Annotated in this window: 92 protein-coding genes and 2 other RNA genes; 64 read left to right on the top strand and 30 right to left on the bottom strand. The window is 46.7% G+C overall.

The features are described 5' to 3' along the window. The first annotated feature begins 660 nt into the window (after nucleotides 1-660). The 4 genes from AB3R30_RS12265 (at nucleotide 661) to AB3R30_RS12280 (ending at nucleotide 6906) form a co-directional block, all read left to right on the top strand. Nucleotides 661-1791 (top strand): polysaccharide biosynthesis/export family protein, encoded by a 1131-nt coding sequence (locus AB3R30_RS12265; RefSeq protein ID WP_458649474.1) that lies wholly within the window; start codon nucleotides 661-663, stop codon nucleotides 1789-1791. An 86-nt stretch (nucleotides 1792-1877) separates the two neighbouring features. Beyond that, complete coding sequence (locus AB3R30_RS12270; RefSeq protein WP_458649475.1) at nucleotides 1878-4220, top strand: GumC family protein; 2343 nt, start codon at nucleotides 1878-1880, stop codon at nucleotides 4218-4220. 135 nt (nucleotides 4221-4355) lie between these two features. Then, on the top strand, nucleotides 4356-5576 hold the full coding sequence (locus AB3R30_RS12275; protein WP_458649476.1) for a glycosyltransferase family 2 protein: 1221 nt from the start codon (nucleotides 4356-4358) through the stop codon (nucleotides 5574-5576). Between the two features lie 298 nt (nucleotides 5577-5874). Next, nucleotides 5875-6906 carry a TonB family protein gene (locus AB3R30_RS12280; protein ID WP_458649477.1) on the top strand — a complete coding sequence of 344 codons (1032 nt, stop codon included), beginning with the start codon at nucleotides 5875-5877 and terminating at the stop codon, nucleotides 6904-6906. 97 nt (nucleotides 6907-7003) lie between these two features. Here AB3R30_RS12280 and AB3R30_RS12285 read toward each other — a convergent pair whose 3' ends face one another. From AB3R30_RS12285 to AB3R30_RS12295, 3 genes are all read right to left on the bottom strand, one after another. Then, nucleotides 7004-8437, bottom strand: coding sequence for a GAF domain-containing sensor histidine kinase (locus AB3R30_RS12285; RefSeq protein ID WP_458649478.1), 1434 nt, complete (start codon nucleotides 8435-8437; stop codon nucleotides 7004-7006). Between the two features lie 186 nt (nucleotides 8438-8623). After that, a complete protein-coding gene (locus tag AB3R30_RS12290) occupies nucleotides 8624-9373 on the bottom strand; it encodes a GUN4 N-terminal ARM-like repeat domain-containing protein (RefSeq protein ID WP_458649479.1) in 750 nt (249 codons plus the stop codon). A gap of 131 nt (nucleotides 9374-9504) precedes the next feature. Further along, nucleotides 9505-9999 carry an adenylyltransferase/cytidyltransferase family protein gene (locus AB3R30_RS12295; protein ID WP_458649480.1) on the bottom strand — a complete coding sequence of 165 codons (495 nt, stop codon included), beginning with the start codon at nucleotides 9997-9999 and terminating at the stop codon, nucleotides 9505-9507. A 26-nt stretch (nucleotides 10000-10025) separates the two neighbouring features. Between AB3R30_RS12295 and AB3R30_RS12300 the strand changes: the two genes are divergently transcribed. From AB3R30_RS12300 to AB3R30_RS12325, 6 genes are all read left to right on the top strand, one after another. Continuing rightward, nucleotides 10026-10160 (top strand): hypothetical protein, encoded by a 135-nt coding sequence (locus AB3R30_RS12300; protein WP_458649481.1) that lies wholly within the window; start codon nucleotides 10026-10028, stop codon nucleotides 10158-10160. After that, nucleotides 10132-11508 (top strand): class I SAM-dependent methyltransferase, encoded by a 1377-nt coding sequence (locus AB3R30_RS12305; RefSeq protein WP_458649482.1) that lies wholly within the window; start codon nucleotides 10132-10134, stop codon nucleotides 11506-11508. The genes AB3R30_RS12300 and AB3R30_RS12305 overlap by 29 nt, the downstream gene beginning before the upstream one ends. A gap of 80 nt (nucleotides 11509-11588) precedes the next feature. Continuing rightward, nucleotides 11589-12170: a type IV pilin-like G/H family protein gene (locus AB3R30_RS12310; RefSeq protein ID WP_458649483.1), complete on the top strand. Its 582-nt coding sequence runs from the start codon at nucleotides 11589-11591 to the stop codon at nucleotides 12168-12170. A gap of 421 nt (nucleotides 12171-12591) precedes the next feature. Next, complete coding sequence (locus AB3R30_RS12315) at nucleotides 12592-12933, top strand: hypothetical protein (RefSeq protein ID WP_458649484.1); 342 nt, start codon at nucleotides 12592-12594, stop codon at nucleotides 12931-12933. Nucleotides 12934-12937: 4 nt separating this feature from the next. Beyond that, nucleotides 12938-13261: a hypothetical protein gene (locus AB3R30_RS12320; RefSeq protein WP_458649485.1), complete on the top strand. Its 324-nt coding sequence runs from the start codon at nucleotides 12938-12940 to the stop codon at nucleotides 13259-13261. 121 nt (nucleotides 13262-13382) lie between these two features. After that, nucleotides 13383-15626, top strand: a complete 2244-nt coding sequence (locus AB3R30_RS12325) for an O-linked N-acetylglucosamine transferase, SPINDLY family protein (RefSeq protein WP_458649486.1) — start codon at nucleotides 13383-13385, stop codon at nucleotides 15624-15626. 244 nt (nucleotides 15627-15870) lie between these two features. Here AB3R30_RS12325 and AB3R30_RS12330 read toward each other — a convergent pair whose 3' ends face one another. The 3 genes from AB3R30_RS12330 to AB3R30_RS12340 all read right to left on the bottom strand — a co-directional run bounded on the left by AB3R30_RS12330 (nucleotide 15871) and on the right by AB3R30_RS12340 (nucleotide 18379). Continuing rightward, nucleotides 15871-17502, bottom strand: a complete 1632-nt coding sequence (locus tag AB3R30_RS12330; protein ID WP_458649487.1) for a glycoside hydrolase family 3 N-terminal domain-containing protein — start codon at nucleotides 17500-17502, stop codon at nucleotides 15871-15873. 56 nt (nucleotides 17503-17558) lie between these two features. Next, the gene (gene rbfA, locus AB3R30_RS12335) at nucleotides 17559-18092 is read right to left on the bottom strand and encodes a 30S ribosome-binding factor RbfA (protein WP_458649488.1); all 534 of its coding nucleotides are present in this window, start codon (nucleotides 18090-18092) and stop codon (nucleotides 17559-17561) included. 89 nt (nucleotides 18093-18181) lie between these two features. Beyond that, nucleotides 18182-18379 carry a DUF751 domain-containing protein gene (locus AB3R30_RS12340; RefSeq protein ID WP_458649489.1) on the bottom strand — a complete coding sequence of 66 codons (198 nt, stop codon included), beginning with the start codon at nucleotides 18377-18379 and terminating at the stop codon, nucleotides 18182-18184. Between the two features lie 458 nt (nucleotides 18380-18837). Here AB3R30_RS12340 and clpS point away from each other — a divergent pair, with 458 nt between their 5' ends. Then, nucleotides 18838-19119, top strand: a complete 282-nt coding sequence (gene clpS / locus AB3R30_RS12345) for an ATP-dependent Clp protease adapter ClpS (RefSeq protein WP_458649490.1) — start codon at nucleotides 18838-18840, stop codon at nucleotides 19117-19119. After that, nucleotides 19103-19990, top strand: a complete 888-nt coding sequence (locus AB3R30_RS12350; RefSeq protein WP_458649491.1) for a lysostaphin resistance A-like protein — start codon at nucleotides 19103-19105, stop codon at nucleotides 19988-19990. Before clpS ends, AB3R30_RS12350 begins: the two co-directional genes overlap by 17 nt. Nucleotides 19991-19992: 2 nt before the next feature. On the opposite strand, the gene pcrA is transcribed toward AB3R30_RS12350, so the two are convergent. Together pcrA and fabI are read right to left on the bottom strand one after the other, a co-directional pair. Next, nucleotides 19993-22344, bottom strand: coding sequence for a DNA helicase PcrA (gene pcrA / locus AB3R30_RS12355; RefSeq protein WP_458649492.1), 2352 nt, complete (start codon nucleotides 22342-22344; stop codon nucleotides 19993-19995). 153 nt (nucleotides 22345-22497) lie between these two features. Continuing rightward, nucleotides 22498-23277 carry an enoyl-ACP reductase FabI gene (gene fabI / locus AB3R30_RS12360; RefSeq protein ID WP_458649493.1) on the bottom strand — a complete coding sequence of 260 codons (780 nt, stop codon included), beginning with the start codon at nucleotides 23275-23277 and terminating at the stop codon, nucleotides 22498-22500. Nucleotides 23278-23600: 323 nt separating this feature from the next. Between fabI and ntcA the strand changes: the two genes are divergently transcribed. From ntcA to rnpB, 5 genes are all read left to right on the top strand, one after another. Then, nucleotides 23601-24338, top strand: a complete 738-nt coding sequence (gene ntcA / locus AB3R30_RS12365) for a global nitrogen regulator NtcA (protein WP_458649494.1) — start codon at nucleotides 23601-23603, stop codon at nucleotides 24336-24338. Nucleotides 24339-24493: 155 nt separating this feature from the next. Further along, nucleotides 24494-25840, top strand: a complete 1347-nt coding sequence (locus AB3R30_RS12370) for a DUF3084 domain-containing protein (protein WP_458649495.1) — start codon at nucleotides 24494-24496, stop codon at nucleotides 25838-25840. 101 nt (nucleotides 25841-25941) lie between these two features. Then, nucleotides 25942-27147 carry a magnesium/cobalt transporter CorA gene (corA, locus tag AB3R30_RS12375; protein WP_458649496.1) on the top strand — a complete coding sequence of 402 codons (1206 nt, stop codon included), beginning with the start codon at nucleotides 25942-25944 and terminating at the stop codon, nucleotides 27145-27147. Further along, nucleotides 27144-27854 (top strand): hypothetical protein, encoded by a 711-nt coding sequence (locus tag AB3R30_RS12380; protein WP_458649497.1) that lies wholly within the window; start codon nucleotides 27144-27146, stop codon nucleotides 27852-27854. Before corA ends, AB3R30_RS12380 begins: the two co-directional genes overlap by 4 nt. 58 nt (nucleotides 27855-27912) lie before the next feature. After that, nucleotides 27913-28350, top strand: an RNA gene (gene rnpB, locus AB3R30_RS12385) — RNase P RNA component class A. A 69-nt stretch (nucleotides 28351-28419) separates the two neighbouring features. On the opposite strand, the gene ssrS is transcribed toward rnpB, so the two are convergent. The 3 genes from ssrS to AB3R30_RS12400 form a co-directional block, all read right to left on the bottom strand. Continuing rightward, a non-coding RNA gene (gene ssrS / locus AB3R30_RS12390) (6S RNA) lies at nucleotides 28420-28624 on the bottom strand. Nucleotides 28625-28728: 104 nt separating this feature from the next. Beyond that, nucleotides 28729-29799, bottom strand: a complete 1071-nt coding sequence (locus AB3R30_RS12395) for an LOG family protein (RefSeq protein WP_458649498.1) — start codon at nucleotides 29797-29799, stop codon at nucleotides 28729-28731. 140 nt (nucleotides 29800-29939) lie between these two features. Next, nucleotides 29940-31283: a helix-hairpin-helix domain-containing protein gene (locus AB3R30_RS12400; protein ID WP_458649499.1), complete on the bottom strand. Its 1344-nt coding sequence runs from the start codon at nucleotides 31281-31283 to the stop codon at nucleotides 29940-29942. Between the two features lie 186 nt (nucleotides 31284-31469). On the opposite strand from AB3R30_RS12400, the gene psbQ reads away from it, so the two are divergent. From psbQ to AB3R30_RS12420, 4 genes are all read left to right on the top strand, one after another. Then, complete coding sequence (gene psbQ, locus AB3R30_RS12405; protein ID WP_458649500.1) at nucleotides 31470-32090, top strand: photosystem II protein PsbQ; 621 nt, start codon at nucleotides 31470-31472, stop codon at nucleotides 32088-32090. 10 nt (nucleotides 32091-32100) lie between these two features. Beyond that, entirely contained in the window at nucleotides 32101-33213 is a 1113-nt protein-coding gene (locus tag AB3R30_RS12410) for an NAD(P)/FAD-dependent oxidoreductase (protein WP_458649501.1), read from the top strand. A gap of 59 nt (nucleotides 33214-33272) precedes the next feature. Further along, entirely contained in the window at nucleotides 33273-33725 is a 453-nt protein-coding gene (locus tag AB3R30_RS12415; protein ID WP_458649502.1) for a nitrate reductase associated protein, read from the top strand. Nucleotides 33726-34010: 285 nt separating this feature from the next. Beyond that, nucleotides 34011-34244 (top strand): hypothetical protein, encoded by a 234-nt coding sequence (locus AB3R30_RS12420; protein ID WP_458649503.1) that lies wholly within the window; start codon nucleotides 34011-34013, stop codon nucleotides 34242-34244. Nucleotides 34245-34292: 48 nt separating this feature from the next. Here AB3R30_RS12420 and AB3R30_RS12425 read toward each other — a convergent pair whose 3' ends face one another. The 3 genes from AB3R30_RS12425 to AB3R30_RS12435 form a co-directional block, all read right to left on the bottom strand. Continuing rightward, the gene (locus AB3R30_RS12425) at nucleotides 34293-34583 is read right to left on the bottom strand and encodes a hypothetical protein (RefSeq protein ID WP_458649504.1); all 291 of its coding nucleotides are present in this window, start codon (nucleotides 34581-34583) and stop codon (nucleotides 34293-34295) included. A gap of 60 nt (nucleotides 34584-34643) precedes the next feature. Continuing rightward, nucleotides 34644-36329: an ABC1 kinase family protein gene (locus AB3R30_RS12430; protein ID WP_458649505.1), complete on the bottom strand. Its 1686-nt coding sequence runs from the start codon at nucleotides 36327-36329 to the stop codon at nucleotides 34644-34646. 63 nt (nucleotides 36330-36392) lie between these two features. Beyond that, nucleotides 36393-38054, bottom strand: a complete 1662-nt coding sequence (locus tag AB3R30_RS12435) for a GAF domain-containing sensor histidine kinase (protein ID WP_458649506.1) — start codon at nucleotides 38052-38054, stop codon at nucleotides 36393-36395. Between the two features lie 460 nt (nucleotides 38055-38514). On the opposite strand from AB3R30_RS12435, the gene AB3R30_RS12440 reads away from it, so the two are divergent. Continuing rightward, nucleotides 38515-38712 (top strand): NblA/ycf18 family protein, encoded by a 198-nt coding sequence (locus AB3R30_RS12440; RefSeq protein WP_458649507.1) that lies wholly within the window; start codon nucleotides 38515-38517, stop codon nucleotides 38710-38712. 300 nt (nucleotides 38713-39012) lie between these two features. Further along, complete coding sequence (locus AB3R30_RS12445) at nucleotides 39013-39888, top strand: universal stress protein (protein WP_458649508.1); 876 nt, start codon at nucleotides 39013-39015, stop codon at nucleotides 39886-39888. On the opposite strand, the gene miaB is transcribed toward AB3R30_RS12445, so the two are convergent. Next, complete coding sequence (gene miaB / locus AB3R30_RS12450; protein WP_458649509.1) at nucleotides 39878-41233, bottom strand: tRNA (N6-isopentenyl adenosine(37)-C2)-methylthiotransferase MiaB; 1356 nt, start codon at nucleotides 41231-41233, stop codon at nucleotides 39878-39880. The two genes, AB3R30_RS12445 and miaB, sit on opposite strands and share 11 nt — an antisense overlap. Nucleotides 41234-41582: 349 nt before the next feature. Here miaB and AB3R30_RS12455 point away from each other — a divergent pair, with 349 nt between their 5' ends. The 12 genes from AB3R30_RS12455 to AB3R30_RS12510 all read left to right on the top strand — a co-directional run bounded on the left by AB3R30_RS12455 (nucleotide 41583) and on the right by AB3R30_RS12510 (nucleotide 54445). Then, entirely contained in the window at nucleotides 41583-41771 is a 189-nt protein-coding gene (locus AB3R30_RS12455; RefSeq protein WP_458649510.1) for a hypothetical protein, read from the top strand. After that, a complete protein-coding gene (locus AB3R30_RS12460) occupies nucleotides 41758-42453 on the top strand; it encodes an aldehyde oxygenase (deformylating) (RefSeq protein ID WP_458649511.1) in 696 nt (231 codons plus the stop codon). Before AB3R30_RS12455 ends, AB3R30_RS12460 begins: the two co-directional genes overlap by 14 nt. A 294-nt stretch (nucleotides 42454-42747) precedes the next feature. Further along, nucleotides 42748-43770 (top strand): long-chain acyl-[acyl-carrier-protein] reductase, encoded by a 1023-nt coding sequence (locus AB3R30_RS12465; protein WP_458649512.1) that lies wholly within the window; start codon nucleotides 42748-42750, stop codon nucleotides 43768-43770. Nucleotides 43771-43925: 155 nt separating this feature from the next. Further along, on the top strand, nucleotides 43926-44900 hold the full coding sequence (locus tag AB3R30_RS12470; RefSeq protein ID WP_458649513.1) for an acetyl-CoA carboxylase carboxyltransferase subunit alpha: 975 nt from the start codon (nucleotides 43926-43928) through the stop codon (nucleotides 44898-44900). Nucleotides 44901-45377: 477 nt separating this feature from the next. Next, nucleotides 45378-46097: an SDR family oxidoreductase gene (locus tag AB3R30_RS12475; RefSeq protein WP_458649514.1), complete on the top strand. Its 720-nt coding sequence runs from the start codon at nucleotides 45378-45380 to the stop codon at nucleotides 46095-46097. An 82-nt stretch (nucleotides 46098-46179) separates the two neighbouring features. After that, nucleotides 46180-46884, top strand: a complete 705-nt coding sequence (gene folE, locus AB3R30_RS12480) for a GTP cyclohydrolase I FolE (protein ID WP_458649515.1) — start codon at nucleotides 46180-46182, stop codon at nucleotides 46882-46884. A 591-nt stretch (nucleotides 46885-47475) separates the two neighbouring features. Further along, entirely contained in the window at nucleotides 47476-48360 is an 885-nt protein-coding gene (locus AB3R30_RS12485) for a WecB/TagA/CpsF family glycosyltransferase (RefSeq protein ID WP_458649516.1), read from the top strand. A gap of 111 nt (nucleotides 48361-48471) precedes the next feature. After that, on the top strand, nucleotides 48472-49416 hold the full coding sequence (locus AB3R30_RS12490) for a beta-1,6-N-acetylglucosaminyltransferase (protein WP_458649517.1): 945 nt from the start codon (nucleotides 48472-48474) through the stop codon (nucleotides 49414-49416). 99 nt (nucleotides 49417-49515) lie between these two features. Next, nucleotides 49516-50469 (top strand): glycosyltransferase family 2 protein, encoded by a 954-nt coding sequence (locus tag AB3R30_RS12495; RefSeq protein WP_458649518.1) that lies wholly within the window; start codon nucleotides 49516-49518, stop codon nucleotides 50467-50469. Between the two features lie 78 nt (nucleotides 50470-50547). Further along, nucleotides 50548-51990 (top strand): lipopolysaccharide biosynthesis protein, encoded by a 1443-nt coding sequence (locus tag AB3R30_RS12500; RefSeq protein ID WP_458649519.1) that lies wholly within the window; start codon nucleotides 50548-50550, stop codon nucleotides 51988-51990. Between the two features lie 141 nt (nucleotides 51991-52131). Next, on the top strand, nucleotides 52132-53238 hold the full coding sequence (locus AB3R30_RS12505) for a glycosyltransferase (protein WP_458649520.1): 1107 nt from the start codon (nucleotides 52132-52134) through the stop codon (nucleotides 53236-53238). 79 nt (nucleotides 53239-53317) lie between these two features. Next, on the top strand, nucleotides 53318-54445 hold the full coding sequence (locus tag AB3R30_RS12510) for a glycosyltransferase (RefSeq protein WP_458649521.1): 1128 nt from the start codon (nucleotides 53318-53320) through the stop codon (nucleotides 54443-54445). On the opposite strand, the gene AB3R30_RS12515 is transcribed toward AB3R30_RS12510, so the two are convergent. Then, a complete protein-coding gene (locus AB3R30_RS12515; protein ID WP_458649522.1) occupies nucleotides 54422-55771 on the bottom strand; it encodes an O-antigen ligase family protein in 1350 nt (449 codons plus the stop codon). The genes AB3R30_RS12510 and AB3R30_RS12515 overlap by 24 nt on opposite strands. 470 nt (nucleotides 55772-56241) lie before the next feature. Here AB3R30_RS12515 and AB3R30_RS12520 point away from each other — a divergent pair, with 470 nt between their 5' ends. Continuing rightward, a complete protein-coding gene (locus AB3R30_RS12520) occupies nucleotides 56242-58287 on the top strand; it encodes a GumC family protein (RefSeq protein WP_458649523.1) in 2046 nt (681 codons plus the stop codon). Between the two features lie 4 nt (nucleotides 58288-58291). Next, entirely contained in the window at nucleotides 58292-59677 is a 1386-nt protein-coding gene (locus AB3R30_RS12525; RefSeq protein WP_458649524.1) for a GH39 family glycosyl hydrolase, read from the top strand. A gap of 34 nt (nucleotides 59678-59711) precedes the next feature. Here AB3R30_RS12525 and AB3R30_RS12530 read toward each other — a convergent pair whose 3' ends face one another. Then, nucleotides 59712-60284 carry a GIY-YIG nuclease family protein gene (locus tag AB3R30_RS12530; protein WP_458649525.1) on the bottom strand — a complete coding sequence of 191 codons (573 nt, stop codon included), beginning with the start codon at nucleotides 60282-60284 and terminating at the stop codon, nucleotides 59712-59714. An 82-nt stretch (nucleotides 60285-60366) separates the two neighbouring features. After that, a complete protein-coding gene (gene chlP, locus AB3R30_RS12535; protein WP_458649526.1) occupies nucleotides 60367-61590 on the bottom strand; it encodes a geranylgeranyl reductase in 1224 nt (407 codons plus the stop codon). 288 nt (nucleotides 61591-61878) lie between these two features. Here chlP and AB3R30_RS12540 point away from each other — a divergent pair, with 288 nt between their 5' ends. Further along, entirely contained in the window at nucleotides 61879-62124 is a 246-nt protein-coding gene (locus AB3R30_RS12540) for a hypothetical protein (RefSeq protein ID WP_458649527.1), read from the top strand. 41 nt (nucleotides 62125-62165) lie between these two features. On the opposite strand, the gene AB3R30_RS12545 is transcribed toward AB3R30_RS12540, so the two are convergent. Then, nucleotides 62166-62318 (bottom strand): hypothetical protein, encoded by a 153-nt coding sequence (locus AB3R30_RS12545; protein ID WP_458649528.1) that lies wholly within the window; start codon nucleotides 62316-62318, stop codon nucleotides 62166-62168. Here AB3R30_RS12545 and AB3R30_RS12550 point away from each other — a divergent pair. The 5 genes from AB3R30_RS12550 (at nucleotide 62317) to AB3R30_RS12570 (ending at nucleotide 66203) form a co-directional block, all read left to right on the top strand. Beyond that, the gene (locus AB3R30_RS12550) at nucleotides 62317-63405 is read left to right on the top strand and encodes a glycosyl transferase (RefSeq protein WP_458649529.1); all 1089 of its coding nucleotides are present in this window, start codon (nucleotides 62317-62319) and stop codon (nucleotides 63403-63405) included. The genes AB3R30_RS12545 and AB3R30_RS12550 overlap by 2 nt on opposite strands. A gap of 54 nt (nucleotides 63406-63459) precedes the next feature. Then, nucleotides 63460-63879: a secondary thiamine-phosphate synthase enzyme YjbQ gene (locus AB3R30_RS12555; protein ID WP_458649530.1), complete on the top strand. Its 420-nt coding sequence runs from the start codon at nucleotides 63460-63462 to the stop codon at nucleotides 63877-63879. 276 nt (nucleotides 63880-64155) lie between these two features. After that, the gene (locus AB3R30_RS12560) at nucleotides 64156-64326 is read left to right on the top strand and encodes a chlorophyll a/b-binding protein (protein WP_458649531.1); all 171 of its coding nucleotides are present in this window, start codon (nucleotides 64156-64158) and stop codon (nucleotides 64324-64326) included. A gap of 344 nt (nucleotides 64327-64670) precedes the next feature. Further along, the gene (locus tag AB3R30_RS12565; RefSeq protein ID WP_458649532.1) at nucleotides 64671-65153 is read left to right on the top strand and encodes an AAA family ATPase; all 483 of its coding nucleotides are present in this window, start codon (nucleotides 64671-64673) and stop codon (nucleotides 65151-65153) included. 81 nt (nucleotides 65154-65234) lie between these two features. Continuing rightward, nucleotides 65235-66203 carry a DnaJ C-terminal domain-containing protein gene (locus AB3R30_RS12570; protein WP_458649533.1) on the top strand — a complete coding sequence of 323 codons (969 nt, stop codon included), beginning with the start codon at nucleotides 65235-65237 and terminating at the stop codon, nucleotides 66201-66203. A 63-nt stretch (nucleotides 66204-66266) separates the two neighbouring features. Here AB3R30_RS12570 and AB3R30_RS12575 read toward each other — a convergent pair whose 3' ends face one another. Both AB3R30_RS12575 and holA read right to left on the bottom strand, forming a co-directional pair. Then, nucleotides 66267-66674 carry a DUF4168 domain-containing protein gene (locus AB3R30_RS12575; protein WP_458649534.1) on the bottom strand — a complete coding sequence of 136 codons (408 nt, stop codon included), beginning with the start codon at nucleotides 66672-66674 and terminating at the stop codon, nucleotides 66267-66269. Nucleotides 66675-66835: 161 nt separating this feature from the next. Next, the gene (holA, locus tag AB3R30_RS12580) at nucleotides 66836-67822 is read right to left on the bottom strand and encodes a DNA polymerase III subunit delta (RefSeq protein ID WP_458649535.1); all 987 of its coding nucleotides are present in this window, start codon (nucleotides 67820-67822) and stop codon (nucleotides 66836-66838) included. A 300-nt stretch (nucleotides 67823-68122) separates the two neighbouring features. On the opposite strand from holA, the gene codB reads away from it, so the two are divergent. The 5 genes from codB to AB3R30_RS12605 all read left to right on the top strand — a co-directional run bounded on the left by codB (nucleotide 68123) and on the right by AB3R30_RS12605 (nucleotide 74136). After that, a complete protein-coding gene (codB, locus tag AB3R30_RS12585; protein ID WP_458649536.1) occupies nucleotides 68123-69457 on the top strand; it encodes a cytosine permease in 1335 nt (444 codons plus the stop codon). 202 nt (nucleotides 69458-69659) lie between these two features. Beyond that, complete coding sequence (locus AB3R30_RS12590; RefSeq protein WP_458649537.1) at nucleotides 69660-70940, top strand: dihydrolipoamide acetyltransferase family protein; 1281 nt, start codon at nucleotides 69660-69662, stop codon at nucleotides 70938-70940. A 29-nt stretch (nucleotides 70941-70969) separates the two neighbouring features. Then, on the top strand, nucleotides 70970-71695 hold the full coding sequence (locus tag AB3R30_RS12595) for a DUF1995 family protein (protein ID WP_458649538.1): 726 nt from the start codon (nucleotides 70970-70972) through the stop codon (nucleotides 71693-71695). Nucleotides 71696-71870: 175 nt separating this feature from the next. Continuing rightward, nucleotides 71871-72638 carry a metallophosphoesterase family protein gene (locus tag AB3R30_RS12600; protein WP_458649539.1) on the top strand — a complete coding sequence of 256 codons (768 nt, stop codon included), beginning with the start codon at nucleotides 71871-71873 and terminating at the stop codon, nucleotides 72636-72638. Nucleotides 72639-72759: 121 nt separating this feature from the next. Further along, the gene (locus AB3R30_RS12605) at nucleotides 72760-74136 is read left to right on the top strand and encodes a glycoside hydrolase 100 family protein (protein WP_458649540.1); all 1377 of its coding nucleotides are present in this window, start codon (nucleotides 72760-72762) and stop codon (nucleotides 74134-74136) included. A gap of 8 nt (nucleotides 74137-74144) precedes the next feature. On the opposite strand, the gene AB3R30_RS12610 is transcribed toward AB3R30_RS12605, so the two are convergent. Beyond that, the gene (locus AB3R30_RS12610; protein WP_458649541.1) at nucleotides 74145-75986 is read right to left on the bottom strand and encodes a tetratricopeptide repeat protein; all 1842 of its coding nucleotides are present in this window, start codon (nucleotides 75984-75986) and stop codon (nucleotides 74145-74147) included. A 240-nt stretch (nucleotides 75987-76226) separates the two neighbouring features. Here AB3R30_RS12610 and AB3R30_RS12615 point away from each other — a divergent pair, with 240 nt between their 5' ends. From AB3R30_RS12615 to AB3R30_RS12625, 3 genes are all read left to right on the top strand, one after another. After that, complete coding sequence (locus AB3R30_RS12615) at nucleotides 76227-76721, top strand: thiol-disulfide oxidoreductase DCC family protein (protein ID WP_458649542.1); 495 nt, start codon at nucleotides 76227-76229, stop codon at nucleotides 76719-76721. Nucleotides 76722-76914: 193 nt separating this feature from the next. Then, nucleotides 76915-77655, top strand: a complete 741-nt coding sequence (locus AB3R30_RS12620) for a DUF928 domain-containing protein (protein ID WP_458649543.1) — start codon at nucleotides 76915-76917, stop codon at nucleotides 77653-77655. An 84-nt stretch (nucleotides 77656-77739) separates the two neighbouring features. Then, nucleotides 77740-82482 (top strand): CHAT domain-containing protein, encoded by a 4743-nt coding sequence (locus tag AB3R30_RS12625; RefSeq protein ID WP_458649544.1) that lies wholly within the window; start codon nucleotides 77740-77742, stop codon nucleotides 82480-82482. Between the two features lie 13 nt (nucleotides 82483-82495). Here the strand turns inward: AB3R30_RS12625 and AB3R30_RS12630 are convergent, their stop codons facing one another. Then, nucleotides 82496-85255 (bottom strand): AAA family ATPase, encoded by a 2760-nt coding sequence (locus tag AB3R30_RS12630; protein ID WP_458649545.1) that lies wholly within the window; start codon nucleotides 85253-85255, stop codon nucleotides 82496-82498. Between the two features lie 318 nt (nucleotides 85256-85573). On the opposite strand from AB3R30_RS12630, the gene AB3R30_RS12635 reads away from it, so the two are divergent. Next, nucleotides 85574-86239 carry a L,D-transpeptidase gene (locus AB3R30_RS12635; protein ID WP_458649546.1) on the top strand — a complete coding sequence of 222 codons (666 nt, stop codon included), beginning with the start codon at nucleotides 85574-85576 and terminating at the stop codon, nucleotides 86237-86239. A gap of 78 nt (nucleotides 86240-86317) precedes the next feature. On the opposite strand, the gene AB3R30_RS12640 is transcribed toward AB3R30_RS12635, so the two are convergent. Next, nucleotides 86318-86869 carry a late competence development ComFB family protein gene (locus AB3R30_RS12640; RefSeq protein WP_458649547.1) on the bottom strand — a complete coding sequence of 184 codons (552 nt, stop codon included), beginning with the start codon at nucleotides 86867-86869 and terminating at the stop codon, nucleotides 86318-86320. Nucleotides 86870-86985: 116 nt separating this feature from the next. Further along, nucleotides 86986-87768, bottom strand: a complete 783-nt coding sequence (locus AB3R30_RS12645) for a M23 family metallopeptidase (protein ID WP_458649548.1) — start codon at nucleotides 87766-87768, stop codon at nucleotides 86986-86988. A 218-nt stretch (nucleotides 87769-87986) separates the two neighbouring features. Here AB3R30_RS12645 and AB3R30_RS12650 point away from each other — a divergent pair, with 218 nt between their 5' ends. Continuing rightward, the gene (locus AB3R30_RS12650; RefSeq protein ID WP_458649549.1) at nucleotides 87987-88412 is read left to right on the top strand and encodes a gamma-glutamylcyclotransferase family protein; all 426 of its coding nucleotides are present in this window, start codon (nucleotides 87987-87989) and stop codon (nucleotides 88410-88412) included. 38 nt (nucleotides 88413-88450) lie between these two features. Here the strand turns inward: AB3R30_RS12650 and AB3R30_RS12655 are convergent, their stop codons facing one another. The 4 genes from AB3R30_RS12655 to AB3R30_RS12670 form a co-directional block, all read right to left on the bottom strand. After that, entirely contained in the window at nucleotides 88451-89035 is a 585-nt protein-coding gene (locus tag AB3R30_RS12655) for an anti-sigma factor family protein (RefSeq protein WP_458649550.1), read from the bottom strand. 204 nt (nucleotides 89036-89239) lie between these two features. Beyond that, nucleotides 89240-89899 carry a sigma-70 family RNA polymerase sigma factor gene (locus AB3R30_RS12660; RefSeq protein WP_458649551.1) on the bottom strand — a complete coding sequence of 220 codons (660 nt, stop codon included), beginning with the start codon at nucleotides 89897-89899 and terminating at the stop codon, nucleotides 89240-89242. Nucleotides 89900-89991: 92 nt separating this feature from the next. Continuing rightward, the gene (locus tag AB3R30_RS12665; protein ID WP_458649552.1) at nucleotides 89992-91656 is read right to left on the bottom strand and encodes a sensor histidine kinase; all 1665 of its coding nucleotides are present in this window, start codon (nucleotides 91654-91656) and stop codon (nucleotides 89992-89994) included. Nucleotides 91657-91843: 187 nt separating this feature from the next. Continuing rightward, nucleotides 91844-92335: a YajQ family cyclic di-GMP-binding protein gene (locus AB3R30_RS12670; RefSeq protein ID WP_458649553.1), complete on the bottom strand. Its 492-nt coding sequence runs from the start codon at nucleotides 92333-92335 to the stop codon at nucleotides 91844-91846. Nucleotides 92336-92610: 275 nt separating this feature from the next. Between AB3R30_RS12670 and AB3R30_RS12675 the strand changes: the two genes are divergently transcribed. The 8 genes from AB3R30_RS12675 (at nucleotide 92611) to AB3R30_RS12710 (ending at nucleotide 100634) form a co-directional block, all read left to right on the top strand. Further along, nucleotides 92611-95850: a DEAD/DEAH box helicase gene (locus AB3R30_RS12675; RefSeq protein WP_458649554.1), complete on the top strand. Its 3240-nt coding sequence runs from the start codon at nucleotides 92611-92613 to the stop codon at nucleotides 95848-95850. Nucleotides 95851-95856: 6 nt separating this feature from the next. Then, nucleotides 95857-96699 carry an SWIM zinc finger family protein gene (locus AB3R30_RS12680; protein ID WP_458649555.1) on the top strand — a complete coding sequence of 281 codons (843 nt, stop codon included), beginning with the start codon at nucleotides 95857-95859 and terminating at the stop codon, nucleotides 96697-96699. Between the two features lie 663 nt (nucleotides 96700-97362). Continuing rightward, nucleotides 97363-97581, top strand: a complete 219-nt coding sequence (locus tag AB3R30_RS12685; protein WP_458649556.1) for a DUF2811 domain-containing protein — start codon at nucleotides 97363-97365, stop codon at nucleotides 97579-97581. A gap of 183 nt (nucleotides 97582-97764) precedes the next feature. Then, nucleotides 97765-98352 (top strand): protoporphyrinogen oxidase HemJ, encoded by a 588-nt coding sequence (gene hemJ / locus AB3R30_RS12690; protein ID WP_458649557.1) that lies wholly within the window; start codon nucleotides 97765-97767, stop codon nucleotides 98350-98352. A gap of 77 nt (nucleotides 98353-98429) precedes the next feature. After that, nucleotides 98430-98966: a hypothetical protein gene (locus tag AB3R30_RS12695; RefSeq protein WP_458649558.1), complete on the top strand. Its 537-nt coding sequence runs from the start codon at nucleotides 98430-98432 to the stop codon at nucleotides 98964-98966. A gap of 59 nt (nucleotides 98967-99025) precedes the next feature. Beyond that, on the top strand, nucleotides 99026-99202 hold the full coding sequence (locus AB3R30_RS12700; protein WP_458649559.1) for a DUF6888 family protein: 177 nt from the start codon (nucleotides 99026-99028) through the stop codon (nucleotides 99200-99202). Continuing rightward, a complete protein-coding gene (locus AB3R30_RS12705) occupies nucleotides 99202-99414 on the top strand; it encodes a DUF6887 family protein (protein ID WP_458649560.1) in 213 nt (70 codons plus the stop codon). The genes AB3R30_RS12700 and AB3R30_RS12705 overlap by 1 nt, the downstream gene beginning before the upstream one ends. 125 nt (nucleotides 99415-99539) lie before the next feature. After that, nucleotides 99540-100634 (top strand): TIGR03790 family protein, encoded by a 1095-nt coding sequence (locus tag AB3R30_RS12710; protein WP_458649561.1) that lies wholly within the window; start codon nucleotides 99540-99542, stop codon nucleotides 100632-100634. Between the two features lie 338 nt (nucleotides 100635-100972). On the opposite strand, the gene tatC is transcribed toward AB3R30_RS12710, so the two are convergent. Then, entirely contained in the window at nucleotides 100973-101806 is an 834-nt protein-coding gene (gene tatC, locus AB3R30_RS12715) for a twin-arginine translocase subunit TatC (protein ID WP_458649562.1), read from the bottom strand. A gap of 123 nt (nucleotides 101807-101929) precedes the next feature. On the opposite strand from tatC, the gene AB3R30_RS12720 reads away from it, so the two are divergent. From AB3R30_RS12720 to AB3R30_RS12730, 3 genes are all read left to right on the top strand, one after another. Next, nucleotides 101930-102421, top strand: a complete 492-nt coding sequence (locus tag AB3R30_RS12720) for a hypothetical protein (RefSeq protein WP_458649563.1) — start codon at nucleotides 101930-101932, stop codon at nucleotides 102419-102421. Nucleotides 102422-102514: 93 nt separating this feature from the next. After that, complete coding sequence (locus tag AB3R30_RS12725; protein WP_458649564.1) at nucleotides 102515-105817, top strand: PAS domain S-box protein; 3303 nt, start codon at nucleotides 102515-102517, stop codon at nucleotides 105815-105817. 8 nt (nucleotides 105818-105825) lie between these two features. Beyond that, the gene (locus AB3R30_RS12730) at nucleotides 105826-107322 is read left to right on the top strand and encodes a hybrid sensor histidine kinase/response regulator (protein WP_458649565.1); all 1497 of its coding nucleotides are present in this window, start codon (nucleotides 105826-105828) and stop codon (nucleotides 107320-107322) included. Nucleotides 107323-107473: the final 151 nt, after the last annotated feature.

A 107473-nucleotide genomic window follows, 5' to 3' on the forward strand; every position in this document is an offset into this window, starting at 1 on the left:
GGCATGATTGGTTCAGAGGTAGCTGCCGCTCTATTCTCTCCCATCTATCCACCAAAATAAAGTTGACAGCCTACTAGGGTTTACTGTCACTACCGCTAATGTGGATACACCCAAAATATCCGCACTTAACCCTCTCACTAGGAGTTTGCTGAATTATCCGTACTGTGATCGAGGCATCTTAACCTTCTTTGAGACCTTATCCGCAAAGTGAATAAATCATTTTATTAGTGAGTTTTCATCTTACATAAAGGCACGAATAGCCTTTCGACAGATGTATTGGAATAGATTTTTACCTATCCTTTGTAAATCATAGATAGGTCTGAGTTACTGTAAATTTTACGTAAAGTAATGCTATTAAACTGAAATCTTCTTGTAAGGAAATTCCATACTGGGTTTGAGAGGCTCTCTTAGTTCAACGGAGTCTCTCAAGATGTAGTAATTTCACGGGTGTATTGGTCTGTTTTTTTCAATAAGGTTCAGATATTTCAGACTAAACGATTTCAGACTAAACGATTAACTTATTCCAAATAGTGAACCAATTTAGGAAAGCTATAGTATGGGGTATCTGTGATCGTTGCCCAAACTCGACTTTTACACTTCGTCACTTTTAGACAAAACATGATGATTAGGAGAAACCCCCGCTCTATCGCAGGAATCGTTTTGTCATCTCTGATTGGAACAATGCAGCCTTTGTCTGTTTTGGCTCAGAGTATGCCCTCACCAGATTCCGTACCTTTTGAACAAAGAACACCACTGCCTGAAGCACCTCCCCCCACAGATGTTAGACCCGGCACTATTTTAGGAGATGCTTATACTTTAGGAGCCGGAGATATTGTTAGGGCTGAAATTTTTGATATTGCTCCAGAGTTAGCCCTAGAACCACGGTACACAATTTTATTAGATGGCACCCTGAATTTACCTTGGGTCGGAAGTGTGCCAGTGCAGGGATTAACGTTAACGCAAGCGGCAGCAGTAATTTCTACAAGATATAGTCGGTTTATCCGCAATCCGCTAGTGACGATTAGTTTGTTAGCTCCTAGACCGCTTAAGGTGGGTGTGATTGGCGAAGTCAACCGTCCTGGTTCTTACATTATTAGTGTCATTAGTAATGAAGTTTCTCAGACAAGCCTTAATCAAAGAACGGCATCTGAAGGCGGCAACCAGTGGCCTAGAGTGAGTCAAGCGATTCAGTCGGCTGGAGGGGTAACCCAAATTGCCAATATTCGTGAGGTGAAAATTCGTCGCTTGCGAACTGATCGCGAGGAAATTGTAGCGATCGATCTATGGAAATTTTTACGCGAAGGTGATCTAAGCCAAGACACTCTGCTTCGCGATGGCGATACCATCATCATTCCTAAAGCCAACAAGCTTGATGCGGCAGAAGCAACTCAGGTGGCAGCAAGCAACTTTTCTCCTGAAACGATCTCAGTTAGCATCGTTGGCGAAGTGACTGCTCCAGGCTCACTCAGGCTTAAACCGAATACTACTCTAAACCAAGCTATTATGGCAGCGGGTGGATTCAGGGTGGGTCGAGCTAGCAAGAAAGGAGTTGATTTAATCCGCCTCAATCCCGATGGCACCATTACCCGTAACAAGTATTCGATCGATCTTGATCAAAACTTGAACGCAGCACGGAATCCTGCGCTTCATAATAATGATATCGTCGTCGTAAATCGAACCTTCATTGCATCAGCAAATGACTTTTTGATCAACGCGATCGGCGCACCACTTACTATTTTCGGCGGAATCTCAGGGTTCAGGAACGTATTATTTCCCAATGGAAATCGATAATATTTCAAGATGGCGTACTTTGAAGTGTTTGTTTACTAACAAACTTGATCGACAACGAACTTAACCGACTGTAGATGAGGTAACCCATGCAAGCCGGACAAAATGCACAGAACCTAACTTTCAACGGGCAAAACCATTTGGAAGAGGTTCAGTCCACTCCCAGCAATATGGGCGGAGACGCTGATCCTAAGCCTAAAAGTGGTGGCTTTAAGGTGCGCTCTTTAATAGGGGCTGTTCGGCGGAACATGCCAATTGTCTTAGTGTTTACCCTGCTGGGGGGCGCTGGAGGATGGATGATGACTAGAACATTTCCGCTGATCTACGAAGGTAGCTTTGTCGTTTTAGTTGAGCCAATTACTTCGCAAGGACGCTTGTCAGATCCATCCGCAATTTCACGGGCACAGGTTCAACAAGATAACAATAGCAGCGGTATTGACTATCCAACCTTGCTACAAGTTTTACAAAGTCCTGATAGACTCTCTAAAATTGCGAAGAGCATTCAGAGTCGATATTCTGAAGTAACGGCTGAATCTTTAGCTAGAGATTTAAGGAATCAAGATTTTGCAGTGGCTCGGATTGGAACGAATCTGCTCGACTCTACCCGAACAATAGAGGTTAGCTATAGGGGATCTAATCCAGGAAAAGTTCGCTTTGTTTTGGAACAAATTGCGCAGGGCTACCTCAGATTTAGTCTAGACGATCGCAAGGTGCGAACTGAAGCTGGCGTAGAATTTATTGAAGAGCAACTTCCAACCTTACAACAACGAGTTACGGTATTGGAAAGTCAAATGCAGGCTCTTAAACAGCAGTATCGATTAACCGATCCAGTGCTTGAAGGCAATCAAGTATCAGACCAACTAAAAGGTGTAAACGACAAAAAACTGGAAGCTGATACGCTTTTGCGAGAACAGACAACCCTGTATTCAGTTTTGCAAAAGCAACTCGGTTTTACTCCAAAGCAGGCATTAGGAGCCGCTTCACTTAGCCAAAACCCTCGCTATCAGGATTTGTTGACGCAGCTAAAAAAAGTTGAGGGAGACATTGCAATTAAACTCGCTCGATTTAATGAGGATAGCCCCACTGTTAGAAGCTTACGCAATCAGCAAAGAAATTTGAAGCAGCTAATTGCCCAAGAGTCTCAACAGAACTTGAGTGAATCTTCACCTGGAATTTCAGAAAATCCTCAGATTTTGGCATTTCAAGATCCAGTCCGTTTAGATTTAATTAGACAACTGGTTCAATCTGCCAATTTAAGTCAATCTTTGCAAGCGCGTGTACAAGAAACGGCTCGAAATAAAGCAACATTGGAGAATCGATTAAATCAGCTTCCTGCTATCACTCGACAATATAATACGTTGCAGCAGCAATTGGATATTGCGACTAAGACGTTGAATCAGTTCTTATTGCAGCGGGAGACGTTGCGGGTTGAAGCGGCTCAAAAGGAAGTCCCCTGGGAAATTATTGCCCAGCCAAAACTGGTCACTGATCTAAGAACAGGGAAGCCGATCGCCTCGCGAGGCAAGAAAGCACAACCTATGGTTCCGGGAGGGTTGGCTTTTGGTGCATTTTTGGGTGTCGCCGCCGCTTTACTTAGAGAGAAACTCCGCAATCAGTTTGTTACTGTAGCAGATTTGCAAGATGCAGTACCCTTTCCACTGTTTGGGATGCTCCCCAGCCAAAAAACGGGGCTGAGTCCAACAGCAGATGGTATGAAGCCAAAAAATTCTGAACCATTTAGCAATGCGTTCGGTGCCCTGTATACCAATCTGCGATTTTTATGTAATCCACCTGTGCGATCGCTAGTAGTGGGTTCCGTAGAGCTTGGCGATGGCAAAACAACCGTTGCTCTGAATCTTGCTTTAATGGCAGCAACCATGGGACAGCGGGTTTTATTGGTTGATGCAAATTTTTACTTACCTCAATTGCATATACATTTCAACTTGTCAAATCAAACAGGCTTAGTTGATGTTTTGCAACAGCGAATTGATGTATCTGAAGCAATTGAAAAGATATCTGGAGAAAGTAATCTATCGATATTAACAGCAGGGTCTGCTCAGTTTGGCGCTACTCGATTATTTGCTTCCAATGAAATGCAACGATTAGTCAAACGATTGCAAGACAGCTATGACTTGGTAATTTATGACAGTCCATCTTTAGATGCATCTACCGATAGTAATTTTTTAACGGCACAAACCGATGGATTGTTATTAGTAGTTAGTCTGAATAAAACAAAGCAGAATCTTGTTAAAGAAACATTGGGTAATTTAGAAAAATATCACTTGCCTGTATTGGGTGTTGTGGCAAACCGGATTGGAAAGAGCAAGGTTGCACCTTATGCCCTACCCATCAGTTCACAGCAGACTTATGCGGCTGAAGCTCACCCAGCTTTTTTTGGCAAGCTTAAAGAATCAGGTGACGTAGTTCAGTAAAGCTTCTCCTTTCATAGGTGAGATTGCTTTGACTAGAAAAGGCTATTTAATTAAGCTGTCTAATTAAAAAGTTTCTATCTTCTTTGTCAAGGCGGCGATCAATTTGATAAATAAGCTTCACAAAGGATAATAAACTTGGCAACTACTGATTTAGTATTTCTGATAGTTGAAATCATCCTATTAGCGATTTCTATACTGATATTAATTCCAAGTCTTGTTCTGGTGATTGAATGTGTTGCGGCGCTTTTTCCGCCAAGGGCATGGCGTTCTCAAGATGTGCCTCGTCTTCGTATTGCTATCTTAATTCCTGCCCATAATGAAGCTGTTGGCATTGGAGCGACACTCGAAACGTTGCTAGGGCAATTGACTCGTATAGATCAACTTGTTGTTGTGGCTGATAACTGCACGGATGAAACAGCGGCAGTTGCACGAGATATGGGGGTGACAACGATCGAGCGCTTTGATGAAACCCGCCGTGGAAAAGGGTATGCGCTAGACTTTGGCATGGATTTTCTGGCTACTCATCCGCCTGATGTGGTTGTCATTGTCGATGCGGATTGTCTGGTTGCGCCCGGTGTAGTCGAACAAATTTCACGGTTAGCGATCGCGTGTAATCGTCCTGTACAGGCAACTTATCTACTGACCCAACCCGCTCAGCCTTCTCCAAAAGCGGCTGTTTCAACGCTGGCGTTCACCGTCAAAAATTTAGTGCGTCCTCTGGGGCTAGCTCAACTTGGGTTACCTTGCCCTCTAACGGGTGCAGGCATGGCATTTCCGTGGGAAGTGATTCGCAAAGTTCCTTTGGCAAGCGGCAATATTGTTGAAGACATGAATCTTGGACTGGATCTAGCGCTGGCAGGGTATCCGCCCACTTTTTGTTATGAAGCACGGGTGACCAGTGCTTTACCCCAACAAGCCCGCGCTGCTAAAAGCCAACGAACCCGTTGGGAGCATGGACACCTACAAACTATCTTGACCCAAGTTCCTCGTTTGCTCAAAGCAGCTGTTCAAAAACGGCAATTTGACCTATTTGCGATCGCCCTTGATTTGCTGATTCCGCCCCTATCCTTGTTGGTCATGCTGTGGGCAATAGCAATGGCTATTATGCTCGTTGCCACCTACCTTGGGATCTCCTACACTCCTGCTGTTGTCTTGGGTAGTGCAGGAGTCATGATTTTAGTGGCGATTGTCTCGGCTTGGGCAAAGCATTGTCGAGCCGATATTCCTGCCAAAGTACTTTTAACCATTCCCCTTTATATTGTGTGGAAAATTCCTTTGTACTTTAGTTTTTTGCGGAAGCCTCAAACAAAGTGGGTACGAACAGAGCGAGATGGAACTAATTCTTCTGAGTCTTGAGTTAAATAATTTATATAGATGGAGTTCAGTGGATGAGCAGGTAGATTCCGGATGGGCGATCGCAGTGCTGTAAATTAAGGAGTAACTGCTTGTCAATTCATGGCAACTTTTTGCGATCGCTGTCGTCTGATTCAAAGATGAATCTTAAAAAATCACTAAAAAATATTTGCTAATTTTTATTCACCCTAATTTCTGCGACTTTTGATTAAAATCAAGCTGGGAATCTGTTTTCCCACTAATTTTTCATTTCCACTAATTTTCACAGTGTCTCATTCCTTTTGCAACGGAACGCTGAGCTATGTCTTCTCCTTCATTACCCAAAAACTTTCCAGCCCTATTTGATTCGGAAAATAGAGCGAAGGCTGGGGCATTACTATTGCAGCCGATGTCTCTGGCAGTATTGGCATCTTTGGGAGTGCATGGGCTGTTGTGGTTTGGCTTACCGCTGATGTCTGCCTCAGAACCCAAACAAGCTGATAGTCAGCGATCGGTGCCCTTGGTAGAACTTAGCCCAGTAGAGCAGGCTCGATTACCTCAACTTTCTGGTTCACCCCTTTTAGGGCTACCCAAACAGTCAGCCGAGACTAATTCAATCGTGCCTAACTCATTGGCAACGGTTCCAGTAGACCCTGAAACTCCCCAAGATTCAACCTCCTATTACAGTGTGCCGTCTCAGCCTTCTACTTCTACCATCATTCAATATTCGGTTGCACCACCCAGTAAGCGATCTCCCAAAAAAAGTACGGACGCAGCAAATTCAGACCCTGACCCAAAAACTCAATCCTCTGACAAAGAAACAGAAGCAGAAACTGAGCAAACAGAAAAAGAGAGTTCTGAGCCGCCTATCTCTTCAAAAGCAGAAGATTTATTACCATCTAAGCAGCAAGAGGAGCAAGCCAAGCTCGCGTTGCAGCAAAAGTTTGTCTATGGTACAGCAAATACCTCTCCCGATGATTTTGATAACAACGCGAAGTCCTTTAGTAAAACCGCACAGGATGTTTCTAAGGGAGACCTAAATGAAGATTGGAAAAAGTTAGATGCGATGACTGCGCCCTATCCTAAAGATGCTTGCCAGTTTAAACACGATGACAAAGCGATCGCGGGAGAAACGTGGGTTGGGGTGATCGTGCAGCCCAACGGCAAACTAGCGGCAAAACCAATCTTGCTAAAATCGTCTGGCTTTCAGGGTTTGGATGAAGCTGCCGCAGAATTTATGACCCAGTATTCCTTTGAAGCAGGAAAGCAATATCGCGGGTTTTATGTTCCGATTAAGTTTGAACTGAATAAAACAGATTGTGTTGCCGCAGATGCAAGCGACCCAACTTCATGAAACTTGAATATTGAACCTAGCGGGGAGCCTGTCACTTTTGCGCTCTCGCCTTAAATCCTTCTCCCAGAGCGGGAGAGGGATTTTGAGGTTCCGGGTTTTACGCCTCGTCTGAATTGAAACTTTGAGGAATCGTAATGATATAGCGAAAGCCAGTATCAGAGCCACTCTGGACAGTAACTTTGCCGCCATGCAATTCTACTAAATGCTGACTGAGTAACAAGCCTACATTTTTGCGCGGCGCGATGCCGATCGCAGACTCCTGTTGCAGTAGCGCCCGATTTTCAGTTGTCGAGTGATCGGCGATCGCGATTGTTGCGCCATCTGATCCAGCAGTCGAGTCAGTGCCGCTGCTGCTAGTTGCACTCACCAAAGCAGGTTGAGAATATATCTCCGCATAGGGCAATCCTTCTCCTAGCCACGGGTGAGAGACCCAAACGGAGAGGTTTAAGCTTGTGTTTTGTCGAGAGACATGTAAGCGAACTAGACTACCCGCCGTAGAACTTTGAATAATGCTAAAGATGAGGTGATAAAGCATCTGGCGAACTTTTTCTTTATCCAGTAGCCAAATGCGACGACCCGGCTCTACAGTGAGGCGAACTTGTTGATCCCGTCGCTGGGCAACCTGTTCTAGAGTAATGATTGTCTGTTGGCAAAGCATTTCAATATCAACAGAACTCAGGTTTAAAGTTTGATCAATCTCCTTTAATTCAGATAGTTCAACAATTTCATTCATCAGCGATAGCAAATACTGTCCACTGTTATGAATGATGTCTAGATATTCTTTCTGTTTAGTGGTTAAAGGTCCATAAAATTCACGGCTTAATACACTTGCCATACCCATTACAGAAGTGAGCGGTGTCCGAAGCTCTTGGGCAAGGTGACCCAGCAGATCGACTTTAAGCTGGTTGGTGAGGGACAGATCGGCAGGTTGAGATGCGCGTTCGAGTGCTGCCAGTCGCACCGATTGAGGTTGGGATAAATGCGATCGCTGCCGCTCAAACTCACTCATGCTCCAGCGTGCCATCAGTTGCAAAAATGCCACCTCTTGCTGGCTAAAGCTGCGGGGCACCACATCCATCACGGCTAAAGCTCCAATACAATCGCCGTTGCACGTCAGCAAAGGAACACCCAAATAGGCACGAATGCCATACTCATACACCAAAATACTGTTCGCAAAAACGGACTGGGTCAGAGTATCGGCAATAATCAACGTTTGACTGCTATCGACCACATAGGCAGCGAAAGAGTCTTGGCGACTCAGTTGGCGAGTCGTTGCCAATTCATTCATTAATCCCAAGGTCGATAAGCCTACCGACGATTTAAACCGCTCTTGCGCTGCACTCATTAAACTTAGAATGCAGATGGAGGCTTGAAGAGATTGAGCAACAGATTGAGTGGCTTCTTCAAAAATTGGAATGCTATCCATGTCTAGCAACCCCAGCAGTTGGATGACGTGCGATCGCTGCTGCTCTCGTGCTAAAGAAGTTAATCCATCAAGGCGACAAAATAATCGATTCTCTTGGCTGCTCATGCCGACCCATAACTCCGTGTGCGTCCGTGTATCCCTGTAAAAAATTAGAAATTTTTCACTATACCCAGCATTCCCTCACATTGAGACGAGTGAACGCGAAAAAGACAGGGGAGAATACTGAATTTTTGACTTTTATTAAGATTCAGTTCAGTAAAAATGAGAAAGATTACTGAGTACCATCACCTGCTAGGGCTGAGTCCAGGCGGGATGCGCTAAAAGGGCTGAAATCATGCGAACCCCACGAAGCTGATTCGATAACGGTAAATGTCCTTTAGGCGCGGTTAAGTCCCAGGTGAATTCTTGCGGATAGCGAGTCCAGGTATTGCCGTTTTTCCAACCAATTTTTGACCACAGTTTGATCCAATTTTTGCCAGCGCTTAGCCAAATCTCACGCTGAACGGAGAAGCCAAATTTTCCTTCTGAATGAACTAACCACAAAGCATTGAGCGTTTGCAGGTCGATCGCCGGAAACTGCTCAACTTCCGTAAAGTAAATCCAGTTGCGCTGCATGGCGGCGGCTCCAGCCAGTTCACACATTTTTTCAAGGGTGAGTTTATCGGCAGCTTGAAAATCTTGTTGAGCCAACAGCTTTTGCAAAGGGCTGTAATCAATGTTGGTCTGCGATCGCAATGGGACGATGCCATGAGGAAAATGGGTTTGCAAAAAATTAGCACAAGCCGGAGACTCTGCCCGATATAAAATCTGGTAGACCTTACCTGCCGCCAAGTTTGGCAGGCTGCCAACCATTAACCCCTCTCGCTGTTCAAACAAAAATTCCATCAACACAGACCAACCTGTTTCGCCTAGCTGCTCTAGTCCGACAATTTGGGATAGTTGAGCTTTCTCTGGAACTGCTTTCAAGCTAGTTAAGAGCGCTACAGGGTCGGTTGATGTTGAAATAGAAGAAATTACAGGATCGGTGGAAGAACTATTCATTGCAAGCATTATTTCAAGCAGCTTTGATCAAAAACAGGGAAAATCGCGTTTGAAATTAGACAGGCAAGACTCCAAACGTCTTAAGCCAACCTCCATGCTATCTTGTGGCGCTGATTTTTTGAATTGAATGCCTAAGTACCAGCCGTGAGAATTTGACGAATAATCGCAGAAGTTGAGCTTGGCACTTCAATTTGCACAAGCTGAATGAGTCCTCCATAGGCTTGCACAGCAGAGGCTTCGGGAAGGGTAGCAATATGGTAATCGCCGCCTTTCACATAAATATCTGGCTTTAAGGCTTCAATCAATTGGGTGGCGGTGGGTTCCGAAAAAATCACGACTCCATCCACTGGCTTGAGCGCTGCCAAAACTTCTGCCCGTTGCAGTTCGGGCACGATCGGGCGGGGAGGCGATCCGGCTGGCTGGGGCTTAATGCCGCGCACCGATGCATCGCTGTTTAAGCCAATCACGAGCGATCGCCCCAACAGCTTAGCTGCCTGCAAATAGCGCACATGACCCGCGTGCAGTAGATCAAAGCAACCATTGGTCAACACCAACGGTCGCCACTGCTGCGGATTGACCGCGATCGCGTGCTGGAGTGCTTCAACGGTATAGAGACTTGAAATCATCTGTCACTCTCTCAACGTCATAGGATATGGTGGCAGAAATTGGAATATCTGAACGATTTAAGCCTTTAATTAAATTGACTTCAGCGCGATCGCCCTACGCCTTATTACCCATTTTCTTTAAGAATGCGACCTATGAACGAGCAGTCAGCCGAGCTATTTGAAAAAATCCGCCAACAATTTGATAGCGCCCCCTACCCCAGCACACCGCTTGAGCAAAATCCCCAGGATGCTCACGATTTACTGTACGCCCATAACTTGGTCACATCCCATTACCTCCGTAACCAAAGCTTAATTTCTACGGACGGCAAAGTTATTTTGGATGCTGGATGTGGCACAGGTTTTAAATCCTTAGTATTGGCAACGGCAAACCCCGGAGCCAAAATTGTTGGCATTGATTTATCCAAAGAAGCCGTTGACTTAGCAAAGCAACGCTTACAGGTCTATGGGTTTGAAAATGCAGAGTTTATGGTTGCCTCCATTGAAGCGTTGCCTAGCTTAGGCGTGGAATTTGATTACATCAACTGCGATGAAGTTTTATACTTACTGCCAGATATTGCCAGTGGTTTGCAAGCGATGAAAGCCGCGCTCAAGCCCAACGGCATTATTCGGGCAAACCTCCATAGTGCCACGCAACGAGTTGACTACTTTCGGGCACAGCAAGTCTTCAAGATAATGGGTTTGATGGACTCGAACCCCGAAGAAATGGAAATTGAGATTGCTAGAGAAACCTTTGGGGCATTGGAAGATTGGGTCAATCTAAAAGTCAATGTTTGGCAAGATCCCGCCCGACGAAAGGCGGTGGAGTCAAAGGAATGGGTATTGATGAACTACCTGTTTCAGGGTGATAAAGGCTATACCATTGCCGACATATTTGCGGCATTGAGATCTGCTGACCTGGAATTTATCAGCATGGTGAACTGGCGCGATTGGGAAATCTTGGATCTGTTTAAAGATGCTGACGATTTACCGATCTTTTGGGCAATGAGCCTGCCAGAAGTTTCGACTGAGCAGCGATTGCAGTTATTTGAACTATTGCATCCCATTAGTCGCTTGCTAGATTTTTGGTGTGGTCATCCTGATCAAGCTAATTCTTTTACCCCGATCGCCGATTGGTCAGAGGACGACTGGAAAACTACAAAAGTCCACCTACATCCTCAACTCAAAAACTCGAAACTACATGAGGCATTGGTTGAGAGTATTGAAAATCACCAACCGTTTAGCTTAGGCGGCTATCTTCTAGGACAGGCAAACACATCAGTAACCTTAGAAAGCACCATTGCAGCAACTTTACTACCGTTGTGGGATGAGCCACAGTCTATCGCGGCACTGATGGAGCGATCGAGTCAGATTCAACCGTTTAACCCAGTCACGTTGGAACCCCGCACCCCAACAGCAATCTTGCATGACCTGATGGCGCTGCTAACCAAGCTAGAAGTCTTTCTCTATGTCCTTTTGGAACCTAGCTCCAAAGTAAAAACCCAAAAAACAAAGAAAATCTTGGGTGATTGATATAAAAGTGCGAAAGCATGGGTAACTTACGTTTATGGAGTTAGACACCGACCCCGCGCCCTTAAAGGAGAAATCTCATCATGAATACCGAATTTAAAGCGAAGTTCCTCAGCCACCTCAATCAACGTAAAAAGGGCGACAAAGGCTTCACCCTGATTGAACTGTTGGTTGTCATCATCATTATTGGGATTTTGGCTGCCATTGCATTACCCGCATTCTTGAACCAGGCAAACAAAGCCAAGCAATCTGAAGCAAAAACAAATAGTGGCTCTGTGAACCGCGCTCAGCAAGCTTACTACTTAGAAAAAGCTGAGTTTGCGAATGCTGCTGACTTTAGCAAACTTGGCTTGGGTATTCAGACTCAATCCGGCAACTACAAGTTTGTGATTGTAGATGGTGGTAAAGACAGTACTGCTGCAACCATTCAAGCTCAACCGATCAAGGGCGCTAAGGACACTGTTAAAGCGTATATTGGTGGTGTGAATGCAGGTGTGCTGACAGGCACCAAGGAAGCGACGACCCTGACTGTGTTGTGTGAAGGGATCGATGCACCAATCGCAGGTGGAGCCCAAGCTGTTGAAAAAGCTATATACAGCGCCACAGGTGGTCCTAAGTGCCCTCCTATCTATAATGATGCTTCGACTAATAAACCTAGCGTATAGTGACAATTTGCTTGCAGTGGTTTAGTCCATAGGTATCGCCAATTAAAAAACAGCGGATAAGAAGAGATTCACTTCTTGTCCGCTGTTTTTGATAGTAGTTATATGGTGTACATGAAATAGTACCAATGCACTTCAGCATGGCATTGAGGGCTTAATTGCATCAGTCTTGAGCAATAATTAGTGGAATCTTTTCTGTGGCAAGTAACTATGCTGAGTTACTTGCTGTCTGCGGCATCCTCGCGTCGTCGTGCCGCTCCGCCCAGATCCCCGACTTCTCCAAAGAAGTCGGGGATCTAAAACCCTAAGTCAGTGCCATTCGACCAAGGGAGCGTATGTTCAACGCACGCCTTTCCAACAGTGCAAAAGAGGTTCGGAGTTAAGATGACGAAGACCTTTTTTCTCTAAAACAGACTTTCTTTTCTTGAACATAATCGAGACCGTCACAATCTTTAAAGCAACTCAAAAAGGAAAAGGACAGCAACTTGTGGAGCAGGGATTTCAATCTGCTGATTTTCCCTATCGTCCTTCAACTGCGGACGGAAAATGTTACTTTGCAGCACCCAACAGCAGAGGTCTGGCAGAGGAATATCATCGATATTATAAGGACGGAATTCTGGAAGTTACAATTGAACTAGCAATCTATGAGCGGTATTTCAAGCCACTCGAAAGACCGTATCAAGGTGGTGAGCAAGTCGAATTACCCATTCCTCACGATTTGTTTCCGATTTTGAACCAGTATCCTAGAGTTCTAAAGCCGAGGTAATGCAATGAGTAATCAGTTCTGGCATCAGATCAAGTCGAAGTATCGGTTCGGGGAACTGATTCATGGCAGGGTTGAGCATCACGCACCGTTTGGGATTTTCGTAGACATTGGTGATGATGCGGTGCGCGGCATTGTACAGATTACTGACTTTGTGGATAGTGGAGACATGACCCCGGAAATGTATCCAGATATTGGTTCGCCAATTGGGACTGTGGTTGTTGGGTATACCGAGGACGATCGCAATCAAGTTTGGCTGAGTGTGAAGCCGAGTGTCCTACAAAAAGCCTTGGTTCATCTCAAAGTTCCAGCAACAAGTGAACGATCGTGACCAGCAGCAGAACAATCCGTTGGAGCGGCGAACAGAGTTTTTTTGCTAATAGTTCTCAGTCCCTGACTGAAATTAGAGGATGAAGATATTCGACAAGCCCTAATTTTTGCCTCTTCCTACAATGACCAAAGAACTGCTTTACGCGAGTAACCCTGAGCTATTACCACTCAATTGGCAGCAGCAAGCCGATCGCCTGGTGCAGCAGGGAAGCTATCATCAAGCTGCTAGTCTTTACGAACAGGCAATTGAAACAGAGCCAGATATAAAAACTTACTACTGGCAGTTGGGTGTGCTGATGGTGCTGCAAGGGCAGGAAACCGAGGCTCAAACAATTTGGCTGATGGCAATGACAGAGGGCGAACCAGATCAGATTGACCAGTGGACAGCGGAACTGGAGCAAGTGTTAGTCGTAGCCGCAATCCGCCAAACTGAGCAGGAAAATCTTGCAGCAGCGTGGACACTGCGGCGACATTTGCAAGAAATTTGTCCGGCTGATCTGAACAATCGATTGAACCTAGTGTCTCTAGAAATTGCCCTAGAAAACCTAACTCCTGATGACTTGCAGGAGACCGACATTATTTTCCTACTCAAAACATCGCTAGACAAACAGGTAGACATACCGTTGCTGCTGCACCTGCTCAATCAAGTACTAACGGCTTTTGCGCCTCATCCAGTTGCCCTATATTTTACAGAAGCGTGTTTAAAGCGGGTCTTTGGTGATGTGGTGGGATTAATGGCTGTGGTGCTGCCAGCATCGGTCAGGATTGCTCATGCCCAGCGCCAGCCAAAATTTGCCGCAGACTTGCTAGAACTATACTGCCGCTTGGACGATCAAAACATCGAAATTTTGGGGCACCTCTCCGGGTTTTATCAGGATGCTGACTGTTTTGATCAAGGCATTGAAATTGCCTTGCGTCGGAGAGAATTGGCAACTAGCCTGCCAGAGAAAATTTTTTCTAGCCATTTGCTGCTGCGCGGTTTGATGACTCCTGGTGGATATTGGAATCGAGGACTTATTGCCATTCAACAGCATCGGCAATTGTTAATCGCGCTACTTAAAACGTCTCCTTCAGCGGATATTCCACCGATTGAAATTACACGCTTACTCACCTCTAGCTTCTTTTTACCCTACTTTAAAGATGATCCTCAACTCAACCGATCGCTGCAAAATCAGGTTGCGGCATGGAGCCAAACGGCATTGCATCAACGCGCTGCTGACCAATGCGATCGCTACTCATCGAGATCGTCCTCTCTCGCTCAGTCCCAATCTGTACGCCCCTTAAAAATTGGCTATTTGTCTCACTGTATGGCGCGCCACTCCGTCGGTTGGCTAGCACGCTGGCTCATCAAACATCATGATCGCGATCGCGTACAACTCCACGGCTATTTCATCAACGATCGCAAACACGACTCGCTGTATCAGTGGTATGTGAATCAGATGGATTATGCCTGTCGGGTTGGCATAGAAGTGCCAGACAGCGAAGATTTAGCAGAACAAATTTATCAAGATGAAATTGATATTTTGGTTGATCTCGATAGTATTACGTTGGATCTAAGCTCTGATATTTTGGCGCTTAAACCTGCCCCCATTCAAGTAACTTGGCTGGGTTGGGATGCCACCGGAATTCCTGGCGTAGACTACTTCATCGCCGATCCTTATGTGCTGCCGGACAACGCTCAAGACTATTACACTGAAACCATTTGGCGCTTACCCCAAACCTATATCGCAGTCGATGGTTTTGAGGTAGAGGTGCCTTCACTTCGGCGCGATCGCCTCAACATTTCCAACGATGCTGTCATTTTTCTCAGTGCCCAGAAAGGCTACAAGCGCCATGCTGATACGGCTCGTCTGCAAATGCGAATTATTAAGGAAGTGCCCAACAGCTATTTTTTAATTAAAGGCTCTGCTGAACAAGATTCGATTCAACAGTTTTTTATCGACATTGCATTAGCAGAAGGTGTCACCCCTGATCGCCTGATCTTTTTGCCGGATGTTCCTTCGGAAACCATTCACCGGGCAAATTTAGCGATCGCGGACGTTGTGCTAGATACCTATCCCTACAATGGTGCCACCACGACGTTAGAAACCTTGTGGATGGGCATTCCGCTTGTAACCCGCGTGGGTCACCAGTTTGCCGCCCGTAATAGCTACACTATGCTTAAAAATGTGGGTGTAGAAGAAGGCATTGCCTGGACGGATGAAGAATACATCGAGTGGGGAATTCGTCTAGGAACCGATGCTGATCTGCGCCAACAGATTCAATGGAAACTGCGGCAGTCTCGCCAAACCTCGCCTCTATGGAATGCCAAACAATTTACCCGCGAAATGGAGCGCGCCTATGAGCAAATGTGGGCAAATCGGTAAGTAACTTTTATCAAAAGTTCTGAGGATATCGGTCAGCGAAGCCATCAAAACGCAGAAAAGGCGATTAGTGCTAGTTCAGGAACCAACACGGTTTTCTCAAAAATTTTTCTATGTCGTCCACGATTGATACCATCATCAAAATGATGGAGTCTTTTTAGCGAAATCCAGGATCGAGTTGCAGAGCATATTCGTGAATATGTCAGCGATTATGCAAGATGAAGATCCTGTGGGATGTACCCGTAATCTATGCCATTGAAAAGAGGGCTTCGAGGGCGATCGCCTGAGCTTGGGGCATTTGTCCGTAGCTAAACACATAGGGAACATCGGGCGGCAAAATTGGCACAAATTGATCAAGAATATACGGGCTGCCATAGATGACTAAGCCATGTAGTTGCTCGGAGTCGATCAGAAAGTGCAGCCATGCTTGAGCGATTTCGTTCAGCCCAGCACTGCCGCGAAACGGATTACCGCGAATGAACAGTTGCAGCAAGGTTGGTTGATGAGTGCTGGAGCGATCAAGGGCATTTTCGGGAGTATGAGAATCAATTCGCTGCAATTGATAGCCTTTGCTGGCAGGAATGGTCACCGCTGGCGCATGCCCAATCAGATCTCGTTCTAAGGCATCGTCTAAAACAACTAAATTGCGATTGCCTTGTAAAGGGCGACTAGCCAAGCGCGATAAACCAGGGGTATAAATTCGCTGCGAGTCTTGCAAAATTGAATCAACTACCGCGATCGCGGTGGGTTGGCTTAACTGCGTCGTCAACTCTTTGGGTTGCACAATGGGCTGAATCGACTCCCACGCATGAGAAGTCGTTTCCTTTAAAGGCGGCGCACATGCCTTTTGCTTTGCCGTCCAAATCCGCTCCACAGACTCTTGAATTCGTTCAGGGGTAATTCGTCCTGATTCCACTGCGCTACAGACTGCCTGAATTGCACCGACTGGATCAATAGGCATCAGCAAAATATCGGCTCCCGCTTCGACGGCAAGCACGGCGGCTTCGTTGGCACCATAGCCCTTGGCGATCGCCCCCATGACCAGCGCATCGGTCACGATTAACCCCTCAAACCCCAGTTTTTGGCGTAACACTTGAGTCAAAATTGCGTGAGATAGGGTTGCAGGATAGGTCGCGTCGAGGGCTGGAATTTTTAGATGGGCGCTCATGACCGAATCCACACCTGCTGCGATCGCGGCTTGAAATGGGGAGAATTCCAGTTGCCGCAAGCGCTCCAGATCATGTGGGATGACGGGAAGCTCTAAGTGAGAATCGATCGTAGTGTCGCCATGACCCGGAAAATGTTTAGCAGCCGTCAGCACGGGATAAGGTTTTGCACCTTGAATAAACGCCGTTGTCAATTCACTAACCGCCTTCACAGTTTCACCGAATGCCCGGACATTGATCACGGGATTGTCAGGATTATTGTTGACATCCACTACTGGAGCCAGCACCCAATTTAGCCCAATCGCCTGAGCTTCTTGAGCGGTGATAGCTGCCATCTGCTCAGCATATTGTTTTGCCAGCGTAGGATTATGCTGATAGACTGCCGCGATCGCCATGGGAGGCGGAAACCAAGTCGCCCCCGTGAACCGTTGCCCAACCCCTTCTTCCACATCTGCCGCAATTAACAAAGGCACCTCTGCCCAATCTTGCAACTGCTGAGTTCGCAGCGCCACTTCTGCGGCACTTCCCCCCAGCAAAATTACGCCACCCACGCCTAAATCAGCAATCCAAGATTCCAGAGTTTTCGTGGGTGGTTCCCAGGCAGGATAGCGAATTTGATGGTCAAATAAATAGCCCGAAGCCCGAACTACCACCATTTGAGCGACTTGAGCCGCTAAGGAAAGTGAATCAAGGGGAGAAAGGAAAGATTGCATTGAGGGAACAGAAGAGGGGGAACAGAAGACAAATTTAGGAGCAGACTATTATGCTGCTATGGTTTTATGACAGGTTGGCTGTCCTTATCGTCCTCATCTTCCTCAAAATCGTCTTCATCTTCTAAGTCGTTTTCATCTTCCTCAAAATCATCGCCATCTAAGTCACTTGAAGCGCTATTTGTTCCACTAGCAGAAGGGTTTAAGGTGGTTTCGTTTCCTTCAAGATCGTCAGGTGGGCGCTCTTGGCTGAGTTGATTCAGCAAGGTGAGGACGCGATCGCCTCGCTCTAACCCAATGTCTTCCAAAAAGATAACTTCTGGAGTGCGACGGAGCCGAATTCGCCGTCCTAATTCACTACGAACAAAGCCTGTAGCTGCTTTTAGACCTTCCATTGTTTCAGTTTTGGCAGCAGAGTCGCCATAAATGCTGACAAAAATCTTAGCGTGTTGCAGATCTCCTGCCACAGTCACATCGGTAACGCTGACCATGCCAGCACCCACGCGATCATCTTTGATATCCGTTAGCAGCATTTGGCTGACCTCCCGCCGAATTAGTTCTGAAACACGGGCAACTCGCCGATCTGTAGCCATAACTTAACTCTCCCTTCCAATGAATGCCAATGCAGTCGAGATACCACCTGTTGAGGTTGCGTTCTCGTGGTCTATTCGTTAACTTAAAACTATTGCAATCCCAGCATGGCGCGTAGGGTAAAAGCAATAAAAGCAAAACCACCCACTGCTACTCCTCCCAGCGCGATCGCTGTCACGGGATTTCTGAGTAAGGGGGCTAGTGGTTTTACAGCATTCAAAAACACACCCAGAATGGTTCCAGCCACAAAAACTGGGTATTTGGAAACAGTATTCCAGAAGTTTTCCATGATCCTGCTTTACAAAGTTCTTAATAAATGGTTATGCAATTCAATTGCCTATCTCTTTAAGATTTTAGGGCAAGCAACCTAACTATCTACGGTTGTTGTTGGGATGAATCTCAAACACTCTAGAATTGCTTTAAGTTTGTACTCACTAAACTCTGGCGAAATGGATACTTCAATTTAGATTGGATAATTTAGATTGGATGTTATAAATAAGATTAAGCAATGTAAATACTGTATCAATAAGTTCAAATTTTCTTTTTGCAAGCTGATTAAATTTAAGGATTTCAATTTAATAAATTTGATTATGCAATGTGCGACTATCCCAATATCCCCCACCCTAAATCCTTCTCCCAGAGTGGGAGAAGGGCTGGGGGATATAGCTTGCTTCCCGTAGGGTGGGATGACTTTAGTTGCACATCAGGTTGGTTAGTCTGAAATAGTTAGTACAAAGGATTAAAGTCGTGGCGGTCGAAACACTTGCAAAGCCTTCAACAGTCCGTAAGATTGCCCCTCGCTACCGGGTCTTGCTTCATAATGATGATTTCAACTCCATGGAGCATGTTGTAAAGGTTTTAATCACTACAGTTCCAAACCTGACGCAGCCCCAAGCCGTCGATATTATGATGGAAGCTCATACGAATGGACTAGCCTTGGTCATTACGTGTGAGCAGGAACATGCTGAGTTTTACTGTGAAACTTTAAAGATGCATGGTTTAATCAGCACTATTGAACCAGACGAATAAACAGGGTATTGGATTGAAGGTTTTTTTATCTCAAATTAGCCGCTATCCTGCACCTGCACGGGTGGCTCTCTTTGTGGGCGTTTTGTTGCTGCTATGGGCACCTTTTGCGATCGCAGGGCGTTTACTAATTGCCGATCAGAATTTGGCTAGTATCCTCACACTGATCGTTTTATACCTGGTATTTATCGGGTTGGTCAGAATTTGGGGACAGAAAGTTCATCGAGAGCCTCGCATCTTTTGGCAATATGGGCTGGAGTTGAGTCCACGGATCGGCTTAGAGCTTGTTAGCGGTTTAGGCGTTGGTTTCTTCAGCTTATGGGTATTGTTTGGCGTGGAAACACTGCTTGGATTTGTAGAGTGGCAGTCGCCATCGGCTCTTTTTCCAAGGATCTTGCTAGAAGGATTGCTGGTAGCGTTGGCGATCGCGTTTGCAGAAGAACTACTGTTTCGCGGCTGGCTCTTTGACGAACTTCAGCGCGACTATACCCCTCTAGGATGCCTTTGGTTTAACGCGATCGCGTTTGCGGCGATTCATTTCAACCTATTGGCATTTCCATCTTTGGTCTGTCTGGGAATCGCTCTGGTCTGGGCAAAGCGGGCAAGCTATGAACCATCGGGCAAAGACTACCGAGGTTTCAAACGGCTCAGGGGCAGACTAGGATTGTCGATTGGGCTTCATGCGGGGTTAGTTTGGGGCAATTACTTAATCGAGGTGGGCAAGCTGGTTGAATATACCGACCGCGTACCTGCTTGGATTACAGGCATTAATCGCAATCCTTTAGTGGGGCTGACTGGTTTCTTGTTTCTGCTAGGATTGGCGATCGCGGTGCGCTACTACGCACAGCGCCAATTGGCTAATTCAAAGTGGTAAGGCTAATCTTCTCGCCGAATAGGAGTCATTTTGGGATCAATAATCTTTTGCCCCAAGCCTGGAAACTTGACGGCTAAACAAATTTTGTTGCCTGCGCCAAAAATACGGACGACTTCCCCTTCGCCATAAGCTTTGTGAATTAAGCGATCGCCCACACTCCAATCATTCGCATGGCTATTGGGCATATTACGTGATTCGCTTTTGTTCCGACGAATTTCAGAAATTGGTTTCGTCCACTTATTAGGAATTGCCGCCGCCACATTAGAGTTAAGCAATTCTCTAGGCAACTCTGCTAAAAAGAGCGAGGGGCTTGCAGGTTCGCGAGTGCCATATAAGCGGCGTTCCCTGGCATAGGAAATAAAGAGTCGCTCTTGGGCACGGGTGATCCCCACATAGCAAAGTCGCCGTTCTTCTTCCAATGCAGCGGGATCTTCCATGGAACGATAGTTGGGAAACAACCCTTGCTCTAATCCAATCAAAAATACTACCGGGAATTCCAGACCTTTTGAGGAGTGCAGCGTCATTAAAGATACTTTTTGATCTTCTTCTCCTAAGTTATCGAGGTCAGAGGCTAATGAGGCACTGGCTAGGAAACCGAGCAAGCTAGGATCATCGTTGTTCTCCTCAAATTGCAGCACCGCATTGTAAAGTTCCTGCACGTTTTCCAGGCGATCGGTGGCTTCATCGGTTCCCTGATTTCTCAGGTCTGCTACATAGCCAGAGTCTTCAAGTACGCCTTGGGCAATTTCGCTAGCGGAACAAGCATCCAATTCCTGTCGCCATTTTTGAATAATCTGAGCAAACTGAAGCACTCCTTTAGCAGACCGACCCGCTAAAGATTTAACTGAGGTTTCGTCCGATAAAATTTCCCACAGGGGGATGCTCAATTCTTGGGAAGCTTTGACCAAAGAATCGATCGTGGTTTTGCCAATGCCGCGACGAGGTGTGTTGATGACGCGCAGGAGGCTGATGGTGTCAAAGGGGTTGGCGATCGCCCTGAGATATCCCAGCACATCCTTAATTTCTTTGCGATCGTAGAACCGCAGTCCGCCCACGACTTTATAGGGAATTTGTAATTTTACCAGCGAGTCTTCCATTGCCCGCGATTGAGCATTGGTGCGATACAAAATGGCAAACTTACCGTGGTGTAGTTCAGGATGCTTTGCCTCTAACTGGCGAATTTGATTGGTGACAAATTCTGCTTCTGACGTTTCATCATCGGCTCGATATAAGAAGATCGGTTCACCTTCACCCCGCGTCGGTTTCAGCACTTTATCAATGCGTTCGGTGTTGTTGTCGATCAGTTGATTGGCAACTTCTAAAATATTTCGGGTCGAACGATAGTTTTCCTCCAGCTTGACCATTGTGCGGGTGTCGTCGTCATGCAGGCGATCGCCAAAATCATCCTGAAACCCCATCAGAATCGTGAAATCTGCCGCCCGAAATGAATAAATAGATTGATCCGCATCACCCACCACAAACACCGAGCGATACTCCCATTCGTTAAAGGTGTTAGAGTTTTCACCATTGGTCACGAGCAGACTGATCAAATCGTATTGCGTCCGGTTTGTGTCTTGATATTCATCCACCAACACATGGCGAAAACGCTTGTGCCAATAGGCGCGGACTTGCTCATTTTGTTTCAACAACTGGACTGGCGTAAGAATCAGATCATCAAAATCCAGCGCATTATTTGCCGACAACGTGTCTTGATACATGCTGTAGACATTGGCAATCACTCGTCCGCGAAAATTAGACTGATCTTTTTCTAAATCTTGGGGCGAGAGGCTCTTATTTTTCGCGTTACTAATGGCATAGCGAACCGATTTTGGATCAAACTTTTTGTCGTCTAAGTTAAGTTTTTGAGTGACAATTTCTTTGACTAAACTTTGAGCATCCGATTCGTCAAAAATAGAAAAATTGCGGGTCCATTTGCGCCCACTACCATCTTGATATTTTTCGATGTCAAACCGCAAAATTCGGGCACAAAGCGCATGAAATGTCCCAATCCAAAGCTCTTTGGTAATATTTTTGTAAACGTAAGATCTTAGCCGGGTTTGTTCAATAGGAGAGAGCGCATCTAAGGGTTTACCAAAATCGCTGCGGGCTTTTTGATCGGCAAATAATTTTTCGATTCGCTCTTTCATTTCCCGTGCGGCTTTGTTTGTAAAGGTGACCGCCAGGATGTTTTCAGGATCAACGCGATGATTTAGGACTAGGTTTGCAATGCGGTAGGTGAGCGCCCGCGTTTTGCCAGAACCCGCTCCTGCTACTACCAACAGCGGTCCACAGTAGTGTTCTACGGCACGACGCTGAGAGGAATTGAGGTGGCTGATATCGAGAGTCTGGCTCATGGAGGCTATTTTGCGGAAGGTGCAGTTTCTAGATAAGGGTATCGCATCTTGCTAAATCCTGTGGGGTTTGACCAAGAGGATATCGGAGTTTACTGGGGCGATCGCCCCCTGAATGAAACAAATGATTGGTGCGGTCAACCAGGATTGCTTTGCCTAAGCCATGCCCAAAATCTCGTAGCCCGCATCCACATAAAGAATCTGCCCTGTCATGCCGCTGGATAGATCACTGCACAAAAAAGCGGCAGTGTTTCCCACTTCTGTTTGGGTGACGGTGCGACGTAAGGGCGCGACGGCTTCCACATGATGAATCATATCCAAAATTCCGCCCACCGCAGAGGATGCCAGAGTGCGGATGGGTCCGGCAGAAATGCCATTCACTCGAATCTTTTGAGGTCCCAGTTCCGCTGCCAAATATCGGACGCTCATTTCCAAACCCGCTTTGGCGATCCCCATGACGTTGTAATTGGGGATCACTCGCACACCACCTAAATAGGTAAGTGTGACAATGCTGCCGCCTTCGGTCATCAATGGCTTTGCTGCACCACAGAGCTTAACGAGGGAGTAGGTGCTTATATCCAGTGCTGTGGCGAACCCGGAGCGAGATGTTTCCACGAAGCCGCCTGTCAGGTCATCTCGGTTGGCAAATGCTAGACAGTGAATCAAAATGTCGATTCTGCCCCACTTATCGCCTACGGTTTCAAAGGCAGATTGAATTTGAGCATCATCTTGAACGTTTAATGGAACAAATACACTGGGATTGAGGGGTTCTACCAACTCAGCTACCTTTTTTTCCATTTTCCCTTTTTCATCGGGTAGATAGGAAATGCCAATGTTCGCGCCGGCTTTGTGAAGCTGTTGGGCAATGCCCCACGCGATCGAGCGGTTATTAGCGATTCCGGTTACAAGGGCGTTTTTCCCAGTCAAGTCCAGCATGGCAATCAATCCTTTGAGGGCACCTATGAGGATACTGAAATATGGGGTATAAAGATAGCACTCCTAGTTAGTTCAAGAGTTCTAAAGTTTAGCTGCAAAAAGGATTTCAATAGATGCCCGTAATTATTTTTGCAATGAATTTTGTTCAATTTGCCAAGCTGCGGTTAAGATACTGATACTTTCTAGGCTCTTTATATGGGTAAGAAAGCGGTAGGTAAGTGACTCTAAGCTTTTGTATAGGGGCTGCGATCGCCTTATTTTGTAACAAAGGGTACAAAAAACCCTTTAGGAGTGCGTTTAAGTATTCTAAGTTACAGAGTTGAATGCTAATTATTCGGCATGTTTTATTCAACGAGTTGGCACGTAGTAAGGACTCCGAGCAGGGGAATATGGTTGTGACGCAAGATAGACCACTGGCATCGGTATTTCGTCAGATGGGAAGTGGGGTGTTTCCACCCGTTGTTGAATCGTTTGAACGGGGTAAAACGATTTTTTTTCCAGGCGATCCTGCTGAGCGCGTCTACTTCCTAGTTAAGGGAGCCGTAAAGCTTTCTAGGGTATACGAAGCAGGGGAAGAAATTACAGTTGCATTGTTGAGAGAAAATAGTGTGTTTGGGGTGCTGTCGCTGATTACAGGACATCGTTCCGATCGCTTTTATCATGCTGTGGCGTTTACGCCTGTGGAGTTGCTTTCAGTACCGATTGAACAGGTTGAGAAAGCGTTAAAAGATAACCCTGATCTATCGATGATTTTGCTGCAAGGGTTGTCTTCGCGCATTTTGCAGACTGAAATGATGATTGAAACGCTGGCTCATCGCGATATGGGTTCTCGATTGGTTAGCTTTTTGTTGATTCTGTGCCGAGATTTTGGTACGCCCAGTAAAGAAGGAATTACGATTGATCTGAAGCTCTCGCATCAGGCGATCGCAGAAGCGATCGGCTCTACCCGTGTGACGGTCACTCGGCTTTTAGGCGACTTACGGCAAGATAATATGGTTTCGATTCATAAAAAGAAAATTACTGTGCATAATCCTGTAACCTTAAGTCAGCAGTTTACGTGATGAGCTAGAAACCAGCAGTTTATTAAAAATAAGAGTTGTGCGCTCACAAATTCGCAAGTGAGTAGAGCCATCATCAAAGATTCATGGGGTAGGCTATAGATGAGTTTGCCCCTGTTTGCATTGCAAAGGTTAGGGCGTTTTGGTTTGGAGCAGCGATGTCTACGGGGCTGATCCTAATATTTGCAATATTGGTAATTGGTGGTGTGATTGCCACTGTGGGCGATCGCATTGGCACCAAAGTTGGGAAAGCTCGCCTCAGCCTATTTAACTTACGCCCGCGTCGCACGGCAACCTTAATCACCATTTTGACGGGGATCGTCGTTGCTGCTTCCACCTTGGGGATTCTATTTGCAACCAGTGGTCCATTACGCACCGGAGTCTTTGAATTAGGCGCACTTCAACGCAAGCTAAGACGGGCACGCACTGACCTAAACGATGCAAAAAGTCAGTTAGAAACGGCTCAAGCTCAAAAGCAACGTACTGAAGCCGAATTAAACCGGGCAAAAGCCCAAGAAATTGAGGCTCAAAAGCAACTAATGAGTACTCAAAAACAGATTCAAACCATTGGCGGCTCTTTGAAAAGCGCGATCGCCGAACGGAACCGTGCCATGAGCGATCGCGTTACAGTACAGCGGACTCTTGAACAAAACCGCAGCCAACTTGCCACTATCTCTGAGCAAGTATTGCAATTTCGAGCCAATATTAGCCGACTGCAAGCAGAGCAGAGTCAAGTTGTGGCAGTGGCAGAAGAGGAAATTAAAGCCAAAAGTGCAATCATTAGTGAGCGGGAAGGGCGACTGAAACAGCTAGAAGCTCAGCAAGATTTTTTGGTGCAAGAAATTGGCAAGCTGGAGCGAGAAGCCGAGGGGTTGCGCCGGGGTAATGTGGCAATCCAGCGGGGGCAAGTGCTTTCTTCGGCGGTGGTGCGGATTCTTGACCCACGCTCTACCCAAGGCGCGATCGATCAGCTTTTACGAGAAGCCAATCGCTCTGCAACTCAATTGGTGCGACCTGGCACAAAACCGCAGGGACAAATCATTCAAATTACCAAAGCCGAAGTGGATCAACTGATCAGGCAAGTGAGTAACGGTCAAGATTATGTAGTCCGTATTTCGTCAGCTGCCAATTATCTTACTGGAGAAAACCTGGTTCAAGTTTTTGCAGAAGCGGCTCCCAACCGGATTGTTTTTCAAGAAGGGGATCTGATTGCTGCCACGTCTCTAAATCCAGCTAGCTTGAGCGAGGTTCAAATTCAGCAGCGAATTAATCTGCTAGTAACCGCAGCCGGATTTAGGGCGCGGCGTTTGGGAATTCTGACTGATACGGTGCAAATTGGCGATGGGCGAGTCCAAGATCTATTGACATTTATCGAAAAGCTGCAAGGGTACAACGAGACGATCGAGCTAAGAACGATCGCGGAGGAAAAAACATTGACAGCAGGTCCTCTAAAAGTAAATCTGGTGGCAGTACAGAATGGCAAAGAGTTACTGCGATCGCAATAACTCTATCAGTCCTGGCAACAGTACACTAGCAATGATTCCCTTTGAGCAACGATTTACTTTTAGCGATCGCCTTCTCAAAAAATGGTTAAAGGTTTTCTGACATGGTAGACCATCGCTTGCACCCACCCTTAATACAGCTATCTCCTGACCTTGATCAAGACGACTCCTATATTGACTATCACTATCACACCCCCGGCGAGATTCCGGGCACCCTTGATATTGATCCCAAAGCCCCCCCACCCGTCATCATTTTGATTGACTACTCTAAAAAGGGCGCTAGCCGACGCGAACTCGATACCCCCGAAGAAATCATTCCTTATCTAGATACCGAATCAGTTTCCTGGGTCGATGTAAAAGGATTTGGCAATGAAGATATTATGCAGCGATTGGGGGAAGTCTTTAATCTGCATCCGCTCGTGTTAGAAGACGTGGTGAATGTTCCTCAGCGACCCAAAGTGGAAGAACACCCAGAGCAACTGCTGATCATCGCGCGCATGGTCACTTTACGGGACGACGAAGAAACATTTGAAAGTGAGCAGGTTAGTTTTATCTTGGGTCGGCACTACTTGCTCACGGTTCAAGAAGAACCCCGCTACGACAGCTTTGGTCCTATTCGAGAACGGATTCGCACCAGTAAAGGAACCATTTGCTGTAATGGGGCTGATTATCTCACCTATGCCCTGCTAGATTCGATTATTGATGGTTTTTTTCCGGTTCTAGAGATCTATGGTGAACAGCTAGAAGAACTAGAAGATGAAGTAGTAGCCAATCCTAATCGCCAAACTCTGCAAAAGATTCATGAGCTTAAACGTCAGCTACTGACCCTGCGTCGAGCCATTTGGCCTCAGCGGGATGCGATTAATGCCTTGATTCGAGATGGCAGTGATTTGATTAGCAACGATGTCCGTGTTTATTTGCGCGACTGCTATGACCACACGATCCAGGTGTTGGATATGGTGGAAACTTACCGTGAACTGGCTTCTAGCTTGATGGATATCTATCTGTCGTCTGTTAGTAACAAAATGAACGAAGTGATGAAGGTATTAACAGTAACATCTTCTATCTTCATTCCATTAACGTTCATTGCTGGGGTTTATGGCATGAACTTTAATCCTGAAAAGTCGCCGTTCAACATGCCAGAGTTGAATGCTTACTGGGGATATCCTATTTGTTTAGCGGTGATGTTGGCGATCGCGATCGCCATGGTGGCTTTGTTTTGGCGCAGGGGCTGGTTTGAAAATATGTCAGCCGTAAAGCCTCCTAGCAATTCTGACAAAAAAGCGATCGGGATGGGTAATCTTCGATGAGATCGATAGACCCAATCATTTTGGTAATTTACCTAATTGTGATCACCTGGGCACTGTCCAAGATTGTGAGCAGTTTTAATGATGAATATACCGTTTCTTTAGATGAGGAAATTTTAAAGCAGCAGTTAGCCGATCAAAATCTTCAAGATATAGTAGGCGTTGGTTTTGATTTTGAGAAACGCTACGAGTTCGGCAAAGATGACAAGCTGAAACAGTTTGGAGTCAAAGTGACCAATAAATCACAGACTCATTCTATCTACATCGATTGGGACTATTGCGCCACGACCGATTTGCAAGGGCGATCGCGCCGCGTGACCCGTCTTATTCCTGGCACCACTTTAGATTTATTTCAAAATCAGGTCTTTAGTACTGTTGCCCCCGGTGCCACCTTAAAAGAAATTATTACCGCAGAAGACGTTTTAAAGCGCAAAGAGCCGAAAGACAAAGATGCTGCCGTGGCGCTGGAAATGGAAGTGAGCAAACCGCTGCTCGACTTTGAAGCGCTTAAAAAAAGTAAAGATGATCCCCCCAAGAAAAAATACGCCCGATTTATCAGCAGAATAGACCCCTTGGAGTTTAGTCTCGACTTAGCGCTGCGACTGATTGGCTCTACCTATAGTGCAGAGGGCGATCGCATTCAACTACGCTGCAAGTTCATTCTAAAAAAATTGCCATGGCAAGCCGGATTACCTTGGAACCCAAGATAGTCTCAGCTTTTTCTCTTTTCCCTCTTTCCTCTTCCCTTCAACTACACTAGTCTTGGAAAGAGTAGGCGAGATGGTTGCGAGTTGCGATGCAGTTCGAGGAAAGTCCGGGCTTCCGAAAGACCAAACTTGCTGGGTAACGCCCAGTGCGAGCGATCGTGAGGATAGTGCCACAGAAATATACCGCCGAAGAGTGACAACTGAGGTACGAGAAGTAAGGATTGAGAATTTCACTCATAACTCATAACTCATAACTCATAACTACTCTGGCAAGGGTGCAAAGGTGCGGTAAGAGCGCACCAGCAGCATTGAGAAGTGCTGGCTAGGTAAACCCCGGTTGGATGCAAGGCAGTAGGAGCTAGGGTTGGTCTTTTTCCCGCTCCGGCAGGGATGCAATGCATCTTTGCGAGTCCGCTAAAGGCGTTTGGCAACAACCGCCTTAGATAGATAACCGTCCCCTTTTAGGTGAACAGAACCCGGCTTATGTCCTGCTCTTTCCTCAAATGAGTAACTCAATAAAATCAAAAATTCCCCTGGTCATGTTGAACAGAGGAATTCAAAATCTAATGAGTTTACCGCAACGCCGTCTTACCTCAGTTTTTGACCTGGTGCTAGACCAGGTGGGCACCAACTGCCTGTGCTTTAAGTTTCCGGAATTACATGATCATCTTTAGTGACATGCCCGGTCTACTGCCGCCAGACTTCGTAGTTCCCTTATTCAGAAGGCATAGATCATAAAACATTATTGGTAGTCACCAACGCCGTAGTAAACCTTTGCCTATTCTAGCGGGTATCTAGTTGCAAGAGAAGGGGCAAGGATTAGGGAGCAGGGGGCGGAAGTTGAGAACTTGAGCTAAACCTATTCCCTATTTCCTGCTCACTTCCGTTCTGGATGGGGCATATCTTCAGAGGGTTCAATGCCAAGGCGGTTAATCTCGTTAATCATTTGATAGAGCCGTCCTAAGTCGCGCTGGTTGAAATGCAGGAGAAGGCGAGATTTGCCAATGGATATATCTTGAGCCTCTTGAGGAAGAGCGTGGCTCTTTTCAATCTGTCCTTTTACCAAAATGTCGCTGAAGTGATGGTTGAGATAATCTACGGCTTTATCAGAAATTTCGATGTTGAGGCGCATGACTAGGCGATTGCCCACATAGCGACAGGAATGGAAGGCGCTATAGAAGCGGGTAATGATGTCACAGGCTTCATCTAGCCGATCAGTAATCGTAAATAGGCTGAAATCATCGACACTCACTAAGCCCCGCTTGAGGAGTTGTTTTTGCACGTATTCTAGCCAGTCGTGCCAGTAGTCGCCGCCGGGGCGATCGATCAACACGAGCGGAATGGGCAATGATTTACCTGTTTGGCAAAGTGTGAGACATTCAAAGGCTTCATCAAGGGTGCCAAAGCCGCCAGGGAAAAGGGCAAGAGCATCGCTTTCTCTCAGGAAAAATAGCTTTCGGGTGAAGAAGTATTTGAAGGGGATAAGCTTGGGATCGCCTTCAATAAAAGGGTTGGAGCCTTGTTCAAAGGGAAGCTGAATCCCTAGCCCAATGGATTTTGCTCGTCCGGCTCCTTCATTACCCGCCTGCATAATTCCAGGTCCTGCGCCTGTAATCACCATGAATCCTAGGTCGGTGACACGGCGGGCAAAGTCTGCTGCCATTTGATATTCGGGGCTGCCGGATGGAATGCGGGCAGAGCCAAAAATAGAAATTTTGCGAACGTGACGATAGGGATAAAGTACTTTGAATGCCCGCTCCATGTCTTGTAGGGATGCGTTCAAAATTTTCCAATCTAGGCGATCGATTTCATCCTCGGTCATTCGTACTAGGGTTGTTAATGCTAGCTGAATGAGTTCCCCATGTTTGTTTTGGGGCAGTTGATCCAGTAATTGATTGAGGCTAGTGCGGAGTGATTCAGAGGCATCAAACGACGGAGATGTGGTCATGAATTCCTCTCTACTGGCAGCATTTTATTGTATCTAGATTTTTGCTCTAACCCGCGATCGCCTTCGCAACACTTGCCCAAACAGGAGCATATATAGCTGTCACCTCAACGGTTCTTAGGCATCAGCAGATTGAGAATGACTTAAACGGCGGCGGTCAACGAAGAAATGCGAGCTTGAAACCCTGCTTTTAGTAAGGCGTTGACGGCAGCTTGATGATCATAAACGCGAAACTGAGGACCAAATCGGACAAAGTGGCGTTTATCTTGGGCACTGACGATCGCCACTACGGGCACCTTGCCGCGATCGTCCTCGCCCCGATGCTGCAATAACACGGTGCGGAGGCGATGCTGTTGTTCAATATCACTGGCAACTTTAGGTTCTAGCTCCACCATCACCATGCGGACTGCTTCAATGGGTTCTACGTCTTCGACAATAAATTGCGCTTGATCATCCCGCCGATCAATTTTGCCCCACACCATCAGTCGCGCATCCACGATGAGTTTTTCGCTAACGCGCTCATAAGATTTAGGAAAAACCACGCACTCAGTGTTTCCAGTCAGGTCTTCGATCGTGAGAATTGCCATGCGATCGCCCTTTTTGGTAGTTACTGGTTTGAGGCTCGTTAACATGACGATCGCGCTCACCGAAGAACCTTCGGCATAATCTTGCAAATCGCTGAGGTTAATCGGTGCCAACATTCGGGCAGACGCTTGTAGCGGCTTCAGTGGATGATCAGAAATATAAAAGCCGATGATCTCTTTTTCTAGCCGTAGCCGCTCTTGTTGAGCAAAGTCGGGAACGGGATTCGCTTTAGGAGCCGATTCAAAGGCATTCACTGGGGCTGATGTGCTGCCCAACATATCAAACAGGTTGCCTTGTCCGCTGGCGCGATCGCGCGATCTCGCCTGTGCCCAATCCAAAATGAGTTCTAGATCGTGAATTAATTGGTTGCGGTTTTGGTTAGGGTCTAGCTGATCGAGGGCACCACAATGAATTAGCGCTTCTAAGGCTCTCCGGTTAACGGCACGCGAGTCTACGCGATCGCACAAGTCGGGCAATGACTTAAACGAGCCTTCTGCTTCTCGTGATGCTAGCAAACTTTCGATCGCCCCCAAACCCACATTGCGAACCCCGCCCAAACCAAACAAGATAGCCTCTCCGGTTGGCGTAAAGTCAACCCCAGAGCGATTCACATCGGGCGGCTGCACTTGAATACCCATTGCAAAACAGGTTGCGATATACTTTTGGGCTTTGTCTTGATCGCCACTGTTTGCCGTCAACAGCGCCGCCATATACTCAACCGGATAATTTGCCTTGAGATAGGCAGTTTGATAGGTGACATACCCATATGCCGTTGAGTGGGATTTATTAAAACAATTGGCGGCGACCACTCCATTTGCCAGCATGAAATTATGATCGCGCTCAACCCCAATGTCGTAGACCGATTGACGACCCAATGGCTGACGACCAATCACCTTCACCATATCCAACCTCAGCAACAAACCGAAGACCCGTGGAGTTTACCATAAGTCTAGCGAGAAGGGAGATAGAACGGGGCAGCGGTTTTGATATAAACTTCTTGACGTAGAGTGTTTAAGACGGTCATTTTTAGCGATCGCCTAAACCCTACAAATAAAATCATTCATTCGGCGAGGTTGGGTTAGCAGGTCATGGTGAAGATTCGCACGATTGTGTCAGCCGCTCTGGTTTTGTTCATGGTGTTAGTGCTTGGAGTCGGTCAGGTTGAGGCTGCCAAAGTGAAACAGCCCTTAACGTATACGCCCGAACAGTTGGAGCAAATTCAGGACTATGCTACCGATTTACAGGCAATGCGCGATCGCTTGCCTGAGTTAGGGCAACTCGTGCAACAGCAAGATTGGACGTTTACCCGAAACTTTATTCGTGGTCCTTTAGGGGAGTTACGTGTCAAAATGCAGAACCTTTCCCGGACTCTGCTGCCCGATGCTCAACCCGCTGCCCGTCAGCTTGCGAAGAACGTTTTTAATGATTTAATTGCGCTTGATCTCGCCGCCCAAAACTCAAAAGCTGCGGTTGCTCAACGTGAATATAGTGCCGCCCTGAAAAGCTTTGATTCGTTTTTAGCCCTAGTGCCCGAAGCGGCTCGTCCTCAGCCAAAACCATCGGAGCCAGTGGTTGCACCTGATAAATCTAGCTTTTTGAAGGAGTTGTTAGCGCCTCAGTCGCGACAGGAGATTGAGCCTGACGAAGCAGAACCTTCTGCGGTTGAAGAAACACCAGAAGCAGAAGCAGCGGAGCCAATGGCTGAATAGCTCGCTGACTGTGAAAGTTGTCATTGTTGGATGTGGAATTGTGGGTGCAGCGATCGCCTACGAACTGAGCCAAATTCCGCAGTTGGAAATCAAGGTGTTCGATCGCCAAGCTCCGGCTCAAGCGGCTACGGGTGCGGCGCTGGGAGTTCTGATGGCAGCCATTAGCCAAAAGCCCAAGGGCAACGCTCTCCAAAAGCGACTGTTGGGCATCCAAACCTATGATCAATGGATTCCTCAGCTAGAAGCCATGACAAACCGCAAGATTCCTTACAATCGCCAGGGAATTTTGCGGCTTTGTTTTGCTGGAGATGATCTCATTCAAGATGAGCTAGAACGTTGGCGATCGCTGGCAAAGATTCGCCATACTCAAGGGTGGCAGTTGGAAATCTGCGATCTCGCCGATCTCGCCGCAAACTATCCCCATCTCAACTTGGAGCAAGTGATTGGGGCGGTTTATTCCCCCTGCGATCGTCAGGTTGATCCAACGGCTCTCACCTTGGCGCTGGTTGCCGCTGCGGAACGAAATGGAGTCTCCTTCCAGTTCAATACGCCCGTAATATTGGAACCTGCTTCTCAGGAAGCGAATAGAACTTTTCGGCTACACTCCCCCAAAACTATTGAGCTTGACTGGTTGATCATTGCCGCTGGTTTAGGCTCAGCCGCCCTAACTACCAGTCTTCAACAACCTGTGGATATTCGCCCTGTCCTCGGTCAAGCGGTGCAGATCTCGCTAGAGTCTCCTTTAGGATTGCCTAATCACCAACCTGTCATCACCGGGAATGATATAAATTTGGTTCCCTTAGGCAACGGGAAATACTGGATTGGCGCAACGGTGGAGTTTGGGGCAACAGAGACGCAATATTTGACACCTCCACAGCCCAATCAAGATAGGCTAGAGGAAATGATGCAGCAGGCGATCGCGTTGGTTCCTGCCCTCAAAAATGCCAAAATTATCCAGCAGTGGTCTGGGTTACGCCCTCGTCCTGAAGGTCGCCCTGCTCCTATTGTGGAGCGACTAGCTGGCTATCCGAACGTCATTCTTGCCAGTGGACACTATCGAAATGGCATACTTTTAGCGCCTGCCACTGCGAAACAGGTCAGTGAGATCATCCAACAAAATTGATAATGCTAAGTTTCAACGCAATAGCTGCAAAAATGATCGTGGACAAAAAGGATGCACTCATGAGTCAATTTTTTGCTTTTGAATCTGATTTTGTGGAGTCGTTGCGCTGTATTCCAATGCAGGTTCGGTTTAAGCTCGATACCTGTGGTGTCAAACTAAAACTACAGCATTGGCATCAGTTTGAACCGTGCGATCGCGCTCAAATGGTTGACTTACCCTGTGAAACCGAAGCCGAGATTCAACAGTATCGGACGGTTTTACATCATCTTGTACAACAGCGAACTGGAACTATCGCTTCTGATTTGCCAATCGATTTAGAGCCGCCTTGGTTGAATACCACTCAGATTCCTGTTAGTGTGCAAGAGAAAGCACTTGAAGTTGAAGCCGATCTGACTCTGACTCAATGGTCAGCGCTCAGCCCGTTAAAGCGGTTTACACTGATTAAACTGAGCCGTTCTATGCACGAAAACCGAAATTTTCTGCCTGCCCTAGCAGAGTTCAACCTCAATTAAGTCGCCTTGCTTACAAAAACTTTATACTTGAGGAGTGGTGAAGAGTGCTTTTATGGGGGTACGGTCGGTATGGGAATCCCTTTCTCTTCTAGAAAAGCTCTTCTATTTGCTTTATTTTCCTTGCTGCCCAAAGTCCTACCTGATTCAGTTGTTTAGATTTGATAAATAAATCTTGACAGTTAGCTGATCTAGCTTTCTTTTGCCGAATTGTGAATGTATGGCGCTTGCATACTTCCGTCAACCGATTCGCTTACGCCTATATTCTTTATAGAAGACGCAACTTTTATGACATTCAACGCCGAGATCAACAGCCCTGCGTCTGACCTTGATGCAAAATCCTATAAACAGCGGCTGAATCGTTGGGCGATCGCTCAACTGATGCCCAATAAGCAATTGGTGATCGTTGCCCGCTATCGCAGCCGCTCTGATGCTGATGGTCACCTTTTGTTCTTTAAGCAACAATCTCCCGAAGCAAATTTTGTGGTGATTGTTGATAAAAAAGATGCAGATTCGGATTAGAGTTTTGTTTGATGAAACTCTTTACTTGGGATGAAACTCTTGGTTTGATTAATCGGGACGCAAGCTGTCGTGGGAATTGACCTGTTCACCGTTTCTCATTTTTTCAGTGTCTTCCAAGGTTTCTTGAATAAATAGCTGGACTAGCCGATCATAGTTGCCGGCTCCAAGGTATTGGGGATACTTATATTCTCGACTGTATAGCCAGACCAATTCATCGCACAGATAAATTTTGATGGTTTCTGTCCATTTGCAGCTTGGCATGAGAGATTTGGCGGTATTGAGCGCCTCTGTCCAGCGTGTGAACTCTTGGGAAAGATTGGAAGTGACAACTTTGAACATGGAACAGGGATTGGGGGCAAGATGTTAGTGGATCTGATTAAAGAGAAATAGAAATACTGTTTATTTTTCCAGCATTGGGCTGAATCGATTTTGCAGCATTAGAGCAAACAGGGAACGGAGCAAGATAATTCCTCCCACTCCTGCGATCGCGAAGGTAGCAATCGCCCAGTTCATATAGCCATTCACCAGTAGTACCGTGGCTGACAATACGGCAAATCCGGTCAAGAAAGCATAGACAAGACAGCGAATCGAAAGACTCTGGCGTTTTGCAGCGCGATCGCTGGCTAACACTTGCATTCTTCTTTGAAAGTCTTCCTGCTCTTGTTGTTCTTTCACTTGACGCAACAATAGATCAGCAGAACTGGGCTGACGCAGTTTAAACACAACAAATCTCTGGGCTTGACGGACTAATTCACCAATGCCACTATTCCCCTGATTGCTGACTGCAAGGCTTTTTACAAATGGCTTCGCGGCGAGCATTAAGCTATATTCGGGATCAAGAGTCCGAGCCACTCCATCTAACGTCGTCAGCGCCTTTAAAATAAAAGTCATTTTAGGCGGGAGGCGAAAAGGCTGCTGGTCATACAACGCATAGAGTTCTGTCGGCATTTGGGTAAAGGCTTGCAGTTCTATGGGCTTATCGGTGAATTGTTCTAGCAAAAAGCTCGTCACTCGCCGAATCGGGGTCATGTCTGCCACTGGCTCGATCAGTCCCATATCCAAGAGTGTATCGATCACTTGATCCGTATCTTTTCGCAATACCGCAAAAAATGTTTTGACCATCTGGTCTTTGTTAATTGGCTGAACTTCTGCCATCATGCCAAAGTCATAAAAAATCAGACATCCATCTTGGCTGACTGCCATGTTGCCGGGATGGGGATCCGCTTGAAAAAAGCCATCTTGCAATAATTGCTTCAGGTAACTGCAAATCCCTAGCTGATTGATTTCTTTCAAATTAATGCCACAGGCTTCCAGGCTTTGGCGATCGCTAATTTTGATCCCCGGCACATAATCCATTGTCAATACTTTGCGAGTCGTATATTTGGGATAAATTTTGGGAACCACAATGCGGGGATGATGCCGAAAGTTGAACCGGAAGCGATCAGCGTTGATTGCTTCTTGGATATAATCAATCTCTTTATATAAAACCTCTGCAAATTCTTGGTAGATGGCTTCTATCCGATATTGCCGAATCCACGGGAAGGTGCGATCGCAGAACCGCACTAATCGCCGCAACACTTTCAGGTCTAAGTGAAACAGTCGATCTAATTCGGGACGCTGCACTTTAACAACCACCTCTTCGCCCGTATGCAACCTAGCTTTATGCACCTGCCCTAAACTAGCCGCCGCAATAGGCATCAAGTCAAACTGGCGATAGAGGGAATAAATCGGCGCGCCTAGCTCTGTTTCCACTGTGGCGATCGCAACTTCAACGCTAAACTCTGGCACCTTATCTTGCAAACGGGTCAACGCCTCGATATACTCTGGCGGCAGCAGATCAGCACGAGTCGATAAGGCCTGCCCTAGCTTAATAAATGTAGGTCCTAGATCTAACAGAGTGCCTACCAACCATTGAGCGCGACGGTTGCGGTTGCGACGAGATTGGCGCGGAAAAACCCGATCCCACCATAGATAAACGATCAGTTGCCCCGACGATAGAGCAATGTCCATTTGGCGCACCAGCGGTGAATACCGGATACGCTGCCACCGAAATGGCTTTTGGACAATCGGCTCAAGAATGATCATGAATCATTCAAACCTAGCCGACGACTGAACGTGAAATAAAACACAAGTCGATCTCCGTTTGAACTATGAGAGTTTTACAACTTCCAAAAATTGCGGCAACGTTAACGTAAAACAAGTTTCCCACAAAGCATCGTTTGCGGTTGGAAAACTTGTTGCGGCTATTGTGCCATTGAGATGTTGAACTAGACTGCGTACTAGGGCTAGTCCTAAGCCGGTTCCTTGAACCACATTTTGTGTAGCTCCGGCACATCGCCTAAATTTATCAAAAATGTACGGTAGCTCTTCAGCAGAAATTTTAGTGCCCGTGTTGGTTAGTGAAATACTAATTTGATCAGCAAATGCTTGCCGTTGAATGCTGATTTTTAAGCAAACCTGACTGTTGGGAACGGAATGTTTTCCGGCATTGGTCAGTAATTCTTGCAAAATGCGACTGAGGCTATCGCGATCGCTGCGAATTTTGACTGAGTGTTGGGGTTTTTCGATCTGTAGCGTAATTCTATTTGCTACCCATTTGGGAACAATTCCTTCAGTCAATTCATTCACCAAAGTCATCAGGTTAAATTCCTCTAGCTGCATGACTGTTTGATGCGATTCCAACTCGCGTAGCGCTAGCAGATCGTTGATTAAGTTAGTTTCTTGCTGGCACTGCTGCTCTAGGATATCTAGATATTGGCTACTGCGATCGCTCGCCAACCCAGTTTGGCGCAGCATCCGAATGGCTAACGACATACTGGTGAGCGGAGTCCGCAACTCATGGCTCATGGTATCCAAAAACTCATCTTTTAGAGTATTGAGATGGCGTAACTGCTCCACTTGTTGCCGCGATCGCTCATATAGTTTTGCCTGAATTGCGAGGCTGTGTTTTAGTTCCGCTGTGCGTTTTTCCACTAATGACTGCACCTGGCGCAATGTTTCTGTTTGCATAATGGCAGTGCTAACTTGAGCGCTCACCAGTTCGACAAACTCAATCTGTTCTGATTGCCACACGTAATCTGGTGAAGCCTGAAAAACTAAAAAGCCGAGTACTGTTCCTTGGCTTTCAAGCGGCGCAATTAACAAAGAGGGGAAGGCTTGTTGACCAAAAGTGTGAGTGGACTGATGGTCTAGAGCAGTCACTTGAGGGGAATCCAAGAATGCCTGGTTAAAAAAGTCGTAATCCGATAGCCAAAATGAGTCATGTAGCTGAGGCAGCAAGTTTTGGGCGATCGCGGGTAAGTCCGATAATTTCTCAAACTGCAATTCTTTATCGCTGAGGGCTTCATCCCCGTTGCTTTGGATTAAATTGCTGCCTTGGGTTAAATTGTTTTGAAGTGAACAGTCACAGGTTACAGTTGCCCACACTTTGGGCATTTGTTCAGAAAGCGTATTCCGTAGGGGTGGCTCCCAATATTTCAAGCGCAGCAAAACTCCGCGCTGTACTTGCAAGGCTTGAGTCGTTCCATCCGTTGCTAGTTGCAAAATAGCATTCAGGTTTGTAGCACTCCGTATCGACAACGTTAACTGGTTTACAAACGCCTGATACTGCATTTGTTTTTTGCTAGCATCTATTGCCGAGGCACACTCCAAACAAAACGGCACAGAGCTTTCTAACCTATGAGATGGGAACTGAGCCTGAGTATTCAGTGCGTTGACTTGTCTGGGCGTAGCCCGTATCGCTTCAAATTCATCTACACAGACAAAATCGCCATCTGCAAAATTAGTGGGCAACTTTTGTGTAGCATTCATCGTCAGCCTCTGAAACCAATCCACTATCTTGATCCATCCGATAACTTCCCCTTTTTATAGTTCCCCTTTAAGGGGGGCAGGTTAGCAGCGATCGCCTATTTTTTCTACGAATCTCCAAATTTGTTCGCTAATTCACATAATTGATGGCTTGAAAGCCCTAGACTCTTTCCAATCGTTCAGTCAATAAGGAAAAAATAAAAAATAAACCATTTTACCCTTGCCAAAATGCCTAAAAAGCTAGGGTTTCAGCGCTTTTATCTCTAGATGGATAGAGAAATTGTTGAAAATACCCCTTAAGGAGTGTGTGCATTTTGTCAAACGTTTGTTATCTTCTGTAATAATCACATCAGCACAAGTTTAGATTCTCAATCGAATTTGCTGCTTGATTAAGCCAACACTTATCCATTCTTTGGCGAGTTGCGGCATTACGACTGTGTACTCTCTCATACTGGAGCATATTATGAGTCAGCCTATGGATCTCTCTCTTGAGCAACAATTCAGTGTTCGCTCTTTTGAAAATCAAGTAGAACGGATGAGTCGTGAACAGGCTCAGGATTTTCTGATCAAGCTATACGAGCAAATGATTGTGCGTGAAAACATGTATAAGCACTTTTTGAAGCACCAATGGGGATTGGAAACCAGTTCTCAGCTTCCATAAATCTCTAGTGTGAGAGGGCAACCTCGGTCTCTTGCTTTGTTTCTGTGGAAAAAAAGCTGGGGGGGTGGGTGCCAATCTCTTACGGTTCTTACAATATTGACCTTGCAGACTTTTCTAAGCTTTTCCTCTAAACTTTATTTCTTTATCTTTTATTAATATTGTGCCCTAGCTGTTAAACATGGTTAGGTGCAGTTTTATTTCTTCTGGTAATGGATCAACGTTTTTCGTCTGTTTATAGAGTCGGTAAAATGTTAGGGTAAGTGCACTTAAGTGTAAGTTGCTGTCGCTGGCATTAGTTATATGTTTCGGCGTTTAATCATTTGTACAGATTTTTCGGATGGACTCCAACGGTTAGTTAATTTTGTTCCTAATTTGGAGATCGCGGGCGTTCAGCAAGTCACATTTCTACATTGTGTGCCGCTGAATGAGAGCGGAGTTATTCCACGGGTGGATGAGAGCAAAATGAGTGATGCTCGCGATCACTTGAGCGTTGCGCTGACTCAAGTACCTATGGGAATGGATGTAAAAGTTGTGGTTGAATGTGGTCGTCCGACGGACACGATTTTGAAGGTTGCCAAAGAGGTTCAAAGTGATTTGATTGTTGTGGGTACGCCTATTAGAAATGTGCTTGCAGAAAAAATCTTTGGTAGCACTGCGATCGCTCTTTATGAACGTACTTCTACTCCCATTCTGGCACTACGCCCCCAGTTAATTTCTACCTACACGACAGAAGAGTTAGCGCTACGCTGTCAACACTTATTTCGCTATTTAATGCTGCCTTATGATGGTTCGGAAGCGGCGAGGTATTTGATTGAGCAAATTAAACAGCATGTTAGCCAGCCCAATCGAGTGTTGGAGGCGTGCTCTGTCTGTTGGGTGGTTGATGATGTGGATCGACGGGGGATTCCACAGGAGCCAAAAATTCAGGCGGCTCAAGCAGAACTAGCAATGGTGAAGGCAGAATTAGTTCGTTTAAATTTACAGGTTGAAGCTGCAATACTGTCTGGATCTGCGGTTGCCGAAATTTTGAAAGCGTCGCTAGAACCAGATGTCAGCGCGATCGCCGTATGCCATAGCGCTAGAAATCAGTTTCTCAAAATGTCAGTTCCAAGCTTCACCGCAGACTTGCTTCGCCAAAGTTGGCATCCTGTGATTTACCTCCCTTTTAAGAAATAACGGGCACTAAAACTTCACCCGTTAGGCTAAATGCTCGCACATCGGTAATTTGCACCTTCACGAGTTTTCCTTTGAACGCTTGAATTTCGCCCGGAAAAAAGGTCAACCGATTACCACGAGTTCGCCCCATAACTTGAGTTGGGTTTTTCTCGTTCTGCTCTTCTACCAAAATTTCTTCAATCCGTCCCAAATAACGCTGCGATCGCTCCATTGCCTTGATCGACATCAGATGGTTCAACCGCTGTAAGCGATCGCTCTTAACCTCCTCGCTCAACTGGTTTTCCCATACGGCAGCGGGAGTTCCGGGGCGCGGAGAATAGGCAGCAGTATTAATCAAATCAAAACCAACTTCTTCAACCAGCCTGAGTGTATTCTCAAACTGCTGTTCTGTTTCTCCCGGAAATCCCACAATCACATCCGCACTAAGTGCAGCATCCGGCATCAGATGGCGGATCGTGTCAATAATGCGGCGGTATTTTTCCTGGGAATAGCCCCGCCCCATTGCCTTCAGCAAGTCGTTATCGCCTGATTGAAAGGGAATGTGAAAATGCTCACACACTTTTGGCAGTTCCGCACAAGCACGAATCAAACGTTCGGTAAAGTAGCGAGGATGGCTAGTGGCAAACCGAATTCGTTCCACACCAGAAACATCGTGGACATAGTAAAGCAAATCAGTCAGGGTATGTCGATGCCTGCCTTCGAGGGTTGAACCCGGCAAATCACGCCCATAGGCATCAATATTTTGTCCCAAGAGGGTAATCTCTTTATAACCCTGATGCCCCAACGTCTCCATTTCGGCTCGAATAGCGTCTGGGGTGCGCGACTGCTCAACACCTCTAACATTAGGCACCACGCAATAAGTACAGCGCTCATTGCAGCCATAGATCACATTCACCCAAGCGGTAACCGTACTGTCTCGGCGGGGCTTGGTAATGTCTTCAATAATATGAATCGGCTCGGTGGCAACAACCTGACTACCAGCTAAAACCTGTTCTAATAAATCTTGCAAGCGATTGGCATGTTGAGGTCCCATGACTAGATCCAGTTCAGGGACGCGCCGCAATAGTTTCTCTCCTTCTTGCTGGGCAACACACCCTGCCACAATGAGGGTTAGGTGAGGGTCTTCTTGTTTGCGTTTTGCCTGTCGCCCCAGATAGGAATAGACTTTTTGCTCTGCATTATCTCGAATGGTGCAGGTGTTGTACAAAATCAAATCAGCGTCGTTGGGTTCTTCTGTCCATGCAAAGCCCATATTTTCTAGAATGCCAGCCATTCGCTCAGAGTCAGCTTTATTCATCTGACAGCCGAAGGTAGTGATATGGTAACGACGAGGAAGAGTAGGCATTAAGGGTACACAGGTTAATGATTTGCAGTTCGCGCAGATTTGGATCTTGCCCAGTTTTCGATCTTACAGCAGACTCATTCATCTGCGGGTTCTCTTTTGGCAGCCAATACTTTTGGCAGCCAATATGAGACAAATCAGTTCAAAAAACTATTGAAAGTGTGTAAATTGCTGTCAATAGTGTGATTTTTTTGAAGTCATTATGAAGTTAAATGTATAGGGAATGAGAAGAGTCCGGTAAGATTTGATTTGAGCGATCGCATCAATAGAAACCTATTTTTTCTTTTTTCATGCTTTTCTATTCAGGTGAAACGCACTAAGCAAGGCTTGATTGTTTAACTTAGGTTATCCAATGATATTCTCATTGGAATTCACGGTTTCCCATCAGGAAAACGCTAGAGTGATACAAGCAAACGGACAAACGTATCTGTTACGCGCCATGCTCGGTTATTTTTCCAGCTTGAATTTTCCGCCTACTATTCCAACGCCGATTAACTATCGGCTGCATTCTGAGGAGAAAGTAATTTATGCCGCAGCTTGAGGCTAGTGCCGCAATCGACTTTCGGAGTGAGTCTTACCAAGACGCTTATAGTCGAATTAACGCCATTGTAATTGAGGGTGAGCAGGAAGCCCATGAGAACTACACAAAGCTAGCCGACTTCCTTCCTGATAGTAAGGATCAGTTACATAGCCTAGCAAAGATGGAAAGTCGCCATAAGAAGGGCTTTGAAGCCTGTGGACGCAACTTAAGTGTGACTCCAGATATGGAGTTTGCGGGACAGTTTTTCTCCCAACTGCATTGCAATTTTCAAGATGCCGCAAGTCGGGGTAACATCGTCACCTGCTTACTAATTCAATCACTAATTATTGAGTGTTTTGCGATCGCAGCCTACAACATCTACATCCCAGTAGCCGATGATTTTGCTCGGAAGATTACTGAAAACGTTGTTAAGGATGAATATAGCCATCTAAACTTTGGCGAGGAATGGCTAAAAGCTCACTTTGAGGACTCAAAAACCGAATTAGAAACTGCCAATCGACAAAACCTTCCGATTGTTTGGCAAATGCTTAATCAAGTTGAAGATGATGCTCGCGTTCTTGGAATGGAAAAAGAAGCATTAGTCGAAGACTTTATGATTCAGTATGGTGAGGCGCTGAGCAATATTGGTTTTACAAACCGAGATGTGATGCGGCTATCGGCGATGGGGCTGGCAGCAATTTAGTTGAAGTTGCCTTGGAGATGGGCGATCGCTCATCTCCGATTTCCATTAGAAGCCACTAGAAGAAGGTAGAGTCTGGACAGTCTTAATAGATAGTTCAAGAAAGTCACATCTTGCTTATCTATGGAATTTATTAAAAAAGTTAACGACCTAAAACTAGGCGACTCTCATTACTGATAGCCAAATTCACATGTAATCTGATATACCTTGACTCATGCTGCCGTTTTTATAAGTTTTTATAACACTAAAATTTAACGGTTTGTTTTAATCACAATTCACCTCAAGAAAAACTAGCGAATGTTTGGTCTTATCGGTCACCTTACCAGCCTGGAACATGCTCAGTCCGTGGCGAATGAACTGGGCTACCCAGAATATGCTAATCAAGGACTCGATTTTTGGTGTAGCGCTCCCCCTCAAATTGTGGATGATATTACTGTCACAAGCATTACAGGACAAACGATCTACGGTAAATATGTAGAATCTTGCTTTCTGCCAGAAATGCTAGCAAATCGTCGGATTAAAGCAGCTACCCGCAAAATTATTAACGCGATGGCTCATGCTCAAAAGCATGGCATTGATATTACAGCCCTAGGTGGGTTCTCTTCTATCATTTTTGAAAACTTTAATCTACAACAAATTCAACAGGTGCGAAACGTCAAGCTGGAGTTTGAACGCTTTACCACCGGAAATACTCACACCGCATACATTATCTGTCGCCAACTTGAACAATTGGCTCCCACGCTAGGCATTGAGCTTTCTAAAGCAACGGTTGCTGTTTGTGGAGCAACTGGAGATATCGGTAGTGCAGTATGTCGATGGCTGAACGCACGCACGGATGTTGCCGAGATTCTGTTAATCGCTCGCAATCAAGAACGCTTGCATGACCTTCAAGCTGAATTGGGACGCGGCAAAATTATGGATTTGAACGAGGCTTTGCCTAAGGCGGACATTATTGTTTGGGTTGCCAGTATGCCTAAAGGGGTTGAAATTGACCCTAATACTTTAAAGCAGCCTTGTTTATTGATTGATGGTGGCTATCCTAAAAACCTGGCAACTAGAGTGCAACGACCTGGAGTTCATATCTTGAACGGGGGAATTGTGGAGCATTCTCTGGATATTGACTGGAAAATCATGAAAATTGTCAATATGGATGTACCCGGTCGTCAACTCTTTGCGTGCTTTGCAGAATCGATGCTGTTGGAATTTGAAAAGTGGTATACCAATTTTTCTTGGGGGCGCAATCGCATTACGGTAGAAAAAATGGATCAAATTGGTCATGCCTCAGTGAAGCATGGCTTCAGACCTTTATTAGATTCGTAAGGACAGGGCTTGAAGAATCCGTCAAGGTTAATGAGATGATGGAGGAATAGAGAGTGTGAGCAAATTCTGTTCCTTTTAATCTCTAATCCTTTTTTGATCGGAACTTTCTATATCTAAAGTCAAGTTTTTAATAGGTTCTATTGTCTTTGGTGGCTATGGTAACGACTGAACGTAAGCTAATTCTTTTAGATTTTGAAAAACCCTTAGCAGAGTTGGAGTCTAGGATTGTCCAAATCCGGGAACTTGCGGATGAGAATGACGTTGATGTATCTGGTGAGATCCGTCATTTAGAGTCAAGGGCTGTGCAACTTCGTCAAGAGATTTTTAGTAATTTGTCTCCGTTACAGCGGTTGCAAGTTGCTCGTCATCCGCGTCGTCCGGGTACGTTGGACTATATTCAGGCAATTAGTGATGAGTGGATGGAGCTTCATGGCGATCGCGGCGGATTTGATGATCCAGCGATGGTGGCAGGGGTTGCTCGGTTTGCAGGTCGTCCAGTTGTCATGTTAGGGCAACAAAAAGGACACGATACGAAAGACAATATCACTCGAAATTTTGGGATGGCATCTCCTGGCGGTTACCGGAAAGCCTTGCGGTTAATGGAACATGCCGATCGCTTTGGAATGCCGATTTTAACGTTTATTGATACGCCCGCCGCGTGGCCTGGATTGGATGCAGAAGCCTTTGGTCAAGGTGAAGCGATCGCTTTCAATCTGCGAGAAATGTTTAAGTTTGAAGTGCCGATTATTTGCACAGTTATTGGCGAAGGTGGTTCTGGCGGCGCGTTAGGAATTGGAGTGGGCGATCGCCTGCTCATGTTTGAACATTCCGTCTATAGTGTGGCTCCGCCTGAAGCGTGCGCCGCTATTCTTTGGCGAGATGCAGCAAAAGCTCCTCAAGCCGCAAATGCGCTCAAAATCACCTCTACGGATCTAAAGTCTCTGGGCATTATCGACGAGATCTTGCCAGAGCCAATTGGCGGTGCCCATGCCGATCCACTCAGCGCAGCGGAGACTTTAAAGACCTGCTTAATCAAGCATTTAGACGAACTTAGTCGATTGACCATTCAACAGCGCCACGATCTGCGTTATCAAAAATTTCGGGCGATCGGCGTATTTACAGAGCTATAGCAACGGATGAATAGGTTAGAACACAAAGATCCTTGGGAAATAAGGAATAACGGGCGGTTGTTGTCCTGACCTTTCCTTGTACTGCTATATCTGCTTAAAAATAAAATTATGTCCACACAGCCGATCGGCTTGAGTGATATACTAAATAAGTTACATTTGTTTACAATCTCTTATTTTCTCTGGATTACTCTTTAACCCAAAAGAGCAAAGAGGATTTATCAGCCTGTCAACCAGGGATGCTTATGAGATAGCAGTAATGAGCTAGCCAAATTATGTTTAGCTCACCTCTGAGTCTAGTTCAAGGCTATTCCTCGATCAGCAGATACACCTGTCAAAGTCAGAGCAGCGTGTTAGTCCATAGATCTTGTCTCTCTTTAATTAGGGATTCATGGCGCTAACAACTTTACCTCAAGCTAGAAATGTTTGAGGAGTCTGCTGAACGATCTTTATATGACGTAGAACATTGAGTGTTTCATTATGGCTCAAGAACGGCGCGCTCTGATTACTGGGGCAAGTAGTGGAATTGGTAAAGCAACGGCTCATGCATTTGCTGAAAACGGTATTCATGTTGCTCTTGTGAGTCGTAGTCAATCCAAATTGGCAGAAGTTGCCAAGGCAGCTATGGACTATGGTGTCACTGCAAAAGCCTATTCGGTTGATTTGGCAAATGTGGCTGAGGTGAGTGAACAGATTACTGCGATCGCCCAAGATTTTGGCGCGATCGATATCCTAGTTAACAATGCTGGCATGGGTTATACAGGCACCCTCCAAGATACGCCTCTTTCAGATTGGCAAACGGTTTTAGATCTGAACCTGACTAGTGTGTTTCAGTGCATTCAAGCAGTGCTACCTGGAATGCGCCAACGCCAAACCGGAACCATTATTAATATTGCGTCTGTTGCAGGTCATCAAGCGTTTGCAAATTGGGGCGCTTATTGTGTCAGCAAATTTGGCTTGGTAGCACTTTCCAAAACCCTTGCGATCGAAGAACGAGCCAATGGCATTCGAGTCGTTACAATTTCTCCGGGTTCTGTCAATACGCCTATTTGGGATACCGACACGGTTCAAGCAGATTTTGAGCGATCGCACATGTTGACCCCCGAAATTGTTGCCCAGTCGATTCTCTACACGGCGCTCTTACCGGAACAAGCAGTTGTAGAAGAGCTAATCCTAATGTCTAACGCTGGGACGTTCTAATTTTCCAACTGGCTAACCTTCACTAGTACCCGTTTTCCCTGTTGATTGATCCACTTTCATGTCATTAAATTCTGACTTTATTATGAATACTGCTTCTAACGGTTCCATCGGTGACTCTAACAGCCTGGCTGTTGAGATTCCTAAAAATCTAGAACTCCGTCCTGACCGCAATACTTTAGATGGTGCCCAAGAGCCAAAACTGCATACTCCCTCAGACGAGCAACATGATGAGATGCGGCAAGCTGTGAGAACTATGCTGCTTGGAGTGGGTGAAGATCCAGAACGAGAAGGTTTGCTTAAAACACCAAAGCGCGTCGCTGAGGCAATGCGGTTTTTAACCAGCGGCTATCATCAATCACTAGAAGAACTCGTCAATGGCGCTATTTTCAACGAAGGTCATAACGAGATGGTTTTAGTGCGAGATATTGATGCTTTTAGCCTGTGTGAACATCACATGCTGCCATTTATGGGCAAAGTTCATGTTGCTTACATTCCTAATCAAAAAGTGGTAGGTTTGAGCAAACTGGCACGGATTGTAGAAATGTATTCTCGTCGCTTGCAGGTGCAGGAGCGTTTAACTCGTCAAATTGCTGAAGCTGTTCAGTTGATTTTGGAGCCCCAAGGGGTGGCGGTGGTAATGGAAGCAACTCACATGTGTATGGTGATGCGAGGGGTACAAAAACCTGGCTCTTGGACAGTAACTAGCGCCATGGTCGGTGTGTTTCAAGAACAGCAAAAAACTCGCGAGGAATTTTTGAATCTCATTCGCCATAAGCCAGCATTCTAAGAAAATTTGGAGCAGCCTTCAATTGCTAAACATTAGGGAAGCTAGATTGCACTTTCTAGCTTCCTTGTTTTATGGTTGAATCCTAGCTTCGAGCATTGGTGGCAATCACAATAGGTGGGCTACACAGAGGCAACTTTGGAACTCATGGATTGGGCATCGCTTTAAAGATTTCTAAGAACTGTCTTTACATAAACCTCACAGTTCTTAGAACCTCTCAAATTGCGTAGAAATACTATGGCATACTGCATCGGCTCCCATGAGCGGGAAAAGCCAAACTGTGTGAACGCTAGCGCACAGTGAATTTTCTATGAATACCCTAGTAGTTTTAGGGAATAGGTGAGAAATTTGAAGATGAAAGGTAATTGAAAGGTCTATTACCCGGCTTAACTAAGATATGCAGATAAGGTCAATAACTTTTCAAAATTCTTTGTATTTTCGGCTACATCCTCAATTTTAATGAACTGAGCATAAAGCTTTATGTTGAACTTTCGTGTTCCTTGCTTGACTTGATTTCAGATAATGATGTTCCTGAACCAATGTAAATTTATTGCTCGACAATGCCCGATTTTATACATTTATGATGCCAAACCTATGAAGTCAGCACACTTAAACGTTCAAAGCTTAAAAGTTTCACCCAGAGTTGATGTCAATCTTTTGGGTCGGCGAATTACATTTATGACTGCTGAAACAATTGTTGCCGCGATCGCTTCAGCGTGTCTCGAAAGAAAAAAAATTATCGTTGCAAATTACAACGTACACAGCTTCAATTTGTCGGTGCAGCTTCCATGGTTTTACAGTTTTTTGCAAGATTCTGATATTGTCCACTGCGACGGTATGGGTATTTTGAAAGCAGCCCGTTTCATGGGAGAAGAGTTGCCGATTGAGTACCGAGCATCGTACACGATTCTGATGCCAAAACTGCTCGAATATTGCGATCATAACAACCTCTCCATCTTTCTTTTGGGGTCGAAGCCTAAATATTTGCAGGCAGCACTTGTCCAAATGCGACAGCAATATCCAAATATTAAGGTTGCTGGACATCACGGCTACTTCCAGAAGGAAGACGCTGCTCAAAATGAGGCAATTGTCCAACAAATTAATAGCATGAAACCTAACATTCTCATTGTGGGTATGGGAATGCCAATTCAAGAACACTGGATTCAGCAGCATCGCGATCGCCTTGATGTCAACGTGATTATGCCGGGCGGTGCAGTCATTGATCGGTTAGCAGGAGCCGTATTAGACTGCCCCACAGTTCTTTCAAATATGGGACTTGAATGGTTATACCGTCTATATAAAGAGCCAAAAAGACTTGCAGTTCGTTACCTTTTAGGAAACCCAGCCTTTGTACTTCAAGTCCTTTTATATAGATTTACAACTTTCTCCGCAAACATACGGAATTCACCAGCATCTAGTAGTTCTAGAGTTGATAGCTCTAGCTTGAATGATAGAAAATCTGTCGTTAGTCAATCTTAATGAGACAAACCTTCTTAAATAAGCTATGTCGCAGTCCTATTTAATCATTAGGACTGCGATATTAAAGCCTTGACCTCACCTGCAACAACTCAATTCTGCCAGGAACTATCTATGAAAATTTGCTACCTCATTCAAACGCATAGATGTCAAGAACAAATCTATAGGCTAGTTCACACGATGAACCGTTTAAGCCCGGATGCTTATATCGTTGTTAGTCATGATTTTACAGCTTGCAACTTGAATGCAGAAGCATTAAATCAACTGCCAAAGGTGCATGTGATTTCTGGTAAAGGCGGTCGAGGAACGTTTGATATAGTCCAAGGTTACTTGGATGCAGTGGAATGGCTAAGAACAAACGATTTTAATTTTGATTGGCTAATCAATCTTTCAGGGCAAGATTATCCGGTTCAGCCACTTCATAAGGTTGAAGAATTTCTCGCAAAAACCAGTTGTGATGGTTTTCTAGAATTTTTCAGAGTTTTTTCTGAGGAGAGCCATTGGAGTAGAAGAGAAGGAAACAGTCGCTATTTCTACAGATATCAGAAATTTTCTAGCCCCTTGTCTGAACGGCTAGTTAAATTTCTTAATCCAATTAAAGTAGTCAATTATATCCAGCCTTTTTTCAGAATCAATCTTTCATACAGCATGTTGGGGACTCGAATCAACCCGCCGTTTACGGAAGATTTCAATTGCTATGGCGGTTCTTTTTTCTGCACTTTATCCAAAAAATGTGTGAATTATTTGTATGATTTCTATCTTGAAAACCCAGAGGTCGTGGAATACTACAAAGGAGTTTGTGTATCAGACGAGTCATTTATACAAACTATCCTAGCCAATAATCGATCGCTCAATCTTCAGAATGACCCCAAGCGATATTTCGATTTTTCTCAAACTCGTGATGGTCGTCCTCATACTCTTACCATTCATGACTATTCATCCATCACTCAAAGTGATAGTCACTTTGCAAGGAAATTTGATATTACAGTAGATAAAGAAGTTTTAGATTATTTAGATAATAAGATTTTGAATGTTGCTTTAGAAAATTCGCTAATGTGAACTGCCGTAGACTCCTCTAAATAGCTGTCTAGAAAATTCACTGAATTAGTTAGATAGAACAGTGCCACTACCCTTGAAATGTAAAACTCAGAGTTTATTATGTCTACTATTCCAAAGGTTAGTGTTATTGTTCCTGCTTATAATGTGCGTTCCTATATTGAGGCTGCACTTAACTCTTTAAAGATGCAGTCCTTTCAGGATTTTGAAGTGCTGATTGTTGACGATGGTTCCACAGACGATACGGCTGAATTGGTTAAACCATTTTGTCAAAATGATTATCGCTTTCAACTTCTGCAAAAGCAGAACGGCGGGCTTTCATCGGCTCGTAATTATGGTATCCAACATTCCCGTGCAGATTATATTGCCCTTCTAGACAGCGATGATGCTTATGCGCCAGACAAGTTAGCGAATCATGTCGCTAAATTAGATCAATCGCCGCACGTTGGAGTGGTCTATAGTGCCTCGCAAATTATGCGTGATGATGGGCACCTTGTATTAATATACCTCAGCGGAAAACCGATTTACGCTGATCCACTCTTGGCTTTACTATGTAAAAACTTCATTGGTCATGGCTCTAATGCCGTTCTTCGCCGTTGCTTATTTGATGAAATGGGTTATTTCGATGAAACGTTGCGTAGCTCAGAGGATATAGATTTCTGGTTAAGGATTGCCGCAACCCAAAATTGGCAGTTTCACAGAGAGTCAAAAGCTCTATGTTATTACCGGGTGCGTCCTTCTGGACTCTCGTTTAACGTGGCGCAAATGCAGCAGTGTTCTGAACGAGTGATTCAAGCTGCCTATAAACGTTCTCCAGAGATAGTTGAGCCGATGCTGCCAACCGCTTATGCCTATATGTATCGCTATCTGGCTCGCTTAGCTTTAACCGCAGGCGATACTGAACAAGCGAGGCAATTCATTCAACAGGCTTGGGCGGCAGATCGTTCAATTTTTGTGCGTGATCCGCGATCGCTCTTGACCCTACTCTCCGTAAAGTTTGCACCGTTGATTAAGCCTATAATCAAGCAAACTCTGAATTCTAAAAAGCAGACATAAAGTTGTCCTGATAAAGTTCTAAAAATGAATTTAAACAGGCATTATGTTGATGAATTCGCTAAATAGAAGGATCAAAAAATGAAGCCAAAATCGCTTCTTAAGGGTGGTTTTTGGATAACCTTTGGCACCTTTGCTACACGTTTTTTTTCACTCATTAGCAGCTTAGTATTAGCGCGATTACTATCCCCAAAGGAATTTGGCGTTATCGGCATCGTCTATGTTTTTTGGTCTTTCTTTACCCTTTTTACACAAGATACAGCCGGAGCTTTTATTATTTACAAAGGGGTTGAAGATCCTCACTTTTTGAACGCTGCTTACACGGTCAGTTTAAGCATTGGACTAATATTTGCGTTCATAATGGTAGCGGTTTCGCCGTTGGTAGGAAACTTTTTCAATGAGCCAAGTGTAACTCAGCTTTTAATTGCATTCTCTCTGAACATTGTGCTGTCTTCACTTTATTACGTCTATACAGGCGTGATGACCCGTCAGATGCAATATCGAGAACTTGCTAATATCAGTCTGATCAGTGGTGTTGCTCGGCTTTTATCTACAATAATTTCCGCTGTATTGGGTTTGAGTTATTGGTCTTTCGCCATTGGGGATACAACTGGCTGGATAACGGGTTGTATTTTAGCCAAGCATTATTCAGGTCGGCGCTATCGCATTAAGCTTTTGCCCGAAGTAAGGGATGAAGTTGTTTCATATTGTCTAGCTACTGTGAAGTCTAACCTTGGCTTTTATGCCAATGCTAACCTTGATAACTTTGCTGTTGGCAAGTTTTTAGGTAGTGCAATGTTAGGTTATTACAGCCTAGCGTACCAGTTGACTATGGCATTATCGACAGTTTTCAACTCAGTCATTAGTCAGTTAGGAATGCCCATTTTTGCTCAGCTATCTGATGACAAACAGCAAGAAGATGTCCTTTATAAAGTTGTTGAGCAAATTGCTTTCTTAACCGCGCCTTTGTATGCTCTATTTTTTTTAATTATTAATGAAAATTCAATTGCTTTAATATTCGGTTCAAAGTGGATACCAATAGCCACAATAATACCCTGGCTGCTTGTTTTTGCTTACTTCCGCGTGATTAATACTCCGTTGAATAATATGCTTTCTGCCAAAGGGCTGCCGAAGGTGAATGCAAAGGTTAATCTTCACATTGCCCCGATCGCTGTGATTGGCTTCGTAGTAGGTGCCCATACTGGCGGTATTCTTGGAGTTAGTATTGCGGTCGCCTTAATTTTAGGAATTGGCTGGACACTTTATTGGTGGTGGATGGGCTGCAAAGTGTTAGGTTGGTCACTGAAAAAGTTCTTAATTCCTTGTTTCACACCTACCTTTATCACCATTCCAGCCCTAGCACTTTCATTCTATCTACCCTTTGTTTTTAGACCGATTCTGTTTACCTTGATTTATTTCGTTGGTGTTTACGTAATTTCTCCAAGCCAATTTTGTAAATATCGAGTTTTAGCAACCCAAGCTAAAGACTGGATCATAAGCAAGCGCGCTGGAAATAGCTCTTAATTGACTCCTAAAATTAGTGCGTAGATATTTATAAGGCTTTTCTAAACACAACAACTACATGAACTTTTGTGGATTGTCTAGCTAATCAATCTCACTCCTTTATAGAAAGGTAATATTCACCCATTAACCGAGGCTTTATAAATGTCTGTAACTTCACCTGACATTGCACTTTTCATCCGTAGTCTCTATGGCGGCGGAGCAGAACGCATCACTATCAATCTTGCTCGTGGTTTTGTTCAGCGAGGTTACAAAGTTGATATAGTCCTTCCTAGAGCCGAAGGTCCCTACTTGGATCAGGTGCCGCCCGAAGCCACTGTAGTTGATCTTAAAACCCCTTGGGTGGCAGCCAGTCTTCCCAAGCTAGTGCAGTATTTAAGACAAGCACGTCCAACGGCTTTGTTGGCAACCTTGCACTATCCTTGTGAAATTGCGATTTTGGCAAAGCGCCTTGCGGGTGTATCCACCCGGATTATCGTTTCTGAGCAAAATACTCTTTCTGTTGAAGCTAAGGAAACATCACAACTCTCAGTCCGGGCGACTCCATTGGCTGCAAAGTTTTTTTACCCGTGGGCTGACGGGATTATTGCTACTTCAAAAGGAGTTGCTGCTGACCTTTCTCAAGTTACACACATCCCAATGGAGCGCATTCAAGTCATTCATAATCCTATTCTTGTTCCTGAGTTATTTGATGCGGCAAGTGAGCCAATCGATCATCCCTGGTTTGAACCGGATCAGCCCCCTGTAATTATTGCCGCTGGCAGATTGCATCCGCAAAAAGATTTCGCAACCTTAATTCGTGCGTTTGCTCAAGTTCAAAAAGTTCGACCTGCGCGGCTGATGATTTTTGGGGAAGGACCCGATCAAGATCAGTTGACTGCTTTGATTAATGAATTGGGTTTGACGGATAAGGTTGCTCTCCCAGGATTTGTAAAAAATCTCTACGCTTATGTCACTAAATCTGCCGTATTTGTTTTGTCTTCTGCCTGGGAAGGGTTGCCAACCGTGTTAGTTGAAACGATGGCGGTTGGTACTCCTATTGTCTCGACTAATTGTAAAAGTGGACCTGATGAAATCTTAGCCAATGGGAAGTATGGCGCACTTACACCTGTAGGGGATAGTGAGGCGATGGCAAAGGCAATTTTGGAGGTGTTGGCTGGCGATCGCAAACCAGTTGATCCCGCTTGGCTTGATCAGTTTACTCCAGAAGTCTGTGTTCAAAAATATCTGGATGCATTAGGTTTTTGCTAGCCACCAATTTTGTTGTTTTTACTTCAGAACTTTCCCAATGCAGGCATTTAAGGTTAATTGTTATGCGCTTTCACTACTTATGTCTTCACCTAAAATTGCAATTTTCATCCGGAGCCTCTACGGGGGTGGAGCCGAACGAGTGATCCTCAATCTAGCTCACGGCTTTGTTGAGCGGGGTTTTAAGGTAGATATTGTGTTACCTAGAGCCGAAGGTTCTTATCTAGAGCAGATATTCCCTGAAGTGAATGTTGTTGATCTTAAAGCTCAGTGGTTGCCAGCCAGTCTCCCCAAACTAGTACAGTATTTGCGACAAGCGCGTCCAACTGCTTTATTGGCAGCTCTTCATTATCCGTGTGAAATCGCACTTGTAGCAAAGCGCATTGCTGGCGTACCCACCCGAATCATTGTCTCTGAACACAATACTCTCTCTCTAGAGGCTCAGCAAAGTTCACAACTTTCAGTCCGATTAACGCCACTAGCGGCAAGACTGTTTTATCCATGGGCGGATGGGGTGGTAGCCGTTTCGCAAGGGGTCGCCAATGACCTTGCGACTGTTACCCGGATTCCCGCGAGGAAAATTCAGGTTGTTTACAATCCACTAGTCTTCCCCAAAATATTGACAGATGGTAAGCAACCCGTTGATCACCCCTGGTTTCAATCAGGGAATCTGCCAGTCATCTTGGGAGTAGGCAGATTACATGCTCAAAAGGACTTCGTAACTCTAATTCATGCTTTCAAGCAGGTACGGCAAGTAAAATCTGCCCGTTTGGTCATTTTAGGGACTGGACCAGAAGAGCCAAAACTCAAGGCTCTAATTTGTGAACTTGGTTTAGAAAATGACGTGGCGCTACCTGGTTTTGTGCAAAATCCCTATGCTTATATGGCGAAAGCCGCAGTGTTTGTGATGTCTTCTGCTTGGGAAGGGTTAGGAAATGTTTTGGTAGAAGCCATGGCAGTCGGAACCCCTGTTGTATCCACGAACTGTAAAAGTGGACCCGCAGAAATTTTGGCAAATGGGAAATATGGCGCACTCACGCCAGTAGGTGATAGTCAGGCAATGGCAACAGCAATTTTGGCTGTTTTGGCGGGCGATCACAAGCAAGTCGATCCAACCTGGCTTGATCAATTTACTCCAGAAACCTGCGTTCAAAAGTATCTGGATGTGTTGGGATTCCCTAGCCATTCACTCAGCAGAGCCATGCTTTGATAGCTCATCCCAGCTTGATATTGGGCTTTGTTGGTGGACTTCTTTTATGATTACGCCCAGCCAAACAAAGAAGTACCAGAAATAGACTGCCATCCAACTGAGGGGTGTTGCATTCAGCCCTAAATAAAGAGCAATCAAACAGCCAAAAGCTCTCCGGCATAATAGGTTGCCCTTTACAGCAGGGGTAAAGAAAAACCAGAGAGTGAGGATTAGCGACACAACAAACACGCTAAACCCTACCACTCCGTGAAGGTAGAGGACAGCAGAGTAAGTTGAAAAAGACGCAAGTCCGATATAAACATCTTCATATAAGTGGGCTTGACCTCGAATGACTCCCCATCCCAGCCAAGGTGCCTCTAGCCAAGCTTCTAGCGTTTTACGTACAACAAGCGATCGCTCTCCTGAAGATTCAGAACGAGCGCTATCAAAAACCTCCATAGGTTTCTCCACAAGATCGGCGAGCGTCAGCCCTAAAACACTAGACAGTAATGACACCATGGAAGCGATCCATAGGGAAAGTTGGCGTGTTAATGAACTGTTGAAGCTGAGTGAAATTAATAATGCTAGAGGTAAAGCAAGCCAAGAAGAACGACTAAAGCTAATAATTAAGGCGGCAAGAGAACCTGCCAAAGACCAACGGCGTAAACGACGATTTGGCTCACCTAGACAAATAATAAAGCAGATAACAGCGCTAATACCTAAAATTGGTGGATCAGGTACGTAGAGAATTGACCTGGGCAAAGGAACCCCGAAAAAAGAGGACATTGTGGCAAGTTGTATGGTCAGACTGCCTTTGTCTGCTGGAATCAGGCGTGCTAATGGTGGCAATATTGGCTCCATATTAATCGTCACCGGCAGTAAAATCATCTCAATTGCCAGTGTCCCCAAGTAACCAGTAGATAGCCAAGCAACCGCTCGTGTGATAACTGTGATTCTAACTTCACTCCAAAAGGGGATAGCCAAACACGCAAAAATTAAAAAGTAACTTTTAGAAAAGGTCACTATCGCTGCCGCAAGGGTGAGGATCTTGAATCCCATTTCATTGATGCCTAGCAGCGCAGTCCAGAGCATCACCATAGACATGGCAAACCATGCCCAAATAGCCATAGGAAATGGAGTCTGAATCAATTTATCGAATTTAAAGCTTGTTACGAGCAGAGCAATGAGAACAAATGGATAAAACAGAGTCTGTATGCCCAATAACCACCAAACAGGCATTAAAACAATTGTCCAGTAAAGGACTTTTTCCGTACGGGATAAAGCACCGAGCTTTGATGCTCCTGCATCAGAGTTAGGAGAACCCGCAAAGAAATTGAATACGTTCATCACTTTATTGACTTAATAATCGCTCTAAGGCATCTGCTTAAAAGCTTATTTTTTAGTAGGCTCACTGCTTAGTATTTCTATAAGCATTTCGTAGGTGAGTATTGGGAAGATTTTAGCGAGCTAGACAAACTATTCACCAAAAGGGTAGAAAAAACTACTAAATTCAGTGTGGAAAAACACTTTTTATGTTTTTTCTTTAAAGAAGCTCTGGCGACTAAACACAGTACAACCTATCTCGCTCTACCATAAGTTTAAGGGTAATATATGTGATGCGTTACCATGGTCGATAGATTACATGGCTGAAGTGTAACTTACTGAAGTCATAAGACAAGGTGCGCATCTAACATATCTAAATATATGCATCTAAAACATATCTGAGTTAAAGTTTTTGGTTCAGCTATGCTTTTCTTAAAACAGATAGGCTTCTGGCATAGTGCGTTTAGCTGTAACTATCACGTAGTAATTGTCTCATGAATAAAGTGGGTGCGATCGTTGCAAGGCATTGGCTACCTTTGGTAGTTCTAAATTCGGTTGTGGCTGCGATCGCGGTTTTTGTAGCGACTACATCCGTTCGCGAATGGACTTCCAGTGCCCAATTGATCTTGCCAGCCTCCTCTAGCAACTTAGAGGCAAACCTTGGAACGTTGGGTTCCCTTAAAAATAGTGATCTCAATTTTTCACCTCAACTAAATCCCCTCAAGGTGCAGCAGTCCATTTTGACGAGCGAGGCTTTGCTTGATGCAACATGGCTCTCTGACCCTCAAAACAAACCGGGGGACAAACCCCGTGATTACGCAAAGTTCTTCAAAGTAGCGCCGCAAGAACAAACGACTATCATGCGTTTGACGGTGACGGGTGCAAGCCCGGAGGTGGCGAAACAACGGGCTGCATCACTGATCAAAGCCTATCAAAACCGATTAAATGAGTTGCGCCGCGTGAATAATGAAGAGCGATCGCAATTCAGCCGCAAGCAACGGGAAGATGCTCAAATAAGACTAGCGGATGCTCAAAAAGCCTTGGCGGAGTTTAAGGAAACGACCGGTTTAGTTTCTAGCGATGAGCAAATTAAGGGGGTCGTCCAAACTTTAAATGCTATTACGACGGTGCAAGCGCAGGCTCAAGCGCAGGCTCAAGCCAGTAGCGATCGCGCGAAATTTCTGTCGTCTCGTCTCGGTATGAACTCCAAACGAGCGATCCAGTCAATAGATTTGGGTGAAAACCAAGACTATTTGACGGTGCGACGGCGATTAACTGAAATAGAAGTCTCCTTGGCAAAGCTGCAATCGACTTATACTGAGGCAATGCCAAGATTTCAACGACTGCGGGAAGAGCGGGATGCCCTACAGCAACAACTTCAAGGATATATTGCCCAAGCATCGGGGAATACACAGGGCGATGCTAATCTTACGGCTAGTACAGCGGGACGAGCCACACTCATTCAGCAACTCGTTTTAGCGGAGGGTGAGGCTGTTGCACAGCAGGAACAGGCAAACCAGCTAACCCAAAAAATTCAACAACTTAATTCAGTTTTAAGGTCTTTACCCCAAAACCAAGCCCGCCTGTTTGAGTTGCAGCGTCAGGCTGAGGTGGCGGAAGGTCTCTATAAGGGGTTATCCGCCCAAGCACAGCAGTCTAGCATTGACGCATTTAGTGCGTATCCTAATGTGCAGGTACTTGACCCGCCAACAGTAGATGCTAAGCCTTCTAGCCCAAAAACTTCACTCATTGCAATCAATGCTCTACTGGCAGCGCTCTTAGGCAGTGCGGCATTGGTGCTTTTGCTGGAAGCCCGTAATCCTCTCTTGAGTCCTAAAGATTTGCACGCTATTGAATTTCCTTTTGTGGTCAGCATTCCTCGACTCAAGTCTGCAAATCTAGGGCTTAAGCTAAATACTGAACATCCAGCGGAGTTCCAGCGGCTTGCTTCTACTGTTAGCTTGCAGCCTTTAAAAAACCGTTCTTTGTTAGTGACCAGCGCCATGATGGGAGAAGGGAAAACGACAGTGACCTTGGGCTTAGCGATCGCCTTAGCGGATTTAGGCTTTCGGGTGCTAATCGTCGATGGAGATTTTCAACGAGCAGGTCTTAGTTCCCAATTTGGGCAGGGTCATACTTCGTCAATTGACAATAAGTTTATAAAAATTCAACCCAACCTCGACTTGATGCCAACGCTGCCTCAAAGTGGCAGATTTATGGATATCGCAACAAGAGGAAAGTTTGAGCGATCGCTGGCAGACATACAGTCTACGAACGACTACGATTACATTTTGGTTGACAGCGCTCCAGTAAGTCAGTCCACTGAAACAGCGATGATGGCAACGATTGTTTCTAACGTTCTGCTAGTGATTCGCCCTGGGGAAAGTCTTCGTAATCCGGTAAATGATAGCCTGGGTGAACTAGCCCAACATAGTGCCAAACTCATCGGGTTAGTCATCAATGCGGTCAACACTAAATCTGTACCCTATACCCATCTTTCAAATACCCATCTTTCAAGCGAAACTTTAGTCAAAACATAGAACGATGCGCCGTAGAGATGTACTGAAACTGATCACTTCGGGTGGCACAGTCGCAACGACAGCCGGAGTCGCGGCTTATCTCTCTCATTCTGCCCGTTCAAATCCATCTTCAATGATGGCGGTGGATCTGCATGTGGATTGGGCAACGGTAGTCGCCCATTCTACGCCCCTTTTATTTGGCTCGAATGATTATGAAATTACTGACCCAAAAGCAGCGGCAGATTTGGCATATCAGAAGCATTTGGCTGACTTGGATATTCGTTTAATTCGGATTCATCATGCGGGGTTATGCGATCGCTGGACAAATTCACGCACACAAACCTGGGATGAAGCAAAAATTAAAGCAGGGTATGATGCCTCCTATCCTCAACGTCCTATCCTGATTCAAAATATTCCGGGTTGGCCCAATTGGATGGCTCAAAACCCGGATGGATTGCTTGCCCCTCGCGACTATGATCGCTATGCGTCCTTTTGTGCAGAGCTAGTAGAAATCCTCAATCAACGTCAACAGCGCAACATTCGGTATTGGGAACCGTTGAACGAGAAAGATGTGGCTTACGAAAAGGCAGGTAAGCTCGATGAACTTTGGAAAATTTATAATAGTGCCGCGATCGCGATGAAAGCGAAAGACGATCAGATCAAAATAGGGGGTCCTGTCCTAACTTGGGATGAACCCAATAGGCTCTCTAGTTTTTTGCGAACCTGTGGCTCCCACGTAGACTTTATCTCCTGGCATGGCTATGCCTCAGGGGATGCCAAAGAATCGACTGACAAACTTATGGTTTCTACTCCAAGCTATGGGCAACAGGTGCAACGACTTCGAGCCGTATTAGCCAGGGAACTTCCGCAACGAAAAATACCGCTATTTTTGAGCGAGTACAACATTAACTACACCTGGGACTCTGGCGAAAATCGTCAAAATACTCATATTGGAGCCGTTTGGTTTGCCTCTGTTCTGAAGCATTTGGCTGAAGCAGGAATCGAGATGGCAGCATCCTGGCATCTTAAAGATGGGATTTATGGGTTGATCGACAACGACAATAAATTACGTCCCGCCGCCACTGTTTTTGCCTGGGGAGTCAAATATTTAGTGGGTAAAGTAATGCTGACAACCAGTAATCATCCGTTGGTGGAAGCACTAGCTGTTTGGCAAGAGCAAGACGATCGCCGTTCTTTATTATTAATCAACAAATCCTCTAAGCCTGCTAGCCTCAAGCTTCGGATAGTTCCAACCGCTGCCCAAATTGACAGCCTATCGGCATCTTTAGTTTATCTGCGAGAAGAGGGCATTCAACAAGTCGAGCGATCGTTCAATTCCCTAGAGCAAGAAGCACTTCTTTTAGCACCTTATTCTCTAGCATTGCTGCTGATTACTCAGGCTAAAGCTTGATCTTTTCATGCTGACCACTGCTTACAGGTAGATATTACTTGAGATCTAGTAGCCCTTCTTCCTTCAGCTTGGGGTTAAATCGAATTTCCTCTTGCACTCCGCGACTCTTCAAAGTTTCCAGCACCTCTGCTTCCACTCGTCGCGCCACTTGTTTTAGGACTTTGACTTGAGCAGTTTCATTAATAGCATTATCAAAATTTGCCTGTTCCTCAGCCGTCATGGTTTGCTTCACATCAATCGGCTGATTCCATGCATCGGCATCAGTTCCATTGCCCACAGGCACCGACTTATTCTCGGTAATCCACGCATCCCGAATTCCTTCTAGAACCGTACGGCTAGGGCGATCGATGGTTTGCACTTTCAGCCAGTAGCAAGACTGCGGTTGCCGCACAAGATGTTGCTTTAGGCTTAAGTAAATATCTCGTGAGTAGCCGATATATTGCAGGATTTTAGAGGCATTAAAAATAGCATAAACTCCAACTTTGCCCTGAAACTGGTTAGGCAGCAAGCCGCAATTCTGCGATGCAGATCCCTCGTGAGAATCGCCCAAATAACTGACAAATTCTAAAGTATGCAAGGGGCAGATATCAGTCTGAGAAGTGGTCATTGTAATGATCTAATCAACCCTAAAAAGCAGCAAGGGCGCAGTAAAGTACACCCTTGCGATCGCGTGAGATTTGCTAACCAATTTAAGGCGCGAGAGCATTCCCACGGATGAGGCTACCAATCGTTTTCGCCGTAATTTTCAACTGCACCAAGGGATTCGCTGGAACCACTGTTTTGTAGAGATAGCTATCAAAGGTGAGCTTTTGCACATCCATATCGGCGCACATTTCGACAAACGCTTCGCGGGTCGCATCGGTGCGATAGAAAACGCGCTGTAGCAGATCTAGTACCAGGTAGGTGATGCCATACTGCTTATCCCATCGCTGAATGTAAACCTTGAGATCTTTCTCAGTAGGGGTGCGAGTGCCTTGCTCCGAAAACTCGACGATCGCCTCAGCGCACATCCGCCCCGATTTCGCCGCAAAGTAAATGCCTTCACCCGACGATTTAGTCACTGTGCCAGCCGCATCGCCTACCAGTGCGACTCGACCCACCACCCGGCGAGGTCTGGGATGTTCGGGAATAGGATGGGCTTCCACTCGGATGATTTTGCCACCGCGCAATTTGGCTGCTGCCCGTTCACGGATGCCTTTTTGCAGTTCTTTAATCCGAGATTGATTGGGCTTCATGGTGCCAGTTCCTACGGCAACGTGGTCATATTTTGGGAAAACCCAGGCGTAGAAGTCGGGGGAGACATCATCACCCACATACATTTCTGCGAGGTCTTCGTAATACGCCATTTTGTCTTCGGGAATGCGGATGCGTTCTTGAAAGGCGATCGCGTAGTTGTAATCACCCGCATCAATCGCTTTAGCAACCCGGGAGTTTGCCCCATCTGCACCCACCACCAAATCCACCTTCAGTTTCTTGTGTTCCCCTTCCAACGTACCGTTGGAGTGGTCAGCGTAATGCAATACATAGGAATCGGTGTCGTTGCTGGGAATTTCAAGCTTGTGTAAAGTACCATTAATCACCTTTGCGCCTAGCTTCTCAGCGCGATCGCGCAAAAAACCGTCTAGTACTTCTCGACGGCACATCCCAATGTACTCGTCATCCTTCAACGTGCTGCCAATGTTCACTTCAATGTTGGAGGGCGAGATCATCTTCATCTTTCGCACTCGGCGATCGATAATCTCTGGGGGCAAATCAAACTCGCTGACCATACACAGCGGAATGGCACCACCGCAGGGCTTAACGTTGTCTAACTTGCGTTCAATTAAATAGGTTTCAATCCCAGCTTTTGCTAAAACTTCCGCAGTAGAGGAACCCGCAGGTCCGCCACCGACAACTGCAACGCGTAGTGCCAAAGCTTTTCTCCTAAATCGTTGTAAAAGCTAAAAAGCATACTATCACGGACTTTTCATCCGAAGGGCGCTGACAGCGCTAGTCTGACCAATTTGAAATAGAGTTTAACAATTACCGTAATGCAGCTTAATGAAGCAAGAAGACACAATGCAAGATCACTCTTTTGTATAAAGTTTGAGCGAATGGAGATTTTCTAGCGGGTTGTTGTCATAACTAAATCTGAACTCTATGGCTGTGCAGTCTTCATGCAACGTGGGAAAACTAGGGTGCGTATTCTATCAGGATCATCTATGCGTTCCCCACTTTCTCAAAATCTCAACTCTTCTCAAACCAGTAAGATGCCTTGCCCCCCAGTAGAATCGGCGGCTTGCTTGGATATTTATAAGCTGGTTACTGAAAAAACTCTCCTAGAGCATGAGCTAAAAAACCTAGAACAGAAACGAGATCGCATTGTTCAACGCCTCGAAATTTTAGAGGCTCAAGTGGAAACGCTGGAAAATAGCGCTCACCAACTGCGAAATATTTTGTCTCCTTAACCGATTTGCTCATTGCCAAACTCTCCTATCGTTCAGTCAAATCATTTCAGCACCAGAGTTTTAGAGTGTTCAATGTCACTATGAACAGATACCCAGCGATCGCGATCGCTGGGCAACACTCTTAATAGAACCGCTACACAAATTCCCCTTGCCATTTGCCCCTCGCCATTTGCCCCTCGCCATTTGCCCTCCATGCGCCCCATCCTCTACATCGCCATTACCAACCATGGCTTTGGACACGCCACTCGTGCTGCTGCGGTTGCCGCCGAAATTCAGCGATTGTGTCCTGACGTGCTGCTGATTTTAGTGACTACGGCTCCGCGCTGGTTGCTAGAAGGCTATATTTCGGGCGACTTCATCTTGCGTCCCCGTGCTTATGATATTGGCGTGATTCAAAGCGACAGCATCACCATGGATCAAGCTGCCACCGTGAAAAAGCTGCAAGAGTTGAAAGCGCGTCAGGTTTCTATCATTGCGTCTGAAGTCAATTTTATTAAACAAAATCGGGTGGGGTTAATTCTGGCAGATTTGCCACCCCTCGCAGCCGCGATCGCCAAAGCCGCCGACATTCCTTGCTATATGATGAGTAACTTTGGCTGGGATTTTATTTATCAGGCATGGCAAGAGGAGTTACCGGAGTTTGGCGAGATTGTAGAGTGGATTCAAGCCTGTTTTGCCCAATGCGATCGCCTGTTTCGCTTGCCCCTCCACGAACCTATGAGCGCCTTTCCCCACATCACCGATGTCGGCTTCACAGGCGGCACTCCCCAATACAGCCCAGATCAGCTAAAACAAGCCTTAAATCTTACCGCACCAAAAGAACAAACTGTTCTATTGACCTTTGGCGGCTTAGGATTAGAACAAATTCCCTATCAAAACTTAGAACAGTTCGCCGATTGGCAGTTTTTTACCTTCGATCGCAACGCTCCCAATCTGCCCAACCTCATCAAACTCAGCAGTCCTGAATATCGCCCCGTGGATGTCATGCCACTCTGTTACTGCATGATCTCCAAACCGGGCTACAGCACCTTTTCCGAAGCGTGTCGCCAAAATCTACCCATTATTTCTATCACCCGCGATGACTTTGCCGAAGCACCCGTTTTGCTGCGTGCCACCCAAAGCTACGTGTCCCACCGCATTTTGCAACCCGCTGAGTTTTTTACAGGCACCTGGGAGTTTTTACATGAGCCACTCACCCTTCCCTTCCAGCCCCAGGGAATAGTCGCTGACGGCAATCACGATATTGCTCAAGCCATACTCGGCTTTTTTAACACGCCATAATCAAACACAATAATATAAAGCATTCTTCTGAACCAAAAGAGGGGTTAGCCACTAATGACTCAGCATCAACAAACGCTGCGAATTTCAACCACGGGCAAATCTTTGTGCAAAATCACCTCGCAAGTGCAGGCAGTAGTAGTCCAGTCAGGCGTAAGGGTTGGGTTGTGCAGCTTGTTCCTACGGCATACCTCCGCCAGCTTAGTGATTCAAGAAAATGCCGATCCAGATGTGCTGAAGGATTTGGAAAACTTTTTTGCCAAGCTAGTGCCAGAGTGGGAAAACTACATTCACAGTACGGAAGGGGCTGACGATATGCCTGCCCATATCCGCACCGTATTAACCCAGACCTCTGAGCAAATTCCCGTTGCCAACGGTCGGTTACAGCTAGGGGTTTGGCAGGGGATTTATCTATGGGAGCATCGCCAGCGGGGTTCTAGCCGCGAGTTAGTGGTGCATATTATGGGCGAATCTTAGCCCAATTCGGCATCTATCCAAAAAACATCTAAAAAATGGCATTGCTGAATGCAGACATGATTTTCATTTGTAGGGGGAACGCCTTGTGCCTACCCTTGCTGGGATCAAGGCAACCACAAGGGATTACCCCTACGAATTTCATATCTAGATTCAGCAACGCCTAAAAAATATCTAAATTTTGATTTTGCTCACTTTTGCATCTTTACGATTTGACACTTTCGTTAACATCTGTTTACAATAAGCGCATAGGTAGGAATAAACTTGGAGCAATTAATCATGACCACTGAAAAAATCATCATTGCTGAAGACCGCAACAGTTGGAAATTTGGTTTCACCCCCCAAGCTGAACTATGGAATGGTCGCTTTGCCATGATTGGCTTTGTATCCGCTTTAATTACTGAGTTGGTAACGAGTCAAGGTGTTCTTCACTTTTTGGGCTTGATGTAGTTTTTCCAAGACAAAGCTTCTCAAGACAAAGCGATTTGGCAAAGAAATTAGGTTAGAAAAATGGGTTTCTTTAGTGAGAAGCCCATTTTTATGGGCACATTACGACTTTATATCTTTCACACTTGGGTGATCCTCACAATAGTTGATAATACTCCTTGCGAACTGAATTCTAGAGCAGTATGAGGAAAGGTCAAGACAATAACCGTTTGTTATTCCTTATTTCTTAAGGCTCTTTGTGTCCTAACTTATTCATCCGTTGCTATAGTTGCGCTTTTCTAGATGCAGATAGGAATAATTGAATATAGGTTGAGTGATTTTCGGTTTCATATTAATCGCAGTTTGAAATGATTCGTCTATTTTTTTTGATGGGTCTTCCTGGTAGTGGAAAATCTACCTTGGCAAACGCCTTGCTCGACGAGTGTCTAGATCGCAGCTTGATCTCAACCGATAGAATTCGGTTAGACCTATATGGGAATGAAGCCATTCAGGGCGACTGGCTACAAATTTGGCAAGAAGTAGGACGGCGGTTTTGCGAGGCAGCCAGTCAAATTCAGCAAGGCGAGAAATCTGCTGCTATTTATGATGCAACAAATACAGTCCGCCAGCAGCGGCGAGATATGATCGCTCTTGCCCGAAAATCTGGCTTTACTCATGTGTCCGGGATTTGGCTGAATACTCCTCTGTGGCTTTGCTTACAGCAAAATCAGCAGCGCGATCGCCAAGTTCCTGCCGATGTTATTCAGCATATGAGTCACCGCTTACGGGATGCGCCACCATCCAGGCTAGAAGGGTTTGATAGCTTTTTAAGGGTAGGAAATCAGAGATAGGAGCTACCAGTTTTTGTTAATGTGGGATTACCATTGAGTGACTAGGCGCTATATAGAAGTGCGTAATAGAGGTAGGGGTTGATGGCAGCGACCGATTACAAAGACTACTATGCGGCGTTGGGGGTGAATAAGTCGGTAGATGCGGATGAAATTAAAAAGGCATACCGCAAACTGGCACGTAAATATCATCCTGATATGAATCCTGGCGATCGCCAAGCAGAAAACCAGTTTAAGCAAATCAGTGAAGCCTATGAGGTGCTATCCGATCCAGATAAGCGCCGCAAATATGACCAGTTTGGGCAGTATTGGAAGCAGGCAGAACAGCCGAGATCGCCCTACGGAGGCAGCAGCAATGTAGACTTCGATGGCGTTGAATTTGGTCGCTATGGCAGCTTTGACGAATTTATCAACGAACTGTTAGGGCGGATGGGATCTGACCCTGGGTATGGCAGTTCCAACCGTTATCGCACTTCACCAGGAACAACAGGCGCACCACCAGGCAGCACAGCGGGGCTTGACAGTGAAGCGCTGCTCACCCTAACTCTGGGGGAAGCATTTAATGGAGTGCAAAAGCGGTTGTCTTTGGGAAAAGAAGTGATTGATGTTCGCATTCCCGCCGGTGCAAAGCCTGGAAGCCGCGTTCGGGTTCGAGGAAAAGGCAGCTATAGCCCTCACTACACGACTCAACGCGGGGATCTTTATCTAACGGTTGAAATTGCGCCTCATCCATTTTTCCAGTTTGATGGCGATAATTTGGTGTGTGAATTGCCCATTACTCCGGATGAAGCGGTTTTGGGTGCCGCGATCGCAGTACCAACCCCTGACGGCTTAGTAACAATGAACATTCCAGCGGGGATTCGATCTGGGCAATCGTTACGGTTACGGGGAAAGGGATGGACAAAACCAAAAGGAGGGCGCGGCGATCAGATGGTGCGCGTGGTCATTACTCCGCCAAAAGAGTTGAGTGAGATCGAGCGGGAGTATTATGAAAAAATTCGAGACAATCGGACGCATGATCCGCGATCTCATCTCAAGGATATTCAACTGTAAGTTTTGAGTGAGCCAGATAAAATTAGCCTTAGCTCACTCAAAACTTTGGTTTAACAGCAGCGTTTAACGGGGACGTGCAGGGCATTCTTTCGGTTTTGGGTTTTGCTGACAAAAGCGAACCGCCGCGTTGAATTTGGCAACAGGCATCCGCTTTTCCTCAAGAATATTGCGAGAGTTTCTATCGAAGCGATCGCAAATTTCCCGCACTTTGCTAGGAATATTCCCTTGCTGGCAAACATTGTCAGGCACCTTGCCACCCATCAACTGCTTGACCTCAGCAAAGTCCTGCATCCGCTGTAACTCAATTTGCCGCGCTACATCTGCATATTGTGCAATGTCTGCTGGAGACTGGGCTTGGGCAACACCCGTACAAAGCAGCCCAACGGTTGATACAACGCCAAACACTAGCGCTTTAAGCGTAGAAGGATGGCTGAAGCATGATTGGAAGTCAATAGAGCGATTCATATTCATAGCTGCGTGTTCAATGCCAAAAACTAGCACATCGAAAGTCTTCAAATGTTTTGAACTATTTTAAGGGCGATAAGTTCCTAGAAGAAAACGATTTCTGACTTGTTTGTTTTTCCCATCTCTCATCTACTACCACAGATCTCTCATCTACTACCACAGATCTCTCATCTACTACCACAGAGTTGACATAGCTCCACGATTTTTGTTTGCATTGTGGCTAAATCGTCTGCTCCATCCTTGAGGCTAAACTCTAGCTCTAGCAACAACGGCAAGGTTTGCATCAGCGATTGGGAAGAAAGCGGCTGTACTTCTTGTCTTAAAAAATAAAGTCGCTTTGGATTCGCAATTTCAGCCGCTTTGGCGATCGCGGTATCGTCCCGCTCACCCGATTCCACCATCAGCTTGATCCACAGCCAGCGCCGAAATTCCCCAATCAAAGAACTGACAATCCGCAGAGCCGGTTCATTTTGGCGCAACAGTTCTGCCACCATTTCCAACGCTTCAGCAACCTGTCCTTGGCGAATGGCAGCCGCTAGCTTTAAGGTATTTTGCTGAGTGGCAGCGACTAAGGTAGCCACATCCAATTCAGTCAGCGATCGCCGAGCATCTCCAGCATAGAGCCGCAATTTTTCCAAAGCGCTATAGAGTTGGCGCGTATCATTGCCCACTGACTCCGCCAATAGTTCTGCGGCTTCTGGGGTTAACTTAACAGTGATCTCCTGAGCCGCCTGCTTCACCTGCTTCAGTAGCAAATCTCCTTTCCATGGGGGAATTGGAGAAAACTCTCGAACCTCAGCATACTTTTGCAACAGTTTTGTCACCTTCAATCGACTATCAGGCTTTACCGAACTGGTTAACAGAAGAATGCTGGTAGTGGGTAGCGAAGCAAAAGTGCGTTCTAACTCCCCAAAAAGCTCGTCTGAGCATCGCTGACACAGTGTAGTATCCACTAGCCAAGTTAACCGATTGCCTGCCCCAAACGGCGGAGTCATTGCCTGATTTAACCCTTGCGTGATGGCATCGGATTGTTCTGGTGAGATTTTGTTGTAGTTAAAACTTTCCCAGGCTGGATCAAGCACTTTTGCTCGGAGAACTTTGGTCGCTTGGGCGATCGCAAACTCATCGGCTCCCCAATACAAGTAAATTGGCATCCGTACTCCTAGTCTATTAGGTAATTGTATTGGCAAGGTAATTGGCAAACTAGGCTATATATATTTTTAATACTATTTTTGCGCGATGTACGATTATCTCAATTCTCCTCACCCTAAATCTCTCTCCCAGAGCGGAATTCAGGGTGAGGGCAAACTCTGGCGAGGCAAACTCTGGCGAGGCAAGATATGTTGATACCTTACTTTTAATAGGTTTTCACCCGTTATGTTGTCTGCTATACGATGGCAACTAGAGATTTGCCAGTAAGTAGGTAAAGTAGCGTTGTAGGGGCGGCTAAGCTGATGAAGACACCACCTGATACAGAGATGAATAGGGAAACGCGATCGCTCATCGCTTCAGAAGATTATCCTTTAAGTCCAGTGCCGTTGACTGCCCGTAAATCGATGGCATCTTTGGCACCCTTGCTCATGGGTTTCACGCTTTATTCTGGGACGCTCTTTGCTGGCGGGTTAGTCGGTCCAGCGTTTAAGTTCTTTCCTGATTTACTGGGGTTAATCATCGTTGGCAACCTAATTTTAGGAACCTATGCCGCCGCACTCAGCAATATTGCCGCCAAAACGGGACTCAGTACCGTGCTAATGGCGCGATTTAGCTTTGGTAATGTGGGTTCACGCTGGGTTGACTTTATTTTAGGTTTCACCCAAATCGGCTGGTATGCCTGGGGAACAGCGCTGATCGCAGATTTATTGAATAAGTTGGCAGGAGTGCCGCCTTCTTGGAACTGGCTCACTATTTTATTTTTCACCTATTTCTTTTGCTCTACTGCCTACCTCGGCTACAAGGCAATGGATTGGCTTAGCCGCATTGCGGTGCCTGCCATGCTGATTTTGATGGTCTGGTGTTTTGCGATCGCGTCTAACAAAGTGGGTGGATGGGCAGGGCTGCAAGCCATTCAACCTACCAAGGAGATGACAATTGGGGTAGCATTAACCATTATCGTTGGTACTTTTGTATCGGGCGGCACTCAAGCAACCAACTGGAGCCGATTTGCCAAAACAGGCAAGGTCGCAACGATTTCTACTTTACTTGCCTTTTTTGTTGCCAATGGCTTTCTTCTATTTAGCGGCGCATTCTGTTCTCTTGTATATGCCAATGTTCCGGGCATCGCCGACAGTTCCGATATTGTACAGGTGATGGCATATCAGGGTTTAGTGGGCTGGGGTCTGTTGCTATTATTTTTGAATATGTGGACGACTCAAGACAACACCATTTATGCTTTTTCAGTCGCAGGTGCCCATATGTTTCGTACCAATAAGCGAACCCTGTTTGTGCTGGGTGGCGCAACGATCGCCCTAGTTCTGGCGTGGGGTGGTATCTACAAAATGTTGGTGGATTATCTGATTTTGCTAGGCACGTTCATTCCCCCAATTGGCGGCGTAATTATGGCTGATTTTTGGCTGCATCGTCGGGGTGAATTTCCGCCGCTGGATTTGCCGCAGCCTGCGTTTAACTGGGTGGGCGTGATTGCCTATGTTATGGCATCAGCGATCGCTTACTTCACAGGAAAAGCCAGTTTGGGGATTGCACCCATTAATGGCATTGTCGCGGCAATCATTCTCTATTTGATTCTAAGTAAAGTATTGCCTCAGTCAACCACTCACAGCACCCTAGGATAGCAAGGTGAATGGTAAAAACGATTTTCCTGGTTGCGCTGGGCTTTATACTGTTCAAGCTTGTAAAATTGATGGGACTGCAATAGTTGCATCAATTTTACAAGCTTGATTGGTTTGGATAGAAACCTGCACGATCAGCCATGCCAGTGTATGCGAGCGATCGCATTAATTTTATTGACTTAATGTTTGCTTTGGAAAGTGCCCCATGATTAATGAAGTGTTCATGCCTGCTCTCAGTTCCACCATGACGGAAGGGAAGATCGTCGCGTGGGTAAAGTCTCCCGGCGACAAGGTGGAAAAAGGCGAAACCGTAGTAGTGGTTGAGTCAGATAAAGCAGATATGGATGTGGAGTCTTTCTATGAAGGTTACTTAGCGACTATTGTAGTGGCAGCGGGTGAAACGGCTCCAGTCGGTGCGGCGATCGCCCTAGTCGTTGAAACGGAAGCCGAAATTGCCACCGCTCAACAGCAAGTCCCTACCCCAGCAAAATCGGAAGTTGCAGTACCCCCCTCAGCGGCGGCGATTGTCTCTGCTGAAGCGAGTCCTTCCACCAACGGCGGCAGCGCTGGTAATGGTCGCCTTATCGTTTCTCCTCGTGCCCGAAAATTGGCAAAAGATCTAAAAGTTGACCTGAAAACTTTAAAGGGCAGTGGTCCCCATGGACGGATCATTGCTGAAGATGTGGAAGCCGCCGGAGGAAAAATTGCAGCAATTCCTGCTGTTATGCCCACTGTTCCCATGGCTCCTGTATCCACTCCTGCACCCGCAACCGCTTCCACTAAACCCGCCGCGACTTCCGTGCCCGTGGTTCTAGGACAGCAAGTTCCACTCAACACGCTGCAAAATGCCGTTGTGCGAAACATGATGATTAGCCTGGAAGTACCCACGTTCCATGTCAGCTACAAAATCACTACCGACAATTTAGACAAGCTCTACAAACAGGTGAAGTCTAAAGGGGTAACGATGACGGCGCTATTAGCAAAAGCCGTCGCGATTACTTTGCAAAAACATCCGGTTGTGAATGCTAATTATGTCAACCAAAGCATCAACTATCCAGCGGCAATCAATGTGGCGATCGCCGTGGCAATGGAGGATGGCGGACTGATTACGCCCGTGCTGCAAAAAGCAGATCAGATGGATTTATATTCCCTGTCACGCACTTGGAAAGATTTGGTCGATCGAGCGCGTGCGAAACAACTTCAGCCCGATGAATACAGCACTGGCACCATTGCGATCTCTAATTTGGGCATGTTTGGGGTCGATCGATTTGATGCGATTTTGCCGCCAGGGATGGGTTCCATTCTCGCGATCGGTGCCTCCCTGCCTACGGTGGTTGCCACCGATGACGGTTTGCTGGGTGTGAAGCGGCAAATGCAGGTGAACATGACCTGTGATCATCGGATTATTTATGGTGCCAACGCCGCCGCATTTTTGAAAGATTTGGCAAAGCTGATTGAAACCGATGTGCAGTCGTTAACCCTCTAAAATTAACACTCTAAGAATAAACACGATCGATGGTTGATTTTCCTACCACCCTAGATGAAGCGATCGCCCAAGCGCAAACAGCAACCCAAGCTGCCCTAACAGCAGGTTACACACGGCTACAGGTGGAATTGGCAATTCCAGAATTAAAACCGATGCAGCCTGCCTATCAGTTTCTTCCAGCCCTCGCCAACTATGGCACTGGGCTAAAAATTTTCTTCACCGATGCTGGCGCAGCAGCCCTTGCCCGTCGAGATTGGGGCGAGATTTCCCATTCCATTCAAAGTATTGACATTGCCGGGGCACGCCAAACCTCAGTCGTGGAAGAGTTGGTCACTCCAGATGATAAAGCCTTTCTGTTTGTGGCGCCGTCTTCAGTTGAAGTGTTTTTGGTAGAACAGATTTGTAATGCGGCAGGCGATCGCCCGGTTGTCCTGTTTAATCCTCGATTAGAAGACGTGGGCACCGTCGGGATCGGCTACACAGCGCGCAAACTTCGAGAGCGCTTTTTAAACACCATTGAGCCTTGCTATTTCCTCAAGCTATTAGATGGGGCGGCATTACTTCGCTGCTATCCTTCTACTTGGCAAGTCTGGGCTGGGACAGACGAAAACTATACCCTAGTTGCAGAAGATCCGTTGAAACCCAGCTTAGAACGATTGGATGAAATTTTCATGAAAAACAGCGGCGTTCAACCCTCTCGCCCTCAAAGTATGTTTGCAGGATTAGAGCGTCTTTTAAAGGCTCTCCGTCAGTAAAGCCTCAGTAAAGTTGATGAGATTGACTGTAATGTTTAAGCGTTTTATGAGAGTCGCAAGGAGAATCGGGGCATAATGAAAATAGAGTGATCTATATCACTGCGTCGGTATTTGCCAGTTAAATAGCAGATGTCGCACGGGTGTAGTACTGTTAACGGTGTTAAAAGGCGATCGCATGACCCAAGCTTGTCATCGGCGAATTATCATAGGCGACGTTCATGGACATTATCGAGGACTGATAACGCTTCTAGAAGCGATCGCGCCAGACACCTTAGATGAAGTCTACTTTTTAGGCGATTTGATCGATCGAGGACCCGATAGCGCCGATGTAGTTAGCCTAGTTCGACAGCATCGATACACTTGTTTACTGGGAAATCATGAACAACTGATGATCGATGCGTACCCCAACGGTCACCCCTTTACCCCTGCCCTGCAAGCCTGGTTATATAGCGGCGGACGAGCCACGATCGCTAGCTACGGTGACACGGGGAAGCTGTTTCAAGATCATCTCGCTTGGTTCAAAACCCTACCCTCCCATCTTGACTTAGGCGATATTTGGTTAGTTCATGCTGGGGTTCACCCCCTGCTGCCAATTGAATCCCAAAGCCTTCAAGAATTTTGTTGGATTCGCGACGAATTTCATAGCAGTTCCAAACCTTACTTTGCCGATAAATTAATCATTGCAGGGCACACCATTACGTTTACCCTACCCAAAGTAGAACCCGGAGAATTGGCTCAAGGATACGGCTGGTTAGATATTGATACGGGAGCTTATCATCCCAAAAGTGGCTGGCTGACGGGATTAGATATCACGAACCGTGAAGTCTATCAGGTCAATGTTTTTAGCGGAGCCAAACGCAAGTTACCGTTAGATGAAGTGATCACTCGAATTGAACCAACCCAAGTTTTAGCGCATCGCCAAGCCCTACTCAATCGCAGCTAAGGGATAGCAGAGTCATCAGACTGGTTGGTATCTAAGATAGCTAGCTGCTCATTCGCGATCGCCTTACCATGGGGCTTAAGTGAGATAAAACTATAGTGATCACAAACACGAGGGTTAAGGATTGGGCGTTCAAACGATTGAAGAACAAGCGTGGGCAGCGCTTGAAAAAACGGTTATTTACTATCAAAACAAACCTGTTGGCACTGTTGCCGCCCTTGATCCAGATTCTGATGCGTTGAACTACGATCAGTGCTTCATTCGAGATTTTATTTCGGCTGGACTTTTGTTTTTAATCAAAGGAAAACCCGAAATTGTTCGTAATTTTTTAGAAGAAACCCTCAAGCTCCAGCCGAAAACTGGGCAGTTGGATTGCTCTAAACCCAGCCGGGGATTAATGCCAGCCAGCTTCAAAATAGAGACGATCAACGGACGAGAATATGTACGGGCAGATTTTGGGGATCATGCGATTGGGCGGGTTGCGCCAGCGGATGCTTGCCTCTGGTGGATCTTTTTGCTGAGGGCATACGCGATCGCTACCGAGGATATGGAACTGGTGCATCGCTCAGACTTTCAAGAAGGCATTCGCGTCATTTTGGAACTTTGCCTTGTTACCCGATTTGATATGTATCCGATGGTTTTGGTGCCCGATGCCGCTAGCATGATCGATCGCCGCATGGGGCTGTATGGGCATCCCTTAGATATTCAATCGCTGTTTTATGTATCCCTCCGCGCCAGTTTAGAACTCTTGCTGCCCAACCAATCAAACCAGCGGATTATTCAAGCAGTACAGGCACGACTGGAACCGTTGACGACCCAACTGCGAGAAGATTACTGGCTCGACACTGAACGCTTGAATGAGATTTATCGCTATCGAGTGGAAGAATATGGGGAAGGGGCGCTTAACCAATTCAACATTTTTTCAGATTCAATTCCCTTTTATAAACTGGCAAAATGGCTGCCCGAAGCAGGCGGTTACTTGGCAGGTAATCTGGGACCTTCTCAGCTAGACTGTCGCTTTTTTGCGATCGGCAATTTGATGGCAATTATTTCTTCTCTAGCGGATGAAGAACAATCCCACAAGATTTTGAATGTGATTGAACTGCGCTGGAGCGATTTAGTCAGCCACATGCCGATGAAGTTGTGCTATCCAGCCTTGGAAGATGCGGATTGGCGGATTGTGACGGGAGCCGATCCCAAAAATCGCCCCTGGTCGTATCACAATGGCGGCAGTTGGCCCGTGTTGCTGTGGATGCTGACAGCCGCCGCACGCAAAATGGGTCGGGCAGAGTTGGCGCACCACGCGATCGCGGTTGCTGAACGCCGCTTAGTGCATGATCAGTGGCCCGAATATTACGACGCGCCCGATGCTCGATTAATTGGTAAAGAATCACGCAAGTATCAAACCTGGACGATGACCGGATATCTACTCGCAAAAGAGCTAATCGCTGACCCTAGTCACCTCAAGCTGATCACGTTTAGCTATGGAGGCGTTCTCTAGACTAGATTTCAGGAAGATCGGTAGTCAATCAACAAGGTTGGCAGGTAGTCAAAGCCGTCTACTCCAATGATTTGCAAAAACTGCGGACGGTATTTTATCAAAATTGCTTGGAATGCTTCGGCTCCCATTTGCCCGTTCAGAATGCTGAGGATTCCGGCGGGTTGTCGCCATTGTCGAGAGCCGATCTGATTGAGCAGATACATCCCCAAACATCCGGTATAAATTGCCAGTTCAGTGTTGCCTAACCCGCGATGGGCTTCGGCAAGATAAGTACAGTTTAAGCCTTGTAAAAATAAGTCGCCGATCGCTTGAGCAATCCGCAGCCCTTTTTCCAACGACGCGATCGCCGCTGGATATTGCGCCAACATCACTTGAGCAATGCCCAAACTATTGGTACAAAGCGCTTGGCTGGGCACATCTCCTTCCTGCTCAGACAGGCTTAAGCCCCGCTGCAAATATTCCAAAACCTGTTCGTATTGATCGGTGTCTAAAGCAATTTCTGTCTGCCCTTGCGCCACTGTGGTACTGCCCAAATTCGTGAGGGCATTGGCTTCACCCAAGCGATCGCCGGTTTGTCGTGCCAAAATCAATGCCCGTTGGCTAGTATCGATCGCAGAGGAATACTCGTTTTGCATTACCCAAGTGCGGCTGAGATGGTTGAGGTTGGCAATTTCACAGCGGCGATCGCCCGATTCTCGCGCAATTTCTAAGGCTTGCTGGTGCAGTTTTACCGCCTGCTCAACTTGACCCAATGCTCGCTGCGAGTAGCCCAGCAGCGTCAAAATTCTGGCTTTACTGGCAGTATTGGGCACCTGCCGCAAAGGTTGATCCAAATAGTCCAGCGTCGTTTGCAACGGTTCGCCCGATAGCGCCGCAAATAAGCCTCCATACAAAGGGTAATAAGGCTGCTGAGCAAAGTAATACAGCGATTGCAGCGCCATTTGAAAACAGCCCTGCGCTAAAATCGGTTGGCTCAGTTCGCTAAATCGCTGGGATAGCTGGCTCCAAACGGCGGTGAAGCTGAGAAAAGTGGCGATCGACAGCCGTTTTCCAGCCGTAGCATCATAGGGCTGTTTATCAAACCAAGCGACTAAGCCCAACTGCAATCGCTGCAAGGCGATCGCCCATTCCACCCACTCGGCAATGCTAAGCGGTGAAGCAACTCCTGCCGCTGTCACCGCTTGTTGTTGCGCCAAATTACTAAACAAAGCTTTCAACCCCGGCGATCGCACCGACTTTGCCCAACTGCTCCAAGGTCCACTCTGCTCCGCTCCACCAAACCCCAAGGAACCCCGGTTTTGGTCAAAAATCCAACTCACCACATTCACTTCCAGTTCTTGCCAGGTTTTTAGCCCTTGATTCAGTCCGGCAGCAAAGTTGGCAATTTCTATAGAAAATTCCTTGGCAACATCGGGGGCACTTGCGGCTTGGTGCAACAGTTCAGCAAGTTGTCCGATTTGTTCACGGGTTAGAACTTGAGCCTGGTTGGGATCGATCGCGTTCAAAAGCTGACTCAAGCGCTCCTCGGTTGGTTGAGCCGCGATCGCCTGCACCACTTTAGTTAACACAGAACTGGTTTGATTATTTTTTTGCCAACGATCCCACTCGCCTTGAATCGTTTTCAATGCCCGCTGTTTGCGCGTTGCCTTCGCCTGAATCAACTCATCCGCAGACTTTAACTGCCCCTCAACCTCTTCCACTTGCTCCTGCAAACACCGCTCAAACAGTTCACCCGTACCGCTGCTAACCTCCGCCTGCAACAGGGCATACACCTGATCTTTTGAGCGAATCTCGCCCTTCAGCGTAGCGGCAATGATGCGGTTAATCAAATCCAAGTAGCGATCGTGCATGGGAGGGTTAGTAGTTTTGAGTTTTGAGTTTTGTTCGCGTAGCGTCGACCTAGGAGATATTTTGAGTTTTGAGTATGGAGTGCGAGGGTACTGTCTCAGCGTAACAAAAAGAGGATTACAGGCTTTCTTTAGAATTGAGGGACTAAAAAATTGTTTCGATTCATTTATATTTCTTAAACTATTGAAATACAGAGCAAATTTTTTTGGTATGTCTCGTTTGGAACAGGTTAGAAACACGTTATGGCTTCATCAAATACTTCGCTTCATCCCGTAACTGAAGCGACTCAAGCGGCTTCGGATGGCTCATCAAACTGGAAAATCAAGCTGCTTTACGACGGTGAGTGCCCGTTGTGTATGCGCGAAGTGAATTTTTTGCAAAAACGCGATGCGGGTCGCGGACTGGTGGCATTTGTAGATATTGCTGCCGATGACTACACCGCAGAAGCGAATGGCGGTGTAGATTTTGAGACGGCAATGGGGCGGATTCACGCTGTATTGCCTGACGGCACCGTGGTTCAGAAAGTGGAAGTATTTCGCCGTGTCTATCAAATATTGGGGATGGGATGGATTTACGCGATCACCAAGCTTCCCGTCATTGGCTGGCTAGCAGACGTTTTGTATGATTTTTGGGCAGATCGGCGGCTTGCCCTAACAGGACGCTCTAATTTGTCAACGATTTTGGCTGAACGCCAACAGCAACAGGAGTGCAATGAAGCAGGGCGCTGTCGGCTATAGGAATAATCGGCTATAGGAATAGGTGGAACATAATAGAGCTAGGGTTAGTCATCTCTCATTAGTCATGTGCAATTGGGTGCTTCTTTTCGCCTACCTATTAGGAATTCTATGAGGAATTGCTGAATTTATGACTGGCGGATGTCTAGCTATTTAGCTTTTCATCCCTATCCGAATGTTTTAAGGACTATTTTCTATGGTTCGCCCTTTTTTCGGTAAAAAATCTATCATGGCATCGATCGCTCTAGTGATAGGGTCGGCGATCTCGATTTCGCCCCTAGTTGCCCTAGCTCAACAATATACCCCTCCTAGGCGGGGCATTCCAGGACGACGAGACGGGGCAGGCACCCGCAGTCCTGATGCGTGTGTTTCTGGCAGAAAGCCGCTCATGGCACTGTCTCCAATCGATAGTTTTAGCACTACGACTTCTCAAACTCCAACGCTGTTTTGGTATATCCCTCAAACGAATGCTGGGATGGGAGAACTACGAATCACAGACGATCACGATAAAGATATCTACAGCGCTCTGATTCCGTTAAATGGGGGCGCAGGGGTATTCAGTCATGTGTTGCCTAAGTCCGTGGCCACTGATATGGAAACAGAAAAAGATTATCGCTGGCAGTTTGCGCTGATCTGTGATTCTATCCAGCCATCGAAAAATCCTTTTGTGGAAGGAATCGTGCAGCGCGTGCAGGGGAATAGTGGGCTGAGCATGGCTTTAGAAACGGCGTTTGATGTCCGCGATCGCGCTTCAATTTATGCGGCGGCTGGCATTTGGCAAGACGCGATCGCCACTTTGGCACAGGAACGCTGCACCAGTCCTAAAGATCCGGCTCTGCTCACCAGTTGGAATACATTGCTAAAATCGGTACGGTTAGAAGCCTTTGCCCAAGAACCCCTAAGCCATACCTGTACGATGATGAGCGAAAAGAAATAGGGTGATAGGCGTTAAGAATTTTGCAGCGAAACGACCATCTTGTTTTTGAGGGTGCTACAACGGTCACAACATTGAGGTCTCGGTATGCACCCTCCAATTTCGCTTGTGATTACGACTTATAACCGAGAAGCCTTTTTAGATAAGGCGATCGCTAGCGTTTTGCAGCAGACTTATAGGGATTTTGAGCTACTGATTTGGGATGATGGCTCTACCGATGGCTCTTTTGAACTGGCTCAAGCGTATGCTCAACGCGATCAGCGGGTGCGGGTTGTTAAAACCAAAAATCATGGGCGAGTAGCAGCGCTAAAAGCCGCCATTACCCATACCACTGGCACCTATCTCGGCTGGCTTGATAGCGACGATTGGCTGGCACCCACTGCCCTTGAAAAAACGATCGCCGTTCTGGATGCTGATTTCACTGCTGGCATGGTTTACACCGACTATGTGGAGGTGGATGAACAGGATCAACGGCTGCAACTGGGGCATCGTTGTTCCATTCCCTACTCGAAGCAGCGGTTGCTGGTTGAGTTCATGACCTTTCACTTTCGCTTGCTGCGGCGATCTCTCTATGAACAAGTTGGCGGTATCGATGGCTCCCTAGACTTTGTGGAGGATTATGATCTTTGCTTGCGCCTATCTGAAATTACCCAAATCCGTCGTGTTCAAGAGCCACTTTACTACTACCGTATCCATGGTGGCAATGCTTCGCATCTTCTTCATCTAGAGCAAACCCTCCGTAGTCGAGTCGTCATCGAACGGGCACTTCAGCGGCGCGGTATGACTCACACCCACAAATTGGAGATGGAGCTTCCAGCAAGGCGTTTCATTTTGCGGCAGATCTCGACAGTGTCCCCAGTCCGCTCCCATTCCGTCGCCCATTTGGTTTCTCTTATAGCAACGATGCCGATTCTTGCGGGGATGGGAGCGCCTGCCCACGCCCAAATTGCGCCTGCGGCGGATGGCACTAATACTATTATTACTCCTGCTGGCAACCGTTTTGATATTGGTGGTGGCACTTTGTCGGGCGATCGCGCTAACCTGTTCCACAGCTTTGAGCAATTTGGACTCAATCCAGGACAAATTGCCAACTTTCTTGCCAATCCCCAACTGCAAAATATTGTGGGGCGCGTAGTGGGCAATAGCCCTTCGGTAATCAATGGGCTGATTCAAGTTAGCGGTGGCACACCTAATCTATTTTTGCTCAACTCCGCTGGAATCATTTTTGGGACGAATGCTAGCCTGAATGTGCCTGCTTCGTTTGCTGCAACCACTGCCAATGGGGTGAGCTTCGGCAATGGGGCTGGGTTGAATGCGGTAGGAGCCAATGATTACGCAACGCTGAATGGAGCGCCCACCAGATTTACGTTTTCTGCCTTGCAACCGGGGGCGATCGTCAATGCAGGTAATCTCGCCGTTGCCCAGGGGCAAAGCCTCGCCCTAATTGGCGGCAATATCGTCAATACAGGCACCCTCTCGGCACCGGGAGGCACTGTTACGATCGCCGCTGTTCCAGGGCAAACCCTGGTGCAACTCAGCCAGCCCGGAAGCCTCCTCAGTCTGGAATTTCAGCCTATTACTACCTCCTCGACCGTTGCCCCTGCCCCTTCTTTACCAGCACTGCTCACGGGCGGCAATTTGGTGGGTGCCACCGGGCTAGCAGTGAACTCTGATGGCACAGTGCAGTTGACTGGTTCGGGGGTGACGATTCCAACCGCAGCGGGTACGGCGATCACCGCTGGGTCTATAAGCGTAGCAGGGGAAACGGGGGGCAATGTCGCCATTGTGGGCACCCAAGTTGGCTTAGTGGGAGCCACCATCGATGCCTCTGGCAGCAATGGCGGCGGCACCGTGCAAATTGGTGGCGGATACCAGGGCAAGGGTACGCTACCCAATGCAGCACAGACCTACATCAGCAGTGACTCTCTCATCAAAGCCAATGCCACCCAACAGGGGAATGGTGGGCGGGTGATTGTTTGGGCAGACCAATCTACCCAGTTTGGGGGCAGTATCAGCGCTCGTGGGGGAGCCGCAGCAGGTGATGGTGGCTTTGTGGAAGTATCAGGTAAGGAAAACTTGCTCTATCGCGGCATCGTCGATACGACTGCGCCCAAGGGCACCATTGGCACATTTTTGCTAGACCCAGTAGACATTTTTATTCAAGCGGGAATTGGGGCAAGCGGGTTTACGGGGCAAACGCTGTTTGCCGATCCGGGACCCACAACGATTTATCAAAGTGAGCTAGAAGGGGCTGGGTTTGCCAATACCAATCTGCTACTTCAGGCAACCAACAGCATTACCTTTGATCCCGCGATCGCTGCACTCGTGTTTCAACCGGGCGCAGGCAGCATTACATTTCAGACTGGGGGCGCAATTACCATGGCTCCCACCACAGCCCTCATTGCGAGTACCCGAGATGTCACCTTTATCGGTGGCACCCTTTCTCTGCTGGGAACGATTAACACCTCTGCCTTTATCGGTCCAATTTTTGCGTTTGGTAAGGGGGGAAATATTACCTTGCAGGCAACGGGCAATATCACCGCTGGCGATTTGATTGGCAATGGGTATGGGGGCAGCGCAATTCCAGTTTCCGGGGGAGCAATCACGGTTCAAAGCACTATTGGAACCATTGATGTGAGAACTATTTCCTCATCCTATAGCGCAGCAACTTTTGGTAGCCCCGTGAGCGGCAACACCGTCACCTTGACTACGGGCAGCAACGGCGGAAATATTAGCTTTGAGAGTATTGATACCCGTGCAACCCCAGGAGGCTTTGAACCTCAATCGGTGGCTGGGGGAAGCGTTATTATTGCGGCAACAGGGCAGGTGCGGGGAACGGGAGAAGTTAATACAGCCCTAGGCAATACCATTATCACCAGTGGGGTAGCAGGGGGAACTAGTGGCGAGATCCGCATTACCCATGATGGCGGATCGACCAACCAGCCTTTTACCGTACAGAATGGCGCGATTACTGCCACCAGTGGCAATGGCACCGCCTTCGCCTTGAATGCTGTTGATCCAGGTGCTGTTGATGCGCTGATTTCTGGGCAAACGTCTGACTTTTCTCCGACTCCTTTCGCCACCTCAAGCGGCAAGATTCAGATTACGTTTAAGAACGATACCCCAACGCTGAACCCGATCGCGCCCTTACCCGTGATTCCTCCGAATCAATCGCTCAACTTTTCGGTGGCATCCTTGGGGCTAGTTCTCGCTGATCTAAATGCAGACAATCCCTTGTTTCTGCGGGTGGCATCGATCGCGCCGGGAGCTATCCTCACAATTAATGGAGTAGTTGCAACTCCAGGAAGTTTGATTCCTGCCGATGGCACCCTGGGCTATACACCGCCCCTTGGTTTTGTGGGGCTATTGAGCAATGCCTTTTCTATCACAGTAGACGATCGCATTTCTACCTCGGCACCACGAGCGATCGCTCTAACAATTCAAGCACGCGATACTCCTAGTATTCCCGATATTCCTAACCTCTGTGCATTGACGACTTGCCAGGTACTCGATCCCAAATTTAATAATCCGATTGTGTCAGAATTTTCTCTTGAGAGCGTTAACCCTGAACAGCGCTTTACCAATGCGTTTTCAGTTTACTTAGGGCTACCTGAACCAGCCCCTAAATCAATTGACGAGCAAAAGGAAATTGCCCAAACCATTGAGCGGGAAACTGGGGCAAAACCTGCTTTTCTATACATTAGCTTTGTGCCGGAATCTCTGAAGGCAACGACTGGCGACATTTTAAGCGGGACGGGGGGCAATGTGAGCAACGGCGATCGCGATACCGATCAGCTTGAAATTTTGGTCGTGACTGCGACAGGTGATGTCATGCGGCGACGGATTCCGGCGGCAACCCGTGGCAAGATATTAGCAGCGGCGCAAGCGTTTCGGCTGGAAGTCTCTGATCCGCGTAAGACCCGGACTAAACGCTATTTGGAGATGGGGCAACAGCTTTATGGTTGGTTGGTTGCGCCTGTGATTGAGCAACTTCAATTGCGCAAAATTACCAATCTTGTGTTTCTGATGGACACGGGGCTGCGATCGCTCCCCGTTGCCGCGCTGCACGATGGAAAAAACTTTCTGGTAGAAAATTACAGCATCGGTTTAATGCCAAGCCTTAGTCTGACGGATACGCGCTTTCGGAAGGTTCAAGACTTAAAGCTATTGGGGCTAGGAATTTCTGAAAGTACGGATGGGCAATCTCCTCTGCCAGCCGTGCCCGTGGAAGTTTCTATCCTGGTAGATCAGCTTTGGTCGGGGCGATCCTACTTGAACGAAACGGCGACCCTCGCAGCCTTAAAAAATGCTCGACAGCAGCAGCCCTATGGCATTATTCACTTAGCGACTCACGCCGACTTCCAGCCTGGTAGCATTGGCGACTCATTTATTCAGCTATGGAACGAGCGGCTGCGAATGGATCAGGTGCGTCAACTGGGCTGGAACAATCCACCAGTAGAATTGCTGGTATTGAGTGCCTGTTCAACGGCATTGGGCGATCGCGATGCGGAACTCGGCTTTGGCGGACTCGCGGTGCAAGCGGGCGTGAAAACTGCTGTTGCAACCCTATGGGCGGTCAATGATGTGGCAACCACCGCGCTAATAACCCGATTTTATCGCGAGTTGCAATCAGCACCGATCAAAGCTGAAGCGCTCCGACAAGCCCAAATTGCCATGATTCAAGGACAAATATCGATTGATGGCACCCAAATTTTAGGCGCAAAAGAAACCCCAATTCTATTACCAGAAGATGCATCAATCACCCGCGATCGCGTCCTCAACCATCCCTACTACTGGGCACCCTTCACCATGATCGGCAGCCCGTGGTAAAACTCAAAACTTCTTACCCTTCTCGTTCCACCAAAATGATATTTTCGGTGACTTTTTCAAAGGTGTCGTCGTGGCTGATGACGAAGAGTTGACGGAAGGTTTTGATGTTGGCGATCGCTTCGGCAAGTTGATCACGGCGCATTCGATCCATGTTGGTGGTGGGTTCATCGAAAAAGGCGATGTCGATGTCTGCCAGGATTTTAAGCAGCGCCAGCCGAACCGCGAGGGCAGCGCACATCTGTTCGCCGCCGGATAGGTTGACAAAGCGACGGGGATGGGCACCTTCTTGAATCACAATTTCGTAATCTCGCGTCCATTGCAGGCTGACATTGGGACGGTTGAGCAATTCTCGCAGGAGTTTGTCGGCTTCACGAGAAATACTGTAGATGTAGCGCTCGGTGATCCGGGGTCCAGCGTCCTTGTAGGCTTTGCGGGCGAACTTGATGAAGCGCTCAGTTTTCTTTTTCTGATCTAAAGCGGTTTGGGCGATCGCCCGTTTTTGGCTGACGGCTGCTAGTTTGCTCAATTGCTGATCTAGTTCTGCCAATAGTTTTAGCTCGACGGGCAACAAGGCGCTAAGGGCAACTTTTTGATCATTCGCCGCTTGGTATGCTGCTTGAACGGTTTGAAAATGGTTTGGGTCAAACGTTTGCTGGAGGCGATCGCGTTCTTCTGTGGCGTTGAGTTTTGCCTGCTCCAATTGTTGTAGACCGGCAGTAGCTTCCTCAACCTGCTGCTGGCGCTGTTTGCGAGTGTTTGCCAGTTCTCGCTGTGCCATATAGTTCTCGTAGGAAGTCCGATGGCTATCTTTAATCGTCTGCTGAGCTTGCACTTGGTCTGAAAGATTGGCAAAGGCAGCAAGTTGAGCATTGATGTGGGCGATCGCGGCTTCTAAAGTGCTGAGGGCAGATTGAAGCTGGACGGCTTCGGTTTGCACGGTTGCCGCCTGCTGCAATTCTTCCTGTCGCAGTTGAATCCGCCCTTTAGGATTGTTCAGCGTTTCTAATTCTGCTGCTAGGGTTGCCTGCTGTTGGCGCAAATCGGGTTCTGCGGTCAGGTGATTTTGTAGCTCAACCAGGCTAGTTTGCAAATCCGTTTGCTCTTGGCTGAGTTCCGCCTGATTATCCAACAGTCGCTCCAAGTTGCTCACCTGTGCCTGATGCTGGCGTGCAGTTTGCAGGGTTGTTTGAATCGTCTGCAACTGTTGTTCTAGTTTCGTGACAGCGGTTTGTTCTGCCAGATCATCCAGAATAGTTCGCAGCGCTGCCATAAACTGATGCTGACAAAGGGTGCCGTTTTTCAGGGTAATGAGTACGGCTTCCAGATGAGGTGCCCACAAAGGAACTTTTTGCTGGATATCTTTGAGCGTTGCGGTTGCCTGTTGTACCTGGCTATTAAAGCGATCGCCTGCTGCTTCGGACTGCATAAACAATTGTTGTAAATCGGCTTCAAATTGGCTGGCGGCGACAATTCGGCTGAGGTGTTGCTGTAAGCGCTGCTGCTGTTGTTCTAGCATCGGAATTTCATCCACCGATAGCTGCAACTCTCGCAGTCGGATAATTTCTTTGGCAAGCTGAGTTTGGCGAGTTTGCGTTTGCGCGAGTCGTTTTTCCTGTTGCTGGAGGGTTTGTCGCTGACTAAGGCAGTTTTGGAGATGCTGAGTGATGAGTTGGTGCGCTTTTTCTAGCTCAATTTGGCGGTGGGCAAGCGGTTCTAGCTGCTGGATCTCTTGCTGAGCATTAGCGAGACGGGCAAGCTGGACGGTGACTTTGGCAAGGGCAGTTTGGCGATCGCTCAGGTGAGCTTCTTGTTGTCGCCGTGCCTTTTGGAGCCTTTGTTCGGCTTGGCGCTGCTGCTCTAGGTCGCGCTGGGCGACCTCTGCTGCCAAAAAAGCCTGATACCCTTCGCGCTGCGCGGTACAAATCGCCACGGCTGATTCTGCTTGGGCAAGGTCATTCTGCGATCGCTGCAACTGCACTGTTTGAGTTTGGTGCTGGATTGCCAATTGCGCTAGCTGCGTGTCCAACTGCTGCGATCTCGTTGCCAGTGCTGCCAAGGTTTCCTGCTCTTGCTTCAAATCAGCTAGTCGCGCTTCTGCCTGCGATAACTCCGCTTGGGACTGAGCGATCGCGGTTTTTTGCGCAAGTCGTTTCTGCTGTAACTCCTCTAATTGCTGCAACTCCTCATCGTAATAGGTGATTTCTCGCTCCAACCTTTCCACCTGATTTTTGGCATATTTTTCCAGGTCGTTAAGCTGCTTATAGGTCTGCTGATATTCTTCAATCTTAAGAATTTTGTCGAAAATCGGCTTGCGTTTTTCCCTAGTTAGCAAAAAGTCTGCGGTGAAGGTGCCCTGTGGAACGCCAATCGTGCTAGAAAAAAGCTGGCTCAAATCGGTGCCGGGTGAAACGCCCAAATGCTGCCGCAGCCAGGGCAACACTTCTTCTTTAATCCGGCTGTAGGGCAAGCGCTCGTTTAGCTGAGGATCATACAGGGTATAGCTTTTAGTTGTGCAGCGATGAACTTCGTAGGTGCGTCCATCGCGGGTCGAGACAAAGGTCACTCGCACTTGGGCACTCGATGCCCCGTTGCGGATCAGGTCATCTTTGTTGTAGTCGCCAGAATAATCAAACAAAACCCAGGCGATCGCTTCTAAAATACTGGTTTTGCCTGCGCCATTTTCACCACAAATCGCGTTGGTGCCCGGTTGAAACGCAAAATGGCGATCGCTATGGGACTTGAAATTATTGAGCGTAACCGAAAGAATTTCCATAGACTATCCAGAAACAGAACCGCGATCGCTCTCTCAGTAGTATAAGTGCCCTATCAAGTAGGAAAAAGGAAAAAGCTTTTAATTCCTTAATCTCAACTCTGTCATTATTTTTCTGAGAATGATTGAGCCTACTAGGGGGATAGGATACTCTTGATCTAAGAGGCAGTAAGAAAGTTTTGAGTTTTAAGTTTTGAGTTTTAAGTTTTGAGTTTTAAGTTTTGAGTTTTAAGTTTTGAGTTTTAAGTTTTGAGTTTTGAGTACAAAGCTCTGCTTTTTGCATCTGCCTTCGCCTCTCGCCCCTTGCTCCTCGCCTTAAGTATGCCCATTAGACAAAAAGACGATGCGATCGCGCGCAGTATGATGCTGTTGTGCTTGGGAACAGCAGGAGTGCTGGCGTTGGCTCAATCGCAGAGAATAGCGGGGCGTTTTGCCGTTAGCAGTTCTCAAGTTGCTTCTTTTTCAGATCCAGAGCGATCGCAGCAATCGCTGGTTGTCATAAAACAGTCTATTCAACCTCTTACGAACCCCGATCCCCAACCCACTGACCCGTTTCCAGCCCTCCCCCCAGAAGCAAAATCCGAGACTGTAGCTAAAACAGATGCTCGTGTAGTTGTGAATTTGAGTGAACGACGGGTTCAAGTTTATCGGGGTAGTCAACTGTTGAATAGTTACGCGATCGCAGTTGCCAAACCGGGCTGGGAAACGCCAACGGGCACCTTTCAAGTGTTAGAAATGGAGCAAGATCCTACCTGGGTACACCCGATCACTGGAATTACCGTTCCACCTGGAAGCAATAATCCCTTGGGGGCTGCCTGGATTGGCTTTTTGTCGAATGAAGCAGGCGAAATTGGCTTCCATGGCACCAACCAAGAAGAGCTAATTGGAGAAGCAGTTTCCCATGGCTGTCTGCGGATGCGAAACGAAGATGTGAAAGCCCTATACAGTCACATCGCCACGGGAACACCAGTGATTGTTGAGCAATAGGGACGAGGAAACAGGGAAGAGAGGGGTTTGGAATTAGGAGATACTACTCGTGTTTATCCTGTTCCCTATTCCTAGCCCCTACTTTGAAGGTTCAGTCGGTTGTTCATACCCTGGAGCATAGGCTTGAAGGAGAGCGCTCACTTGGGTGAGAATTTCGTCTCCTGAACTCTTACCAATCACCTGCCGCTCTGGAAAGAATTCAGGACGGTCAAGATTACGGGCGATCGCTTCTCCTACTTGTTGAGCAATCAAGGCTTGCAGTTCCTCTTTTGCCCGCTGTCGTTGATAGTTTGCCCCTTCCTCCGTCGTGGCATAGAGCGGCGGTAGACGGTTCAACCCATAGGCGGCGATGTCTCCTAAATCTAGGGTGCGATCGCTAGTGGCTTCAATTTCGGCAACGCGGGCGATCGCCTCTGTTAATACCAACTCTTCCATCACATTAATAAACTGCTTTCGAGGAACAGCAACCACTTCTCCAGTCAAAAGTGCGCCCATTAAGCGATCTAACGCCATGTACTCTTCAATCGAGAGTTCTGAGGCAGTATCACAGATGCGTCCCACCTCTGCCTCCATTGCTGGGGTCAGATACCCATCTTGCAGAGCTTGTTCAACAATCTTTTCGATGCTCATAGAGCCTCCTACACCTCTTCCCTGGCTTAAACTAGTGATTTGCTTTAGTAGTCTTGAATAATGGTGCCCTAGATTGCGTCTAGTAGACCACTTTCATCAAAACCTTAAAGAAAAAATTATTCAAATCCTACCTCACGCCATGGAGATGGATCGACTGATAACCCATTTACATACAATCCCCAATGTAAATGGGGTCCTGTCACGCCGCCCGTTGCGCCCACGGATCCAAGAACTTGCCCCGATCGCACAAAGTCTCCTTCCTTCACATTAATGCGGCTGAGGTGAAGATAAATCGTGGTCACTCCTTGTCCGTGGTCAATGCCAACGGTATTGCCGTGGAGCTTAAAGCCTTCAGAAACTCGTCCCACAAGCGCCACCCGTCCTGGCGCAGGAGCCACTACTGGAGACCCATAGGCTCCGGCGTAATCAATTCCACGATGGTAATAATCTTTGGCAAAAACCCCATTGTAATACCGCCGAATGCCATAGCCAGAGGTGACGGGTCCTTGGTTGGGGCGACGAAAAGCACCCTGCCAAAGTTTTTCAGGAGTCACAAGTTTTTTAAAGGCATCCACGCGATCAAATTCGCGATCAGTACCATCACTGCCGCTGCCTGAGATCCGAATAGATTGGGTCGGAAATTTGCGATTGGCAAGCTTCAAGGTGACTTCAGCCGTTTCGCCGCCGCCCGTAGCCCGAATGGTCAAAGTGCCCGGTTTATCTAGCGGAGTGGTGGGTACAAATGCCCGAAATTGATTAGCACCGCTCAAAAATGTTTGATAGGTTTGTTTGCCAACAGATACTTGAGGAGTTGCATTAATGCTGACATCATCGTATTGAGCAACTACTCGTAAAGTATCCCCCAGTTTGGGATTAGTCGGGGTCACCTTAAGCTGCATCGCTATGACCGCGGAATCAGGAATGAGGGCGATCGCACTTCCTAGCATCAACCCGAATATCACTCGTTTTGATGTTGAAACAAGTGGTTGGTTGAGAAGTATATCGTTTGTTTGTGGCGCAAGGGATAAACGGAACAGGAACATAAGCCGATGTTATGCAACTTAATAGAAATCAATTCCGTTAAGAGTAACCTTCAATCGCGGCTATTTTCTACTAAATGATCAAAGTTTTTGTCTATGGAACGCTCAAACCTGGAGAAGTTAATTACCATGTGTGCGATCGCTGGGTAATAGAAACCTGTCCAGCGATCGCGTTTGGAACGATTTATCAGCTTCCTTTTGGCTATCCAGCAATGGTCGCAGGCGGTAGAAACCTAGTTCAGGGAGTACTGCTATCGTTTGCTGATTCTGCCATTTTGCAGGAGCTAGATGAGTTTGAGCAGCATGATCCTAATTTGTTTCAGTGCTATTTTCCTGAATTATCGCTTGATGCCCATCAATACGAACGACAAGCGATCGCAGTACATAACCCAAAAGGCGTGTCTCTGGGAAGTGCTTGGGCGTATCTAATGACATCTACTCAGGTACAGCAGATCAACGGAGTCTGGGTGCCCAGTGGAGACTGGCGAAGCATAGAATTCTAGAGACTCAATTAAAGGGTCTTGACAAAAAAGCTTTGCCGTTAACGAACATTATTATTTGAGTCGCGAGACAGGGAGGATGGCGATACGCTCTCCGCTTGTGCCGCTACAGGCGTTTTAGAGATGGCAATTAACGGTTCATCTAACGCAATTAACAAAGGTTCTGGTTTCGCAGCCGTTTGAGTTTGTGCCGGATCTCGTGACGATTGCGCCATTTGGAAGAATGGAGAGCGATCGCCCATCAAGCTGGTGGAAATAGCCCCTACAGCAACAGCTGCCAGTGCAACTCCACCCCAAATGACAGAAAAACGAGGACGGCGATCAATCCGGGCTAGGACTGCATCAACGGTTTGTTGAACTGCTTTTTCATCCGTGCTTGGAACAGGCATCGCCTGAAACGTTTGTCTCAACCGAAGCAATCGGGTATGAAGCTTCTGTACGGTGGGATCGTTGGCTAGCCATTCTTCGACAGTGCGGCGTTCATCCGCAGTCACTTCGCCATCCATGTAAGCGCTTAGCATTTCAAACCGGTCGCGCTGTACTGCATCTAGCGATCGCGCTGAAGAATTGGAATCAGCCGCAGAAGGCATTTGTTTGGAGTTGGAGGAGTCAAAATTAAATGTCATTGCAACATTACACTGTGGTTGTGAAGGAGTACACCCAATGCTCAACTAAAGCATAGAGAATTTGTCTAGAAAAAACAAACTTCGTAAGATGGATTTTGAATAATCGGGTTAGCGGGTCTAGATAGATTAGGGGCAGTCGCTGACTGATTGAGGCAACGCCAGGGAGGGCAGTTGTTGAAATCTATTACTTGTTGAAATCTATTACTACTCTCCATCCAAATAGCCTTGCAATTGAGTTTGCAGCCGTAAACGCGCCCTAGCAATTCTAGATTTGACTGTGCCGAGAGAGACCCCCGTAATTTCAGCAATTTCTTCGTATGCCAGACCTTGAATTTCGCGCAGTACGATAGTGGTGCGAAACGCTTCTGGCAAATCCGCGATCGCGGTTCGCAACTGATCATAGAACTCTTGAGACGTTAAATCTTCATCGGGTCCAGGGGCATCCGATGCAACATCCCAACTCATTTCACCATCCTCCATAGAGCGGGGCGCATCTAACGATAATGGCGTTGCATGACGTTTGCGCTTTCGCAACTCATCGTAAAACAAGTTTGTGGCAATCCGGCTGAGCCAGCCCCGAAATTTGGCTGGTTCCTGTAATCGCTTAACATTACGATACACTCGAATCCAAACTTCCTGCGCCAAGTCTGACCGATCTTGCCAATCAGGAGCCAAATGGTATAGCACCCGTTCAACATGAGATTGGTATCGCCGCATGAGTTCTGCAAAGGCAACCTTATCAGGAGAATGATCGGTTTGACACTGCAAAATTAGATCGTAATTAGAGAGTTTGTCTGCTTGCACTGGCACCTGGGTAGATGTAGATTCCACCGATGACCAGGATAGCCGAAGTGAGTGATTCATGGACGGAACTTTACTCTAGTAGACATTCCATTTTTTATGACGGGCTGTTTTGAAGAAGGTTCCCATGAATCAAACAAGCTTGAAGTTGTCGGCTACACCGTAATGATTTTGCTGCTTTCCAAGGGCGATCGCTCCAGTTCTAGGGGCAGATAAACCGTCATAATTTCTCCAGCTTTGGGGCGCTGTTTGACCGTCAGCTTGCCGCCGATCGCCTGAAACAAACTTTTCGTAACCGACAGGGTAAGGCTGAGGCTGCCTGTTTCCGGTTGGAACATCAGCATCCGACCGATTGACTTAGGAGACGGTTTGGGCAACGTGCCAAACAACCCCTTACAAGCACTTTGGCTAGCGGCATCTAGGAGAGATTGCAACTGGAGTTTAAGCTGATCGCCTGCTAGGGTGACATCAATTTGAATGTGGCTACCCGCAGGCAAATTGCGGGTAAAGCGCTCGATTAAACTCGTGAGAACCTGCTCTAGCATCGTTGGGTCGCTAACGACGGCAGGCATGGTTTCAGGAACAACAATGTCTAAGGTCATCTGGCGTTGGCTTGCCTGTTGCTGCCACCGAGGAATGCTTTGTTGAAATACATCGACCACAGAAGTACGAATTAAAGATATTTGAGGTGGATGGGTGGCAGTCGTTTCCAGTTCCATTGCGCGAAAGATCAGCCCAAACCGATCAATCTGTTCGCTACATTCGCGATCGATAATACAAAGCCGTTTCAACACATCAGGGGATAAATCAGTGCGTTTGAGCAGCGATCGCGTCAAGGTGCGAATGGTGGTCAACGGGGTGCGAACTTCATGGGCGATCGCCTGCACCAATTCCACATCTAAATGCTTTTCATCCAATTCGCTTGGCACTGGGATTTTTGGATTATCGGAATTCAACCAAGCAGTATTGTGACTATCAATATTGTGATCACTCTCTATTTTTGGGACTTGATTTGAGCCATTAAAGCTTTTTATTTGAGCAATGGTTTCTAGCGGCTCATCTTCCAAGACGGTGGAATTTTCCAACATCAAGCGGCTAAACTGCATCACCGTTTTATAGTCTGGAGAAACGGGTGAAAACTGATGAACCCATTCATCTAGGCGATCGACCTGATGAGAAGTCATCAGCAAGATGCGCGGACGAATCACCTCCCAAGCCTGCTGCACCACTTCGGGCACAAACGAAAACAAAAAGGCAGGTTCCTGAGTCAAGGTTTCGCCCAACACCATGACTAAGCTAAACCAGGGAGTCATCACTAAACAAAATGGTTCAGCCGCCAGGGGATCACCTGGTAGAAGGGGCAGCACTGGCAACGGATGGTCACTAGCAGACGATGCCGATTCTGCCGGAAGCAACTGAAACGGCATCCAGTGAGGCGAATGCAGAGAAGTGGTTGCTAAAGTGCGAGTTGCAAATTGCTTAACTATTTGAGGATGGTTAAAAACGGGGGTAGGACCCGATAAAATCATGCCAGAAATTGCTTGATCGCCGATGCTATCTCCTGTTGGAAAAACGGTTTGGGCGGCGACATAAGCGGGCGTTTTTGGAACAGCCACATGTTGTTGTAAAAGGATATTGAGCGCCGCGATCGCCCCATACCATTCACGCTCTGCTCGGATGTGCTGCAAAGCGACGCGGCTACCTGACCGCTGAGATGATCCAAACTGACCATTTTCTGCTTGCTCTACTGAGCCAATCGTCCAAGTTGGATCATTGAGTGCAATCACTTCACTTAGAGTTGGCAACAACCACTTCGGCACGCCCTTATCCCTCTTTATCCGGTTTCAGTACTAGTAGGCTGCTTAAAATTGCAAATTCCATCCAAGCAAATTCATCGATTCTGAAGCTTGAAATTAGTTGGATGGCGATCGCCTACTACTATGAAGTTAGCTGGAATTTCGGATAAGCGATAGTCGCCAAACCGAACCTTAACGGTCGCGATTGCCGCTAGCGATAGTTGGTAAATTGTAGAGGAGTTGGATAATCTTCTTGCTTTAACCGTTGGATCACGTCTTGCAAATCATCTTTAGATTTTGCGGTAACCCTCACCGTGTCACCCTGAATCGAGGCTTGGATTTTGCTAAATTCATCGCGAATCAGTTTAGAAATTTGTTTGGCGAGTTCTTGAGAAATTCCTTTTTTTAATTTCACTTCTTGCCGCACACGAGTTCCACTGGCAGATTCGACCTTGCCATAATCAAAAATCTTGAGGGATAGGTTGCGCTTAATCGCTTTGGTTTGAATTAAACTGTTGACTGCATCTAAGGTGAAGTCACTGTCCGTGTTAATGGTGATTGCCTCTTCACCCAATTCCACAGTGGTTTTAGTATCTTTCAAGTCATAGCGGTTTTGAATCTCGCGGGTGGCTTGATCTAGGGCGTTGACTAGCTCTTGGCGATCGAACTCACTAACAATATCAAAGGAGTAGTTGGCAGCCATCGGTGAATGTTTAACGTGAGGGTCTTATTCTGTTTTTGTATCACAGTAAGTGTGATCTGCGACGTTCTTGGAAAAAAATGCTACAGATTAATGCAATAGATTAATACAACAGACGCGATCGCCCGGTTAGACAATCACAGCTATGGGAAAGGTAGCAAAGTAATTTTTGCATTATTTTAAAAATCACGATAGAAACTGCCTAAATCGCCAGTAATGGCTTGTATTCAGAATTTAGGTTTGATAGATTCAATCCAATCCTCTCAGGCAGTTGAGTCATGAAGATTCTTCACGGCACCTGGATTCCCGCAGCAGAAGCAGACTTTATCCAGACTGGGGCATTTTATTTGTGGGTGGAAACTACGGAGACAGCGCGTAAATCCAGCAAAACCGCCACCGCCCATCCTCGGCAGCTTGCTAAAGCGAGTTTGGCAGAGTTTTTAACGACTGACCTAGGGATTAAATCCCCTGTCCCGACCACACGGCAACCATCGGAACTGGGGATTTCTCCCCAATATTTTCTCTTGCCCACGATCGCTGATCAACCATTGCCGTCGCTGGAACTGGCGCGTTATCTAGAAACGGAGTTGCCAGAAACTTTTGATTGGCAATACTGGCAGGTGGATTGTTATAAAACGACGGCAGCGATTAAAAACGGCTATCACTACACTCCGGTGAATAGCGTGATTAAGGTGCTGAATGAGTTGCACTTTCTGACGCTGCACCAATTGGCAGATGTGCAACTGGGCGCGGATCTGTTGTTTTGGTATCACTACACCCAGGCGTTTAAGCAGGTAATTTTGCGCGATCGCTATATTCCAGCGCTCAAATATCGATCGCTTGCCACCCCAAAAACGTCCCGTGCGACCAAATCTACGGCTAAATCTGCGACCCGCGCCAAAAAGCGAACCGCTAGCACCACAGGCGAGTCGTCCGATTTTGAAATTTATGCCGCCTGGGAAATTTTATCAGAGCAGTATGAAGCCGAGATTGAGCAGTATGCAGAACTGATGCCGCTAGTATGCGCCGCCGGGTTTGCTGCCCCGCCAGATGAACCCCGTTTGCATGACAAAGCCACTTTACTCCGCCACTTTTCAGAATGCTTACTAACAGAAGTAGTGACTCATTCGCCATCCACAGCAGCGTTTGATAAGAAAGTTGCCGATTCCCTGCTGGAATTGTGCCTGTCTCCTCAACACAGCACCACGCCAAACCGGGCAGCAGAAACTTTAGAGTGGTATCAACAGTGGAAAATCTGGCGCGATCGCATTCATCGCAGCCAAGCTGAAATGCCGTTCCATTTGTGCTTTCAGTTAAAGTCGCCGGACAAGGCAGAGGAACCCTGGATTTTAGAGTTTCAGGTTGCTGCTAAACATGATCCGTCGCTGCGAATTGCCCTGTTGGACTATTGGCGGATGCGATCGCCCCAACAAAAGCAGTTTCACAAAGATTTTGGCAAAGATTTTGAGCAAGTGCTGTTGATGAACCTGGGCTACGCCGCCCGCATTTACTCCGCGCTGTGGGCAGGACTAGATACCGATCAGCCGATCTCAATCTCGCTCACTGCCGATGACGCGGCAACCTTCCTTAAAGAAACCGCCTGGGTGCTAGAAGAAGCGGGTTACAAGGTGATCGTGCCTGCTTGGTGGACTCCCAAAGGTTGGCAGCGCGCCAAAATTCGCCTCAAAGCCAGCGGACGAAAAATCGGCAGTAACAGCAAAAGCAAGAGTTATTTTTCCTTCGACACCCTGGTGGATTATCAATATGAACTGTCCATTGGCGGGGAAGCCGTGAGTGAAAAGGAATGGCAGCAGTTAGTCAACGCCAAATCTTCGCTGGTGCAGTTCCGGGGGCAATGGATGGAATTAGACCCCGATAAAATGCAGCAAATGCTGGAGTTCTGGAAAAAACACAAGCAAGAACACCCCGAAATGGGCTTGCTGGACTTCATCAAGCTGACGGCAACGGGGGAAGATGGCTTTGAGTTTGAGGTGGATCACGACCAAACGCTGACGGAAATGCTGTCGCGACTGAACGATAAAAGCGCATTGGAAGTGTTGCCAGAGCCGCAGCCGTTTAATGGCACTCTGCGGGAATATCAAAAACGGGGCGTTTCCTGGCTGCACTATCTCGAAAGTTTGGGGCTAAATGGCTGTCTGGCAGACGACATGGGCATGGGCAAATCAGCGCAGGTGATTGCGCGATTGGTGCAGGAGCGAGAAGCGGGCGAGACACTGCCGACGCTGCTGATCGCGCCTACGTCTGTGGTTGGCAATTGGCAGAAGGAGATTGAAAAGTTTGCACCCCAGTTGCGATCGCAGATTCACCACGGCAGCGATCGCGTTCAAGATGGCAAAGAATTTAATGCGATCGTCCAAAATTGCGATGTGTTAATCACCTCATTTACCCTGGTACGCAAAGATGAAAAACTGCTAGGAGATATCCATTGGCACCGAATTGTGATTGATGAAGCACAGAATATTAAAAATCCCAAAGCGGCTCAAACGAAAGCGATTTTGAAACTCTCAGCCGATCACCGTTTAGCGTTAACTGGAACTCCCGTTGAAAATCGCTTGCTCGACCTTTGGTCTATTTTTAATTTTCTCAATCCAGGTTACTTAGGTAAAGAAGCCTACTTCCGTAAGACGTTTGAAATTCCGATTCAAAAAAACAATCAAAAAACTCGTTCTATAGTTCTAAAAAAACTAGTCGAGCCATTCATTCTACGGCGAATAAAAACCGATCCTACGATCATTCAAGACTTACCGGATAAGGTAGAACAAAAACTATTTTGCAATCTCACAAAAGAGCAAGCCTCACTTTACGAGGCAACCGTTAAAGATATTGAGAAGAAACTGAATGAAACCGAGGGCATTCAGCGAAAAGGATTGATCTTGGCAACATTGCTAAAACTGAAACAGATTTGCAATCATCCACGGCAGTTTTTGCAAGACAACAGCGAGTTTACCCCAGAGCGATCGCACAAGCTAGAACGTCTGACTGAAATGGTTGCCGAAGCCATGGAAGCCGGGGAAAGTATGCTGGTCTTCACTCAATTTACTGAGATTGGGGAAGCCCTGGAAAAATATTTGCGCCATCTTCACTACAAAACCTACTACCTGCACGGCGGCACCAACCGGGTTAAACGAGAGCAGATGATTGTTGATTTTCAAGACCCTGAAACAGACCCCTCGGTGTTCATTTTGTCCTTAAAAGCAGGTGGTGTGGGTATCACGTTGACTAAAGCCAATCATGTGTTTCATTTCGATCGCTGGTGGAACCCTGCCGTGGAAAATCAGGCAACCGATCGCGCGTTTCGGATTGGGCAAAAGAAGAATGTGTTTGTTCATAAATTTGTCGCGATTGGCACTTTAGAAGAACGAATCGATCAGATGATCGAAGATAAGAAAAAACTGGCTGGCGCGATTGTCGGCTCGGATGAATCTTGGCTAACGGAACTCGATAACGAATCCTTTAAAAAACTGATCGCCCTCAACAAAAAAGCCGTAATGGAGTAAGCTACAATGCCGACTTTTAGCCGTACTTGGTGGGGACAAAAATTTATTGATTCATTGGAATCATTCACCGATTCGGGTCGCCTCAGTCGGGGTCGTTCCTATGCCCGTGGCAATAAGGTGAAAAGCTTTGAGATCAAGGATGGCATTGTCAAGGCTCAAGTGCGAGGTAGTGTCAATCCTTACTATGGAGTTTATAAGGAACCGCTGTACAAAACAGTGGTAGAGATTCAGCCGATTAGTGCGGCAAAGTGGGCAGCCGCGATCGCCCTGATTGCTTCCAAAGCCAGCTATATTTCTAAGCTGCTGCTGAACGAAATGCCCGACACGATTGAGGATGCTTTTCTCACCTTGGGGCTAAATTTGCTGCCGCGCAAGCGATCGGAGTTTAAAACAAGCTGCTCCTGCCCCGATTATGGTGATCCTTGTAAACATGTGGCGGGTGTTTGTTATTTGCTTGCCGCTGAATTCGATCGCGATCCCTTTCTAGTCTTTGAACTGCGCGGACTGTCTAAAACCGGATTGCAAGCCGAACTCGCCAAATCTCCCCTCGGCATCGCGCTCTCGGCTGAACTCTCTACGCAAGCGACTGATCCTGCCCCGGTCGAATCTTACTATACCCAGCCCACAACAACTCCCCTTTCACCTGAAACCAGCCTGAGGGAATTCTGGCAAAGTCCCAAACGATTTTCCGCCTTGCCGGAACCGACTACTCAAATTACAGTGCCAGCGATTTTGATCAAAAAACAGGGCGATGCCCCCGCATTTTGGCATAAAGACGCTTCCTTCATTGCCACAATGGAAGAACTCTACGAACGAGTAAAAACCAAAAATCGGGATGTGTTGGAATGAACTACCCCACTACAAGCAGACGAGGTAATTCATTTTGGTATCAAATCTCATTACTCAGTCCACTTTTTGCTTTTTTGCAAACAAATTTTTGACTTTTTTTATCTTTTTGGCTGTTTGCAATTCTTATTATTCACAATAGTTTTCCTCATCGATTCCACAGGCTTTCCACAAGTTTTCCACAGACAAGCCCAAGGTTTTCCACAGGTGAAGAGATAGTTTTCCACAGGGAGAAACGGATCGCTGGGGTTGTGAGCTATTTGGAGACCTTTGGCATTCAAAGGTAACTTGAGTCGAATCAGTGGAAAAAGAATGAAGAACTGTAACGGGGATCAGGCTCAAATGCGGATTCTTTCGTAAAGAGCTTTTTTCTTCAATTAGGAACTAGAGTTTCTACTAGATTGACAACTGGTTTGAGGCTATACACAATGAGGCAAATTACCTCTAATCAGTGTTGTGTCGATCACTGAGCCAATGATTAGGTTCTAGGCATTTGTCTTTAAAACGCACGGTAACACTGTGTCAGTTTTTGCAGATTACGAGAGGTGTAGCAGTTTTCTCTAACATTTTTAGGTGCAATATTTTTGTGTGCAATATTTTTGTGTGCAATATAAGGTTTATCGCTTTTTTACTTCATCTGCTTTCGCACAATGAGGGTTTTGTCTAATGACTATTAGTATTTTGGCAGAGATTCCTGAGGAACTTCATGGAGCGCTTTCTTGCTATTTAGAAACCCATGCCAGTTGGGATCAAGATCGGTTGTTTGCAGCGGCTTTATCTCTTTTTTTAGTTCAGAATGGAGAGAGCGATAGTACAAACGCTAATTTATCATCTCAACAAGCTGCACGAGTGTACTTGGATTCGGTCTTTCAGCATCCAGTTTAGGGATTGTAGAGTTTGATTTCAAATTATGGGTAATTTTACCGCCGCAATCCAAAATCTGAAATTCTAGAAAGGGCGAATAGAAGTGATAGGTTGAGGATCTGGGTTTTGGCTGGATGTGTAGATCACAAATAGATAGTCACCATACTGCGATCGCTCAATCTGAAGTTCTAAAAAGGATTTAAGATGGCATATTTTTGGTTCAAAGCGTTTCATATCGTCGGCATTGTTTGCTGGTTTGCGGGCATGTTTTATTTGCCTCGGCTGTTTGTCTATCATGCGGAAGCCTACGAGCAGCCAGAACCTGCACGCAGCATTTTAACCAGCCAATATCAGTTGATGGAAAAGCGGTTGTATAGCATCATCATGACTCCGGCAATGCTATTGACGATCGCCATGGCGATCGGGTTGGTGACCACTGAGCCAGCCGTGATGAAAGAGCCATGGATGCACATTAAGCTCGGCTGTGTGCTGCTGCTAGTGGGCTATCATCACTACTGCAAGCGGATTATGAAAAAGCTAGCGGCGAACGAATGCAAAATGACGGGGCAACACTTTCGCTGGTTTAACGAAATTCCCACAGTGTTTTTTGTCATCGTTGTCATGCTGGCGGTGTTCAAAAACAGCCTGCCCATGGATCTGGCAACCTGGCTGATTGCGGCAATGGTGATTGGCATGGTGGCGGCAATTCAACTCTATGCCCGCAAGCGCCGTCTTGCTAGCGAACAGGTAAACTCTACTGCGGCGATCGGTAGCCCCGAAGGATCGGTTTAGGTTAGTTGATCTGATTTTTTGGTAACTCTGGGAATACTGCAAGTTAGCAGAATCTAACCAATGAACCTGGAGTCCACATGCACGATGAGCGGCAATGGCTGAGATTGCCAGTAGTTTCTGAAAGTGCTGAGTATCTCGCCATGGGGTATTTAATGAGGCGTAACATCTTGGCGTATAAAGCCCCGCCAAACAATGAGGGTTACGATTTAATTTGTATTCATCCAGATCCAAGACGCAAGCCTCAAGAGAACGAACAATCACAGATTAGAATTCAAGTTAAAAGTCGATACGCGACAGATTGCGATCGCGGCTTTCCAATTAAAGACAGAAGCCTTGATGCATTCGATTTTCTGATTATCGTATTCCTCAATATTGGAAAGTTCTATGGAAAGAACGATGGCTTAAATGGCAGTAGCGAAGTTGAGTTTTATACTCTGCCGAATGAGTTTATTAGAAAACATCACAATTCCAGTTCGGCATGGCAAAAAGTTAAGTTGCGGGGCTTAGAAGCAGAAATTGAGCAGTACAAGGGAGAAAAAGGATTTGAGCAGGTTGCACAAGCTTTAGGTCTTGTAAGACCCACAAAAGATCGAAATGTAACTACAGCAGTTTAATTTGGTTAAACTCAAAACACTCGTTAAAATAGGAATCAAAGCTGGAGTGAGTAACCAGAGTGCCTACTGTTGCTCAATTAGAAAGTTTATATCGCGTTAGCTATCAATTGACCTACATCATGCTTCAGCCGATCCATCTTATCTGTGTTGATGATCGGACTCGAAATGTATATGTTCTAGCTGGATATGATGAAAAGCTTGAGTTTGAAATCGTGATAAACGGGGAGGTGTTTTGATGAGTCCAGTGAATTATGACGCAATGTCTGATGCTGAGTTAAAACATTATTTTCTGGAGCATCGTCAGAATAAATCTGCTTTTCAGGCGCATTTGGACAGAATCAATCAGCGTCCACGATCGGTTATCGCAAGACCCGATGACCTTGATTTTGATGAGAAGATTCAAGCAGCGATTCGTCAAAAGCTTGAAGCATCATCAGGAAACAGGTAATACCATAGCGCAGCGCACGAAATGGAGCGATTGGTTTCTATTTTTCGTTGATCGCTAACAGTAAGTAATCGTTTTTAGGGCGTAGCGATACGCCTTTTTAATGCGTTTAAATTGGGAAAAACTGGATGGCTATGAAAGCAGTGTTTATTGGCATGAAAGCTATTTTTTCCCAACGATCGCCCCACTATTCAATTTATGGGATTCTGGCAGGACTACTCATCTCCACTCTACAAAGCTGTGGAGCGATCGCCGATTTCACCACACCCAACCCTCAAGCAGCCTCGCCCTTTGCCAAAGAGCTAGCGGTGATTGTGAACCAAGCCGATCCGTTGAGCGTAGAGATTGCCCGATATTATCAGCAGGCACGGGGGATTCCTGCGGAGAATATGATCGTGGTGTCTTTTGATCCAAACCAGCGATCGCTGTCTCCAGAAGAATTTCAAACTCTCAAAGCAGAAGTAGATCGTAAAACGCCAGACTCGGTTCAAGGGTTCGCGTTAACCTGGACAGAACCTTATCAAGTCGGCTGTATGTCAATTACGGCAGCTTTTACTTTTGGGTTCGATCAGCGATTTTGTGCGAACGGCTGCAAGCTGACTCAGCCCAATCCCTACTTTAATCAAGACAGCACCAAGCCATACACTGACTTGCGGATGCGCCCCACGATGGCGATCGCGGCGACCAGTTTTGAGCAGGCAAAAGCCTTGATCGATCGCGGCATCGCAGCCGATGGCACAAACCCCAAAGGCACTGCCTATCTACTTAGCACCAGCGACAAAACCCGCAATCGTCGCGCGCCCGGCTATCAATTTGTCACTCAGCAGATCGCGCCGTTCTTTAATACCGTGGTGATCAAGAGCGATACCTTAGAGAATAAGCAGGATGTCATGTTTTACTTCACAGGCGTAATTCAGGTGAAAAAGCTGGAAACTCTTCAGTTTCGACCTGGCGCGATCGCTGATCACCTCACGTCCTTTGGCGGTGTTCTTACCCATAGCTCTCAAATGAGCAGCCTCCGCTGGCTAGAAGCAGGCGCAACCGGCAGCTATGGAACCGTCGTGGAACCGTGCAATTTTCCTCAAAAGTTCCCTTTCCCCGCGATCGCAATGCACTATTACCTGAAAGGAAACACTCTGCTGCAAGCCTACTGGAAAAGCGTTTCCCAACCCGGACAAGGCATTTTCATTGGCGACCCCTTGGCAAGACCATTTGGAAAATAGTTTTGAGTTTTAAGGTTTGAGTTTTGAGTTCTAGGACAAAGAGAAGCTCCTGAAAGCCTTGCCTGGAAGAACCGGATCACCTGAAATGAGATCGGGTATTTGTAGAATTATCATAGATGGACTGGGACGGTAGATTTCGGCATTGCTGAATGCAGACATGATTTTCATGGGTAGGGGTAGCGCCTTGTGCCTACCCTTGCTGGGATAAGGGCAACCACAAGGGATTGCCCCTACGAATTTCATATCTAGATTCAGCAACGCCTAGATTTCCACCTGCTGATTCTGAGGATTAATCAACTAGCCAAACTCAGCACCATTGCCGTCATCGCTCAATCCCTCTACTTGCCCAACAGTTTCACAATGCCAATGCCGCCGAAGTATAGCGCGGTAATAGCTCCACCGAGCAAACTTTGCGTCAGAGGGTCGGTGGAAGGAGTCAATACCGCGCCAACAACTGCCGCCCCCACCAGCACAAACCGCCAGCCCGACAGCATTTGCCGAGAAGATACAATGCCCAGCAAGCCTAACAATGCCTGAATAATTGGCACCTGAAACGCCAGTCCCGTACTAAACAGCAACAGCAGCACAAATTCAAAATATTTTTCGATCGACCAGCTTTGTTCCACCACATCTGCGCCGTAGGTAATGAAAAAGTTGAGCGCAGCCGGAATCAGGGCAACGTAGGCAAACGCTAATCCTGCCACAAACAAAATGCTGGAGCCAAACACGATCGGAGCTAACAGCCGCCGCTCTTTGCGAGTTAGACCGGGCACCACAAACGCTACAATTTGATACAAAATCACCGGGCTTGCGACCAGAATGCCGCAATAGCCCGCCACTTTGAGCGAAACAAAGAAATATTCTCCGGGGGCAAGCTGAAGGAATTTTACCCCTTGCGCCGGAATTTCGAGCAGTTGCACAATTGGTTTCACCCCGGCAAAGCAGGCGATCGCACCAACTCCCACCGCAATCAGCGCATAAAAGATCCGCCGCCGCAGTTCTTCTAAATGATCAAACAAAGACATCTCTTTTTCATCGGGCAGGTCATCGTCTAGATTTGTATCTAGATCTGCCGAGTCATGATTAAGGTCAGCCGGACGGGTGATTTCAGAGATTGCATCATCCTGGGCTAACTCTTGATCGATAGTTTCTAGGTCTGAGGGCGCTGTCATGGGCTGAAACACTTATGCAAAAAGCTGTTCATTTATTGTATCCATCGGAGCCATCAATCTTGACCGAGAGAGGGTAGGTTTAAAGATGCTAGTGTTTGTAAAAATTTTGGGAAGGAAAACAATATGGAACGGCTTAAGAGTCAAGCGAGTAAACTGTGGCAGCTTATTTCTAATCCGTCAACGGCTGCAACCTATCAGCAAACCCTGGGCACTACTTGGGCAATTCTTCGAGAAACAGGATTATTACTATGGCTAGTCGTGTGCCTAGTTTTTGTGTTGGGCGATTGGTTTTGGCAAACTTCTTATGCCACAGGTCAAAAGGCTCGTGCCTGGGTAGATGAGATGCAAACGAGCGCCCAAGAGCCAACCGCAGAAGCTAGTAGCAGTGATGTGTTAGGCAAAACGGGAAAGTCTTTGCTATCGGCAGGGCGATCGAGTTTAGCCGCTGCTTTGTCAGCCGCCAAAGGACAACTGGGGATTGAGTCTACTGAAGCTCCAGCCGCCAATTCTATAGGACTGATACCGCCCTCTTCTGAAGAAATCACCTCTAAACCTAGCATTTCAACCTCTCCGGCAATATCTGAAAAGCCACCAACTAAAACTCCAGAGGCTTAAGCAACTATGGGATAGCTGGGTGTATTTACGGGTGCAACTTTAGACAATGGGACACTTTCCAATAAACTGTCACGGCTTGCCAACCGAGCAATTATGAAAGAACAGCCTCTATCTATTGCAAATATTGCTCCAGAGGATTGGAACCTTACGCCGGAATCAGTCAAACAATTGGTGGCAGCTTTACTAGCAAAGCTAGAGCAGTGTAATGGTTTACTGGATGATAAGAGCCGTCTGACGCAGTTTTTGGATGCAACTCCAATTGGTATTGCCGTTCATGACTCTACTGGGCAGTTAGCTTATGTGAATCATGTTGGGCAAGAACTGCTAGGTATCGATCGCCGTTCTGAACCTCAAACAAATCTGCTGCCTGAAATCTTTCAGGTTTATCGCACTTCTAGCCAAGAGCTTTATCCCGTTGACGAGTTGCCCAGCAATCTAGCACTCGCTGGAAAAACGGTGCAAGTAGACGATATAGAAGTTCATCGGGTCGATCAAGGGGTCGATCAAGTGGTGCCGATGGAGGTGTGGGCAACTCCAATTCTGGACGATCGCGGACAGGTTGAATACGCGATCGCCGCCTTTCAAGATATTACAGAGCGAATTCGCGGCGAGGCAAAACAACACCAAATTAAGCAAGCATTGGCTGCCAGTGAATTTCGCTATCGGCAAGTGGTGCAAACCCAAAGCGATTTTATTTTGCGATCGCTACCCGACACCACCATCACGTTTGCCAACGATGCCATGTGTCGCGCCTTGGGGCAGTCCTTAGAGCAGGTCATTGGGCAACAATGGTGTAATTTTGCCGATGCCGATGATCTGCCCAGTATTCTTCAGCAAATTGCTACTCTTTCACCTGCTCACTCTAGTTTTGTTGCAGAAAATCGCGATCGCCGTGCCGATAATCAAGTGGGCTGGACGCAATGGCTCAACCAGGGAATTTTTAACAACCAAGGGCACCTCATCGAGTTGCAATCAGTGGGGCGAGATATCACCGCACTGAAGCAAACCGAAGCAGCGCTACGGAAGAGCGAAGAGCGCTTCCGCCTGTTTATGGACTACAGTCCAACTGCTGCCTGGGTAACCGATCCGAACGGCAAAATGGAATACGTTAGCCAAACCTATACTCGTATGTTTCAGGTGCCAACGGATTTGATCGGAAAGACAGTGTTCGACTTGTACCCATCGGCGATCGCCCAGGTGTATTTAGACAACATCCAAATGGTGGCTAACAGTGGGCAAGTCGTTGAGGTATTGGAACCTGGGATTCGAGCAGATGGTAGTTTGGGTGAGTTTTTGATATACAAATTTCCGTTGCCCCATGCAGATGGTCGCAGTTTGGTTGGGGGCATTGCCCTGGATGTGACCGAAGCAAAGCACGACGAAGTTGTTCGCAAGCAGGCGGAAAGCGCTTTGCAAGCCAGCGAGGAGCGCTATCGCCAGGTGATCGAAACGATGCTGGAAGGGATTTGGATGATCGATGTTGAAAACCACACGACTTATGTCAATCCCCATATGGCAGAAATGTTGGGCTATACGATCCATGAAATGATGGGTAAAGAGTTGTTTCACTTCATGGATGAAACCGGAAAAGCGATCGCCGACTACAACTTAGAACGTCGGAGACAAGGCATTAAAGAACAGCACGACTTTCGGTTTAAGACCAAAACAGGAGACGATCTGTGGGCGTTAGTTTCAACCAATCCGCTGTATGACGATGCTGGACACTATATTGGGGCGCTGGCAATGATCACCGACATTACCCAGCGTAAACACATACAAACAGCCCTAGAGAAAAGCGAACAGCGATTTCGCAACTTGTTTGAGTCCACCCCCAAAATTGCGGTTCAAGGATACAACCGCCATCGTCAGGTCATTTACTGGAATTGTGCCAGCGAACAACTCTATGGCTATAGCAAAACAGAAGCCCTAGGTCAGCAGTTGGAGGATCTAATTATTCCCCCAGAAGGGCGGCAAGCAGTGGTTGCAGAGGTTGAAAATTGGCTCACGGACAACCAACCTATCCCGGCAGGCGAATTGAGTTTAATGCATCAAGATGGCTCTAAAGTTGCGGTCTATTCCAGTCACACGATGCTGACGAATCTTGAAGGTGAGTTGGAACTGTATTGTGTAGATATAGATTTAAGTGATCTTAAGCAAGCCGAGGCAGCACTGCGCCAACGTGAACAAGCATTGCGTCAGCGGGTCGATCAAGAGCAGGCTCTGAGCCGAGTGGTGAAGGCAATTCGCCAGTCTTTGGAGTTGGACATGGTTTTTGCCACTGCAACCGTTGAAATTGCCCATCTGCTGCAAGCCGATCGCTCAGTTGTGGTTCAATATTTACCCGATCGCCACTGTTGGAAGCATATTGCGGAACATCGACGTAACCCAGCGCTGCCCAACACGATAGGAACTGAAATTGCTGATCGGGACAATCCGATCGCCGATCAATTGAAACAATTTAAGGTCGTCCGCATTGATGATCCCGGTACTCTGAAAGACAAGATTAATCAAGAAATTGCCCAAAGCTTCCCAGAGTCATGGTTGTTGGTGCCCCTAATTGTAGATCAATCGCTGTGGGGCAGTTTCAGTCTGTTTCAAGCCAAACAAACTTCTGCGTGGACTGAGGAGCAAGTCGGCATCGTGCAAACGATTGCGGATCAATTGGCGATCGCCATCCAGCAAGCGCAGGCATTCGAGCGGGCTCAAACCGAAATCGCAGAACGGCAGCAGGCAGAAGCACACCTTCGATCTGCTCTGACCGAGAAAGAAGTGTTGCTTAAAGAAATTCATCATCGGGTTAAAAACAACCTCCAGATTGTGTCTGGGTTGCTGCAACTACAAGCCCAAAGCCTGCAAGACTCTCCGGCTGTTCACGCGCTAAGAGAAAGCCAAAATCGGGTCGAGTCCATGTCGTTGATCCACAAAAAGCTATATATTGCAGCAGACCTGGAACAAATTGATGCGGCTGACTATATTCAAAGCTTAGCCACAAGCTTGCTGACCACTTACAAGGTTTCGCCTGGGGCGATCGCTCTACAAGTCGATGTGGAACCCGTAATTTTAAGCCTTGATCAAGGGATACCCTGTGGATTAATCATCAACGAGTTAGTCTCCAATGCCCTCAAATATGCATTTCCCACCCATCAAGCTGGAGAGATTCGGATTCAACTCCGTCAGATTGAACACGAGCTTGAGTTAATCATTCAAGATAACGGAGTAGGATTGCCAGACCAGTTAGATTTAAATAACATTCAATCCTTAGGGTTATCTTTGGTATACGCTTTGTCTACTGAGCAATTAGAAGGCAATCTTGCGGTCGATCGCAGCCCAGGAACAACGTTCAGGCTAAAATTTCCACAATCTGTATTATGCAAACAGTCTGCATCACCAAAGTAGAGGTTGAATTGGCTAACACCAAAATTTTAGTTGTTGAGGATGAAGTCATCGTTGCAAAAACGATTGTTAGTCAACTAAAACAGTTGGGCTATATTGTCACAGATACTGCTTCTTCGGGTGCCATGGCGATCGCCAAAGTCATCGAAACCCAACCCGATCTAATTCTCATGGATATTGTCTTGAAAGGCTCCATGGATGGAATTGAAACCGCCACCCAAATTCGAGAACAAGTCGATATTCCCATCATCTACTTGACTGCCTATGCCGACGACAGCACCCTTGAGCGGGCAAAGGCAACTCATCCCTTTGGCTATATCGTTAAACCCTTTACTGCCGATGATTTACGGGTTGCCGTTGAGATCGGTCTATTTAAACATCAAGTTGCATCTGAACTCCAGGAAAATCGAGATCAACTAGCAACCCTATTGCGTTCCATGAGCGATGCCGTGATTGCCACCGATGCTGAAGGCATGATCACCTTTATGAATCCCGCTGCCGAGGCATTAACAGAGTGGCAACAGGATGAGGCGTTGGGTCAGGCAGTGACAAAGGTGTTTCAGCTAATGAATGAAGTGACGGAAATGCCTGCCGAAAATCCGATCGCCAAAGTATTGCAATCGCAGCAAGTCGCATATTTAGACAACTTCACTGCCTTAGTGACCAAAACCGGAACCCAGATTCCCATTGGCGACAGCGCCTCACCGCTCAAGCGACCCTCTGGAGAAACACTCGGAGCAGTCGTGGTGTTTTGGGATATGAGCGATCGCCGCCAGACCGAACTGCTATCCCAAGCTTTGGCAAAAGAGAAAGAACTTAGTCAGCTAAAATCTCAGTTTGTCTCCACCGTTTCCCACGAATTCCGCAATCCCCTTGCCATTATTCGCACTGCCACCGAGCTACTCGAAAAACGACAGAATCTTACAGAAACTCAAAAAAAAGCATACCTGCAACGGATAAACACCTCAGTTCGCTCCATGAACCAATTGATGGAAGATGTATTGTTTATGGGGCAAGCCGAAGCCGATCGCTTGGTCTATCAGCCTGCATCGTTTTCCTTGGAGCAGTTCTGCCATGATTTGGTTGAAGAATTTGCGATGTTTGACGGAAGTTCCCACACAATTGTCTTCAATGGTCAAGGAGATCACCAAAACGTTTGGATGGATGAAAAGCTCTTACGCTACATTTTGACCAACCTGCTCTCCAACGCCATTAAATATTCTCTGCCAAATACGTTGGTACAACTGGCTTTCAGGATTGATCCGGTCGAGCAGAGGGCGATATTTTTGGTGCAAGATCAGGGCATTGGAATTCCAGACTCTGATCAAGCCCGCCTATTTGAGTCCTTTTTTCGGGCTGAAAATGTTACGTCAATCCAAGGAACGGGGTTAGGATTGGCGATCGTCAAACGCTGTGTAGATGCCCATTCGGGTCACATTAGTCTCACTAGCAGCGTGGGAGTAGGCACCACCGTTAGTGTTACCTTGCCCCTCGATTTACTCGCCTAAAAACCGCCTAAGTTATACCAATTCAAATAGAGGATGCGATAGATCTTAGGTCGAGACCGTGACTGAGTAAAGCTTCTACAACTCAAAACTCAAAACTCAAAACTCAAAACTCAAAACTCAAAACTCAAAACTCAAAACTCAAAACTCAAAA

Origin of the sequence: Sivoneniella epilithica UHCC 1019 (assembly GCF_040830845.1) — a bacterium.
Classification (GTDB): Bacteria; Cyanobacteriota; Cyanobacteriia; order Leptolyngbyales; family Leptolyngbyaceae; genus ULC077BIN1.

Coding starts and splice junctions, on each gene's coding strand:
- AB3R30_RS12270 (WP_458649475.1), top strand. CDS start 1,878: ATGCAAGCCGGACAAAATGCACAGAACCTAACTTTCAACGGGCAAAAC.
- AB3R30_RS12280 (WP_458649477.1), top strand. CDS start 5,875: ATGTCTTCTCCTTCATTACCCAAAAACTTTCCAGCCCTATTTGATTCG.
- AB3R30_RS12285 (WP_458649478.1), bottom strand. CDS start 8,437: ATGAGCAGCCAAGAGAATCGATTATTTTGTCGCCTTGATGGATTAACT.
- AB3R30_RS12290 (WP_458649479.1), bottom strand. CDS start 9,373: ATGAATAGTTCTTCCACCGATCCTGTAATTTCTTCTATTTCAACATCA.
- AB3R30_RS12295 (WP_458649480.1), bottom strand. CDS start 9,999: ATGATTTCAAGTCTCTATACCGTTGAAGCACTCCAGCACGCGATCGCG.
- AB3R30_RS12300 (WP_458649481.1), top strand. CDS start 10,026: ATGGTGGCAGAAATTGGAATATCTGAACGATTTAAGCCTTTAATTAAA.
- AB3R30_RS12305 (WP_458649482.1), top strand. CDS start 10,132: ATGAACGAGCAGTCAGCCGAGCTATTTGAAAAAATCCGCCAACAATTT.
- AB3R30_RS12310 (WP_458649483.1), top strand. CDS start 11,589: ATGAATACCGAATTTAAAGCGAAGTTCCTCAGCCACCTCAATCAACGT.
- AB3R30_RS12320 (WP_458649485.1), top strand. CDS start 12,938: ATGAGTAATCAGTTCTGGCATCAGATCAAGTCGAAGTATCGGTTCGGG.
- AB3R30_RS12325 (WP_458649486.1), top strand. CDS start 13,383: ATGACCAAAGAACTGCTTTACGCGAGTAACCCTGAGCTATTACCACTC.
- AB3R30_RS12330 (WP_458649487.1), bottom strand. CDS start 17,502: ATGCAATCTTTCCTTTCTCCCCTTGATTCACTTTCCTTAGCGGCTCAA.
- rbfA (WP_458649488.1), bottom strand. CDS start 18,092: ATGGCTACAGATCGGCGAGTTGCCCGTGTTTCAGAACTAATTCGGCGG.
- AB3R30_RS12340 (WP_458649489.1), bottom strand. CDS start 18,379: ATGGAAAACTTCTGGAATACTGTTTCCAAATACCCAGTTTTTGTGGCT.
- pcrA (WP_458649492.1), bottom strand. CDS start 22,344: ATGAGCCAGACTCTCGATATCAGCCACCTCAATTCCTCTCAGCGTCGT.
- fabI (WP_458649493.1), bottom strand. CDS start 23,277: ATGCTGGACTTGACTGGGAAAAACGCCCTTGTAACCGGAATCGCTAAT.
- ntcA (WP_458649494.1), top strand. CDS start 23,601: ATGCTAATTATTCGGCATGTTTTATTCAACGAGTTGGCACGTAGTAAG.
- AB3R30_RS12370 (WP_458649495.1), top strand. CDS start 24,494: ATGTCTACGGGGCTGATCCTAATATTTGCAATATTGGTAATTGGTGGT.
- corA (WP_458649496.1), top strand. CDS start 25,942: ATGGTAGACCATCGCTTGCACCCACCCTTAATACAGCTATCTCCTGAC.
- AB3R30_RS12380 (WP_458649497.1), top strand. CDS start 27,144: ATGAGATCGATAGACCCAATCATTTTGGTAATTTACCTAATTGTGATC.
- AB3R30_RS12395 (WP_458649498.1), bottom strand. CDS start 29,799: ATGACCACATCTCCGTCGTTTGATGCCTCTGAATCACTCCGCACTAGC.
- AB3R30_RS12400 (WP_458649499.1), bottom strand. CDS start 31,283: ATGGTGAAGGTGATTGGTCGTCAGCCATTGGGTCGTCAATCGGTCTAC.
- psbQ (WP_458649500.1), top strand. CDS start 31,470: ATGGTGAAGATTCGCACGATTGTGTCAGCCGCTCTGGTTTTGTTCATG.
- AB3R30_RS12415 (WP_458649502.1), top strand. CDS start 33,273: ATGAGTCAATTTTTTGCTTTTGAATCTGATTTTGTGGAGTCGTTGCGC.
- AB3R30_RS12420 (WP_458649503.1), top strand. CDS start 34,011: ATGACATTCAACGCCGAGATCAACAGCCCTGCGTCTGACCTTGATGCA.
- AB3R30_RS12425 (WP_458649504.1), bottom strand. CDS start 34,583: ATGTTCAAAGTTGTCACTTCCAATCTTTCCCAAGAGTTCACACGCTGG.
- AB3R30_RS12430 (WP_458649505.1), bottom strand. CDS start 36,329: ATGATCATTCTTGAGCCGATTGTCCAAAAGCCATTTCGGTGGCAGCGT.
- AB3R30_RS12435 (WP_458649506.1), bottom strand. CDS start 38,054: ATGAATGCTACACAAAAGTTGCCCACTAATTTTGCAGATGGCGATTTT.
- AB3R30_RS12440 (WP_458649507.1), top strand. CDS start 38,515: ATGAGTCAGCCTATGGATCTCTCTCTTGAGCAACAATTCAGTGTTCGC.
- AB3R30_RS12445 (WP_458649508.1), top strand. CDS start 39,013: ATGTTTCGGCGTTTAATCATTTGTACAGATTTTTCGGATGGACTCCAA.
- miaB (WP_458649509.1), bottom strand. CDS start 41,233: ATGCCTACTCTTCCTCGTCGTTACCATATCACTACCTTCGGCTGTCAG.
- AB3R30_RS12455 (WP_458649510.1), top strand. CDS start 41,583: ATGATATTCTCATTGGAATTCACGGTTTCCCATCAGGAAAACGCTAGA.
- AB3R30_RS12460 (WP_458649511.1), top strand. CDS start 41,758: ATGCCGCAGCTTGAGGCTAGTGCCGCAATCGACTTTCGGAGTGAGTCT.
- AB3R30_RS12465 (WP_458649512.1), top strand. CDS start 42,748: ATGTTTGGTCTTATCGGTCACCTTACCAGCCTGGAACATGCTCAGTCC.
- AB3R30_RS12470 (WP_458649513.1), top strand. CDS start 43,926: ATGGTAACGACTGAACGTAAGCTAATTCTTTTAGATTTTGAAAAACCC.
- AB3R30_RS12475 (WP_458649514.1), top strand. CDS start 45,378: ATGGCTCAAGAACGGCGCGCTCTGATTACTGGGGCAAGTAGTGGAATT.
- folE (WP_458649515.1), top strand. CDS start 46,180: ATGAATACTGCTTCTAACGGTTCCATCGGTGACTCTAACAGCCTGGCT.
- AB3R30_RS12485 (WP_458649516.1), top strand. CDS start 47,476: ATGAAGTCAGCACACTTAAACGTTCAAAGCTTAAAAGTTTCACCCAGA.
- AB3R30_RS12490 (WP_458649517.1), top strand. CDS start 48,472: ATGAAAATTTGCTACCTCATTCAAACGCATAGATGTCAAGAACAAATC.
- AB3R30_RS12495 (WP_458649518.1), top strand. CDS start 49,516: ATGTCTACTATTCCAAAGGTTAGTGTTATTGTTCCTGCTTATAATGTG.
- AB3R30_RS12500 (WP_458649519.1), top strand. CDS start 50,548: ATGAAGCCAAAATCGCTTCTTAAGGGTGGTTTTTGGATAACCTTTGGC.
- AB3R30_RS12505 (WP_458649520.1), top strand. CDS start 52,132: ATGTCTGTAACTTCACCTGACATTGCACTTTTCATCCGTAGTCTCTAT.
- AB3R30_RS12510 (WP_458649521.1), top strand. CDS start 53,318: ATGTCTTCACCTAAAATTGCAATTTTCATCCGGAGCCTCTACGGGGGT.
- AB3R30_RS12515 (WP_458649522.1), bottom strand. CDS start 55,771: ATGAACGTATTCAATTTCTTTGCGGGTTCTCCTAACTCTGATGCAGGA.
- AB3R30_RS12520 (WP_458649523.1), top strand. CDS start 56,242: ATGAATAAAGTGGGTGCGATCGTTGCAAGGCATTGGCTACCTTTGGTA.
- AB3R30_RS12525 (WP_458649524.1), top strand. CDS start 58,292: ATGCGCCGTAGAGATGTACTGAAACTGATCACTTCGGGTGGCACAGTC.
- AB3R30_RS12530 (WP_458649525.1), bottom strand. CDS start 60,284: ATGACCACTTCTCAGACTGATATCTGCCCCTTGCATACTTTAGAATTT.
- AB3R30_RS12540 (WP_458649527.1), top strand. CDS start 61,879: ATGCGTTCCCCACTTTCTCAAAATCTCAACTCTTCTCAAACCAGTAAG.
- AB3R30_RS12550 (WP_458649529.1), top strand. CDS start 62,317: ATGCGCCCCATCCTCTACATCGCCATTACCAACCATGGCTTTGGACAC.
- AB3R30_RS12545 (WP_458649528.1), bottom strand. CDS start 62,318: ATGGAGGGCAAATGGCGAGGGGCAAATGGCGAGGGGCAAATGGCAAGG.
- AB3R30_RS12555 (WP_458649530.1), top strand. CDS start 63,460: ATGACTCAGCATCAACAAACGCTGCGAATTTCAACCACGGGCAAATCT.
- AB3R30_RS12560 (WP_458649531.1), top strand. CDS start 64,156: ATGACCACTGAAAAAATCATCATTGCTGAAGACCGCAACAGTTGGAAA.
- AB3R30_RS12565 (WP_458649532.1), top strand. CDS start 64,671: ATGATTCGTCTATTTTTTTTGATGGGTCTTCCTGGTAGTGGAAAATCT.
- AB3R30_RS12570 (WP_458649533.1), top strand. CDS start 65,235: ATGGCAGCGACCGATTACAAAGACTACTATGCGGCGTTGGGGGTGAAT.
- AB3R30_RS12575 (WP_458649534.1), bottom strand. CDS start 66,674: ATGAATATGAATCGCTCTATTGACTTCCAATCATGCTTCAGCCATCCT.
- holA (WP_458649535.1), bottom strand. CDS start 67,822: ATGCCAATTTACTTGTATTGGGGAGCCGATGAGTTTGCGATCGCCCAA.
- codB (WP_458649536.1), top strand. CDS start 68,123: ATGAAGACACCACCTGATACAGAGATGAATAGGGAAACGCGATCGCTC.
- AB3R30_RS12590 (WP_458649537.1), top strand. CDS start 69,660: ATGATTAATGAAGTGTTCATGCCTGCTCTCAGTTCCACCATGACGGAA.
- AB3R30_RS12595 (WP_458649538.1), top strand. CDS start 70,970: ATGGTTGATTTTCCTACCACCCTAGATGAAGCGATCGCCCAAGCGCAA.
- AB3R30_RS12600 (WP_458649539.1), top strand. CDS start 71,871: ATGACCCAAGCTTGTCATCGGCGAATTATCATAGGCGACGTTCATGGA.
- AB3R30_RS12610 (WP_458649541.1), bottom strand. CDS start 75,986: ATGCACGATCGCTACTTGGATTTGATTAACCGCATCATTGCCGCTACG.
- AB3R30_RS12615 (WP_458649542.1), top strand. CDS start 76,227: ATGGCTTCATCAAATACTTCGCTTCATCCCGTAACTGAAGCGACTCAA.
- AB3R30_RS12620 (WP_458649543.1), top strand. CDS start 76,915: ATGGTTCGCCCTTTTTTCGGTAAAAAATCTATCATGGCATCGATCGCT.
- AB3R30_RS12625 (WP_458649544.1), top strand. CDS start 77,740: ATGCACCCTCCAATTTCGCTTGTGATTACGACTTATAACCGAGAAGCC.
- AB3R30_RS12630 (WP_458649545.1), bottom strand. CDS start 85,255: ATGGAAATTCTTTCGGTTACGCTCAATAATTTCAAGTCCCATAGCGAT.
- AB3R30_RS12635 (WP_458649546.1), top strand. CDS start 85,574: ATGCCCATTAGACAAAAAGACGATGCGATCGCGCGCAGTATGATGCTG.
- AB3R30_RS12640 (WP_458649547.1), bottom strand. CDS start 86,869: ATGAGCATCGAAAAGATTGTTGAACAAGCTCTGCAAGATGGGTATCTG.
- AB3R30_RS12645 (WP_458649548.1), bottom strand. CDS start 87,768: ATGCAGCTTAAGGTGACCCCGACTAATCCCAAACTGGGGGATACTTTA.
- AB3R30_RS12650 (WP_458649549.1), top strand. CDS start 87,987: ATGATCAAAGTTTTTGTCTATGGAACGCTCAAACCTGGAGAAGTTAAT.
- AB3R30_RS12655 (WP_458649550.1), bottom strand. CDS start 89,035: ATGACATTTAATTTTGACTCCTCCAACTCCAAACAAATGCCTTCTGCG.
- AB3R30_RS12660 (WP_458649551.1), bottom strand. CDS start 89,899: ATGAATCACTCACTTCGGCTATCCTGGTCATCGGTGGAATCTACATCT.
- AB3R30_RS12670 (WP_458649553.1), bottom strand. CDS start 92,335: ATGGCTGCCAACTACTCCTTTGATATTGTTAGTGAGTTCGATCGCCAA.
- AB3R30_RS12675 (WP_458649554.1), top strand. CDS start 92,611: ATGAAGATTCTTCACGGCACCTGGATTCCCGCAGCAGAAGCAGACTTT.
- AB3R30_RS12680 (WP_458649555.1), top strand. CDS start 95,857: ATGCCGACTTTTAGCCGTACTTGGTGGGGACAAAAATTTATTGATTCA.
- AB3R30_RS12685 (WP_458649556.1), top strand. CDS start 97,363: ATGACTATTAGTATTTTGGCAGAGATTCCTGAGGAACTTCATGGAGCG.
- hemJ (WP_458649557.1), top strand. CDS start 97,765: ATGGCATATTTTTGGTTCAAAGCGTTTCATATCGTCGGCATTGTTTGC.
- AB3R30_RS12695 (WP_458649558.1), top strand. CDS start 98,430: ATGCACGATGAGCGGCAATGGCTGAGATTGCCAGTAGTTTCTGAAAGT.
- AB3R30_RS12705 (WP_458649560.1), top strand. CDS start 99,202: ATGAGTCCAGTGAATTATGACGCAATGTCTGATGCTGAGTTAAAACAT.
- AB3R30_RS12710 (WP_458649561.1), top strand. CDS start 99,540: ATGGCTATGAAAGCAGTGTTTATTGGCATGAAAGCTATTTTTTCCCAA.
- tatC (WP_458649562.1), bottom strand. CDS start 101,806: ATGACAGCGCCCTCAGACCTAGAAACTATCGATCAAGAGTTAGCCCAG.
- AB3R30_RS12720 (WP_458649563.1), top strand. CDS start 101,930: ATGGAACGGCTTAAGAGTCAAGCGAGTAAACTGTGGCAGCTTATTTCT.
- AB3R30_RS12725 (WP_458649564.1), top strand. CDS start 102,515: ATGAAAGAACAGCCTCTATCTATTGCAAATATTGCTCCAGAGGATTGG.